We start from the raw sequence: 115,343 nt of genomic DNA, 5'->3' as shown, positions 1-115,343 counted from the left end.
GTTGAATATTGGGCTGCCGTTGTTAAACCCGGAAGAATTATGTTTGAAGTTGGAGGAGTTCCTTTATCAGTTGCAAAAGAGGCGTTACGTCTTGCAGCTCAAAAGCTTCCAGTAAAAACTAAATTCGTCGTTGCTAGAGATTTCGAAGCATAATTAAATTTATATTATGAAACAATCAGAAATAAAAGATCTTTCTGCAGCGGAGTTGCAAGAAAAACTTAGTCAAACTAAGAAAATATATGCTGACCTAAAAATGGCTCACGCTATTTCTCCAATTGAGAACCCACTTCAAATTAGAAGTGTAAGAAGAACAGTTGCAAGATTGGCTACAGAGTTAACTAAAAGAGAGTTACAATAATTGTATTCTGCTGAAAGATGGAAGAAAAAAGAAATTTAAGAAAAGAAAGAATAGGTGTTGTTACTTCAAATAAAATGGATAAGTCTATTGTTATTGCTGAAGTAAGAAAAGTAAAACACCCATTATACGGTAAGTTCGTGTTGAAAACAAAGAAATACGTTGCACACGACGAAACAAACGACTGTAACATTGGAGATACTGTAAGAATTAGCGAAACGCGTCCTTTAAGTAAAACAAAATGTTGGAGATTAGTTGAAATCTTAGAAAGAGCTAAATAATTATGGTACAACAGGAATCAAGACTAAAAGTAGCAGATAACACGGGAGCAAAAGAAGTTTTAACTATCCGTGTTTTAGGAGGTACCAAAAGAAGGTATGCCTCTGTTGGTGACAAGATTGTAGTATCTATTAAAGATGCAACTCCTAACGGTAACGTTAAAAAAGGAGCTGTTTCAACTGCAGTTGTTGTACGTACCAAAAAAGAAGTGAGAAGAGCTGATGGTTCTTATATCCGTTTCGATGATAATGCATGTGTTCTTTTGAACGCTGCAGGGGAAATGAGAGGAACACGTGTTTTTGGTCCGGTAGCAAGAGAACTTCGTGAAAAACAATTCATGAAAATTGTATCATTAGCACCAGAAGTGCTTTAATTCGTTTTAAGATGATAAAGCTAAAAATAAAATCAGGAGATATCGTAAGAGTTATTGCTGGAGACCATAAAGGTGCTGAAGGTAAAGTTTTACGTGTTTACCGTGAGAAAAATAAAGCGATAGTTGAAGGTGTAAACATGGTTTCGAAACATACAAAACCAAGTGCTAAAAACCCTCAAGGTGGTATCGTTAAGAAAGAAGCTTCTATACAAATATCTAACATTTCACTAATTGATCCTAAAACTAAGGAAACAACTAGAGTTGGTATTAGAGTAGAAGGAGATAAGAAAGTAAGATTTTCAAAAAAATCTAATCAAGTACTATAGTAATGGCATATACACCTAGACTAAAAGAAGAATATAAGAGTAGAGTAATCTCTGCTCTTAAAGAAGAATTCGGATATACAAACGTAATGCAAGTTCCTAAACTTGAAAAAATCGTTTTGAGCCGTGGAGTTGGTGCAGCTGTATCTGATAAAAAACTTATTGACTATGCAGTTGATGAGTTAACAAAGATCACTGGACAAAAAGCAGTATCTACAATTTCAAAGAAAGACGTTGCGTCTTTCAAATTGAGAAAAGGGATGCCTATTGGAGCAAAAGTTACTTTACGTGGAGAGAGAATGTATGAGTTTTTAGACAGACTTATTACTTCTGCTTTGCCACGCGTTAGAGATTTTAGTGGTATCAAAGCTACTGGTTTCGACGGAAGAGGTAATTACAATCTTGGAGTTTTAGAGCAAATCATTTTCCCAGAAATTGATATTGACAAAGTAAACAAAATTTCAGGAATGGATATTACTTTTGTTACTACTGCAAAAACAGACAAAGAAGCAAAGTCGTTATTGGCTGAATTAGGTTTACCTTTTAAAAAGAATTAAGACATGGCTAAAGAATCAATGAAAGCCCGTGAGGTGAAAAGAGAGAAAACGGTAGCTAAGTACGCTGAAAAAAGAAAAGCTTTATTAGAAGCTGGAGATTATGAAGGCTTACAAAGATTACCTAAAAATGCTTCACCAGTTCGTTTACACAACCGTTGTAAATTAACAGGTAGACCAAGAGGTTATATTCGTCAATTTGGTATTTCACGTGTAACTTTCCGTGAGATGGCAAATAATGGATTAATCCCTGGAGTAAAAAAGGCTTCTTGGTAATCTCGCAATAAGTTATTACTTTTGCAAACCGAAAAATAATTTTAATTGATTAAAGGTTCGGGAGACGGGTGTCTCCCGAAAACCATAATCGCAATCAAATACATATGTATACAGATCCTATTGCAGATTATTTGACTAGAGTTCGTAACGCTGTGGCTGCAAACCACAAAGTTGTCGAAATTCCAGCTTCTAATCTAAAAAAAGAAATAACTAAGATCTTATTTGATCAAGGTTATATCTTAAGTTACAAATTTGAAGACAACTCTGTTCAGGGTTCAATCAAAATTGCTTTGAAGTATGATAAAGATACTAAAGAGCCTGTAATTAAAGATATCCAAAGAATTAGTAAACCTGGTTTACGTAAGTACGCAGGTGCTGCCAAATTACCAAGAATCCTTAACGGATTAGGAATTGCAATTGTTTCAACTTCAAAAGGTCTTATGACTGGAAAACAAGCGAAACAATTAAATGTAGGTGGTGAAGTAATTTGTTACGTATACTAATTTTAAACACTAGATAAGATGTCAAGAATAGGTAAAAGCCCAATTGTAATCCCTGCTGGTGTAACTGTTGAAGTTAAAGACGGTATTATTACAGTAAAAGGAAAAAAAGGTCAACTAACTCAGGAGTTTTCGGACGTAACTGTAACAGTTGAAGGCGATCAAGTACAAGTTGAAAGATCGTCTGATCATAAAGACCAAAGAGCAAAACACGGATTGTACAGATCATTAATCAACAACATGATTATTGGTGTGGCTGAAGGTTTTACAAAAGAACTTGAATTAGTTGGAGTTGGTTATAGAGCTTCAAACCAAGGTCAAAAGTTAGATTTAGCTCTTGGATATTCTCACAATATTGTTTTAGAAATTGCTCCAGAAGTAGCTCTAGAAACAATATCTGAAAAAGGAAAGAACCCTATCGTAAAATTAACATCGTTTGATAAACAACTTTTAGGTCAGGTAGCTGCGAAAATCAGAGGTTTCCGTAAGCCTGAGCCATACAAAGGAAAAGGTGTTAAATTTGTGGGTGAAGTATTAAGAAGAAAAGCAGGTAAATCAGCTTAAAAAATAAGATTATGTCATTAACAAAATCTGATAGAAGACAGAGAATTAGATTCAGAATTAGAAAATCGATTAGTGGTACTGCTACTAACCCAAGACTATCTGTATTTAGAAGCAACAAAGAAATTTACGCTCAACTTATTGATGACGTAAACGGAGTTACTTTATTAGCTGCATCTTCAAGAGAAAAAGAAATAGGAAAAGGTACTAACGTTGAAGTAGCTGCTGCTGTTGGAAAACTAGTTGCAGAGAAAGCGTTAAAAGCCGGGATTGATACCATCACTTTTGACAGAGGTGGATATTTATACCACGGTCGTATTAAATCATTAGCAGAAGGCGCAAGAGCGGCTGGACTTAAATTCTAATATATTATGTCTAAATACAAAAATGTAGAATTGGTAAAACCAAGTGGTCTTGAACTTAAAGATCGTCTGGTAAGTGTTAATCGTGTTACTAAGGTTACAAAAGGTGGTAGAGCTTTCGGTTTTTCTGCTATTGTAGTTGTAGGTGATGAAAACGGAGTAGTTGGTCATGGATTAGGAAAATCTAAAGACGTTTCTGAAGCAATTGCGAAAGCAGTAGAAGATGCTAAGAAAAATTTAGTAAAAATTCCTTTGAACGGACAATCTGTTCCTCACGAACAAAAAGGTAAATTTGGTGGTGCACGTGTATTCTTAATTCCTGCTTCTCATGGTACAGGAGTTATTGCTGGTGGAGCTGTTCGTTCAGTTCTTGAATCAGTAGGTATTCACGATGTATTATCTAAATCTCAAGGATCATCAAATCCTCATAACGTGGTAAAAGCAACTTTTGATGCTTTATTACAAATGAGAAGCGCTCATACTGTTGCAAAACAAAGAGGTGTTTCTTTAGAAAAAGTTTTTAAAGGTTAATTCAAGGAAATTATGGCTAAATTATTAGTAAAACAAGTAAGAAGCAAAATCAACTGCCCTCTTTCTCAAAAAAGAGGTTTGGAAGCTTTAGGTCTACGTAAAATGGGACAAGTTGTAGAGCATGATTCAAATCCTGCAATCCTTGGGATGATAAACAAAGTTAAACACTTAGTTTCTGTCGAAGAAGCTAAATAACAAATACTGTTATGAATTTAAGTAACTTACAACCAGCTGAAGGGTCAACACACAATCAAAATAAAAGATTAGGTAGAGGAGAAGGTTCTGGAAAAGGTGGTACTTCTGCAAGAGGTCACAAAGGAGCAAAATCTCGTTCTGGATATTCTAAAAAGATTGGTTTTGAAGGAGGGCAAATGCCACTTCAAAGACGTGTGCCTAAGTTTGGTTTCACAAACATCAATCGTAAAGAATACGAAGGTGTTAATTTAGATACGCTTCAATTATTAGTAGACAATGGTGTGATTACTGATTCTGTTTCTATGACAGATTTCGTAGCAAATCGTCTGGCTACCAAAAATGAAATCGTTAAGATTTTAGGTAGAGGAGAATTGAAAGCAAAATTAAAAGTAACTGCCCACAAATTTACCGCTACTGCAAAAGCTGCTATCGAAGCTGCTGGTGGAGAAGCTGTAACTATATAACTTATCTATTAAGATGAAGAAATTTATTGAATCAATAAGTAATGTTTGGAAAATCGAAGAACTGAAAAATAGAATCTTAATTACTTTAGGATTGCTTTTAGTATATCGTTTTGGTGCACATGTTACGCTTCCTGGAATTGACGCAACTCAGTTAACAGGTTTAGCGGGACAAACTAAAAATGGTCTGGGATCTATCCTGGACATGTTTACAGGAGGTGCTTTCTCTAAAGCTTCAGTTTTTGCTTTAGGTATTATGCCTTATATTTCTGCATCTATTGTTGTTCAGTTGATGGGAATTGCGATTCCTTATTTACAAAAACTTCAGAACGATGGAGAGAGTGGTAGAAAAAAGATTAATCAAATCACTCGTTGGTTGACTATAGCTATTACACTGGTTCAAGGTCCAACTTATATCTATAATTTGTATAGAACATTGCCTGGTAGTGCATTCTTACTGGGCTTTAATTCACCTGAATTTTTGTTCTCATCAGTTATTATCTTAGTTACAGGTACAATTTTTGCTATGTGGCTTGGAGAAAAAATTACAGATAAAGGTATTGGAAATGGAATTTCATTATTGATTATGGTTGGTATCTTAGCGCGCTTACCGCAAGCTTTTATACAAGAATTTACAACCAGAGTTACCAATAACAATGGAGGTCCAATGTTGTTAGTTATTGAGATTATTGTGTGGTTATTAGTAATCATTTCTTGTGTATTGCTTACAATGGCAGTACGCAGAATCCCGGTTCAGTACGCTCGTCGTACAACAACTGGAGATTACGAGCAGGATTTAGCTGGTGGTAATAGACAATGGATTCCTCTTAAGCTTAATGCTTCTGGGGTTATGCCAATCATCTTTGCTCAGGCAATTATGTTTATTCCTGCAGCTGTAGCTGGATTGTCTAAATCAGACACATCACAATCTATTGTTGGTGCGTTTAGTAATATGTTCGGATTTTGGTACAACTTTGTATTTGCAACTTTAATTATTGTATTTACATTCTTTTATACTGCAATCACTGTTCCTACTAACAAAATGGCCGATGATTTAAAAAGAAGTGGTGGTTTTATTCCTGGAGTTCGTCCGGGAGCTGAAACTTCAGACTTCCTTGACAAAGTGATGTCTTTAATAACTTTCCCAGGATCTTTATTCCTTGCTTTGATTGCTGTGTTCCCAGCTATTGTTGTAAGTATTATGGATGTACAACAATCTTGGGCAATGTTTTTTGGAGGTACCTCATTAATAATTATGGTTGGAGTTGCAATAGATACTATTCAACAAATCAATTCATACTTGTTAAACAAGCATTATGATGGTTTAATGAAGACTGGTAAAAATAGAAAAGCGGTAGCTTAATATATTTATGGCAAAACAATCAGCAATAGAACAAGACGGATCAATCATCGAAGCATTATCAAATGCGATGTTCCGTGTAGAGTTAGAAAATGGACATATCGTAATTGCTCATATTTCTGGTAAAATGCGTATGCATTACATCAAGTTATTACCTGGTGATAAAGTGAAACTGGAAATGAGTCCTTATGATTTGTCAAAAGCAAGAATTACTTATCGATATTAAAGGATATTCACTATGAAAGTTAGAGCATCAGTAAAAAAGAGAAGTGCCGAGTGCATTATCGTGCGTAGAAAAGGGAGATTGTACGTAATAAACAAAAAGAATCCTAGATTTAAACAAAGACAAGGATAATTATGGCAAGAATAGCAGGGGTAGATATCCCAAAAAATAAAAGAGGTGTTATAGCACTAACCTACATCTTCGGATTAGGGAGAAGTAGAGCTATTGAGATTTTAGAAAAAGCTCAAGTTAGCCAAGACAAAAAAGTTCAAGATTGGAATGACGACGAGATCGGAGCAATTCGTGAGGCTGTTGGAGCATTCAAAATTGAAGGAGAATTACGTTCTGAAGTTTCTTTGAACATCAAACGTTTAATGGATATTGGTTGTTATAGAGGTATCCGTCATAGATCTGGTCTTCCGTTAAGAGGACAAAGAACTAAAAACAACTCTAGAACAAGAAAAGGTAAAAGAAAAACTGTTGCTAACAAGAAAAAAGCAACTAAATAATAAGTAATATGGCTAAAGCAACTGCAAAAAAACGTAAAGTTATCGTTGAATCAACGGGTGAAGCTCATATTTCTGCCACTTTCAACAACATTATCATTTCTTTGACTAACAAGAAAGGTGAAGTTATTTCTTGGTCTTCAGCTGGTAAAATGGGTTTCAGAGGTTCTAAAAAGAACACTCCGTATGCAGCTCAAATGGCAGCAGAAGATTGTAGTAAAGTAGCTCTTGAGGCAGGACTTAAAAAAGTAAAAGTTTATGTAAAAGGACCAGGAAACGGACGTGAGTCTGCTATCCGTTCTATTCATAACGGTGGAATTGAAGTTACAGAGATTATCGATGTTACTCCAATGCCTCACAACGGATGTCGTCCTCCAAAAAGACGTAGAGTTTAATTTTATTTATTCAATAGTATAAACAAGGTAGAGCATAGATTATCGAAGGATTTGACCTGAATTCATAATCTCTACCTTAAATTAATTTTTTAGAAATGGCAAGATATACTGGTCCAAAAACTAGAATTGCTCGTAAATTTGGCGAGGCAATCTTCGGAGATGATAAATCTTTCGAAAAAAGAAATTACCCACCTGGACAACACGGGATGGCTAAAAAAAGAGGTAAAAAATCTGAGTACGCTGTTCAGTTAATGGAAAAGCAAAAAGCTAAATATTCTTACGGAATTTTAGAAAAACAATTCAGAAATTTATTCAAAAAAGCATCAGCTACTAAAGGTGTTACTGGTGAAGTTCTTTTACAATTATGCGAAGCAAGATTAGATAACGTTGTTTTTAGAATGGGTATTGCTCCTTCTAGAAGAGGTGCTAGACAATTAGTTTCTCACAGACACGTTACTGTAAATGGTGAAGTTGTAAATATCGCTTCTTACCACCTTAAACCTGGTGATAAAGTTGCAGTTCGTGAAAAATCTAAATCTTTAGAAGCTATCGAACGTTCTTTATCAAATTCAAGTCATGTTTATGAATGGATTACTTGGAACAATGATCTTAAAGAAGGAACTTTCGTTTCTGTACCTGCGAGACTTCAAATTCCAGAAAACATTAAAGAACAATTAATCGTAGAGTTGTACAACAAATAATAATTGACTTAGTCGAAATTTATGGCAATATTTAATTTTCAAAAGCCCGATAAAGTTATCATGATCGATTCAACCGATTTTGAAGGTAAATTCGAATTTAGACCTTTAGAACCTGGTTATGGATTGACAGTTGGTAATGCACTTAGAAGAGTTTTGCTTTCAGCATTAGAAGGTTATGCAATTACATCTGTTCGTATCGAAGGTGTAGATCATGAGTTTTCTACTATTTCAGGTGTTGTTGAAGATGTTACCGAAATTATCCTTAATCTAAAACAAGTACGTTTCAAACGTCAAATCGAAGATATCGATAATGAAGCAGTTACAATTTCTGTTTCTGGTAAAGATCAATTAACAGCAGGTGATTTTCAAAAATTTATTTCAGGTTTTCAAGTTTTGAATCCAGACCTTGTTATCTGTAACTTAGATTCTAAAATCAAATTGAACTTCGATTTAACAATCGAAAAAGGTAGAGGATATGTTCCTGCTGAGGAGAACAAAAAACAGAACGCTGCAATTGGTACTATTTTTACAGACTCTATTTTTACCCCGGTAAAAAATGTAAAATATGCGATTGAAAACTTCCGTGTAGAGCAAAAAACAGATTACGAAAAATTAGTTTTTGAAATTAAAACTGATGGATCTATTAATCCAAAAGATGCCCTTACTGAAGCTGCTAAAGTTTTAATTCACCACTTCATGTTATTTTCTGACGAAAGAATTACACTCGAGGCTGACGAAATTGCACAAACAGAATCGTATGATGAAGAGTCATTGCATATGAGACAATTGCTTAAAACTAAGCTTGTTGATATGGATTTATCTGTGAGAGCATTAAATTGCTTGAAAGCGGCTGAAGTTGATACACTTGGTGATTTAGTATCGTTCAATAAAAATGATCTAATGAAATTCCGTAATTTTGGTAAAAAATCTTTAACTGAACTTGACGAACTTGTTGCAGTGAAGAATTTAACTTTCGGAATGGATTTAGCTAAATACAAATTAGATAAAGAATAATTCAATCCCGCTTGCGGGATTAAATTTAAAATAGCAATGAGACACGGAAAAAAATTCAATCACTTAAGCAGACAGACTGGACATAGAAAAGCTATGTTGGCTAATATGGCTTGTTCTCTTATCGAGCACAAACGTATTAACACTACTGTTGCTAAAGCTAAAGCGCTTAAACAATTCGTTGAGCCTTTAATCACAAAATCAAAAGAAGATACGACTCACAACCGTCGTATTGTTTTTGCTTACTTACGTAGTAAATATGCGGTAACTGACTTGTTCAGAGACGTAGCTGCTAAAGTTGGAGACCGTCCAGGTGGATACACTCGTATCATTAAAGTTGGAAATCGTTTGGGAGATAATGCTGATATGGCAATGATCGAACTTGTAGATTTCAATGAACTTTACAATGGAGGTAAAAAAGAAGTTAAAAAAGCAAAAAGCCGTCGTGGTGGTAAAGCTAAAAAAGCGGAAGGTACTCCTGAAGCTCCTGCTGCTGAATCAGAAACGACTACTGAAGCTTCTGAATAATTATGAAAGTAATGATTCTATAGAAATCAAGGATAAACTAATTTTTAGTTTATCCTTTTTTTTTGATTTTTTTTGAGTGAAATCAAAATTTAACTTATTTCAGTATCTCGGTTTTATTTTTAGAGCTGAAATTTTTAAAAAATCTTGGAAGCACTCTTTTAAAGAAGTAAATTTGCAAAATATCTAATTACACATGGAAATCCGCAAAGGAGTTTCATGAAACAGTTAAAAAAAACAATACAAATTAAAGAATGAAATACACGACACGACAAAGCGCCATTTTATTACTTACTGATGGGACTATTTTTCACGGAAAATCTATCGGAATTAGCGGTAAGACTTTTGGTGAAGTTTGTTTTAATACGGGAATGACCGGGTATCAGGAGATTTTTACAGATCCTTCTTATTTTGGCCAAATAATGGTTGCGACGAATACTCATATTGGAAATTACGGTGTTAATGATTCTGAAATTGAATCAGACAGCATCAAAATAGCCGGTTTGGTTTGTAAAAATTTTAGCTTTAATTATTCAAGAGAAGATGCTTCAGGAAGCCTGGAAGATTACTTTAAGAAGCAAAACTTAATTTGTATTTCTGATGTTGATACCAGAGCACTTGTAAGCTATATTCGTGACAATGGGGCAATGAATGCTGTTATCTGTACAGACGGGACTTCAATTGAAGACCTGAAAAAAGAATTAGCCAATGTGCCAGACATGGAAGGTTTAGAGTTGGCATCAAAAGTTTCAACTACTGAGCCTTATTTTTTTGGAGATGAAAATGCGACTTATAAAATATCTGCCTTAGATCTTGGGATCAAGAAAAACATCTTGAGAAATCTGGCAAAGAGAGATTGTTACATTAAAGTGTTTCCATACAATTCAACATATAAAGATCTATCCGAATTTAATCCGGACGGTTACTTTTTATCCAACGGTCCCGGAGACCCGGATCCGCTTTTTGGTGCAATAGAAGTAGCAAAAGAAATCCTGGCCAATGATAAACCTTTGTTCGGAATCTGTTTAGGACATCAGGTAATTGCTTTGGCAAATGGAGTTCAGACCTATAAGATGTTTAACGGTCATCGTGGAATCAATCACCCGGTGAAAAACTTAATTACGGGTAAGGGTGAAATAACTTCACAAAACCATGGTTTTGCTGTAAATAAAGAGCAGTTAGACAATCACCCGGAGTTAGAAATTACACATTTGCATTTAAACGATCAAACAGTGGCAGGTATGCGCATGAAGAATAAGAATTGTTTTTCAGTACAATACCACCCGGAAGCAAGTCCTGGACCACACGATTCGTCGTATTTGTTCGATCAGTTTGTCGAGAATATAAAAGAAGTTACTGCTAAAACGATGTAGTTAATAAATAAAGAGGTTTATTAGTTAGAATACGTTTTTACTATTAAATATTTTTATAATTTCGAAAAAAATATATAATTTATTAATAAAAAAATAAAAATAATGAGTATTATAATTAAAGTTCACGCAAGGCAAATTCTTGATTCCAGAGGTAATCCTACAATTGAAGTTGATGTAGTAACTGAAAATGGTGTTTTAGGTAGAGCTGCCGTTCCATCTGGAGCGTCAACCGGAGAGCATGAAGCTGTTGAATTACGTGACGGAGGTAAAGCTTATCTTGGAAAAGGAGTTTTGAATGCAGTGAACAATGTAAATACTGTTATTGCTGAAGAGCTAGTGGGTACTTCTGTTTTCGAACAAAATACAATCGACCAGTTAATGATTGATTTAGACGGTACTCCTAACAAATCTAAATTAGGAGCTAACGCTATTTTAGGAGTTTCTTTGGCTGCTGCTAAAGCTGCTGCTAACGAATTAGGACTGCCATTATACAGATACGTTGGTGGTGTTTCTGCCAATACGTTACCAGTACCAATGATGAATATCATCAATGGTGGTTCACACTCAGATGCGCCTATCGCATTTCAGGAATTTATGATTTTCCCTGTAAAAGCAACTTCTTTTACGCATGCTATGCAAATGGGAACTGAAATCTTCCACAGCTTGAAAAAAGTATTACACGATAGAGGTTTAAGTACAGCTGTAGGTGATGAAGGTGGTTTTGCACCAAACTTAGCAGGAGGTACTGAAGACGCTTTAGATACGATCAAATTGGCAGTTGAAAAAGCAGGATACACTTTCGGTGACGAAATTATGATTGCTCTTGACTGTGCTGCTTCTGAATTTTATGTAAACGGAAAATACGATTACACTAAATTTGAAGGTGAAACCGGAAAAATCAGAACTTCTGAAGAGCAGGCTGATTATTTAGCGGAATTGGCTGCTAAATATCCAATTATCTCTATTGAAGATGGTATGTATGAAGATGACTGGGATGGATGGAAATATTTGACTGAAAAAATTGGAAATAAAGTTCAGTTAGTAGGTGATGATTTATTTGTAACGAATGTAGCTCGTTTGTCTACTGGAATTGAAAAAGGTATTGCTAATTCAATTTTAGTAAAAGTAAATCAAATTGGTACATTGACTGAAACAATTGCAGCTGTAAATATGGCTAAAAATGCAGGGTACACTTCAGTAATGTCACACCGTTCAGGAGAAACAGAAGATAATACGATTGCTGACTTAGCCGTTGCTTTAAACTGTGGACAAATTAAAACAGGTTCTGCTTCCCGTTCTGACCGTATGGCAAAATACAATCAATTGCTAAGAATCGAAGAAGAGTTAGGAAGTACAGCTTATTTTCCTGGTCTAAATGCTTTTAAGATTAAGTAATTGTAAGAGTTATATATGAAATTTAAACCATCCGCCTCGACGGATGGTTTTTTTTTGGAGTTTTAACAAATTCATAGCAGGATTCTTTTTTTAATTAGTCTTAAATTCCTTAGATTTGATAAATTATTATTTTAAAGATTTATTTCCGATATATTATGTCAAAAATAGCTACATTAGAAGTAGATGGTCAAAAAATTGAACTTCCGGTAATCACGGGGAGTGAAAATGAATCAGCTATCGATATTAACAAATTACGTGATTTAACTGGTATTATTACTTTAGACCCTGGATATAAAAACTCAGGTTCTTGTAAGAGTGAAATCACATTCTTAGACGGAGAATTAGGTATTTTACGTTACAGAGGATATTCAATTGAAGATGTTGCTGAAAAAGCAAGCTTCTTAGAAGTATCTTATCTGTTAATTTTTGGAGAATTACCAACAGCTCAGGAATTGGAGCAATTTGAAAATGGTATTAAAAAACATACTTTGGTAAACGAAGAAATGAAAAATATCATTGATGGTTTCCCAAAAACAGCTCATCCAATGGGTGTTTTATCTGCTTTGACTAGTGCTTTAACAGCATTTAATCCAAAGGCAGTAAATGTTGAAAATGAAAAAGAAATGTACGAAGCCATTTGTAAAACAATGGGTAAATTTCTTGTAATTGCAACATGGACTTACAGAAAATCTATGGGGTATCCGTTGAATTATTATGATAATACAACCGGTTACGTTGAAAACTTCATGCAATTAATGTTTAAATTGCCTACAGGACCTTACTCAGCAAATCCAATTGTAATTGATGCATTAGATAAATTATTTATTCTTCATGCAGATCACGAACAAAATTGTTCTACTTCAACAGTAAGAATGGTAGGTTCATCTCATGCTGGTTTATTTGCTTCTATTTCTGCAGGAGTTTCTGCGCTTTGGGGACCTCTACACGGAGGTGCTAACCAGGCAGTACTTGAAATGTTGGAAGAAATCAACAAAGATGGTGGAGATACTGAAAAATTCTTAGCAAAAGCAAAAGATAAAAACGATCCTTTCCGTTTAATGGGATTTGGTCATAGAGTTTACAAAAGCTTCGATCCAAGAGCAAAAATCATCAAAAAAGCAGCTAAAGAAGTAATGGATACTTTAGGTGTTGAAGATCCGATTTTGGAAATTGCTAAAAAATTAGAGGCAGCAGCTCTTGAAGATGAGTACTTCAAATCAAGAAATTTATATCCAAATGTTGACTTCTACTCTGGAATTATTTACAGAGCATTAGGAATCCCAACAGATATGTTTACTGTAATGTTTGCTATCGGAAGATTACCAGGCTGGATCGCGCAATGGAAAGAAATGCGTGAGAACAAGGAGCCAATCGGCCGACCAAGACAAATTTACACTGGACACCCGTTGAGAGAGTTTAAGTCAAACAAATAAAAAAAATTAAAGCTTCACTTAACTGTGAAGCTTTTTTTATCTTTGCTCAAAATACAATATAGTTATGTTGCAATTAAATATAAAGAACGAAACGTCAAGGCTGCGGGCAGTAGTTTTGGGTTCTGCAGTTCATAATGGGCCAACTCCAACTTTAGAGGAAGCTTATGATCCTAAATCGTTGGAACATATTAAAGCAGGTACTTATCCTATCGAAAAAGATATGGTTGCCGAAATGGATGCTTTTAATGCTGTTTTTCAAAAATATGATGTAAAAGTGTATCGTCCTGAAATGATTGAAAATTACAATCAGATTTTTGCGAGAGATATAGGTTTTGTGATAGATGATACTTTTGTGAAATCAAATATTCTGCCGGACAGAGAACGTGAGTTGGATGCCATTCAATATGTAATCGATCAGATGGACCCTTTAAAAGTAGTTCGTCCGCCAGAGGAAGTTCATATTGAAGGAGGAGATGTTATGTTGTGGAACGATCATGTTTTTATTGGAACTTATAAGGGAAGTGATTATAAAGATTATATTACAGCAAGAACAAATATGCAGGGTGTAGATTTTATAAAAAGAACGTTTCCGAATAAAATTGTCAAAGAATTCGATTTGGTGAAATCGAAATTGGAAGCTCGTGACAATGCTTTACACCTCGACTGTTGTTTTCAGCCTGTTGGAAAAGATAAAGGGATTATTTATAAGAGAGGTTTCCGTGAAGAAGCCGATTATTTGTATTTGGTAAATCTTTTTGGAATAGAAAATTTATTTCATATCGAAAGAAATGAGATGTATAACATGTTCTCAAATGTATTTTCGATTGACGAAAATGTAGTGGTTTCTGAGAAAAACTTCACCCGTTTGAACAATTGGCTTCGCGCTAATGGTTTTATTGTTGAAGAAATTCCATATGCAGAAATTGCAAAGCAGGAGGGATTGTTGAGATGTTCCACTTTACCATTAATAAGAGACTAAAAAAGTTTCAGGTTTCAGGTTTCACGTTCCATTAACATGAAACCTGAAACCTGAAACCAAAAAAACATATAAAATGAAACAAACCACAAATGCAATTGTAATGATTCGGCCAGTTGCTTTCAGAATGAATGAGCAAACGGCAGTGAATAATTATTACCAAAAGGTATTGGACGGACTTTTACCAAGTACGGTAAATGCAAAAGCACAACAGGAATTTGATGTCTTTGTTGAGAAGCTTAGAGCAGTTGGAGTAGATGTTACTGTTGTTGAGGATACGCTGGAAACAGATACGCCGGACAGTATTTTTCCAAATAACTGGATTTCATTTCATGAAAATGGAGATGTAGCTTTGTATCCAATGTTTGCAGAAAACCGTCGTCAGGAACGTCGTGAAGATATTCTGGATACACTTGAAGATAAAGGTTTCGAAATTGCTAACATAGTCGATTATACGTCGGCAGAAGAAGATGGTTTTTTCTTAGAGGGAACCGGAAGTTTACTGTTAGATCGCGCAAATGGAAAAGCGTATTGTGCTTTGTCTCCTCGCGCTGACGAAGAGCTATTTATTGAATTCTGTGAAGATTTTGATTATGCTCCTGTTATTTTTGAAGCTTTTCAAACTGTTGACGGAGAACGTAAACTGATTTATCATACGAATGTAATGATGTGTTTGGGTGAAACTTTTGCCGTTATTTGTGCCGATTGTATCGATGATAAAAAAGAGCGTAAAATGGTTCTGGAAAATCTTAAAGCGGATAAAAAAGAAGTTATTTTGATTACAGAAGCGCAGGTTAATAATTTTGCCGGTAACATGCTTGAAGTTCGTGGGACAAATGATAAGAGGTATATCGTAATGAGTGCATCTGCCCATCAGAGTCTGACGCCAAAACAAATTGCACAATTAGAAAGTCACGCTGAAATCTTAAGTTCGAGTTTAGATACTATTGAGGCCTGCGGAGGTGGAAGTGCCAGATGTATGATGGCTGAAGTGTTTTTGCCAAGAAGTTAAATAACATTCTTAAGTATAGAAAAAGGGGATAAAACGTATGTTTTATCCCCTTTTTGTTTGTTGCTATTAAAGAGATCTTACATCAGGTTTCCTTTAACGATATTGATGATAGAGCTAACGATGTATTGAATTCCAATTGAAATTACGATAAAACCAACGATTCGGGATATGGCTACAATTCCTGAAGCACCGAGTATTCGGGCCAAATAATGTGCACTTTTTAAAATGGCAAAAATAGTAAATGCAATTGCCAGGATAGCTGAGCATGAAATTATAATTTCGTTTATTCCGTGATGTTCCTGGTAAAAAGCAATTAACAAAGACATCGATCCCGGGCCGGCAAGCATTGGTATTGCCAAAGGTGTTAAAGCGATGTCGTTTCTTTGTTGTGCATCAGTTTCAATTTTTTTATTGATTCCTCGTTTTTTATTGAATTTTCCTGAAAGTAAAGAAAAACCAGAATTTACAATTACAATTCCGCCGGCAATTCTTAAAGCATCAATGCTAATTCCGAAAAAAGTCAAAACATACTGACCGATAAAATAAGAAACCAATAAAATGATTCCAACATTTATCGCGGTCCAAAGAGAAATACGGGAACGTTCTTTTTGAGAATCATGTTGTGTTAAGCCCACAAAAATGGGGACTGTTCCGATCGGGTTCAAAACGGAAAAGAGAGCGGCAAATAAATAAATGAATAAATCCATAGTGTCTAGGTTAGTGCCGTAAAAATAGACATTTTTTGAAACTTCAGGATAAAATCGTACACGGATATTGTTTTTTATTGCAGTTAATTCTAAATCGATAAGCTAGAAATAAGCTCATTCTTTTTGATTACTTTTGCAGTATATTTAAAAATGATGAAAAATAAGAAAACCCTTGTTCTTGGTGCTACTACAAAACCGGAACGTTACGCTTTTAGAGCTATAAATATGTTAGTTGAAAAAGGACATACTGTTTTGGCAATTGGTCAAAATACTGGTGAAGTTGCCGGTGTGAAGATACATACGAAAACAATCCCTGTGAAAAATATCGATACTGTAACTTTGTATTTGAATCCTGCCCGTCAGCGTGATTATTACAATTACATTATAGAAGCACAGCCTAAAAGGGTTGTTTTTAATCCAGGTTCAGAAAATCCTGAATTTTACCAATTGTTAGAATTGAATAATATTAAGGCAGAAGTAGCTTGTACTTTGGTTTTATTGGCTACAAATCAGTACTAATTCGTTTGTTTTTGAGCTCGAAAAAATAGGGAAACTCAATTTCAATCGGATCTGAAAAGAAATATTAATGTATTACTTTTGTCGTCATGGAATTTTCATCAAAATTAATAGAAAAAGCAGTTAGCGAAATGTCTCAGTTGCCTGGAATTGGCAAACGTACGGCATTGCGATTAGTGCTGCATTTGTTAAAACAGCCCAAAGAACAAACCGGTTTTTTATCTCAGGCGCTATTGAATATGCGTGAGAATATTAAATTTTGCGAAAATTGTCATAATATTTCAGATACAAAAGTCTGCGAAATTTGTGCCAATTTATCACGCAATCACCAAACGATCTGTGTGGTCGAGGATATTCGTGACGTTATGGCGATTGAAAATACAGGTCAGTACAAAGGAATTTATCATGTGCTGGGAGGTAAAATTTCTCCAATTGAAGGAGTTGGTCCAAGTCAGTTGAACATTTCAAGTCTGGTTGAAAAAGTCAAAGCCGGAAAAGTTGTAGAGATCATCTTTGCGCTGAGCTCAACAATGGAAGGTGATACCACTAATTTCTATATTTATAAACAAATTGCGGAATCAGAAATCATAATTTCTACAATTGCAAGAGGGATTTCGGTGGGAGATGAATTGGAATATGCTGATGAAATTACCCTTGGCCGAAGTATTTTACATCGGGTTCCATTCGAAAAAACTTTCAAAAACAATTAAATAAACCCAAATAACGCTTAGATTTTCTGAAGATTAAAGGAAAAGCTATATTTGCGATAAAATTTCACTAATGACAAAAAACGGCTTTTATATCCTGCTATTGATTAGCATACTATTTACATCTTGTATTCCGGTTAAAGACATGGTTTATTTACAGGATAAAAATAACTCCGGAGAGCAGAATAATATTGCTGCTGTCGAGTCTAAGCCTTACAGGTTACAGGTAAACGATGTTTTGAGTATTGATATAAAAGCAATAGATCCTAAGTTAGTTTCGATTTTTAATACTACGGATAGTGCTACTTCGGGAGCAGGGAAATCGGAATCAGGGTTGTATTTTAATGGATTTACGGTTGACGATCATGGTAATATCAGAATGCCGGTTTTAGGAGAAATTAATGTTATTGGGTATACTCTTGAAGAGATTCGTGTTCGAATTGAAAAAAAACTACTGGAAGAATATTTTAAAAGTGAAGCCAATATTTTTGTTACGGTAAAATTGGCCGGTTTTAGATATACCATAAATGGAGAAGTAGGTAGTACCGGGACTAAAACGCTGTTTCAGGAACATGTAAATATTATGGAAGCTATTGCAAATGCTGGAGATATCTCCATTACAGGTAATAGAAAAGCAGTAACTGTAATTCGTCAAACGCCAACAGGTGTTCAGATGCAGGATATAGATCTGACGGATATAAATGTAATGAAATCACCTTATTTTTATTTACAGCCTAACGATTATATTTATGTGAAACCGGTTAAGCAAAAATCTTGGGGAACAGGAAAAACAGGGATAGAATCGATTACTACAATTATTACGGTTTTGTCTTTGGCGACAACGGTATATTTGTTGCTTAAAAACTAAAATTAAATTCAAAAGATGTTAGATATAAAAGATTTTTCCATTTTTGAAAATCATTCAAATTTTGATTTTAAGGGATTCTTGCTTAAAATAGCCAGTTACTGGAAATTATTTTTAGTCAGTCTGATAATAGCTTTTGCTATCGCTTATCAGGTAAACATTCGTAAAGAAAAAATTTACGGAATGCAGACTATGGTTTCGATTAAGGAAGAACGAAATCCTTTTTTTACCTCCAATACAAGTTTAGTATTTAATTGGGGAGGTGTTTCAGATCAGGTAAACGGAATCACAACTGTGATACAATCAAGATCGCACAACGAGCTGGTTGTCGATAAATTACAGTTTTATATTGATTATCTTGTTCAGGGAAAATACAATTTAGTTGATGCTTACGGTGCGGTTCCTTTTTATATAAAAATTGACAAAACAAAAGCACAGCTCGCGAATACATTAATTGGAATTAAGTTTTTAAGCCCAAATGTGTATGAGATCCGAATTCCGTTTGAAACTAACTCGGCATCCTTAATTAATTACTCCACTAAAACGTATAGCAATACTGCGATTCAGCCCAAAGAATATGTAAGAAGATGTAAAACGGGGGAACCGGTTGTGCTTCCTTTTTTAAATTGGAATTTACAGATAAATGACAACCCGGGTTTATATACCGGAAACGAGTATTTTGTCCGATTTAATGATTTTGACGGAACAGTATCGCGCTATAGAGGAGTAAGTGTTGACTCTGACGAGAAAGGAGGTTCGATCCTGACCCTTGGAATGCAGGGGACGAACAAAGCCAGAATGGTTGAGTATTTGAATTCGACAGTAAAGATGTTAATCAAAATTCAGCTTGATGGGAAAAATCAGTTTGCGACAAATACCATTCGATTTATCGATAGTACTCTTATTGCTATGGAAACGCAATTGAAGCAAACAGGTAATGAGCTGAAATCGTTCAGAAAAGATAAAAACATTTACGAAATTGAAGGTGGAGGTGCTAAGGTTTCGGATAAAATAATGGATTTTGATGTTGAAAAAGATCAGGTCACAAGAAAAATTGCGTATTATAATTCTTTAAAATCATATTTAAATAATAGCAACGATTATTCAAGATTGCCGGCTCCTACAGTAGCAGGGATTGAAGATCCAAATGTTGTTGTGAATGTGTCGAAACTTATTGCGCTTTCTACACAAAGATCAGAAATGGCTTATGCAGTAAAAAGCGATAAGATTTTCAAGGATTTTGACAGTCAAATGCAGGCTATAAAAAGTGTTTTATTAGAAAATATAGCTTCTGCAAAAGGATCATTACTGACCGATTTAGCTATGGTAAATGCGAAAATAGGTCAGGCAGAAAGTACTGTAAAAAAACTTCCGGAAGAACAGCAGGAGTTGTTAAAGATTCAAAGAAAATATGACTTAAGTGACAATATTTACACAGAATTTCTGAAAAAAAGAAATGAAGCTGAGATCGTAAAAGCGTCCAATTTGTCAGACATTCATTTTATTGATCCTGCGAAAGATATTGGAGGCGGATTAATCGGTCCTAAAACTTCTGTGAATTATGTATTGGCCTTGTTTCTGGGTACACTACTTCCGTTGTTATTCGTTTTTGGAATTTTCTTTGTGAATAATTCGATTCAGAATACCGAAGATGTTAGTAAATTGACTCAGATACCGTTAATTGGAATCATTGGTGTAAACAAAGACTCTTTGAATCTGGCCGTATTTGACAAGCCAAAATCGGCATTATCTGAAGCATTTAGAGCTATTCGTTCTTCGTTGCAGTTTTTGTATAAAAAACAACAGGTAAGTGGTTCAAAAACGTTAATGATTACCTCGTCTATAAGTGGTGAAGGGAAGACTTTTTGTTCGATCAATATTGCGACAGTATTTGCTTTGAGTGAAAAGAAAACCGTAATTCTTGGTTTGGATTTGAGAAAACCCAGATTGGCAGATGAGTTTAATTTAAAAAATCAAATAGGTGTTGTGAATTACCTCATTAAACAAAATAGTTTAAGTGAAATTACAAACCAGACGCAGATTCCCAATCTTGACGTTATACTTTCAGGGCCAATTCCACCAAATCCTTCAGAACTTATTCTGAGTGATGCGATGGGGGAATTAATCCTGGAACTGAAACAAAAGTATGATTATATTATTTTGGATACGCCTCCGGTTGGATTAGTTTCGGATGCATTAGAATTGGCACAATTTGCAGACGTGACACTATATATAGTAAGACAGAATTATACCAAAAAGGATATGATTACCTTGCTGAATACCAGAGTTAAAAGAGGCGAGTTGAATAACGCGAGCATCGTTTTAAATGGTTATGAGAATAAGGCAAAATACGGTGCCGCTTATGGGTATGGTTATGGTGCTTATGCAAATGGTTACCATGATGAGGAAGTGAAAGTAAGTTTATGGAGTAGAATTTTGAAGAAGTTTAATAAAAAATAATTCGAAATAAATGGATACATCAAAACAATATACAATTTTGATTACTGGCGGTGCAGGATTTATTGGATCGAATTTGTCTGAGTATTTTTTAGGACTTGGTCATAAAGTAATTTGTCTGGATAATTTTTCAACGGGGCATCACCATAATTTAAAGGATTTTATTTCGAACTCTAATTTTAAATTAATTGAAGGAGATATTCGAAATAGTGCTGATTGTGTTTTGGCAGTTGAAGGAGTCGATTATGTTTTGCATCAGGCTGCTTTAGGTTCTGTTCCGAGATCAATCAATGATCCTATTACAACAAATGATGTAAATGTCTCCGGCTTTTTAAATATGTTGGTAGCTGCTCGTGATGCAAAAGTTAAAAGGTTTATATATGCGGCAAGTTCATCAACTTATGGAGATTCTCAAGGATTACCAAAGGTAGAAGAAGTTATAGGGAAACCCCTGTCTCCGTATGCCATCACAAAGTATGTAAATGAATTATATGCTGAGATTTTTAGTAGAACCTATGGATTAGAAACTATCGGATTGCGGTATTTTAATGTTTTTGGAAGAAAACAAGATCCTAATGGGGCCTATGCAGCAGTAATTCCGAAGTTTGTGATGCAACTCATGAAATATGAAAGTCCGGTGATTAACGGCGATGGGAATTATTCTCGTGATTTTACTTATATCGATAATGTAATTCAGATGAACGAATTGGCAATGACAAGCCAGAATCCTGCTGCAATTAATACGGTTTACAATACAGCCTTTGGTGATCGAAATTCTTTAAATGATTTGATTGGATATTTAAAAGAATATTTGAGTGAGTTCGATTCAAAAATTGGAGAGGTAGAAATTGTATATGGACCCAATAGAGCAGGAGATATTCCGCATTCATTAGCAAGTATCGATAAAGCGAGGACTGTATTGGGGTATGATCCAAAATACTCCTTACAAGATGGTTTAAAAGAGGCTGTAAGCTGGTACTGGAATAATTTAAAATAAAAACAAGGATCAAGATAATAGTAAAGTAAATGAAAATTACAAAAATTTGTTGCATTGGTGCAGGTTATGTTGGAGGTCCAACAATGGCAGTAATTGCTCAAAAATGTCCACATATTCAAGTGACTGTTGTCGATTTGAACGAGCAAAGAATTAAAGACTGGAACGATCCTGATACGAATAATATTCCGATTTACGAACCGGGACTTTCGGAAATAGTAGCAGAGGCCAGAGGGAGGAATCTTTTCTTTTCAACAGAAGTAGAAAAGGCGATTGATGAGGCTCAGGTAATCTTTATTTCTGTAAATACCCCAACTAAAACCTACGGAAAAGGGAAAGGTATGGCCGCCGATTTAAAATATATTGAATTGTGTGCCAGACAAATCGCAAAAGTAGCGAAACAGAATAAAATTGTTGTTGAGAAATCGACTTTGCCAGTGCGCACGGCCGAAGCAATAAAAAGTATTTTGGATAATACCGGAAATGGAGTACAGTTTCAGATTTTATCGAATCCGGAATTTCTAGCCGAAGGAACTGCTGTTACTGATTTATTAAATCCTGATAGAATCCTGATCGGAGGCGATACAACACCAGAAGGCGAAGTGGCGATAAATGCTTTAGTTGATGTTTATGCAAACTGGGTAAGCAAAGATAAAATCTTAACCACCAATGTCTGGTCGTCAGAATTGTCTAAATTAACAGCAAATGCTTTTTTAGCACAACGTATTTCGTCTATAAATGCAATGTCTGAATTGTGTGAAAAAACAGGTGCCGATGTTAACGAGGTCGCTCGTGCTATTGGAATGGATAGTAGAATAGGACCTAAATTCTTGAAAGCATCAGTTGGTTTTGGAGGCTCTTGTTTTCAAAAAGATATTCTCAATTTGGTATATATAGCAAAATCGTATGGTTTGAACGAGGTTGCCGATTATTGGGAACAGGTGATTATAATGAATGATCATCAAAAGAAAAGATTTTCTAATAAAATTGTTCAGACGCTATACAATACGGTTGCGGATAAGAAGATTACCTTTTTAGGCTGGGCATTCAAAAAAGATACAAATGATACCAGAGAATCTGCGGCAATTTATGTGGCGGATGATTTGATTAATGAACAGGCAAGTATAGCGGTTTATGATCCTAAAGTTTCTGGCAATAAAATACAGAGTGATTTAAATTATTTGGAGACGAGGTCAGTTGAAGAGAATAAAGCCAGAGTTGTAACGTTTGATAACGCTTATGAGGCTTGTAAAGATGCTCACGCTATAGCTGTTTTAACAGAATGGGATGAGTTTACCACTTACGACTGGCAAAGAATATATGATTCAATGCATAAGCCGGCTTTCCTTTTTGATGGAAGAAATATCTTAAATGCGAAAGAACTGGAGTCAATTGGTTTTATTTATAATGGGATAGGTTCCTAATTGAGATTGGTATTGAAGTAAAATTTGATATAAAAGAAGAAAGACGGTGTTGGAAATTTTATTCATTGTAAAAGGAAATTATGAATTGGTATGTTGTTTATACAAAGCCTAAATGGGAGAAGAAAGTTGCGGATAGACTGAGTCAAATAGGTATTGAATGTTATTGTCCACTAATCACTCAGGTGAAAGAATGGTCAGACAGAAAGAAGAAAATTGAAGTTCCTCTTTTCAATTCATACGTATTTGTTCAATTGAAAGATATTGATCGTAATTCTGTTTTTCAGATAGCAGGAGTAGTGCGCTATTTGTTTTGGCTGGGTAAACCTGCAATTGTTCGTGATGAAGAAATTAATAGCATAAAAGCAAGTCTTAAGGCTCCAAATATAAGTGATATATCAGTAACTTCAATTCAGGCCGGAGATCGGATAAAAATAGAAGCAGGAGTTTTTAGTAATCAGGAAGCGATTGTTCAGGAGGTTTCAAATACACATTATATATTGGTTTTAGAATCTTTGGGCTGTGTTCTTAAAATAAAATACAAATAATTTAGTTATAGTTTAGCGATTTCAGTTAAAACAGAGGGTGAAATTCTTTAGTTTAAGATTTTATTTCTCTGTTTTTTTTATAATGTGATTTTTTGCATACTGATTGAGAGTGGGTTATTGAGCTGTTTTTTTTTAATAGTCTATATTTTTAAGTATTACGGGAAGCCGTATTGATTAAATTGAGTTAATATACTATATTTGCCGAAAATGATTTTAGGGTATCTGTGTCAAAAATTTTGTGACTCAGAAGGGCGAAGCCGTGAATTGAAATGACTGAAGTGGATAAAAAAGAATACATGTTGGATGGAAACATAAAAATAGCTGTTATCGGCCTAGGTTATGTTGGTTTACCTTTAGCCAGATTATTTGCTACTAAATATGCAGTTGTTGGTTTTGATATAAATGAAGAGCGAGTTTCTTCTCTAAAATCGGGTACAGATACTACACTAGAAGTAGATGACGAGACTTTACAGAAAGTTTTGGTGGATAATTCTAATTCTCAGATAGGCTTATATTGCACTACTTCACTTAATGATATAGCAGATTGCAACTACTTTGTGATAACTGTTCCAACTCCGGTCGATAAAAATAATCGCCCAGATTTAACTCCTTTATACAAATCGAGTGAGTCAGTTGGTAAGATATTAAAAAAGGGAGATGTTGTAATTTATGAATCTACAGTATATCCAGGGGTTACTGAAGAGCAGTGTGTACCAGTTCTAGAAAAATTTTCAGGATTGACATTCAATAAGGACTTTTTTGCAGGATATTCTCCTGAAAGAATAAATCCGGGAGATAAAGAGCATACTGTTGAGAAGATCTTAAAAGTAACTTCAGGATCAACCCCAGAGATTGGAATAAAAGTGGATACACTTTATAAATCTGTAATTACTGCCGGAACACATTTGGCACCTTCAATAAAAGTAGCTGAAGCTGCAAAAGTTATAGAAAATTCTCAACGGGATATTAATATAGCTTTTGTAAATGAACTAGCTAAGATATTCAATTTAATGAATATCGATACACAGGAAGTATTAGATGCTGCTGCTACAAAATGGAACTTTTTACCTTTCAAACCAGGATTGGTTGGAGGTCACTGCATTGGTGTAGATCCTTATTATTTAGCACAGAGAGCCCAGGAATTTGGGTATCATCCTGAAATAATTTTGGCAGGACGACGTTTGAATGACAGCATGGGGGAGTATGTCGCTTCTCAGGTAGTAAAATTGATGATTAAAAAAGGAATTTCAGTTAATGGAGCAAATCTTCTGATGCTTGGAATTACATTTAAAGAAAACTGCCCGGACGTTAGAAATACAAAAATTGTTGATGTAATCAAAGCGTTAAAAGAATACGGAATCGCTGTTACATTATACGATCCGTTAGCTAATATAGAAGAAGTTAGAAAAGAATATAAATTAGAAACTATTAATTCTGTTCCAAAAGAAAAATTTGATGCTATTGTACTTGGAGTAGCGCATAAAGAATTTTTAAAATTGGAATTTTCAGAATTGCAAAAAGAAAATAGTTTATTATACGATGTAAAAGGAGTCTTAGGTACTTTAGCCGATAACAGGTTATAGTACTGGCTCTTTTTTATTTAAAGAAAAATGAAAACAAGTAATTCAATCATACATGTGATCTTGACCGGAGGAGTTGGTAGCAGATTGTGGCCCCTTTCAAGGAAAAGTCAGCCAAAGCAATATTTGGAAATGTTTGAAGGGAAGTCCTTATTTGAAATGACTGTAGATCGCAATAGTCATTTAGCAGATAAAGTTATGGTGGTTGGCAATGTTGATAACCATGTCCTTAGTGCGAAAGTGATGGGTAAGTCTAAAAAGGCTTATGTTAATATTGTTGAATCGACTCCTCGTAATACTGCTGCTGCAATTGCTTTTGCTGCATTTGCTTCTGATCCGGATGATATTTTAATTGTAACACCTTCTGATCATATTATTGAAAAGATGGAAGATTACAATAAAGCTATAAATGAAGCTGTCGTGAAGGCAAAAGAAGGTTTCATAGTAACTTTTGGGATTATTCCAACTAAGCCAGAAACCGGATATGGCTATATTGAATCAAGAGGTGATGAAGTGATTTCATTTCGTGAAAAGCCAAACGAGACAACAGCTAAAAATTTTATAGCAAGAGGAAATTTTTTATGGAATAGTGGTATGTTTTGTTTTAAAGCGGGAGTTTTATTAGAAGAGCTAAAGCAATATCAACCCGATGTTTTTGAAAAGTCAAAAGCAGTTTGGGAAGTAAACAAAGAAGGGTTTTTAGATTTAAATTTATCATTAGAAATCCCGTCAATAAGTATCGATTATGCTGTGATGGAACGCAGTAAGAAAATAAAAGTAGTTCCTGCGGCATTCTCATGGTCTGATTTAGGTTCTTTTGAATCGGTTTACGATTATTTAGTTTCTAGAGGTCATTCTATAGATGATAACGGAAACATGGTTATTGGTACCGAAAAATATACTGCATTTTTAGGATTGAGAAATACAATTTTTGTCTATACTAGTACTGCAAACTTGATCCTTCAAAAGGAAAGCTCGCAAGATGTAAAAGATTTATATTGTGAATTAGAAAGGCAAAATTCAGAATTGTTAAATTAATTTGAAATTAATATGAAGAAAATTCTTGTAACTGGAGGCGCTGGTTTTATTGGTTCACATGTGGTAAGACGTTTTGTAAATAAATACCCGGAGTATCAAATTTTTAATTTAGATGCTTTGACTTATGCCGGAAATCTTGAGAATATTAAAGATATTGAGGATAAACCTAATTATACATTTATAAAAGGAGATATCGTAGATGAAACTTTTATAAATGAACTTTTTTCCCTTCATAATTTCGATGGCGTTTTGCATTTAGCAGCAGAGTCACATGTTGATCGCTCTATTGAAGATCCATTAGCCTTTGTGAAAACGAATGTGATCGGAACAATGAATTTATTAAACGCTGCAAAAAATCAATGGAAAGATAATTTTGAAGGTAAACGATTTTATCATATCAGTACGGATGAAGTTTATGGCTCGCTTGGAACTGAAGGACTTTTTACAGAAACAACATCATACGATCCTAATTCCCCATACTCCGCTTCTAAAGCAAGTTCTGATCATTTTGTGAGAGCCTATGGAGAAACTTATGGTTTGCCTTATGTTTTGACGAATTGCTCTAATAATTACGGGTCGTACCATTTTCCTGAAAAATTAATTCCGCTTTTCATAAATAATATCATAAATAATAAGCCATTACCCGTTTACGGAGATGGTAATTATACACGCGATTGGCTTTTTGTCGAAGATCATGCGATTGCAATAGATTTAGTTTTTCATGAGGGTAAAAATCATGAAACCTACAACATTGGAGGATTTAATGAATGGAAGAACATAGATTTGGTAAAGCTACTATGCCAAATTATGGATCAGAAATTAGGTAGAAATGAAGGAGCTTCACAGGAATTGATTACTTATGTGAAGGATCGACCGGGACATGATTTACGTTATGCCATTGATGCCTCAAAAATTAATAAAGAATTGGGATGGAAACCATCTGTTACCTTTGAAGAAGGTTTAGAAAAAACAATAAATTGGTATTTGAATAACGAAGAATGGTTACAAAATGTAACTTCTGGTTCTTATAAGGATTACTATCAAAAACAATACTCTTAAACAATAAATAATTTCTTTTAAACGAAACGGTTAAATTATAATTTAAATATGAAAAAGATAATATACGTTCTTACTCTGTTTTTTACTTTACTTGTGTCTTTTAATGCAAGTGCTCAGGACATTCTTAAATCAAAAGATTTGAGTACTGTAAAAGTGGATTATTTGTCAGACGACGATTTGGCTAAAATTAGTGCTCAGTTAAAGAGCAATAATGCAACAATTGATCAGGTTGAATCAATGGCTTTGTCCAAAGGGATGAATCAGACTGAATTTAACAAGTTGAAGGTGAAACTTGCCGAATTCGAGAAGAAAAATTCAAAAGACGCTTCGAAAGATAAGAATAAAGACAATAAAACAAAAACAAAAGCAGAAGATAAGGATTCTGAGTTTGGAAGGAAACAAGAAAAAATTAAAAATGAAAAAATAAAAGATTCATTAAATGCTTTGATTTTCGGATCCGAATTATTTGATAATCCCACTTTAAATTTCGAACCGGATTTGAAAATGGCAACCCCAGTAAATTATATTTTGGGGCCAGGGGATAAATTAGAAGTTAGCGTATATGGTGTTCAGCAATTTGACGATACCGTTCCGGTAAACTTTGAAGGTAAGATTACTATTCAGAATGTTGGGCAGATAGCAGTAGCCGGAATGTCTATAGAGGCCGCTTCACAAAAAATTAAAGCTGCAATTGCAAGAGTTTATAGTACAGTTAGATCCGGACAATCTCAGGTTAGTGTTAGCTTAAGTGATATTAGAACAATTAAAGTAACCATTGTAGGAGGAAAACAGCCAGGGAATTATTCAATTTCATCTTTGGCTTCTGTTTACAATGCCTTGCACTTAGCAGGTGGCCCTGGTAAAAATGGCAGTTATAGAAATATAGAACTAATTCGTAATAACAGAGTTTATAGAAATGTAGATATTTATAAGTTTTTAGTAAAAGGGGACCAGTCTGATAATGTTAGTTTGAAGGATAATGATGTCATCAGAATTCCAGCTTATACGCAAAGAGTGGTAGTTGAAGGAGAAGTGAAAAGACCTGGGATTTTTGAAATGAAAAAGGGTGAGAAATTCGCTGATCTTTTAAATTTTGCGTCTGGTTTTAATGAGTTCGCTTATACTGCGTCGGTAAATGTATTACAGAAAACTGGAAAAGAATTTAAAGTTCATGATATCAACGAAAGTGAATATGGATCCTATGTTCCACAGTCCGGAGACGTTTTTAAAGTTACAAAGATTTTAAACCGATTTGAAAATCGTATTAAAATCGAAGGAGCAGTCTTTAGACCAGATTACTATTCGTATAATGAAGGAATGCGAATTTCAGACCTTATCACTAGAGCTGAAGGGCTAAAAGAAGATGCCTATACAAAAAGAGCGAGAATTCTTCGCTTAAAGACAGATCTAACAACCGAGATTGTAAATGTGGATTTAAGTGCTGCTTTGTCAGGTGATTTGAATGCTGATATTGAACTTAAAAGGGAAGATATTGTTACAGTATATTCTATTCTGGAATTTAAAGAAGAATACAAGGTAACGATCGATGGAGAAGTTAAGAATCCAGGTGAATATGAGTATTTTGAAAATTTAACGTTGAATGACCTGGTAGTTCAGGTTGGTGGTTTGACAGGCTCAGCATCAAAAAGAGTTGAAATTGCCAGAATGGTAAAGTCCGATGTAATTGATGATGCCGACCCAAAGAGAATTGAATTGGTTGAGCTTGAAATTACAGCAAATAATAACGAGCAGATTAAGAATTTTGTATTAAAACCTTTTGATGTTATTAATATAAGAAAAATGGCAGTTTACGAAAAACCGGAAATGGTTAAGGTTAGTGGAGCTGTTACTTATCCAGGCAAATATGTTTTGGCTAATAAAAAAGAGACCGTTTACAACGTTGTAATGAGGGCAGGTGGATTGACTTCAATTGCTAACTTGGATGGTATGAAAATTAAAAGACCAATCAAAGAGAAGCAGATTGAACAATTAGAGAGTATAAATCTTAATCTTGAGAAAAAACAAGTTGGTGAAGACGGGAAAGAATTAGATGTAAAACAAAAAGATACACTTACTTCTAAATTATCAAAAAAACTTAGAGATGAATTAAAATTTGCAACAATTCCTGTAAACTGGGAAAAAATTGTAAAAGATAAAAATCATTATTCGAATGTTACTTTGTTTCCTGGTGATGAAATAGAGGTGGCAGTTTATAATGAAGGAGTGAAAGTAACAGGTAATGTGTTGTTGACTTCTGAAATTCCATATAGAAAAGGAAAAGGATTTAAGTACTATCTAAACTCGGTTGGAGGTGTTGACAATAAAGGATGGAAGAAAAAGGCATATATAATTTACCCTAATGGTAAAGCAGCTGTCACTACTTCATTTTTGTTTTTTAGATCATATCCTACTGTTGAACCAGATTCTCAAATCGTTGTTCCTGAAAAGCCACAATCTAAGAAGATGTCAGCTGGAGAGTGGGTTGGAATTGGCAGCGTCATATCTAGTTTAGCTTTATTAATTGTAACCGCATTTAAATAATATTAATGGATAATAAATCGATTATAGAAAGCGAGGAAATTTCGCTTAAAGAGTTGTTAGGAAAAGGAAAAGAATGGTATTTTTATATACGTTCACAATGGAAAGTAGTACTATTGGTAGGAATTTTAGGTTCTTGTATTGGGTTAGTTTATTCATTTGTTAAAAAGCCGATTTATACAGCCAATTTATCTTTTGCCTTAGAAGATGATAAAGCAGGAGGAGGAATTGGAGGAGCATTAGGTTTAGCAAGTTCATTCGGATTAGATTTAGGAGGAAGTGGAGGTGGAGGAGTTTTTTCAGGATCAAATTTAACAGAGTTGTTTAAATCTAGATCTATGGTTGAGAAAACATTACTTTCCAATGTAAATGTAAACGGTAAGGAAATTTCTTTAGCTGAGATGTACATTCAGACCAATGGATGGAGAGAAAATTGGAAAAAGGATCAAAGATTGTCTAATGTTCAATTTTTACCAAATTCTAATCGTAAAAAATTTACACGTGTGCAAGATAGCCTTTTAGGAGTAATGTACAATGCTCTGTCAAAAGAAGGATTTTCAGTTGGACAGAGGGATAAAAAAGTAGCGATTATTAATATTAATGTTTCTTCTAAAAATGAATTATTTTCAAAATTTTTTTGCGAAACTTTAGTAAACGAAGTAGGTAAATTTTATATAGAGACTAAAAGTAAAAAAGCTAGAATTAATATGGCTGTTTTAGAGAGACAAGTTGATTCTATTCGAAATGAACTTAATGGTGCAATTACTGGAGTAGCAATTGCTAATGATAATACATTTAATCTTAATCCTGCATTAAATGTACGAAGGACTCCATCTGCTAGACGGCAAGTAGATGTTCAAGCAAATACAGCGATACTTACTGAACTAGTGAAACAAAGCGAGCTTGCGAAAGTAACTTTAAGAAAAGATACGCCTTTAATTCAAGTTATTGACAGGCCTGTTTTACCATTACCAAAAGAAAAATTTGAGAAAGCAAGAGGCTTGCTAATGGGAGGTTTTTTAGGATGTCTTATTGCTATTTTGTTTTTTGTTTTTAGGAGAGTGCTAATCGATTTTACGAAATAAGTTATTAAAGAATTTTTATATAAAAGATAGATGAATATTTTGAAACTAATTGGTAGGGAAGAAGAAATATTTGAAAAGGATATTTTCAATTACGAAACTAAATTGAAAGAAATAGTTAATGAATCTTCGTTTTTGGTTATAGGAGGAGCTGGTTCAATAGGTCAAGCGGTAACTAAAGAAATATTCAAAAGAAATCCGGCTAAATTGCATGTTGTTGATATTAGTGAGAACAATATGGTAGAGCTTGTGAGGGATATAAGAAGTTCTCTTGGATATATTGATGGTGATTTTCAAACATTTGCACTAGATATAGGATCGGTAGAATATGATGCATTTATTAAATCTGATGGTAAGTACGATTATGTTTTAAATCTATCAGCATTGAAACATGTTCGAAGTGAAAAGGATTCTTTTACTTTGATGCGAATGATTGATGTCAATGTTTTTAATACAGAAAAAACATTACAGCAGTCGATACAAAATGGCGTAAAAAAATATTTTTGTGTTTCTACAGATAAGGCTGCTAATCCAGTTAACATGATGGGGGCTTCAAAAAGAATCATGGAAATGTACTTAATGCGTAAGAGCGAGCAAATTAAAATTTCTACAGCTCGTTTTGCAAATGTTGCTTTTTCGGATGGATCGTTGTTACATGGATTTAATCAGCGAATTATAAAAAAACAACCTATTGTCGCACCAAATGATATTAAAAGATACTTTGTTACACCAAAAGAATCTGGAGAGCTCTGCTTGATGTCCTGTATTTTTGGTGAAAATAGAGATGTTTTTTTTCCTAAATTAAGTGAAAATTTACATTTAATTACATTCGCTGATATTGCAATTAAATATTTGGCAGAATTAGGTTATGAAGCTTATTCTTGTCGTTCTGAAGAAGAAGCTAGAGATAAGTCTGAAGAACTAATTAAAGAGAAAAAGTGGCCATGCCTATTTACAGCCAGTGACACTACTGGTGAAAAAGATTTTGAAGAATTTTTTACAGAAAACGAAATACTTGATATGCAACGTTTTGAGAACTTAGGCGTTATAAAGAATGATGCTATTTTTAAACAGGATAAGTTGGAAAATTTTTCTAAAAAAATAGCAGAGATGAAAGTAAATAAAGAATGGAAAAAGGAAGAAATTGTTGATTTATTCCACACAATGATTCCGAATTTTGGACATAAAGAAACGGGTAAGTATTTAGATTCGAAAATGTAATTATGAATAATGCTATTAATTCTACTATTTCTTTTATAAAAGAACAGTACAAAACGGAAAATTTTATACCTCTTCATGTTCCTCATTTTGGAGGTAATGAAAAAAAATATTTAATTGACACAATAGATTCTACTTTTGTTTCTTCTGTGGGAGCCTATGTGGACCAGTTTGAAGGAATGATGCAAAGCATTACTAATACCCAAAAAGCAGTTGCTGTTGTAAACGGTACAGCTGCTATACAAGTAGCTTTGCGTTTAATTGGAGTAAAAAGTGGAGATGAAGTTTTAACACAAGCTTTAACTTTTGTTGCAACAGCCAATTCTATAAGTTATTTAAATGCTACACCGGTTTTTTTAGATGTTGATTTAGATACAATGGGATTGTCACCCAATTCTGTTGCTTTTTTTTTAGAGGAGTTTGGAGATTTACGCGAAGATGGTTGTTATAATAAAAAAACAGGAAACAGGATAAGTGCTTGTTTACCAATGCATACTTTTGGTTTTCCTGTTCGCCTTGATGAATTAATAGAAGTTTGCGATAAGTGGAAAATTCCTGTTGTTGAGGATGCTGCAGAATCATTAGGTTCTGAATATAAAGGAAAACCAACAGGTAGTTTTGGAAAACTTGGTGCATTTTCATTCAATGGAAATAAAATAGTAACATGTGGTGGTGGTGGTGCAATTGTTACAAATGATTTTAAATTAGGAGAGAAAGGTAAATATTTAACTACTACAGCAAAAATTCCACATCCATACGAATATGTTCACGATGAGATGGGATATAATTTTAGAATGCCAAATTTAAATGCTGCTCTTGCATGTGCTCAATTAGAGCAATTAAATAATTTTCTCGAAAACAAAAGAAAATTGGCAAGGGAATATGAAACGTTTTTTTTATCTAATGGTGTGAAATTTAGAACCGAAACTCCAGATACAAAAGCTAATTATTGGTTGATGTGTGTAGAATTAGAAAATAAGAACGATCGTGATTTGTTTCTAAAAGCAACAAATGAGAATAAAGTGATGACTAGGCCTATTTGGCAGTTAATGTATCGTTTGCCCATGTATAGTAATTGCCAAAGAGATGAGCAAATTAACTCCGAGTTTTTAGAAGAAAGAATAGTTAATATTCCAAGTAGTGTTAAGATATAAATTAAGTTAATCTCACAAAAAAAACATGATTAATTCAAAAATTAAATTTATTGAATCTTTTTTTCCAGAAAAAGTATTAACTAATGATATGATTTCTATGGAGTTTCCTACTTGGGATTCATCTAAAATTGAAGAAAAGGTAGGTGTAAAGAACAGATATGTTGTTCAAGAGAATGAAACAGCATTAGATCTTGCATATAGTGCAGCTTCTAAGATCCTTGAAAGGTATGATAAAAACAAAATTGATTTTGTAATATTATGCACTCAAAGTCCAGAGTACATTCTTCCGACTACAGCATGTATTCTACAAGCTAAACTTGGTTTAAATAAAAATGTAGGTGCTTTCGATTTTAATCTTGGGTGCTCAGGTTATATCTATGGTTTAGGAATCGCTAAAAGTTTAATCAATACAAATATGGCAAAATCTGTTTTATTAGTAACGAGCGAAACTTACACGAAACATATTAATAAATTAGATTTTGCAAATCGAAGCATTTTTGGTGATGCTGCTACTGCTACAATTATTGAGGTTGATGAAAATGAATGCTTACATGAGTTTGTTTATGGAACAGATGGTAATGGAGCGTGTAACTTGATTATTCCAAATGGTGGTGCAAGAAATATTCGAGAAGATGATCCAGTACTGTTAGATGCGCAAAATGGCAACAAAAGAACAGAGAATGATCTATTTATGAATGGTCCTGAAATTTTTAATTTTACCATTACAACGATTCCAAAATTAATTAATGATGTTTTACAAAAGAACAATTTAGAAATATCAGATATTGATTACTTCATATTTCATCAAGCTAATAAATTTATGTTAGATTACTTAAGGAAAAAAATGAAGGTAGATTCAGAAAAATTTTATAATAATATTTTAGAGATTGGAAACACAGTCTCTTCAACTATACCAATTGCCTTAAAAGAATGTCTTGAAGATAATAAAGTCAAAACGGGAGATAAAGTTCTGTTGTGTGGTTTTGGAGTAGGTTATTCTTGGGGTGCAACAGTAATAACAATTTAATTTGGTTAATTATGAAGAAAAATGATTTTTATAGCAGATTTGTTGAGTTTTTAGAGATTGAGTCTATAAGTAGTGTTGATGAAACTACAAAATTAAAAGATTTAGATGAATATGATTCTTTTTTTGTATTGACTATTGTCGCTTTCGTAGATGAAAATTTTTCAACAAACTTAACATCTAAACAGTTAAATGAAATAGAAAGTTTAGGTGAACTAATGGCATTGATTGGTAATGAGAAATTTGTTGATTAATGATTTCTCTGCAAGATAAAAACATATTAATTACTGGGGCTTCTTCTGGTCTTGGTAGGGAGTGTGCCGTGATATTATCTAAGATCGGTGCAAAAGTTATTCTAGTAGGTAGAAATGAAACTAGACTAAATCAAACCATGACTCTTTTAGAGGGTTATGGTCACTTGTCGTATCAAATGGATGTTACAGATTTCGATAATATCGAGAATTTAGTTTCGGATTGCGTTAATAAAATCGGCAAGTTAGATGGATTTGTGCATTGCGCAGGTGTTGAATTAACGATGCCTTTGCAAATTATGAACTATTCAAAATATAATGAATTATTCTCTACAAATGCTATCGCTGCTTTTGAGTTTTCGAAAATTTTATCAAAGAAAAAGTATTATAATAGTCTAGGAGCAAGTTTTGTTTTTATTAGTTCTGTTACGGGTTTACTAGGGGTAAGTGGTAAAATAGGTTATTGTAGTAGTAAAGCCGCATTAGTAACTGGGGCTAAGGCTATGGCCTTGGAATTAGCAAATAAAAAAATCCGAGTAAATTCGATTTTGCCGGGAATGGTAGATACAGAAATGTTTCAAAAGATAAAAACAGAACTCTCAGAAGAATCTTTGTTAGATATTGATAGAAGACATCCATTAGGAATTGGAAAACCAGAAGATGTTGCTAATTTGTGTGCATTCTTATTGTCGGACTTATCTAAGTGGATAACTGGATCGGACTATATTATTGATGGGGGCTATAGCTGTCAATAATTTTAATTTTAAAAAGTAATGTATCAAATAAAAGTTTTAGAAAAAAATCAAATTGATTCTCTTCAAGTATTCATAAAAAATAATTGGAATGCAAATCACATTTTTGTCACATCAAAAAAATTATTATTGTGGCAACATGGTTTGGATTTAAATTTAAATTATTTAGTTGCTTATGCTGAAAATAATAATGAGATAATTGCTGTATTAGGATATATACCAACAAATCATTTTGATGTTAGATTGAAATCTGATGGATTGGATTTATGGCTAGCATTATGGAAAGGAGATGATAATTACCCTGGTGTAGGGATGGATCTTTTATATCATTTACAAAAATTTCGTAATCCTTCATCTATTGGTTCAATAGGTATAAATAAAAATGTAGAGAAAATTTATAAGATTTTGAAATATAAAATAGGGGAATTAAATCACTATTATTATACAAACCCCAAAATTGATAATTTTAAAATTATTTCAATACAAGATAAAAAGTCGAAGTTTTTTAATAATTCGGAATTGGATCAGGAAATAGAAGTTGTTAATACTCTATTTGAAGTGCAGAAATTACCTGAGCCATATTATAAACCTCTTAAAAGTGCAGACTATTTTATTAACAGATATGAAAGGCATCCATTTTATAAATATAAGTTTTGGTTGATAAAAAAATCATCTGAAATTATTTCTGTACTGGTTGTTAGAAAAATAGAGGTTGAAGAAACTTCTTGTATTCGAGTGGTTGATGTATTAGGGGATTTGTCAAGAGTCAAAAACATTACGGCTGAATTGAATAGAATTCTTGATGATGAAAATTCAGAGTATGTGGATTTTTTAAATTTTGGAATTGATGAAATAACATTTTATCAAATGGGTTTTTTGAAGAAAAGCAATTCCGAGATTATTCCTAATTATTTCGAACCTTTTATTAAATCTAATAATGAGATTCACTTTGCATATAAGAGCCTCTATGAGCCGTATGTAATTTTTAAAGGAGATTCAGATCAGGATCGACCAAATATTATACAAAATGAGTCATAAAGTTACAATCGTAATGTATCACTATGTAAGAGACTTAATACATAGTAAGTATCCAAATATTAAAGGCCTTGATAAAAACGATTTTAAAGGTCAAATAGAATTTTTAGCAAAAAATTATAATTTCATTACGATGGAAGAAATGATTGACAGCTATTACAATAAAACGTTATTGCCCAAAAATGCAGTTTTATTAACATTTGATGATGCATACATAGATCATTTTAATGTAGTTTATCCTGTGTTGAACAATATGGGTATTCAAGGTAGTTTTTTTGCTCCTGTTAGAGCAGTAATGGAAAATTCGATGTTAGATGTCAATAAAATACATTTTATTTTAGCTGCGCAGGAAAACATAAATGAAATAATCAAGAAAATTTATATATTATTAGATAAATATAGAGTAGAATATAAATTAGAGAGTAATTTATATTATTACACAAAATTAGCCAAAGAGAATAGATATGATATAGCAGAAGTAATTTTTATCAAAAGATTATTGCAAGTCGAACTGGAAGAGAATTTAAGAAAAATAATTACTGATGAGCTGTTCAAAGAAATAATAGGAGTAGATGAAAGCATCTTTAGTCGTGAGCTTTATATGAGTTTAGATCAGATAAAATGTATGTGTAAAAATGGCATGCATATTGGTTCACATGGCTATGACCATTATTGGCTTGGAAGTTTATCACGTGAAAATCAAAAGATTGAAATTGAAAAATCGTTAGAGTTTATAAAAGCTGTAGGAGGTGATTTGAATTATGCATCGATTTGTTACCCATACGGGAATTATAATGCAGATACATTAAGCTTGCTTCAAAATTATAATTTCAAAGTTGGAATGACTACACGGGTTGAAGTTTCAGATTTGTCTTTAGATAATCCTTTAGAATTACCTAGATTAGATACTAATGATTTGCCAAAAGCAGCAAACATTGAAGTGAATAAGTGGTATACCTAAATATAGACAATACTTTATATATATATTTTGTCAAATAAAGAAATTATTTTAATAGGCTACTCAGGACATGGTTATGTTGTGATAGAAACTATTTTGGAAAGCGATTTTGAAATTATTGGTTATTCAGATAAAGAAGAAACTTCATTAAACCCTTATAATCTTAAATATTTGGGTTTTGAAAACAATGATGACTTTATCGGTTGGAAAAATAATTTCTTATTTTTTATTGGTATTGGTGATAATCGGATAAGACAAAAAATTGCCAATTTAATAGAAAGTAAAGGAAAAAATGTTGAAATAATTATTGATAAAAGCGCACATATCTCTAAAACCGCAATCATAGGGAGTGGAACTTTTATTAACAAGAATGCTGTAGTTAATTCTCTAGCAGAAATTGGGAAAAATGTAATTTTAAATACGGGCTGTATAATTGAGCATGAATGCATTTTACATGATGCAGTTCATATTGCTCCAGGAGCAGTTTTAGCTGGAAATGTCACAATTGGAGAAAGAAGTTTTGTAGGGGCAAATTCAGTTATTAAGCAAGGTATTAATATTGGAAAAGACGTAGTAATAGGGGCGGGATCTGTGATTATCAATGATATTGCAGACGGAAAAAAAGTTGTAGGAAATCCTGGAAGAATAATTTAAAAATGAATAAAGTAATTATTATAGCCGAAGCTGGAGTAAATCATAATGGTGATATTCAAATAGCAAAAAAATTAATTGATGCTGCTGTAGATGCTGGAGTTGATTATGTTAAATTTCAAACTTTTAAAGCAGATAGTTTGGTAAGTAAATCTGCAAAAAAAGCGAGCTATCAAACTGTAAATATAAATGATGGTGACGATTCTCAATACACAATGTTGAAAAATCTAGAGTTGAGTCACGAGAATCATTTAGAACTTATGTCTTATTGCTCTGAACGAAATATTAATTTTTTCTCGACAGCATTTGATGTTGAGGGAGTTAAGTATTTAAATGATTTAGGTCTTTCATTTTTTAAAATTCCAAGTGGAGAAATAACGAATTACCCTTACCTAAAAGCCGTGTCTTTATGTAAAAAACCTGTTATAATGTCTACGGGAATGTGTTCTGAAAAAGATATTGAAAATGCTTTGGAGGTATTAGTTAAATTTGGATTGTCAAAAGAAATGATTTCTATTTTACACTGCAATACAGAATATCCAACTCCGATGAAAGATGTTAATCTAAAAGCAATGCTCTCTATTAAAGAAAAATTTCAGACCAAAATAGGATATTCAGATCATACGCTTGGTATTGAAGTTCCTGTTGCTGCTGTAGCTTTAGGAGCACAAATTATAGAAAAACATTTTACTTTAGATAAAACGTTACCTGGACCCGACCATGTTGCTTCTTTGGAACCTGATGAATTAAAAGAAATGGTGAAGGCAATTCGCAACATTGAACTGGCTACAAGTGGAGATGGAGAGAAAGTTCCGAGTGAGAGTGAAACAAAAAACATTGCTATTGCAAGAAAAAGTATTCATTTAAATAAGAATTTGCGAAAAGGGCATGTTATAACTGATGATGATCTTATTCCATTGAGACCTGGAGATGGAATCTCTCCAATGGAATGGGAAAATGTTATTGGAAAAAAATTAATGGAAGATAAGAAGGAATTGGATAAACTTTTATTTTCTGATATTCAATGAAAATAGGGGTATTAACTAGTTCGCGCGCTGATTATGGAATATATCTTCCTTTACTTCAGAAAATTAAAAAAGATGCATTTTTTGAGTTAGAAATTATTGCTTTTGGAACCCATTTGTCAAGAGGTCATGGCTATACGCTAAGAGACATTGAGAGAGATACATATAATTGCATTCGTACAATATCATCTTTGATTTCAAATGATAGTGAAGAATCTATTGCTTCATCTTATGGTTTAACTGTTCTAAAATTTGCAGATTTTTGGGAGACTCATAAATATGATTTAGTTTTTTGCTTAGGAGACCGTTTTGAAATGAGTGCTGCTATTCAGGCAGGAATTCCTTTTGGAGTTAAATTTGCTCACCTGCATGGAGGTGAGACAACATTAGGAGCGATAGATAATATATATCGTCATCAAATAACGTTAGCTTCAACTCTTCATTTTACAGCTACTAATATATTTACCGAGAAAGTTTGTAAACTTATAGATTCTTCAGAAAATGTTTTCATGACAGGATCCTTGAGCTTAAATGATGTTAAAGTTTTTAATCCAATAAAAAAACAAACTTTTTTCGAGAAATTTGGAATCCCAGAAGAAGAATTCATTCTAGTTACTTTTCATCCCGAAACGATGTCTTCACAAGATAATTTTAAGTATGCTGATGAGATGGAAAAATCTTTGAAGAAGATTTCAAAAGATAGGTTTATTGTAATCACCATGCCAAATGCGGACACACAAGGATCAATTTATCGTGATGCTATTGAGAGGTTAAAGTTGGAAGTTCCTGATAGAGTTTTGCTAATTGAAAATTTTGGAAAAACAAATTACTTTTCAGCAATGTATTACGCTTCAATTTTGTTAGGAAATACTTCTAGCGGAATTTTGGAAGCTGCTTCATTTGGAAAATATGTTGTGAATGTTGGAGATAGACAAAAAGGAAGAGCACAGAGTAAAAATATTATAAATTGCGAATTTGAAGAAAAAGCGATCGTTTCTTCTGTTAGCAAAGCCATTGAATCTAAAGTTTACACTGGCGAAAATATTTATTTTAAATTAGATGCGGCAGATAATATAATTAAAATAATTAAACAATTCGCATGAGAATTTATAAAGACCACTTAATTCTAGCAGGAAGTAAAATAAAACAAGCTTTACTTAAATTCAATGAACTATCACAAGATGCAATCCTTTTTGTTGTTGATAATGAAGATAAATTAATTGGAGCATTAACAGATGGAGATGTAAGAAGAGGTTTGCTTAAAGGATTTACAATAGAATGTAATGTTGATGAGATTATTCAAGACAACCCACGATATATTGTTAAAGGAGAAAATAATCTTAAAAAAATTATAGAATATCGCGAAGGTGATTTTAGAATTGTACCGGTTGTTGATGAAAATCACAAAGTTGTAAATGTTATTAATTTTAGAAAAATTAGATCCTATTTACCTATTGATGCCGTTATTATGGCTGGGGGACGAGGACAAAGACTGCAACCGTTAACAGATACGGTTCCAAAGCCGCTTTTAAAAATTGGCGATAAGCCAATAATGGAGCATAATCTGGATCGATTAGCTTTGTTCGGAATTGATGATTTTTGGGTTTCTGTAAAATATTTAGGGGAACAGATAGAACAACATTTTGGAAAAGGTGAAAACAAAAACGTAAAAATTGAATATGTTTGGGAAAAGGAACCTTTAGGAACTATTGGAGCAGTATCACAAATTGCAAATTTTGAGCATGACTATATTCTCGTTACAAATTCGGATTTGCTAACCAATATCGATTATGAACAGTTTTTTCTTGAATTTATAAAGCAAGATGCTGATTTGGCTGTTTTAACTATTCCATATCAAGTTAATATTCCATATGCGGTTTTAGAAACAAATAAAGGTGAGGTGAAAAGCTTTAAAGAAAAACCAACTTATACCTACTATTCAAATGGTGGAATATATTTGATTAAAAAGAAAATGTTAGACTTCATTCCAAAGGAAACATTTTTTAATGCGACAGATTTGATGGAAGAGTTAATTAGTAAAAATCTAAAAGTTATTTCATTTCCATTTTCAGGTTATTGGTTAGATGTTGGAAAACATGAGGATTTTGAAAAAGCTCATATAGACATTCATAATATAAAATTTTAAAATGAAAATATTAATAACTATTTGTGCTAGAGGAGGATCGAAAGGGATACCTGGTAAAAATATAAAAGATATTAATGGTAAGTCATTAATAGGATATTCAATTGACTTAACAAATAAATTAAAAGAAAAATTTGACGTGAAAGTAGCTTTATCAACTGATGATGAAGCAATAAAAGAAAAATCGAGGTCTTTCGGCTTAAATACTGATTATTCAAGACCAGATTATCTGGCAACAGATGCTGCGGGGAAAATAGATACAATAAGAGATTTATTACTTTACGAAGAATCTATTGCAAATAATAAGTATGATTTTATTTTAGATCTTGACGTGACTTCACCTCTGCGAACTTTAGAGGATATTGAAAAAGCATTAAATATTATTCTTGAAAATCCTGAAGCATTAAACGTGTTTTCTGTTAACCCAGCGGCAAGAAGTCCCTATTTTAATATGGTTGAAAAAAATGCTCAGGGGTTCTATTCATTAGTTAAAACTAATCCTGACGGAAGTGTAATGACTCGTCAATCTGCTCCAAAAGTATACGAGTTAAACGCATCATTTTATTGGTATAGAAGGTCTTTTTTTGATGCAGAAATAAAAAGTGCAATTACAGAAAAATCCCTAATTTATGAAATGGATCATGTATGTTTTGATTTAGATCATCCAGTAGATTTTTTGTTTATGGAATATCTACTTCAAAATAACAAACTCGATTTCGAATTATGAAAATACTGATTATAGGTTTAGGATCAATAGCCAGAAAACATATTGCAGCTTTGGAGAGTCTAAATGTAAATATGAATATTTATGCATTAAGATCAGATCCTAATTCTGAAACAGAACAAGGGATTGAAAATATTTATGATCTTGAAAGTTTGGACATTTTATTTGATTTTGCAATTATTTCAAATCCAACTCATTTGCATTTTGAATTTATTGAAAAATTAGCAAAATTAAATATTCCTTTATTTGTTGAAAAGCCGGCTGTACATACATTGCAGAATGTATCATCATTAATTAGCCTAATTGAAAATAGAAATATCATTAATTATGTTGCTTGTAATTTAAGATTTCATCCATGTATTGAATTTTTAAAGAACAAATTGGATCATGAAGATCTCAAAATCAATGAGGTAAATGTTTATTGTGGATCGTATTTACCTGATTGGCGACCTAATATAGATTTTAGAAAAATATATAGTGCTAATGCATCAATGGGCGGAGGCGTTCATTTAGATTTATTTCACGAACTCGATTATGTTAGTTGGTTATTTGGGCTTCCTAATAAAAGCAGCTCAACTTTAAGAAATGTTTCAAGTTTAAATATTGATGCAATTGATTACGCTAATTATGTATTAGAGTATGATACATTTACAACAAATATTACATTAAATTATTATAGAAAAAAACCTAAAAGAACTATTGAAATCGTTTTTGATAATGACATTTTAGAAGTAGATCTAATAAATAATAAAATTATAAATATCAATAATGAAACAGTTTTTGAAGTTACAGATTTTGAAATTAAAAAAACATATAGTTTTCAATTAGATTATTTTATGCATTGTTTAAAAGATAAAATAGAACCGATGAACTGTATTAAGGAATCAGTTGAAATATTAAAAATAGTCTTGAAAGATGAATAATAGATTAAAAAATAAAATAATTATTATTACGGGAGGAAACGGTCTCTTAGGAAAAGCAATTGTAGATCGATTACTTTCTGAAGGAGCATTTTGCATTAACTTTGAGATCAATCATGAAACAAATGAAGATTTGTCTAATGTGTTTTGTGATATAACAGATTCTTCTTCAGTTGATCGTGCATTAGAAATAGTTTTTAAAAAATATAAGAAAATTGATGGACTCATAAATAACGCTTATCCAAGAACAAAGGATTGGGGAAACAAATTTGAAGATATTTCCCTTGAATCTTGGAAGAAGAATGTTGATTGGCAGTTAAATAGTTATTTCTATTTAACACAAAAAGTTGCTTTAGAAATGGCAAGTCAAAAAAACGGAAGCATAATAAATATGGCTTCAATTTATGGTGTTGTGGGAGCAGATTTTAATGTTTATGAAGGAACAACAATGACGATGCCGGCAGCATATTCAGCTATAAAGGGAGCATTAGTAAATTTTACACGATATTTAGCATCATATTTTGGACCACAGCAAGTTCGCGTAAATACAGTTTCTCCTGGTGGTATATTTGATAATCAGAATGAAGTTTTTGTAAATAATTATTGTAAAAAAGTTCCAATGCGAAGATTGGGCACTCCGGAAGATATAGCGCCTACAGTAGCCTTTTTGCTTTCTGATGATGCACAATATATTACAGGTCAAAATTTAATCGTAGACGGAGGATGGACAGCAATATGAAAAAGTGTTTAATAATCGGAGCAGGTCAATTAGGAAGCAGACATTTGCAGGGAATAGTTAAATATTCTCAACAATTAGAAATTTATGTATTAGACACATCAACAGATTCACTTAAAGTAGCTGAAGAACGAGAAAAAGAAATTATTCATAATCATAATGTGAATTACACACAATCTTGGGCAAATTTACCAGATTATTTTGATCTTGTTATTATAGCAACTAGTGCTAATGTAAGGGAGATGATTATTGATGAATTATTAAAAAGACATAAAGTAAATTTTTTAATACTCGAGAAAGTTCTTTTTCAGGATCTGGATGCCTATGATAGAGTCAGTAAATTATTAAATAAAAATGCTGTGACTACATTTGTGAATCATCCACGCAGAATGTTTAAATCTTATGCGAAATTAAAGGAAAGTATTCAGCTTGATAGTAAGAACACTTATAGTGTTCATGGAGGGAATTGGGGTTTAGGCTGTAACGGTTTACATTTTCTAGATTTATTTGTTTATCTCTCAGGCAAAAGACTTAAAGATGTAAATGTTGAATCAATTGATGATGATGTGTCAGAAAGTTCAAGAAAAGGCTTTGTGGAATTTACAGGGACTTTAACCGGACGCTTAGAAAATGGATCTTTTTTCAGCATAACTTCTTCAAAAGGTGAGCCAAGTTCTATAACTGCAACAATCTTTAACAATGAGCAACGCTTTATTATTCAGGAAGGTGGGGTTTCACAAGTTTATGAATTAGCAAAAAAGAACTTGTTCAAACTTGAAAGTGGAGAATTTAATGTTTTATTTATAAGTGAAGCAACAACAAATATATTAGAAGATTTATTTGCTAATAATTCTTGTTTACTGCCTTCATTTGAAGAAGCCAGACATACCCATGAGTTATTTATTAAAGCAATGTTAGAAAAGTACAATAAAATTACAGGATTGCAGACTAAAGTTTTACCAATTACATAATGAAAAAGAATATTTTACTAGTAGGAACTGGCCCAATGGCATTAGATTATGCAAAAGTATTAATAGCTCAAAACATTTCTTTTCAGGTAGTTGGCAGAGGATTGGAATCAGCCGTAAAATTTGAATCTTCAACAGGAATAAAGCCATTTGTTGGAGGACTTGATAAATATTTAGAAAGTACAACTTTACCTAGTAACACATATGTTATAGTAGCGACAGGAACTGAGGCTTTAATGCCTTCACTTCTTTTAGTTTTGAAAGCTGGTGCATACAAAGTACTAATAGAAAAGCCAGCAGCAATTAGTATCGAGGAATTGATTGAAAACGAGAATAAGCTAAAAGCATTTTCTGAAAATATTTATGTTGCTTATAACCGACGATTTTATGCTTCGGTTATAGAAGCTAAGAAGATGATAGAAGAAGATGGAGGACTGCAGACAATGCATTTTGAATTTACGGAATGGGCACATAAAATCGAGCCATTAACTAAAGCTCCCGGTGTTAAAGAAAATTGGTTTTTTGCAAACTCGACGCATGTTGTAGATCTTGCATTTTTTTTAGCTGGTAAACCAACGCAATGGAATGCTTATTCTAAAGCTGGAACTTTAAAGTGGCATTCAAAAACTAATTTTACTGGAGCAGGAATCACAGAAAAAGGTGTTTTGTTTAGTTATTTATCCAATTGGGAAAGTGCAGGAAGGTGGGCAGTAGAATTGCTTACAGAAAAGCGAAGAATTTATTTGAAACCTATGGAGAGTTTAAGTGTTCAAGAGAAGGGAGTAATTTCAATTATAGATCACAAAATTGATGATTCTTTAGAATTGCAATTTAAACCTGGATTATATCGCCAAGTCACTACTTATGTTAATGATGAAACGAGTGATCTTATAACTTTAAGTGAGCATATTGAAAATTCACGATCTATTTATAAGGAAATGTTGTATGGCAAAGAAGATTAAAGTTTTAATTATTACAGATTCTTTAGGATTTCCGAGAAGTACGCCCGAATTGCTTTTATATGAAGAAACGTATATTGCTTTATTAAGAAATAAATTTGCGGACTATGATATAATTCACCAAGGTAGAGGAGGAGCAACAATAAGAGAGTTATATAATCATTCAACTTATTATCACGAAACATTAAATCCAGATATTGTTATTATACAATCTGGAATTGTTGATTGTGCTCCACGTGCACTGACTTTGACCGAACAACATATTATTTCTCGTTTGCCATTCGTAAGTAAGATTTTAATAAGTTTAGTCAAGAAAAATAGTAATTTTCTAAGGAGATATAGAAAGATTAAATATACTCCTGTTGAAATTTATCAAGAATATATTAGAAAATTTAATGCGTTGTTTCAAAATACTTATTGGATTGGGATATTACCAGCTTCAGATGATTATGAAAAACAACTGCATAATATTAAGAAAAGTATATTTACGTATAATGATATTCTGAAAAAGGAAAACACTAATGATAAGTATGTAAGTTTAGTTAATTATACAGATTTTGATATTATGTCAGATTTCCATCATTTGAACAAGTCTGGGCACGCTAAATTATTTAAAGATATAAGTGTTTTTTTAAGCAATGGGGCAAAAGATATTTCATAAGTAGAATATACCCCATTAATTTAATAATAGTAATATCATCAGATAACAAATCTTTTAAAAATCATTTAGGAGTAGTATTGTAAGTAAACAAACTTCTTTGTTCGCTATTTTTCTTTATACAAGGTTCATGTCTCCCGAAGAATATGTGTTTAGAATATCATTATGACGGGCATTATTATCTGTTATATCTGAAGTTGTCTAAAAGCATATATAAAAATCCTAAAAAAAATGTGGACTGTTTTTTCTAAGTATTATCAAATTCTCTGGTCATTATATGATAAAGAAGTAGTTTCAAATGCATTCAAATTATAAATGGTGCTAAATTTTATAAAGGTAAATTATATTGAAATGATTGCAGGATCGTGTGCCTGTTATAGTTTAAGTATAAAATCTTTATAAATGAATTTTCTAAATTTTGAATTTCTAAAATTATTCCAAAAAACTCAAAAAATATTTTGAAATCTTTTTTTATAAATAGTAAAGATTGTCCGTTGGATTTAAATCAATCTCAGATTAATAATTTAAATGCAATAACTGAAATTTTAATTAACAGTAATTTAAATAATGTCAAATAATTTTATAGGATTTTTAAAGCATGGTGGGAATTATCTAATTTCTAGTTTAGCTACAGGTGCTTTAGCTTTTATTTCAATCCCTATTTACACCAGATTGCTTAGTACTGAAGATTATGGTGTTGTTAGTATTTTTTTAGGCTTAGTTAGTATTATGGCAAGTCTAATGGCTTTTAGTGCGGATCGATCGGTTAGTAGATATTATTTTGATCAAAAAGACGAACTTGATTTTAAAAGATTCGTTGGTACTTCGTCAACCTTATCGTTAGTTTTTTTTTCTATAAATGCTTTTGTATTATTTTTATTTGCTGATGAATTCGGAAAGTTGGTAGGGCTTAATAAAGAAGTGGTTTATTTAATTATACCAATTTCAGGCATAAACATAATTGGATTAACTTTTGAACAGATTTATGGTCCTTTAAGAAGAAGTAAGGAAGTTGCGACTTCTTCTATTTTGAAAGTGTGTTTAGGATTTGCATTTTCAGTCGCACTAATTTGTTTATTTAAAAAAGATAAATTTTATGGTCAAATTTTTGGTCAAATTCTTGCAGGACTGTGCATTGTAATTTTTTGGATCCGTCTTATAAAACCTTTTTTTAAATGGTCTTTTGATGTTTCTTATATAAAATATATTTTTACCTACTCTGTCCCTTTAATTCCTTATGCAATTAGTGGTGTAATAATTGAACAGTTTGGGAAAATTGCAATTGGCAGTTCCCAAAATATAAGTCACGCAGGTTTTTATAGTTTAGCATTAACTATTGGTAGTATCGTGAATATAGTCATTGGTGTAACTCATCAAGCTTGGAATCCATATTATTTTGAGTATATGAATTCTAAAAACTACAATCAGCTAGATAAGGATTTTATAAAAATTTTTAAATTGACAATATTAGTTGCTTTTGGTGTTGCTTCTTTTGGTAAAGAAATCGGATTATTATTGGCGAAAAAAGAATTTTCAGAGTCATTATACTTAGTTCCAATATTTACAATTGGGTATATTTTTTCACAATTGTCATTTGCTTACATAAGAAATTTTGGATATACTAAAAAAACTCAATATATGAGTATAACAATTCTTATGAGCGGTATCTCTAATGTATTGTTAAATATATTATTGATAAAGTCATTCGGAGAATTAGGGGCTGCAATTTCTTTTGTATTGTCATATGTTATTATGACTGTTCTGGCGTGGTTAATTAATACCTATTTTGTGAAACTTCATTCAACATCTTGGAAATCATTATTGATGCCCTTATTTTTAGTTATTCCTTTTTATGTGTTCTTGTATTTTGTATTTCGTCTTGAATCTTTTTTATTAGGGATAATTATTAAAGGACTATTAGTTGTTCTTCTTTCGATTTTTATTTTTTGGGCTGAAAGAAAATCGATACTATTACTTGTACTAAAAATTAAAGCCAATATAAACCAAAAAAAATGAGTCGATATCAAAAAAATCATTTTGGATTATATAAATTAATTTATGATTCGTTCAAAAATGAGATTGCATTAGAGAATCATATAGCTGATAAACTTTCAAAACCCAATGGATTTGTTCCTTTTAAAGTTCTTCAATTTTCTTCAATTTTTTTAAAGCCAGGTTTTTTTTATTTTGCATTGATATATACTCTTTGTTTTTTTGCGGTTTTATTGCAATTTGTAATAGGTATTTTATTTTTTGGTTTTTATTTAACCCGGTTAATTACTTTACCTAAAGGTCAAAAAGACTTAATTATAACATCTAAATCTCACATGGATATAGTAAGAGATGCGATTAGTCAACTTGATCTATCTCAAAATCATTTTATTAATGCGAGTAATATTAATTTAATTTTTTTAGTAAAAAAAAATCGATTAATTAAATATTTTTTTTTCATAATAGGATTCACTAAACACATCATATTAAATTCAGATAGTGTTTTTGTTTTTTTATTAAATTATAAGGATCTATTAAAATTATATCTACTTTCTGTCTATATAATAGATAATTCTGAAGTTGCTGTTGTAACGGAAGATCATTATCAACGATTTGCTTTTATTATTTCTAATTTGGAATGTTCCAATTTTGTGATTGTCCAACATGGCTATATAGATAATTCAATTAAATTTCCATCAGAATTTGGTGAAATTAATAATTTACTGTTAAGAGATCTACAGTTTTTGAAATCTTTTGAAGTTTATTATAAAGTGAATAGTTATAGTATACTTGCGAGAAATACGACTTCTATATTTTCTTCTGAAAATTTAAGAGCTTCTTGTTTTTTAGCTTCTTCTTCACCATTTATTGATTCTGAAATTAAATTTGCTCAATTTTTTAAAAATAAATTTAATATAAAATTAATAGTAAAAAAACATCCTAGGCATGTTTATAATCGTGAAAAACTTAAAATTTTGCTTAGTTTTGCTGATGAAGAATGGGTTGATGACGTTCGTTTTCCTAATTCACGTTTATTTATTAGTCATGGTTCTTTTCTAGAGTTTGAATATAAATCAGCTGCATCATTTACTTTTAAATTATCGGATTATTTTTGTATCGAGGAACTTTTTGAGGATCCATCGTTTAACGAAGCCATGATTTTAGTAAAAAATGAACAGAATCGTAATATCTAGAAAATTTTAATTTTATATGGTTGTTTTTTTTATTCTTCTTTTTTTATTTTTAATGCTTTTTGTAAGAAAAGATAATACAACGTATACAATATTAATTTTGCTTACTTTTGTTACTTTTTTTACCCAATTTTTAGTAGGTAGGGATTTTGAGTACAAATCTTATAAAACAATTTTTAATGTATGTTTTATTTGTATTAATATTTTTCTAATAATTAAGCCTTGGAGTTATGCAAATATTTTAAGAGTTGAAAATCTAAATATTGGTTTTTTTGTTTATTTCAAAAAAATTCTTTATAAAGTTTTATTTCTTAATTTATTTCTTAATTTGTTAATTTTGATTTTGGTTTTGATTTATTTACCTGATATCGCTGCGTTCAAAGCGGAGTCAGCTTATCTAAATTTGTACGATCAAATACCTTATTTTGCAAATATTTTTAGATATGCATTTACAACACAGAATGCCGGTTATCTAGCTATTCCAATATTTTATTATCACCTCGGAAATTTAGAAAAAAAAGAAGCTTTTTATGCATTTTTATTTTCAAGTTCATCACTTTTATCGGGTTTTGCATTTTATTCAAGAGCACAAATATTTACTTATACGCTTATATTCATAATTTATTTCTTTTTAATTAAAAAAACGCTTCCAAATTTCATTCAGGTTAAAGTCTCAAAACTTATAAAATATTCATCCGTTTGTATAGTTGTTTTATTTTTATTCATAACATATATTAGATTTTCAGCTATGGATTATTATGGGGATCGTATTCCTCAAAATTCTATTATTAAAGATCCTATTATTTATAGTTTGTTTGATTATGCCTCTCAAAGTTATTCAAATGGGCTATATCAACTGGAAAGATTTACAGCAGATAAAAGTTTAGGTGGGGAACAATTTTTTCGTGATATTTATCAAATTTTAAATTTTTTCGGGATTGTTAATTGGGATGTTAAAGAATCTCAAGAACTAATAGATAAAGCCTATGATTACGATGGAGGTGCCTTTAATGGATATACAACTCCACTAGTTTTTAATTTTGGATATATTTTAACGTTTTTCATAAGTTTTTTTTATTTTTTTACTACAAAAATAAAACTAAAGAATAAAGCAGTAATATCTTTAAAATCAATGTTGTTTTTAATTCTATTGTTGTTTATTCCAACTGTATCAATTTTTTATACAGGTTACGCACTTCTATTTTTTCCACTATTATTATTAGGATTGTGTAGATTTGCGTACTTAATTAAAAGTTTATTTAGATAAGAGACAGTAATTCTTTATTTTATCAACAAAGAAATAACAACCATAAATTATAATCAGTTTTAAATAAAATAAGTATATGAATTATAAAATTTGTTCTCAAACAATAATGGATACCACCGATCCTAATATTGTTTTTAACGAAAAAGGAGAGAGTGACTATTATATAAATTATATAGAAACTATTTTGCCTAATTGGCACACTGGCGATAAGGGGTTTGCCGAATTGATGCAAGTTGCAGGAAAAATTAAAAAAGAAGGAAAAGGAAAAGATTTTGATTGCATTATTGGTTTGAGTGGCGGACTTGATAGTTCTTACGTTGCATATGTAGCAAAAGAAATTATGGGCTTGAGACCTTTGTTGTTTCATGTAGATGCTGGTTGGAATACAGATAAAGCAGTAGGTAATATTGAAAAACTATGTAATGGTCTTGGACTAGATTTATATACCGATGTTATTAATTGGGAAGAAATGAAAGATTTGCAAGTAGCATTTCTTAAATCTCAGATCGCTGATCAGGACTTACCTCAGGATTATGCGTTTTTTTCTGGATTGTATAAGTTCGCAAAAAAAAATAAAATAAAATATGTTTTGACTGGTGGAAACTTTTCTACAGAATGTTGTAGAGAACCTGAGGAATGGGGTGGATTTCCAGGTATCGATACTATGCTTGTAAAAGATATACATTCTAAGTTTGGCAAACGTCCACTTAAAACCTTTCCTCTAGTGGATATCTTAAGCTATAAACTTTATTATAGATATGTATTGGGAATGAAAGTTTTTAAACCATTAAATTTAGTTCCTTATATTAAGGCCGATGCCGAAAAATTACTGATGGAGAAATTTGGCTGGGAACCTTTTCAACATAAGCATCACGAATCCAGATTTACTCGTTTTTATGAAGATTATTGGTTGCCACGTAAATTTGGGTTTCAAAAGAGAAGAGCTCATTTTTCTAGCTTGATTCTTACAGGTCAAATGACAAGAGAAGAAGCGTTAGATAGAATTTCAAGACCTGAATTGAGTGAGGAGTTTTTGCAAAAGGAGTTTGAGTACGTTGCTGATAAATTAGATTTAACAACAAAGGAGCTTCAACAAATTTTCGAGGGAGAAAATAAAACTTTTCATGATTATAAAAACAAGATAAAAATAATAGGTTTTGGTGCAAAGATGATGCAAAAACTAGGACTTGAAAAGCGATTATTTAGATGATAACAATTGTTGATTACGGTGTGGGTAATATCAATGCTTTTGTAAATGTTTACAAAAGGGTAAATGTGCCAACTAAAATAGCTAAAACAGCAAATGATTTAGAAGGTGCTCAAAAAATTATTCTTCCTGGAGTTGGACATTTTGATCATGCTATGTCTGAACTTATAAAATCGGGTATGCGTGAAAAATTAGATGAATTAGTTAAGGAGAAAAAAATACCCGTTATTGGTATCTGTGTAGGAATGCAGATGATGGGTAATTCGAGTGATGAAGGTAAATTGGAAGGACTAGGATGGATTGATGCCTCGATTAGAAAATTTGATGAGACAAAAATTAAGCAAGTTACGAGATTACCACATATGGGATGGAATGATGTGAGTCCAGTAATTTCTAATCCATTATTTGATGGATTAGAAAAAGATGCTTTGTTTTATTTTTTACATTCTTATTATTTTGAGTGTAATAATAAGAATGATGTTTTGGCAACTTCAGATTATGGTGGAGAATTTGCTTGTGCAGCGCATCATGAAAATGTCTATGGAATTCAATTTCACCCAGAAAAAAGCCATCATTATGGTGAAACCTTACTACATAATTTTGCAAAACTCTAAACATGCTTAGACCTAGAATAATTCCAAGCCTTTTGGTTCATGAGAACGGATTAGTGAAAACTGTAAATTTTAAGAATCCTAAATATGTTGGCGATCCTATTAATGCAGTTAAAATTTTTAATGAAAAAGCTGTCGATGAGCTAGCTGTGTTCGATATTGATGCAACAGTATTAGGTAAAGAACCTAATTATAGTCTTATTGAAAGATTAGCAAGTCAATCTATGATGCCTTTGTGTTATGGAGGAGGCGTAAAAACAGTAGAGCAGGCTCAACGTATATTTAGTCTTGGTATTGAAAAAATAGCACTAAGTTCGGCTGTATTGCAAAATCCAAATTTAATTACTGAGATTTCAGATCGAGTAGGAGCACAGAGTGTTATTGTAGTATTAGATGTTAAAAAGAAATTGTTAGGAGGTTATGAAGTTTATACTCATAATGGGAAAAAAAGTACTGGAATCAATCCTTTTAAATTTGTAGAAGAAGCGCAGAAATTGGGAGCAGGTGAGATTGTAATCAATTCTATCGATAAAGATGGACAAATGAAGGGATATGATTTAGATTTAATAGATAAAGTAAGGGAAAAAATAACACTTCCTATGACCGTTTTAGGTGGAGCAGGCTCTTTAAGTGATATCGAAAAAATTATTGATAGACACGGAGTAATTGGTGTAGCTGCGGGGAGTTTATTTGTTTTTAAAGGACCTTACAAAGCCGTTTTAATTAATTATCCATCTCAATTAGAAAAAGATAAGATTTTCAAAATAAATCAATAATGAAAATACAAGATAAAATTCTTCTTATAACAGGAGGAACAGGCTCTTTTGGCCATGCGGTCTTAAACCGTTTTTTACATACTGATCATTTTAAAGAAATCAGAATTTTTTCTCGTGATGAGAAAAAACAGGATGATATGCGTAATCAATTAAAAAACGATAAACTTAAGTTTTATATTGGTGATGTAAGAGATTATAATAGCGTCGAAAGAGCAATGCGTGGTGTGGATTATGTATTTCATGCAGCAGCACTAAAGCAAGTTCCTTCATGTGAGTTTTTTCCATTAGAGGCAACAAAGACAAATGTTTTTGGAACACAAAATGTTATTGATGCGGCTGGAATTAATAAAGTAAAAAAAGTAATTTGTCTAAGTACGGATAAAGCAGCTTATCCTATTAATGCAATGGGAATCTCAAAGGCATTAATGGAAAAAGTTGCAGTCGCTGCTTCTAGAAATTTGACCGATACTACAGTGTGCTTGACCAGATATGGAAACGTAATGGCCTCAAGAGGGTCAGTAATTCCTTTGTTTTTAAAACAAATTAAAGAAAATAATCCGATTACTATTACAGATCCTAATATGACACGTTTTTTGATGTCATTAGATGAAGCTGTAGAATTAGTTTTGTTTGCTTTCGAAAACGGTAATCCGGGTGATTTATTTGTAAATAAAGCTCCAGCGGGAACAATTGGTGACTTAGCGCAGGCCTTAAAAGAACTTTGTAAAGCAGATACTGAAGTTAAGATTATTGGGACACGCCATGGCGAAAAATTGTACGAAACTTTATGTACTCGTGAAGAGATGGTAAAGGCAGAGGATATGGGAGATTTTTATCGTATCCCTGCGGATAATCGCGATCTGAATTATGCGCAGTATTTTTCTGAAGGAGAAGAGGATGTCTCTTTAATTGAAGATTATCATTCGCATAACACAGAACAGCAAGGGGTGGAAGGTATGAAAAAGCTTTTGTCAACACTACCTCTTATTCGTAAGGAAGTTTTTGGTGAAGATGTTACTCAAATGCCTGGCTAGATAGAAATGGAACCAAAATTAATTGAAGGAAATAGTCATTCTGATCAAAGAGGAACTTTATTATATAACAATGATTTTGATTCTTCGTTAATCAAAAGAATATATATTATAGAAAACGAAAGTCCTAAATTTGTTAGAGGCTGGCAAGGACATCAGATAGAACAAAGATGGTTTTCGGTAGTTAACGGGAAATTTAAAATCCAGCTAATTAAAATTGATAATTGGGATAAGCCATCTATAAATTTAGAAGTATTTACCTATTTTATTGATTCTGAAAAATTAAATGTACTTCATGTCCCACAAGGTTACATTAGCAGTATTCAATCTTTAGAATTAAATTCTAAATTACTTGTAATGGCTGATTATCTATTAGGAGAAATTAAAGATGAATATCGATACGATATTGATTATTTTAAAACTTAAAACAAAAAAATGTTAAAAGTAGGTATTACAGGACAAGCAGGCTTTGTTGGAACACATTTATATAATACAATTGGGCTTTTCCCTGAAGAGTTTACACGAGTTGACTTTCAAAAAGAATATTTTGAAGATCAGAATAAATTAAATTCCTTCGTTGCAGAATGTGATGTTATTGTGCATTTGGCAGCTATGAATCGCCATAATGATCCTCAAGTGATTTATGATACGAATCTAGGATTGGTTCAGAAATTAGTTCAATCGCTTCAAACAACAAATAGTAGATCCCACGTACTTTTTTCTTCATCTACACAAGAGGAAAGAGACAATCTTTATGGGAAATCTAAAAAAGAAGGCAGAGAATTAATGGTCAATTGGTCAAATAATTCGGAGGGACAATTTACAGGAATGATAATTCCAAATGTTTTTGGCCCTTTTGGACAGCCAAATTATAACTCCGTTGTTGCCACTTTTTGTCATAAACTTTCACATAACGAAAAACCGGTTATTGAGGTAGATGGTGATTTAAAATTGATTTATGTTGGAGAATTAGTGGATGCAATTATTGCTGAGATTAGAAGTAAAGAAGGGAAACCTGAAATTTTAATGCAACATACATCAGAATCTAAGGTTTCAGAAATTTTAACTTTGTTAGAAAAATATAAGTCAGAATATCAGGACAACGGTAGTGTTCCAAGTATTAATAACAAATTTGAATTGAATCTATTCAACACATTTCGTTGTTATATGGATATCAAGAATTATTTTCCAGTAAAATTTGTTGAGCATACGGATCCGCGAGGCTCATTTGTTGAAATAATACGTTTGGGAGTTGGTGGACAAGTTTCATTTTCAACAACAGTTCCAGGAATAACCCGTGGGAATCATTATCACACTAGAAAAATTGAACGATTTGCTGTAATTAAAGGAAAAGCCTTGATTCAATTACGTAGAATTGGAACAGACGAAGTTTTAGATTTTTATCTTGATGGTAATGAACCGGCTTATGTTGATATGCCAATTTGGTATACTCATAATATTAAGAATATAGGAGAAGAGATATTGTATACCAATTTTTGGATTAATGAGTTTTATGATCCAAATGATTCTGATACCTATTTCGAAAATGTATAATAAAAATAAAACAACAAAGATATAATGAGATCAAGATTAAAAGTAATGACTGTGGTTGGTACTAGGCCGGAGATTATTCGTCTTTCCAGAGTGATGGCAGCTCTGGATAATTCAGAAGCTATTGAGCATATAATTGTACACACAGGTCAGAATTACGATTACGAACTTAATCAAATATTTTTTGATGATTTAGGAATACGTAAACCAGATTTTTTCCTAAACGCTGCGGGAGCAACAGCTACTGAGACAGTGGGACAAATACTTATAAAAATTGATCCTTTATTAGAAACAGAAACCCCAGATGCTTTTTTAGTTTTGGGAGATACAAATAGTTGTCTTTGTGCGATTCCAGCAAAAAAAAGACATATTCCGATTTTTCATATGGAGGCCGGAAATCGTTGTTTTGATCAGCGTGTTCCGGAAGAAACGAATAGAAAAATTGTTGATCATACTTCAGATGTTAACTTGACTTATAGTGATATTGCAAGAGAATATTTATTGAGAGAAGGTTTGCCTGCAGATCGAATTATCAAAACCGGTTCACCGATGTTTGAAGTTTTAAATCATTATTTACCATCTATTCAATCTTCAGATGTTTTGCAGAGATTAGGACTAGAAGAAGGCAAGTTCTTTGTAGTTTCTTCTCACAGAGAAGAAAATATAAATAGTGAGAAAAATTTTCAGGGGTTAATGGACAGCTTGAATCTTATTGCTGAGAAGTATAACTACCCAATCATTGTTAGTACACATCCAAGGACTAGGAATATGATTGAGAAAAAAAATATTCAAATGCATAAAAATGTTCAGTTTTTAAAGCCGTTAGGATTTAATGACTACAACGCTTTGCAAATGAAATCTTTTGCAGTTCTTTCAGATTCAGGAACAATTTCAGAAGAGTCATCAGTATTAAATTTTAGAGCTCTTAACATTAGAGATGCTCATGAGAGGCCTGAAGCGATGGAAGAGACTTCCGTAATGATGGTAGGTTTGAGCCCAGAAAGAATTATGCAGGGATTAGTACAATTACAATATCAGAAGATTGGAACAGAAAGAAATTTTAGGCCAGTTGCTGATTATTCAATGCCAAATGTTTCCGAAAAAATGGTTCGTATTATTTTGAGTTATACGGATTATGTAAAACGTGTAGTTTGGAGAGAGCTATAGAATGAAAGTACTATTAGTTACTCAATATTTTTTTCCTGAAAATTTTAAAAGCAATGATATTGCTTTTGAATTAGTTAAAAGAGGACACGAGGTTACTGTTTTAACAGGACTGCCAAATTATCCTGAAGGAAAATTTTATAACAGTTATGGTTTTTTTAAGAGGCGACGTGAGACCATTAATGGTGTAAAAGTTATTAGGGCCTTGTTAATTCCGAGAGGAAAGGGTGGGGGAATTAGACTTTTTTTAAATTATTTTAGTTGGGCATTCTTTGCTTCAATAAGAGCTTTGTTTTTAGCTTTTCAAGATAAATTTGATGTAGTTCTGGTGCACGAACCATCTCCTATAACTCAAGGTTTTCCTGCTATTGTTATAAAGAAAATTCAGAAAATTCCATTGCATTTCTGGGTATTGGATTTGTGGCCCGAAAGCCTTACGTCGGCGGGAGGAATCAAAAACAAAACGGTACTATCATTTTTTACAGGAATGGTAAAGTATATATATAATAATTCAGATAAAATTTTAATTAGCTCCAGGGGATTTAGAGAATCAATTTTAACGAAAGGGAATTATGAAGATAAACTAGTTTATTTTCCCAATTGGGCTGAAGATTCTATTTTAAAAGGAGATACTAACTATCCGATTCCGGAGCTGCCTCAGGGCTTTAAAATTCTTTTTGCCGGAAATATTGGAGTAGCGCAAGATGTTAATTCTATTATAAAAGCGGCCTTAATCCTTAAAGAGAAATTAGATATTCACTTTGTTTTTGTTGGTGATGGAAGAAGCAAACAGGAACTTGAAGAATTTGTAGCAGTAAATAAATTAAGCCAGACAGTACATTTTGTGGGAAGATTTCCGATAGATGCAATGAAAACTTTTTTCACTAGTTCTGATGTATTATTAGTTTCGCTCAAAGATGAATTGATATTTAATTTAACAGTGCCTGCAAAACTCCAGGCTTATTTATGTACCCAGAAACCAATTTTAGGGATGCTAAATGGCGAAGGAGCTGAATTAATAAATGATGCTAAATGTGGATTTTCTACAAACGCTGGAAATTTTGAAGGATTGGCAAAAGAAATTGTCAAATTGTATGAGTTAAGCGAAGAACAACGAAATATTCTTGGGCAAAATGGATTTAGATATTTTGAGGAGAATTTTACAATGACAAAATGTATAGATAATTTAGAATTCATATTAAAGAGCTAATGTCAAAAATTGCAATAACGGGATTAACAGGATTTGTGGGAACGAATCTAAAAAAATACTTAAGTTCATATGAAATTGAACCATTAAGTGTTCGTTATGTACCGAATCAAAAAATTGAAATCAATGCAGATACTATTATTCATCTTGCGGGGAAAGCCCATGATTTGAAAAAAGTTTCAAAGCCAAATGATTATTATGAGGCAAATTGTGAATTAACAAAACAATTGTTTGATGCTTTTTTGCGGTCGGATGCAACCGTATTTATTTTTATGAGTACAGTAAAAGCTGTTGCAGATAAAGTTGATGGAATTTTAACAGAAGAAGCTGTTTCAAATCCTAAGACACATTATGGCATAGCTAAGCAGCAAGCGGAAGAATATATATTAGGGAAAAAATTACCCGAAGAGAAACGAGTTTATATACTAAGGCCTTGTATGATTCATGGCCCGGAAAATAAAGGAAATTTAAACTTGTTATACCAATTAGTTTCAAAAGGGTTACCTTGGCCGTTGGCGGCCTTCCAAAATCAACGTTCATTTTTAAGTATAGAAAACCTTTGTTTTTTAATTAAGAATCTGATTGAAAATAAAACGATTTCTACGGGAATATATAATTGTGCCGATGATGAAGTTCTGTCTACAAACGAAGTAGTGCAAATTATTTCAATGGTTTTAAATAGAAAAAATCGTTCAATTGCAGTTCCTAAGTCAATTATTAGAGGTGTTGCTAAAATTGGAGATATTGTTAGATTTCCCTTGAATTCCGAAACAGTCCAAAAACTGACTGAAAATTACGAAGTTTCAAATAAAAAAATAAAAACAGCTTTGAAAATTGAAAGACTCCCACATACTGCACAATATGGATTGGAGCGAACAATAAAAAGTTTTATAGATAAATAATGGAATACACAATTTTAGGAATTGTTTTAATGATTATAATGTTACTTTATTTTAAAGTAGCCGATCGTTTTAATATCATAGATAAGCCTAATCATCGAAGTGCGCATACAGAGATAACATTAAGAGGTGGAGGGGTTATTTTTTGGTTTTCTGCCTTGCTTTATTTTGCCCAACATTTAGAAAATAACTATTTTTTCTTTACAGGTATCACTTTGGTAAGCTTAGTAAGTTTTTGGGATGATATTCAGAGTTTACCAAATAAAGTTCGAATTACAGTTCATTTTATTGCTATTTCATTGGCTTTCTATGATTTGGGTGTATTCGATTCGCTTTCCGTTTTTTGGATTAGTATAGCATATGTTCTCGCTATCGGCTTAATAAATGCATATAATTTCATGGATGGAATTAATGGAATTACAGGTTTGTATACTTTGGTAGTAATGGGATCATTATTATATGTAAATACAAATATTCAGCTATTTACAGATGGAGCCTTTATAAAATATGGAATGATAGCTAGCATAGTTTTTCTTTTTTTTAATTATAGAAAAAAAGCAAAATGTTTTGCTGGTGATGTTGGGAGTATTGCAATAGCTTTTTGGGTGATTTATCTGGTTTTGAAACTTGTTTTGGTAACAAATTCCTTGGTTTGGCTATTGTTTTTGGCCGTTTATGGAGTTGATACTATTTGTACAATTATACATCGTTTGTGTTTAAAACAGAATATCTTTGAAGCTCACCGACTACATTTATATCAAATTTTAAGTAACGAGTGTAAAATACAACACAGAATAGTTTCGATGATTTATGCTTTAGTTCAGTTAATTGTATCTATGCTTGTTGTTGTTGGTTATCAGAATGTTAATGATTTGTTTTTGTTTTTATGTGCTATTGCACCTTTACTTTTAGTATATTTATTAAAGTTTTATTTGTTAAAAGAAAACAATTGTAAGATAAATATTTGATTACATCAATTGAAGATAAAAATAGAATAATAGTAGTTATTATGGATTTATTGAGAAAATAAACTAAAGAATTATACTCGAAGTATGAAAATTGAAAAAACATTTATAAAAGATTTATTAATTATTAATCCGATAGTTTTTGGAGATGAAAGAGGTTTTTTTTTCGAGTCTTACAGTAAAGTTAAATTTGAAAATTTAGGAATTAATATTGATTTTGTTCAAGATAATCAATCGTTCTCTAAAAAAGGAACATTAAGAGGTTTGCATTATCAAAATCCTCCTTTCGCACAAACCAAATTAGTTCGCGTTCTGGAAGGAGAAATCATAGATGTTGCGGTAGATTTAAGAAAAGATTCTCTTACTTATGGAAAATCATTTAGTGTTTTATTATCAGCAGAGAATAAAAAACAATTATTAGTTCCTCAGGGTTTTGCTCATGGTTTTTCAGTGATAAGCGAAACGGCTTCAGTAATGTATAAATGTGATCAGTTTTATGATAAAGCTTCTGAAGGAGGAATTAAATTTGATGATCCATCTTTAAATATTGATTGGGGAATAGATGTAAAAGAAGCTATTGTTTCTGAGAAAGATCAGATTCTTCCTTTTGTAGAGAATTGTAATAGCTTATTTTAATGAGAAAAATACTTGTTACAGGAGCAAATGGACAACTAGGATCTGAACTTTCAGTTCTATCAGTATTTTATCCAGAATTTGAATGGATTTTTGCAGATCGAACAAAAATTGCATTAGATGATTTGGAGTTGCTTAAAGATCAGCTAAATGAAATTAAGCCTGATATTATTTTTAATTGCGGCGCTTATACAGCAGTAGATAAAGCTGAAACTGAAAGAGAGTTGGCATTTACAATAAATCATTTGGCTGTAGAATTAATTGCGAAATATACATTCAAGAATAGTGTAAAACTAATCCATATTTCAACAGATTATGTATTTGACGGATCTTCTTCTTCCGCTTTAAATGAAGAAGCAGAAACAAATCCTATAAATGTTTATGGAGAGAGCAAATTGGCCGGAGAAATTGCGTGCTTAAGAGAGAATCCAGATTCAATTATTATACGAACCTCTTGGGTGTATAGTAAGTTTGGGAATAATTTTGTCAAAACGATGCAAAGATTGATGCAAGAAAGGGATACAATAAATGTTGTAAATGATCAAATTGGTTCACCAACATATGCTGCTGATTTAGCTCAGGCAATGGTTGATATAGTAAGATCTTCGAATTGGATTCCTGGTATATATAATTATTCAAATGAAGGAGAAATTAGCTGGTACGAATTTGCACTCTCTATAAAAGAATTAAGAGGTTATAATTGTAATGTTAGCGGGATTTCGTCATCTTCTTATCCAACTCCTGCAAAACGCCCGGAATTTTCATTGTTAGATAAAAAGAAGATCAAGGAAATCTATAATGTAAGTGTTCCTGATTATAAAGAAAGTTTAGAAAAAATGTTTGTTTAATAATATATGCCTTGAATTTAGGATGAAATTTCCAGTAAGAAATCTAAAATTATAAATAATGAAAGGAATTATTTTAGCTGGAGGTTCTGGCACACGTTTACATCCATTGACTCTTGCAATGAGCAAGCAAATGATGCCTGTTTATGACAAACCGATGATTTATTATCCGTTATCTACTTTGATGATGTCAGGGATAAACGAAATATTAATAATCTCCACCCCTCATGATTTACCAAACTTTAAAAAATTATTAGGAGATGGTTCTAGTTTGGGATGTAAATTTAGTTATGCAGAACAAGCAGTTCCTAATGGTTTGGCTCAGGCATTCGTTATTGGTGAAGAGTTTATAGGCAAAGATGATGTTGCTTTAATTCTTGGGGATAATATTTTCTTTGGATCTAATATGCAAAAACTCTTAAAATCAAATACAAAACCACAAGGAGGGGTTGTTTTTGCTTATCACGTTTCAGATCCTGAACGATATGGAGTTGTTGAATTTGATGAAAATTTTAAGGCGATTTCAATTGAAGAAAAGCCAGAAGAACCAAAATCAAGTTATGCAGTTCCTGGTTTGTATTTTTATGATAACTCGGTTGTTGAAATAGCTAAAAATATTAAACCTAGTGCTCGCGGAGAATACGAAATTACCGACGTGAATAAAGTATACTTAGAAAGAGAATCGCTGAAAGTTGGTATTCTAAGCAGAGGAACAGCATGGTTAGACACAGGAACTTTCAATAGTTTAATGCAGGCAGGACAATTTGTTCAGGTTTTGGAAGATAGACAAGGACTTAAAGTAGGCTGTATTGAAGAGGTTGCTTGGAGGCAAGGATTCATAAATGATACTGAATTGGAAAGACTTGCTTTACCTCTTGTTAAATCTGGATATGGATCGTATTTGATAGAATTTTTAAAACAAAAGAAAAAAGGTGTTAAAGTCTAATTTACTAGTGAAAATAATTTTTTAAAACCTTTAATTTGTATTTTTGTAAGCTATATAAAGTTTACAAAATTAAACGAAACCAAATTGGATACAGATAAACAAACCAAAATAGCTTCTTTATTGCTTAATTTATTCTCACCTAGGAATTTACGAGCGAGTATTAATAACCTTAGTTACTTGCCTAGATGGATTATTGTTGCCATAGATATAATGGTGCTGATTTTCTCGTTTACTTTTACCTATATGTTGTTTGAAGGTACAGCATTGGGTTATATCATTACCTCTCATCAGTTTTTCTTTGTCTCGAGTTTAATTGCCACCAATATATTTTTCTTTTGGTTGTTTAGAACTTATTCGGGTATTATTAGACACTCCTCTTATATTGATGCTATAAAGTTGTTGTTTTCTCAAATGTCAGTTTTAGTGTTTTTTTTATTTTTCAATTTAGTTTTTGAATTATATATAGGACATAAAGCATTTTTGAATACAGCGCTTTTTATCAATTTAGTACTGTCTTTTTGTGGGTTGTTTTTATATCGCGTGATCGTAAAGCAGACATTTGAATTATATTTCTCTGAAAAAACAACCACAAAGTTAATTCGTACAGTAATTTATGGAACAGATGCCAATGCAATTTCGGTTGCTAATGCTCTGAAGTTTGAAACTCCTTCGCGATTTAAAATTGTAGGGTTTGTAGACAAAAACAATCAGAATGCATCTAAACGAATGCTTGATTTACCCATTCTGATTTTAAGAAAAAAATTACCGGCTCTGATGCGTTCTGTAGCTGCAGAAGGTGTTATTATTGCTGATAAGAGCTTGTCTAAAGATGAACAATTAATCATTGTAGATCAATGTTTGGAGTTCAATTATAGAGTATATACAGTTCCATTGATTTCGGATTGGGAAAATCAAAAAGAAATTTCTCAAAAAGTAAAGAATATTCAGATTGAAGATTTACTAGAAAGAAAACCTATTGTTTTAGATAGTAAATCAATTTCTAAACAATTAAAAGACAAAACCGTTTTAATTACCGGGGCAGCGGGATCTATAGGTAGTGAAATAGTAAGACAGGTTCTTGGTTTTAACCCTAAGATGGTAGTCATTTTAGATCATGCCGAAACCCCGCTTCATAATTTGTGTTTGGAAACATTGACTTTAGGTTCTGAATCAAAAATAGTGGCAGTAATTGCAGATGTAAGAAGCAAAAAAGCACTGGAAAAAGTTTTCAAAAACTATAGCCCTCATGTTGTTTTTCATGCAGCCGCATACAAACATGTTCCATTAATGGAAGAGAATCCGGCACAGGCGATTCACACGAATATTAAAGGAACTAAGAACTTAGCAGATTTATCCTGTAAATATCACGTCAAAAAATTTGTCATGGTTTCAACAGATAAAGCGGTAAATCCTAGTAATGTTATGGGAGCGAGTAAAAGAATTGCTGAAAAGTATGTTCAATCCTTGTTCTTGAAAAATCAGAGAGAAAATGGTGGAGAAAGCGTTACTAAATTTATCACGACGCGTTTCGGAAATGTTTTGGGTTCAAACGGGTCAGTAGTTCCGTTATTTACGAAACAAATTGCCGAGGGTGGACCGGTTACTATAACGCATCAGGATATTATTCGTTATTTTATGACTATTCCCGAAGCTTGCCAATTAGTTTTAGAAGCTGGTGCAATGGGTAACGGAGGTGAGATTTATATTTTTGATATGGGTAAGCCTGTAAAGATTATAGATTTGGCTAAAAAGATGATTAAACTGGCAGGTTTTATTCCGGATAAGGAAATAAAGATAAAAATTGTTGGTTTGCGACCTGGAGAGAAACTCTATGAAGAGTTATTAAATGATACTTCTAAAACATTACCAACTTACCATAATAAGATTATGATAGCTCAGGAAATTCAAGATGAGTACGAAAACCTGCATATTGAGATCGATGAGCTTATCGGAATAGCCGATTTTTATGATAATGAGGATATAGTAGCAAAAATGAAAAAAATTGTTCCTGAATTCAAAAGTATGAATTCTACTTTTGAGGTTCTGGATAAGTAATTTCGCAATATTTGAATTAAGGTTTAATTCTATACTATAAAAGGGTGTTTTTTTAGAAAACACCTTTTTTGCTTTTAAAATGTTTTTTGAAGCATAAAAATCTTGTTAATTAAACAAGTGTAGTTATTCGCGGTTAAAAAAATAATGAAACTTGAGGAATAGTCATATCAATGATATAGTTGTAGATTGTTTCTAACAATAATAAAATGAACAACAATAATAGCCCCAATGATTGGTTGTTTGAAATAACACCTAAGAATAAGTTCTTTTCGCTAAATTTAAAAGAAGTTTGGCAGTATCGCGACTTATTATTTCTTTTCGTAAAACGTGATGTCATCACGGTATATAAACAAACTGTTTTAGGCCCGCTTTGGTATCTGATACAGCCATTGTTTACTTCTGTAACCTTTACAATAATATTCAATAATGTTGCCGGTATCGATACAGGAAAGGTTCCGCCATTTTTATTTAATCTGGCAGGGATAACGGTTTGGAATTATTTTACAACTTGCCTGACCGGGACATCGGATACTTTTAAGGCGAATGCTGCTATTTTTGGGAAAGTATATTTTCCGAGAATAATTACCCCTCTATCGGTTGTAATTTCAAATCTAGTAAAATTCGGGATTCAATTTCTGATTTTTGTTGGATTTTATATTTTCTATTATTTCCAGGGAGCTGATTTAAGTTTAAATGGCCTAGTTTTATTTTTCCCTATTTTAATAATCATAATGGGAATTTTAGGATTGGGCTTAGGAATGCTTATCTCTGCAATGGTGACAAAATATCGAGATTTTAGTCATTTAATTGGCTTTGGGATACAATTATTGATGTACTTGTCGGCAGTCATGTATCCTATGGAGCTTATTAAAGATAAATTACCTAGTTATGGTTGGCTAGTCGAATATAATCCATTAGCTTATATTATTGAGACCACCCGTTTTATGTTATTGAACGTTGGAGGGATTTCGGTTTTAGGATTAGTCTATACTTTAGTTGTCACTATAACAGTATTTTTTATTGGACTTTTGGTTTTTAATAAAACGGAGAAAAGTTTTATAGATACTGTTTAATTCATGATTCACGATTCACAATTGGAAAAAGATATAATATTAAAAGCTGAAAACGTTTCTAAACAATATCGTTTAGGACAAGTAGGTACAGGAACCTTGAGTCATGACATCAATAGATGGTGGCACAAAATAAGAGGCAAAGAGAATCCTTATTTAAAAATTGGAGACACTAATGACCGCTCAACTAAAGGTAATTCAGATTATGTTTGGGCTTTGCAAGACATTAATTTTGAAGTGGAACGAGGAGAAGTTCTCGGAATTATTGGTAAAAACGGAGCAGGAAAATCAACACTTTTAAAGATACTGTCAAAAGTAACAGCTCCAACTACCGGTAGTATAAAATCTCGTGGCCGTATTGCTTCACTTCTTGAAGTAGGAACGGGGTTCAATGGAGAAATGACGGGAAGAGAGAATATTTTTCTAAATGGTGCTATTCTTGGAATGACTAAAAAAGAAATTTCTTCTAAACTTGATGAAATCATTGAATTCTCAGGTTGCGAACGTTATATAGATACGCCAGTAAAAAGATATAGCTCTGGAATGACAGTTCGTTTAGCCTTTGCTGTAGCCGCTTTTTTGGAACCGGAAATTTTAGTTATAGATGAGGTTTTAGCCGTTGGTGATGCCGAGTTTCAGAAAAAGGCTATTGGAAAGATGCAGGATATATCTAAAGGAGAAGGACGTACCGTTTTGTTTGTAAGCCATAATATGGCTGCAGTGAAACAATTGTGTACCAGAGGAATTGTTTTAGAACAAGGGATGATTAAATTTCAGGGAAATATTAATGAAGCTTTAGATGTTTACAATTCAGATTCATATGAATGTGTTACTAATGTAGGTTGGAAAATTGAAGATGCACCTGGAAACTTAAATGCCAGAATAACTTCTGTCAAACTTAAATCGGATAATCCATTTTTTCTTATTGAAGACCAAATAAGCCTGGAAATAGAGTATGTCAATTTTATAGATAACCATTCAATTAATTGCTCAATTTCAATTTTTGATGATAAAGAATCTTATGTCTTAGCCTCACCTAATTTACAACGAGTTCCTTTAGGAAAAGGAACTTATAGAAGTGTCTGTGTAATTCCTGAGAACCTTTTAAATAAAGGGAAATATTACTTTACTATAATCTTAGTTGGTAATAATTTTGAGATAATCGCACAACTTGACAAAATAATTTCAGTTGATCTGGAAGAGGAAGGAACTCATAGGAAAGATTATTTTGGTTATTGGGGAGGGGTTGTAAGGCCTTATTTAAATTGGGAAAATATTCAAATTAATAGATGGTAGTGAATATTATTCAAGTTATTAAAAATAAAGTGCAGAATGTTTTTTCGATTGCAAGAAGTTTTTGTAGTGATGATTATATGTTTTACAAGGGGCTAAAAAAAACCGATCTATTAATTTTTGATGATATATTTCCGCATCCAATATCTGGTTTTAGGTATGAAGAATTTACGGTACTATTAAAACATTTTAAAAAATCTAAAATTATAGTTGAACCAACGTCATATGCGATTGTAAATACTCCAATTGAAAACCATCAAAAACACATTTCGGAATTTATATTGCAAAACGTATCATTAAAAAAGAAAATAGTACGTAAAAAGAAATTGGTCAATATAAATACAAACTTGTTTTATTGTGTTTTCCTAAATAACATTTATAAAAATTTATGGTGGTTAGAGAAATACAAAATTCCGTTTGCTTTTACTTTGTATCCTGGAGGAGGATTTCAATTAGATAACACGATAAGTGATGAAAAATTAAAAAAAGTTCTTGAATCGCCGTCATTTCGTAAAGTTATCACAACTCAAAAAATAACCCAGAATTATTTAATTGAGAAAAACTTTTGTAGTTCACAGAAAATAGAATTTATTTTTGGAGGGGTTGTCCCGCAAATATCCTTAAATAAAGATTTAACAAATAAAAAGACTTATTTAGTGAATAAGTTGACATTCGATATTTGTTTTTGCGCGGCTAAATACAGCCCAAAAGGAGAAGATAAAGGTTACGATGTATTTATAGAGTTTGCTAAAACCATAGTTGATAAATATGATTTTATAAATTTTCACATCATTGGAGGTTTTGATGAAAATGATATTGACGTTTCAAAACTTAAAGGAAAAATAAAGTTTTATGGATATCAAAATTTTGAAACTTTAGGTGTCATTTATCAAAATATGGATGTGTTGATTTCTCCAAATAAAGCATTTGTATTAAGTAAAGGCGCGTTCGATGGATTTCCGTTAGGTACGGTTGTCGAAGCGGCTTTAAATGGTGTTACGGTTTTAATTACTGATGAACTTAAACAGAATAGTACTTTTATTCCAAATGTAGATTTAATTTTGATAGATAGTAATTCTGATTCTATTAGGAATAATATTATCGATTTAATTGAAAACCCTGAAAAATTATATTCAATTTCTCAAAATGGTCAGCAAAAATTTCTTAAAGTTTATTCTAATGAAATCCAGATGAAACCAAGGATTTCTTTGTTACAGAATGAAATAGCCCAAAAATAATATGATAAACGTAACCAAAGCTTTTCTACCCCCCTTACCCGAATATACAAAACAAATTCAGCGCGCCTGGGATAATGAATGGTTAACCAATAGAGGTGAACTCGTGTTGGAACTTGAAGAAAAATTGAAAGAGTATCTGGATATTTCAAATATTATAATTACTAACAATGGAACAGTACCCCTGCAAATTGCTTTGAAGTTGTTAGGAAATAAAGGTGAAATTATAACCACACCATTTAGTTATGTAGCAACAACGGCATCAATAGTTTGGGAAAATTGTACACCAGTTTTTGTAGATATTCATCCAGAATATTTAACCATAGATGAAACGAAGATAGAGGAGGCTATTACGTCAAAAACGACGGCAATATTAGCGACTCATGTTTTTGGTAATCCATGCAATGTTATCGCTATTGAAGCTATTGCAAAAAAGTATAATTTGAAGGTTATTTATGACGCGGCACATTGTTTTGGTATGCAGTTTAATAACAAGTCTATTTTTAATTATGGAGATATTAGTACTTGTAGCTTTCATGCTACCAAGTTATTTCATACGGGAGAAGGTGGAGCTATGTTTGCTAATGATTTAGATTTAAGGCATAAATTATTTTATTCTCATAATTTTGGACATAGTGGACCATTAGCGTTTCATGGTTTAGGAATCAATGGTAAAATATCGGAACTGCAAGCTGCTATGGGATTGGCCGTTTTTCCTTATATGGATCAAATAATTAGAGAGAGAAAAAATCTAGTCCATTTTTATAACGATAATCTGGATTTTAGTAAAGTATATTCTATTAAGATTAGAGAGAATACAGATTGGAATTATAGTTATTATCCCTTAATTTTTGAGGATGAAGAACAATTACTTAAGATTCAAAAAGTCTTAAATGAAAATGAAATTTTTCCAAGACGATATTTTTACCCATCTTTAAATACTATTGAGTATATTAATAGTGCTAAGATGCCTGTTTCTGAAAGTGTAGCGTCTCGTATAATGTGTTTACCATTGTATGTAGGTCTACAATTAACGGAGTTAGAAAAAATTATTTCAATTATTAATACCAGTTTATGTTAATTATAGGAGCTAAAGGTTTTGCAAAAGAAGTTCTGGAGGTAGTGCATCAATTAAATCAAACGGATAACTTGGCGTTTTATGATGATGTGAATGATGATATAAATGGATTTTTATTTAATAAATTTTCTGTTTTAAAAACTCTTCACGACGCAACGACATATTTTACCACCGTAGATAACAGGTTTACGATAGGAATTGGTAATCCAGTATTAAGAAAACAGCTTCATGATAAATTTACTGCGTTAGGTGGTATTTTTACTTCTACAATCAGCCCACTTGCTATTATTGGTAATTTTGGTAATGAAATTGGAGTAGGGTCCAATATCATGACCGGAACGGTAATCACAGCTGATGTTATTGTTAAAAAAGGTTCTTTAATAAATTTAAATTGTACAATCGGCCATGATTGTATTATAGGTGAATTTGTAGAATTATCCCCAGGAGTGAATATATCCGGAAATTGTGTCCTTGGTGACTATACTGTTTTGGGAACTAATGCAACTGTTTTACCTAAAGTCAGAATAGGTAAAAATGTCGTTGTTGGCGCAGGTGCTGTTGTTACTAAAGATGTTCCTGACAATTGTCTAATTGTTGGAATACCAGGTAAAATTATTAAAGAACTAGAGGAATTACGATTTTAATAATGAATCGAAATCTAAAAGTTAGTGTTTGTATGATTACTTATGGTCATGAGAAGTTTATTCTTCAGGCTATAGAGGGAGTTTTAATGCAGGAATGTGATTTTGAAGTTGAGTTGATTATCGCTAATGACTGTTCCCCTGATAAAACAGATTTAGTCGTACAGAACGTCTTAAAAAACCATCCCAGAAGATCATGGGTTAAGTACTTTAATTATGCCCAGAATAAAGGGATAATGTCAAATTTATTTTTTGCTTTGGAACAATGCTCAGGAACTTATGTTGCAATGTGCGAAGGAGACGATTACTGGATCACTAAAGACAAGCTTCAAAAACAGGTTGATATTTTAGAAAAGAATAAAGAAGTGGGTTTAGTATATTCTAATACAAAGCAATTTATTGAGAAAACGGGACAATTTATAGAATCACCAGCAAGATTTGTGCAAAATGAGGAAGAGGTGATTCCTGAAATGCTAAAAAGTAAATTTGTTGAATTTGCTTCCACCGTTTTTAGAAAAACAATTTTAGACAAGGTTATAAAAATACTCCATAAAGAGCTTGAAGGTAAAGTAATAGGCGACACCAGAATAATCCTTGAAACGGTATATAGATCAAGATTGTATCATTTAAACGAGACAACAGCAGTATACAGAATTCTTGAAGGTAGTGCAAGTCATCCTAAAGAAATTGAGAAATACATCTTTGCATTAAAAGACACCTATTTTTGCAGGAAGAGTTTTGTTGAACGAAATAATTTAAACAGAATTTGGCTGTCAGATTCTATTTGTAATACAAATAGAGGATTAATAAATACAGCTTTTGTATCTAAGAAATATTCAGATACTTTAAAATTGTTGAAAAATCTATTAATTTTAGAAGCCTTTAAATTTTGTAGTTGGAGTGTTTTTAAGAGAAAAATGAAAGCTGATATTTGGTTAAAACTTCTTTTATCATTTGTTGGACTGGGTGTTTTAAGACAGAAATTGAGATGAAAAAAAAACCTACTGTTAGTGTTTGCATGATTACCTATGGTCATCAAAATTACATTCGGGAAGCTATTGAAGGAATTTTGATGCAAGAATGTAATTTTGAAGTAGAGCTAATTATTGCGAATGACTGTTCTCCGGATCAAACAGATACAGTTATTCAGGAAATTTTAGAAAGTCATCCTAAGAAATCATGGATTAAATACTTCAGACATGAAAGTAATTTAAGAATGATGCCTAATTTTATTTTTGCCTTAAATCAATGCTCCGGAACTTATATTGCAATATGCGAAGGTGATGATTATTGGATTGATCCTTTAAAACTTCAGAAGCAAGTTGATTTTTTAGAGGCAAATCCAGATTTTGTCATTCATAGTGCTAATGCCTTAGAACTAAAAAGAAATTTAAAAAGCGAAGAGCAACCAATTATAAAAGATAAGAACGACAGTGTGTTTGTATTAGACGATTTCTTATTTCATAATAATATTATAACCTGTACGGTATTGTTTAGGAATGTTAAAGTTCAATTTCCCGACAGTTTTAAAAAAGTAACTTTTGGAGATTGGTTTTTGTATCTTATTTTGATGAACACCACCAAATCGAAAACTTACAGATCGACAGAACTGTTTTCAGTTTATAGAATTCATGAAGGAGGAGTAATGTCAGGTTTGACGAAATTAGATCATTATAACACTCATATTTTTCAAATTATCTCGATTTATAATTATTTAGGAGATAAAAAAAGGTATCCCAAAAACTACCATCTTTTAAATGATTTTTTTATTAAAAAATTCAGACTGATGTTAGAGGAGAATATGTATTTGGAATCATTAAAAACCGTAATAAGTAATTTTAGAAACTGCGGCTTTAGAATGCCTTTTAAAAAATATCTTACTGCTATAAAATATAACTATTTACAGAAATAATGAGCGAGTCTTTAGTTTCCATTATAGTTCCTTGTTACAACCAGGCCCATTATCTGGATGAAACTTTACAGTCTGTTTTAAATCAATCATACAGGAACTGGGAATGTATTATAGTTAACGACGGGAGTCCTGATAATACCCATGAAATAGCTAAAAAGTGGTGTGACATTGATAGTCGATTTAAATATTATCATAAAGAGAATGGCGGATTAAGTAGTGCCAGAAATTTTGGATTAGATTTTGTAAAAGGCGATTACATACAGTTCTTAGATTCTGATGATTGCTTAGATAAATTAAAATTAGAAAATTCTCTTCAATCCTTTAATTCATTAAAAAATAAAGATTTAAAAATTGTTATATCTAATTTTAAAATGTTCGACGAAGATATCAACACTCTGTCAAGTCCTTATTGTGATTTAAAAGCAGAACTTTTTAATTTAGAATCGATTTTGTACCAATGGGAAGATTCTTTTACTATTCCGATTCATTGTGGTATTTTTGAATCTTCGCTCTTTCAGAACTTTCGATTTCCTGAAAATTTAAGAGCGAAAGAAGATTGGGTGATGTGGGTAAGTTTGTTTCAGAAGACAAATAAGATTTTTTTTAAGGATGAACCTTTGGCTTATTATAGAAGAAATCCAAAGAGTATGACTAAAAATGAAAACTTATTTCCGGAGTTTATAAAAGCGATCGAGTATTTAGAGACTATACTTACTCCGAAAGAATATAACAGATTGTCAGTTGTTCTGATTTCAAGGTTTTATAAATCTAGTTTAGATTATAGATACAAATTAGCATTGTGTAAAGATTCAAACACCTACAAATTAGGTCTTTTTTTAAAAAAAATGGCACTAAAAATAGGTGTTTTGCCATTTTTTAAAAAGATATTTCAGAGGCTGATTAGCTTTAAATTTATTTCAAATAGGTTATAATTTTACATTGGGTGAGATTTTATCAAAAAAAAGTATATAAGCACGTAGAGCATATTAAATTTAATGAAGGAGGAGAAAAAGATGGTTGGTGAGAAACAAATTATGGTTAGTGTTTTTATACTTACCTATAATCAGGAAAAGTTTGTCGCGCAGACTATTGAAAGTATTTTGAGTCAAAAACTAAATTTTCCTTTTCAATTGGTGATAGGAGAAGATTGCAGTTCTGACAACACCAGAGCCGTTTGCGAAGAATATGTTCGTTGTTATGGAGATCAGATAAAATTGCTCCCAAGTCCTGAAAAAAATATAGGGCTTATTGCTAATTATATACGAACTATAAAAGAATGTGATGGAAAATACATTGCAATATGTGATGGCGATGACTACTGGACTGATCCTTTTAAGCTTCAAAAACAAGTTGATTTCTTAGAAAATAACTTAGAATACTCGATTGTCCATACCGGTTTGGAATTCTTATCTCCTAATGGTGAATTTAATGTTTTTTCAGATTCTAATCAATCAGATTGCAAAGATTTTAATGATTTGATTTATGCTAATTTTATTTTCTCCGTTACAGCTCTTTTCAGAAATATACAATTTAAGGAGCCGCTTCCTCAATGGATTGATCAATATCCCTATGGAGATTGGCCAACATATTTATGGACTCTGAAAGAAGGAGGCAAAATACATTATATACAAGATGTTACGGCTGTTTACAGAAAAAATATAGGGATATCGTATAAGCTGAAAGACTGGTATACGAAAGATTTAAAAATCAGAAGAAATATCCTGAACGATACTCATTTTAAAAAGTATAGGGAAACGGTCTTAAAATGTATTTTTGAAAAAGAATGTGGATTGGTTCTGGCCTACAATCGAGAGCGAAAATTTATAAAAGCATTTAAATTGTTCAGTCAGTTATTCAGAAAAGAAAAAGGGAAATTATCTTTGGCGAAATTGTACTTGTATTCCTTAAAGAAAGCTCTTTTGAGGAATAAAAAGGAGTAAAGATCTCTTATTATTAAGTACATTAAGAAAACAAACGTGAAAAAAGTATTGAAAAAAAAGGCAAGGAAAACATTAAATTTTTTTAGTGCATTATACTATTTGCTTTTATTCTGCCTTTTTGAAAATAGAAAAATAAGGAAATCAGATATCGTTTTCTTTTTTCCGGTTTATCATACGGGTGGTGCCGAAAGAGTACATCTTAATATTGTTAAATCAGTTCAAGGGAAGAAAAGCTGTGTACTTTTTACACAAAATTCAAATACGGTTAATTTTTTAGCAAGCTTTCAGAAGCTTTCAGAAGTTATCTTAATCAATAAAATTGTCACTAAAAAAAACAAGCTTCTTATTAAGGTTTTAAAAAAGATAATAATTAAATCACTCAATAAAAATCATAATCTTGAAACTGTCTTTAGCTCAAATGCTACTTTTTTTTATGAATTGTTACCTTTTCTGGATCAAAGAATCAATAAAATAGATTTAATTCATGCTTTTTCATATCCCGATTTGGGTATTGAGGACGATAGTATTTCTGCTGTAGAATATTTAGATTATCGAGTAGTTATAAATGAAAAAACAAAACTCGATTTAATTAGTCAATACAAGACTAACAATATTGATTCTGCATATAATGAAAGAATTATAAAAATTGAAAATGGTATTGAGATAGATGACAATAGTTTTTATCAGAAGGATGCGGGTAAGATTAAAATTGGCTTTGTAGGTCGATGGGCGCATGAAAAAAGACCTGAGTTGTTTCTTCAGATAGCAAAAAATGTTATTCCGAACTTTCCAAATGCTCAGTTTGAAATGCTGGGAACCGGAATGAAAAGTAATAAAAAAAGCATTGACTCCGCAGGCGTTTTATTTTTAGGAGAGGTGACCAATAAAGACTCTTTGAGAGAAATCTATAAGAATATGACTTTTCTTCTTATTACTTCCAGTAGAGAAGGGTTTCCAATGGTAATTATGGAAGCAATGGCGCATGGTGTTGTACCCATTACAACTAATGTAGGCGGTATTACGGAGCATATCGTAAATGATGAGAACGGAATTGTAATTGATGATACCGATGAGCAAATCATTGTAGAAAAATTTACGGCCTCTATCGCAGAGTTGATAATGAATATCAATTACAGGGAGAAAATAGCGCAAAATGCATATTTATATGCCCATAACAATTTTCAAATCCAAAAGTTTAATGATAGTTATAAAAAGTTACTATTCAGACAAACTGATTTAAAGAACGAACATATCTTTCAGAAATGATAACAATAGTATTGACCTATAGAAATCGGGATTTAAAGATAGTTCAGAATTGTTTGGACTCTTTGAAGGATCAATCTAATCTATCTTTTAAAGTTATTTTAATCGATTATGGAAGTGAAGATTCTAATGCACTTGCTTTAAGTAAATTTGTAGGGGATTATTCTTTTGTACAGCTTATTTCATGCCCCGTGAAAAAACAACTCTGGAATAAGGCAAGAGCGATAAACATTGCTTTATTGCAATGCACCACTACTTGCTTTTTTGTTGGAGATATTGATATGATTTTTCGAGAGGACTTTATTGAAAAATTAAACGAGCTTAAGAGTGAAGATGAAATTACTTATTTTCAAGTTGGTTTTTTAGATCAGGAAGAATCAAAAAAAAGCAAATCTTTTAAGACGTATAAAGTAAATCACTTATCCGGTAAAGAAGCGACAGGAATGACATTGTATTCGACTGCGATGTTAAAAAGTATAAACGGCTATGATGAGTTTTATCATGGTTGGGGAGCAGAAGATACGGATGTTCATATTCGGCTGCAAAACAAAAAAGTTAAAGTCAACTTTTACAATGACGATCTCTATATCCTGCATCAATGGCATCCTAAAACTTATAGAAATAAAAGTAGTCTCGAACCCTTTCATAGTAGGCTTGAAAAAATAAATCATCAGTACATTCAGCAGATACAAAAAATGAAGGTTATTCAAGCAAATCGTAATTCTAGTTGGGGTATTTTGCCTGTAAATCAGGATTATCTTAGTTTGAATCAACCGGATTACAGCTTGAAAATAACCAACGAAAAAAATGATATTGAAGCATTTTTATCAGGAACACTGGTAAACTTAAAAGATGTTGTGATAAATGTTGATATTGAAAAACATGCACTTTGCAATAGTTTCAAAAATGAATGTAAAAGAATAATAGGAAAAAAACATTTTCAGTTTCTTTCCTTTGATACAATTAATGATGCCATTTTGCTAACTATCGTTTCTTCTTTAAGAAACCAGCCTTATCAATATGAGTATTCAAAATTGGAACAAACTATTAATTTAAAAATTAAATTATAGTTATGAAGATTCTAATGGTTGCAATGGCTTCACAGCATTTTTTCAGGTGGGTTGAACAGCTTGAAAATGCAGGGCATGAAGTCTATTGGTTTGATGTTTTGGACAGTAAAAAAAAGGTAGAAAGAATTAGTTGGGTAAATCAAATTGTGGAATGGAAACTGCGATGGAATTACCCGGGACGTGAATTTTTAAAAAGTAAATTTCGTAGTTTCTATAACTTTATACAACAATTTAATGAGTATAACACAGCGACCATTTTTGAGGAAAAGTTGCTGGAAATAAAGCCAGATTTAGTCCATAGCTTCGAAATGCAGCTTTCTTGTTTACCAATTTTGGAAGTAATGGAGAAATATTCTGCTATCCAATGGGTCTATTCCTCCTGGGGCAGTGATATGTTTTTTTCAGAACAGATTGGAATTTCAGACGTACTGATGTCCAAAACGTTAAAAAGAACCAATTACTTAATAACAGATTGTTTTAGAGATTTTAAAATTGCCACAGAAAAAGGCTTCGGAAACAAATTTCTGGGAGTTTTTCCAGGTAATGGAGGATTTGAATTTAAAGAGGAACGGGTTATTCCTCCGGCATCCCGAAAAACAATTTTGATAAAAGGGTATAACAATGAAATTGGTAAAGGAATTACTGTAGTTAAAGCCTTAAACAGTGAGATTTTGTTATTACTCAACGAGTACCGTATTGTTGTATTTGGAGCAGATTTGGAAATTAAAGATTACATTCAAAATAATAGCCGATTTGCCAATAGTAAAATCACAGTTTATTTAAGATCGGAATTTATCGAAAATAACGAACTAATGAGAATAATGGGAGAGAGTTATATTTACATTGGTAATAGTTTGTCAGATGGATTGCCCAATTCTTTAATCGAAGCAATGGGTATGGGGGCTTTTCCAATTCAGTCTAATCCGGGCGATGCAACAGCTGAACTTATAAACGATGGACAGAACGGATTACTTATTCAAGATGCATTAAATGCTAAGCATATTGAAGAGTTACTAAAAAAGGCAATTTTAAACCCTGCAATGATAGAAAATGCTTTTTCGTATAATATCAATGTCATAAAAGAAAGATACGATAGAGAAAGTAACAGATTAAAGATAATAGAATTATACAGTTCTGTTGAAAAAGTAAAAAATTAGATTTTAAACATCACACATAAAATAGTTTAAGAATACTAGAAATAATGGATTCTTTATAAATTGATTAATATAATCTGCTATGAAAAAAATAGGAATTATTCCACTTCGAAAAGGTTCTAAAGGAATTGTTGGAAAAAATAAAAAGAAAATGGTAGGGCGTCCTCTTTTTTCATGGGTTCTTACGGAAGCTATTTTTTCTGATTTAGATCAGATATATGTATTTACCGATGATGTAGAGATCATTGCCTTTATAGAAAAAGAATATACCTGGACCAATAAGGTAATTCCATTATTGCGCAACGAAGAAAATGCAAGTGATACTTCCTCAACAGAGAGTGCAATGTTAGAGTTTTCAGAGAGAATTAATCATGACTACAACATAATATGCCTGCTTCAGGCGACTTCCCCGCTAACTTTAACTGTTGATATTAATACCGCACTTTCGCGAATAACAAATGAATCTTTTGACTCCGCAATTAGTGTTGTAAAAACACATCGGTTTATTTGGAATAAACAAGGTGAACCAATGAACTATGATATTTTTAATAGACCAAGAAGGCAGGATTTCGAAGGTTTGTTAATAGAAAATGGTGCCGTTTATTGCAGTACTAAAGAAGCTTTTTTGGATAAGAAAAACAGAATAAGCGGTAAGATAGGATTGGTCGAGATGTCTGAGGATACTTTGATTGAAATAGATAGTCTTTCCGATTGGAATAGTATAGAGACGCTTTTAATAGGACGTCAGAAGACACTGAAGCAAAATCAAAAAATAGAATATTTAGTTCTGGATGTAGATGGTGTTTTTACAGATGGTTCGGTTTATTATGACAAAGAGGGCGAAATGGCCAAAAAGTTTGATATGCGTGACGGAATGGGACTCGAAATTTTAAGACAAAATGGGGTTGAGGTTGTAGTATTAACCTCAGAGAATTCAAAGTTGGTAGAACAGAGAATGAAAAAACTTCAAATTAAAAATACTTTTTTAGGTGTTAAGGATAAATACTCCTTTTTAAAGCATTTTATTAAGGACAGAAATAGTAGTTTTGCGGCCGTTGCCTATGTAGGAGATGACGTAAATGATTTGACAAACATTTGTAGTTGCGGGTGGTCTTTTGCACCAGCAAATGCAGTAGATATTGTAAAAATGAATGCAGATATTGTATTGTCTCATCATTCTGGGAACGGCGCCATTCGTGAAGTATGCGATATTATTAAAAAGTACAATAATAGATATGAATAAATTTGAAAAGCCTTTTGTAATTGCCGAAATAGGCTGTAACCATAAAGGAGATATGGAAATTGCAAAAGAGTTGATAAAAATAGCAGCCATTTTTTGTAATGTTGACGCAGTTAAGTTTCAAAAACGTAATAACAAAGAATTATTGACGGAGGAGCAATACAACGCACCGCATCCAAATGCATCTAATTCTTATGGTGATACATATGGAGAACACCGTGAGTATTTAGAATTTGACGTTGATCAGCATGCCGAATTAAAGCGATATTGTGAAGAGATCGGGATACTGTATTCTACTTCTGTTTGGGATACCACTTCTGCTAAAGAGATTACGTCTCTAAATCCCGCTTTCATCAAAATTCCTTCAGCTTGCAATAATAATTTTGAGATGTTGGAGTGGTTGTGTGACAATTATTCGGGAGAAATTCATATATCAACCGGAATGACTACAAAAGAGGAGATAGATACTTTAGTAAATTATTTCGTCGAAAAAAATAGAAATAAAGACCTGGTCTTATACAATTGCACATCAGGATATCCTGTTCCTTTTGAAGATGTATGTTTGCTGGATATCAGTTTTCTAAGTCAGAAGTATGGAGATATAGTTAAACATATTGGTTTTTCGGGACATCATTTAGGAATTGCGGTAGATATTGCAGCATATACATTAGGTGCACCAGTTATTGAACGCCATTATACAATTGACAGAACCTGGAAAGGAACTGACCATGCAGCATCTTTAGAGCCAATGGGACTTCGAAAATTGGCACGAGATTTAAAAGCAGTGCATAGTGCTATGACTTTTAAAAACACTGATATTTTACCTATTGAACAGGTGCAGCGTGAAAAACTTAAAAATAAAAAGATCAATTAATAAAAGACATTTTTGTAAAAAGATAAATCTTTTATAGATTTTAATGGTTTGATTTATTACAATGAAAAAAAAAATATTTATTTTTCTTCCGGATGGTGTAGGACTGCGAAATTTTGCGTTTACGCCTTTTAAAGAAATTGGAGAAAAAAAAGATTATCAAATCGTTTATTGGAATAACACGGTTTTTTCTTTGAAAGAAGAGTTGGGGTATGAGGAAGTTAAAATTGAAAATCATAAGACTCATCCTTTAACGCCCGTTCTTTCAAGAGTCCGAAAGCATATAGAGCTTAATGTCTCACAAAAAAAGTTCAACGATAAAGTATATGAGACCTACAAATTTCCTTTTAGTTATGACGGTTTAAAGAATACTTTAAAAACAGCTTATATTAAATTACTAATTGGCTGTAATTCATCTGAAAAAGGAATTTTAAGAATAAGAAAGCGTATCAATGCTCTCGAACGTTCGACTTCGAAATATCAATATTGTAAAGCACAACTAGAAGAGAACAAACCGGATTTAATTTTCTGTACGACTCAGCGAGCGACTCAATCGATTAGTGCATTATTGGCAGCTAAAGATCTAAAGATTCCTGTAGTTGCTTTTGTGTATTCATGGGATAATGTTCCTAAAGCAATGCAAGTAGTCGAAGCCGACTATTATTTTGTCTGGAGTGATTTAATGAAAGAAGAGATCCTGAAATATTATCCTTTTGTAACGTCATCTCAGGTCTTTGTAACGGGAACACCACAATTTGAGCCTCATTATGATAAAAACTTGTTTAAAAGCAGAGAAGTTTTTTTAAATGAAAACAACTTAGATAGCTCCAAAAGATACATTTGTTTTTCGGGAGATGATGAAACAACATCGCCTTTAGATCAATATTATCTGGAAGATCTTGCAAATGCTGTGCGAAGTTTAAATGCTAAAGGAGAAAATGTGGGTATTATTTACCGTAAATGCCCTGTAGACACCACAAATCGATACGACAGTATACTTGATTCTTATAGAGATGTTATATCCGTTTCGGATCCGTTATGGAAACCGATAGGTGAAAATTGGAATGAGATTTTTCCAACTAAAGAAGATCTGGCATCGTTGCACAACGTTTGTGCTCACTCAGAATTCGTAGCTAATGTATGTTCATCTACTGTATTTGATTTTGTAGCACATGACAAACCTTGTATCTATTTTAATTATGAGCAACCGCAGTTAAAAAAGGGGATAAGAGATATAGGTCAAAATTACAAATATGTCCATTTCAGAAGTATGCCTAGTCAGGAAGCAGTAATATTCTGTACAAATAAAACAGATTTAGAAAACCAGGTAAAACAGATTCTGGATCGAAAATTATCGAATGTTCCGGATGGTAAAAGATGGTATGAAATTGTAGCAGGGACGAATCCAACTATGTCATCACAAACAATCTGGGACAATATTGATTCTATATTAAAACAATAAAATTTTATGTTTTTTAATTCAATAGCTTTTGCTATTTTTTTACCAATCGTTTTTTTCTTGTATTGGTTTGTTTTTAATAAAAACAAAAGCACTCAAAATGCTTTATTAATTGTTGCCAGTTACTATTTCTATTCCTGTTGGGACTGGAGATTTCTGTTTTTATTAGTTTTTTCAACTTTTCTGGATTACTACACTGGAATTCAGATTGAAAAAGGGAAATCTGAAAAAAGCCGTAAATTCTGGTTTTGGCTTAGTATTTTAGTCAATTTAGGATTTTTAGGAGTCTTTAAATACTACAACTTCTTTGCCTCTTCATTTGCAGAATTGTTAAATTCGGCAGGACTAAAGGCAAGTCCAATTTTATTGAACGTAATTCTTCCGGTTGGAATTTCATTTTATACCTTCCACGGATTATCATATGTTATCGATATTTATTATAAACGCATTAAAGCAGAATATAATTTTGTTGATTATTCTTTATTTGTGAGCTATTTTCCACTTTTGGTTGCGGGCCCCATAGAAAGAGCTACCCATTTATTGCCCCAGGTAAAAGTAAAACGAGAGTTTGATTTTGAAAAAGCGAAGGAAGGGGTTTATCAAATTATTTGGGGACTGGTTAAAAAAGTAGTCATTGCAGATACTTGTGCTACTTATGCTAATGCTATTTTTGATCATTATCCTATAATGAATTCTTTCTCTTTAATAATGGGAGCCATTTATTTTGCTTTTCAAATATATGGAGATTTCTCAGGGTACTCAGATATTGCACTGGGTGTTTCAAAATTGTTTGGATTAGATTTATTGCGAAATTTCAATTATCCTTATTTTTCAAGAGATATTGCAGAGTTTTGGCGTCGATGGCATATTTCGCTTTCATCGTGGTTTCGGGATTACCTGTATATTCCATTAGGAGGAAGTAAGGGCGGACTTTGGATGAAAGTTAGAAATACTTTTATCATTTTTGTTGTAAGCGGGTTTTGGCATGGTGCCAATTGGACTTATATCGCTTGGGGATTCATTAATGCCGTTTATTTTCTACCTCTATTATTGTCGGATAAGAACAGAAATAATATGGATTCAATTGTGTTAAAATGGAATTTTGATTCTGCAAAAGTCATTTTAAGCATTTTGTATACATTTCTACTGACTTGTGTAGCCTGGGTATTCTTTAGATCTAAAACGATAACAGATGCAGTTCAGTATTTGAAAAGAATTTTTACAAACAGAGATTTTGGTTTTCAATACCTGGAAAATGACCGTTATAATTACGAGTTGTTGATATTTATACTTCTATTTGCTTTAGTTGAATGGAATAATCGTAATAGAGTTGAACCGTTGTCTGGTAAAAGAAGTCTGCTTAGAGTAAGTTTCGCTATTTTCGCGATTCTGGCTTTTGGAGTTTTTTCAGACTATAAAGAATTTATATACTTTCAATTTTAATGAAGCAATTTTTAATTTTTATATCCAAAATTGTTCTGATAACAATTTTATTGGCAATTGTGTTAGATGGATTATATTCTGCAATGTTCATAGAATGTAAAAACAGAAATAAAATAGATCAGGTTTATAATTCGGAAGGAAGAAAATACGATGTTGTAATTTTAGGTTCATCAAGAGCAAACAATCATTTTGTCACTTCGATGTTTGAAGATAAAGGCTTAAAAACCTTTAATTACGGAATGAGTGGTTCGCATTTATTTGAAGCTGCATTGATGCTAAAACTGATGGTAGAAAGGAAGTATGAAATCAAGAACATTATACTTGAAGCAGATTTAAGTCTTGCCAGTATTGATCAGTCCGAAGGAATTTCTGCTGCATTTTTGCCCTATATTCATAATTCCAAAGTAGTAAAAGAGCATTTTCAAACACAAAAAAACTTTAACGAACTATATTATATTCCATTTTATAGATACATAAAATTTGAAACTAAAATAGGATTTAGAGAAATGTTCTTTAATATTATTCATAAAAGGACCAGTAGTTTAGATAATGGAGGGTATTATGAGTTAGTCGGTGTTGAAAACGGGAATATGAAAAATAATATTGTTAATCTGAACCCTTTGCCGCACAATAAATACTATGAAGAAATTAAAAGGATATGCAAAAAAAATAATATCAATCTAATAACTGTGATGACTCCTATGTGTGAAAATGTTGTTGGAATGAATTATTTCGAGAAGGTAAAAAAGGCATATCCTGAAATTTATAACTATGAAAACATAGTTAAAGAGAATAAATATTTTTCTTCTTGTGGACACATGAATGGTACTGGATCTAAAATGTTTACCGCTACAATACTAAAAGATTTTTTTAATAGATAAATGTAAGGAATCTAGCAGTACATATTTTTACAAAATGATTACATACAGCAAACTGGGTAAGAAAGGAAATTTAGGGAATCAGCTTTTTCAAATTGCATCTACTATAGGATTGGCGGTTGAAAACAGACAAGATTTTCTTTTTCCAGACTGGAAATATCAGTCCTATTTTAAGAACAAATTACCATTGCTGGAAACAGATCTGCTCAGTTTTATCGAGGTTGAAGAAAAAGAATACAATTATTATAAAAGAGAATTAGGGAGAGAGAACTATGATATTTTAGGTTGGCTTCAGACAGAAAAGTACTTTGACAAAGAATTAGCGAAGCATTATTTTGAGTTTTCAGAAGTTTTAACAGACCGGCTAAAGAAAAAATATCAGGAGGCTTTTGCCAAACCTACAATCCTAATTTCAATCCGAAGAGGGGACTTTGTAGATCATCCGGATTACCTTCAATTACCCATACATTATTATCTAAATAGTTTAGCCCGTTTTTTTCCTGATTGGCAAGCCCGCAATTTGATTGTTTTAAGTGATGATATCAACTACTGCAAATTCCATTTTTCATTTCTAGAAAATGCTTTTTTTGGAGATCAGCTAAATGAAGCCGAACAATTATGTTTAGGATCATTATGCAACGATTTCATAATTAGTAACTCTACCTTTTCATGGTGGTCAGCATGGTTAGGACAAAAGAAAAATTCAAAAATAGTAAGGCCCCATAAAAATTTTGATGGATTAAAAAGTTTAGAACTAGATGATAAAGATTATTATCCGGAGAACTGGATAAATTACAATTATATTGGTGATAAACCTAAACTGGAAAATTTAGCTTTTTACATCGAAACAAAAAAGAATAGAGAAACGATTAAAAACTACATTAGTGATTATTTTGATGTGAATATTGTTTTTGAAAAAAAGGAAATAGATACACAGGAGGATACCTACTTTTTGAAGAAAGATTATTTATTACCACCTTTTTTATTGTATGCAAGCTGGCTAGAGCTTAAAAAATCAGGAAGTAAAAACGTTATTAATAGCGTTGTTAAAACGTTCAAAGTTTCAAATGCATTTAATCACAATGAGTTTTTAGTTCAAAAAGATTTTGGCCTGTTTTCGAAAATCTTCTCATTTCCAAAAACAGTAACAACAAGCAAACATAATTATGATAGCTATTTGCAGCGAAACAAATATAAACTGCAAGAATCAGATGATGTTTTTTCAGCTGACATTGTATTGTGTTTTTTTGCTGGGAAATTCTTAGACATAGGCGGATACAGCTATAGTCTTAAAAAATATGTAAGACAAAAAAAAATACAACTAAAAAAGAGAATCAAAAAAATGCTTTCGATAAAATAAATTATGGCAGATAAATTACATATAGCATACATAGTGTCGCATTATCCGCATAAGGCATTTGGTCATGATGGAGGTTTAGGTACAAGTGTTTATAATCTAGTGGAGAAACTTAATGTTTTGGGAATTAAAGTTTCGGTTTTTATATACGGTCAAAAAGAAGAATTTATTCTTGAAGAAGAAAATGTAACGATTTATAGTTTAACTGATAGTAGAATACGTTTTTTGAAATTTTATTTTAACAGAAAAAAAATCGAAAAAGTCATAAACGAAACCATTGCTAAAAAAGAGATTGATATTATTGAAGCGCCGGATTGGACCGGAATAACAGCGCTTATGAATTTTAAAATTCCATTAATAATTAGATTTCACGGTAGTGATGCCTATTTCTGCCATTTAGAAGAAAGAAAGCAGAAACTAAAAAATTACTGGTCAGAAAAATTAGCACTCAAAAGAGCAAAAGGATTTATAGCACCAACAACTTTTGCCGGAGCGCTTTCGAAGAAAATATTTAACTTAAAGAATACAGAAATAAAAACAATTCATTACGGATTAAAACTGCAAAACTTTACAAACGATTCCCCAGCGATTTACGAAAAAGGGCTGATTTTGTATGTTGGAACCTTAATTCGTAAAAAGGGAGTTTTAGAACTGCCTGCTATTTTTAACAAAGTACGAAAAGATTTCCCCGACGCAAAACTAGTTTTAATTGGTAGTGACTCCGGAGATATCAAAACAAACTCAATCTCTACCTGGCAATTGATGCAAAATCAGTTTAAAAAGGAGGATTTGAATAATGTAGAATATCTGGGTAAAATTCCATATAATGAAGTGCAGAACTACATAAAGAAAGCGAATGTTTGTGTATTTCCAACCTTTGCCGAAACATTAGGAATGGTTACGATAGAATCTATGGCAATGAAAAAAGGTGTAGTTAATAGTAATATTGGCTGGGCGCAAGAACTTATAGTCGACGGAGAAAGCGGTTATCTGGTACATCCTGCAGATCATGATTTATTTGCCAATAGAATAACAGCATTGCTTAAAGAAGAATCGCTTTGCTTAAAGATAGGAGAACAAGCCAGAGAAAGAGTAGAAGCTAAATTTGATATTAATAAAATAGTACTAGAGAATATTGAATTTTATAAAAAAATAATAAACCAAAATTTAAAGCCGCAATGATAATTATTTATCATAAAAAAAATAAGGTAGTTGAGGTAGAGTTCGAAAAGAAAATAGTGCATTTTTCGCAAGTCAATATTGCAAAAACACTATTTGAAATGGCTGCCCTGTATCCCAAAAGTTTAATAGTTTGGTGTCATATTGATTTTAAATCAAATTTAAATATTTCAAAATTTCAGGATGTTTTTCATCATTCTAAAATAATGGCGTCTTACAATCCATTTTCAAAATCGTTCTTGTCAGATTCTATAGGTTATGTCGAGGAGTCGCCATTTGTAAAAATTAATAAAAAAGTTAATTATCCGACCTGGCAGACAAGCAGCATTGTTGGCGGTCTTAATGCCTCCGTTTTATCAGCACTGAATGGGAAAATTAAAATCACGTATAATTTTGATTATTTTTTGCATTCTTTGGCAAAACTGACCATGGAAAAAGGTCTTTTTTGCTATTCAGAGCCAGCATTATTGATTGATACCACTGTAGAATTAAAAGAGCAGGAAACGCAGCTTTACACATTATTTCGATTTGTAAAACAACATTATAGAACCCGTTGGGTATTTCTGCTGTTTTTGAATATGTTGCTGTTTAAAAGAAAACTAAGCATTCTTCCATTGCTGTATTGTCTTATTTATCGAAGACGAAAATTGGAAGATGATTTATTAGAGCATATTGAGGTTTATTCATCAAAGCATATATCCAGTACAGAAACTATTGATGTAATAATTCCAACTATTGGACGAAAACAATATTTATACGATGTTTTAAAAGATTTATCAGTACAGACTCATTTGCCTAAAAACGTTATAATTGTAGAACAGAATACAAATGTAGAAAGTGTCTCAGAACTTGATTATCTTCAAACTGAAAGTTGGCCATTTGAAATTAAACATACATTTACACACCAGGCAGGAGCTTGTAATGCAAGAAATCTGGCATTAGCACAAGTCAAGAGTGAATGGGTTTTTTTGAATGATGATGATAACAGGTTTGCTCCTGATTTGATAGAAAAAACTTTAAAGAAATGTAAAAAATTTGGCGTAACAGTTGTAAATAACAGTTACTTAAAGAAAAACGAAACAAAAGAACTTGATGTCGTAAATCAGTCCTCAATATTTGGGTCAGGGAATAGTTTTATGACTAGTGTATTGCTTAAAAAAGTTTCTTTTAGAATGGGGTTTGAATTTGGTTATGGAGAGGATACTGATTTTGGAATGCAATTGCGCAATATAGGAGCAGACGTTGTATATTTTCCTAGTCCTGAAATTTTACATTTAAGTGCCCCGATGGGAGGATTTAGAACAAAACCTGTTTTAGCCTGGAAAGATGATCTAGTTCAGCCTAAACCTTCGCCTACAATCATGTTGTATAAGCAATTACACTTAACAGAAGAGCAAATAAGCGGATATAAAGTAATCTTGTTTTTTAAATTTTATAAGGCTCAGGCAATTAAGAATCCATTACATTATTATAGAAACTTCCAAAAGCAGTGGAAGCAAAGCTTGTATTGGGCAAAAGAATTAATTAGTAAATAAAAAGACTTGATAGAATCTATAACTATTATAAAACCTTTGCAAAGTCAGACACTTGTGTTTGATAATCAATCACGCAAAGTGAGTATTGATCTCGCTCAGGTTAATCTTTCAGACTGTAATTCGTTCGATATAAAAATTGTTTTTTCAAAACCGGTAACACAGTTTCGTAGCCACGATTATACATGGCAAAAATTAAAAACTAATTTTATCGCAAATGAGTTTAGTCCCAAAATTGTAAAACTTCAGAATGATAAAGTTGTTCAGGCAAACATAACAGGTGGAATTTGGGAAATTGATCATCATAATCCAACTGTTTTACTATGGAGATTCAATCCCGAATCAGCATCGCCTATTACAAATTATTCAGGGAGTCAAAATAGAAAGACTATAATAGCGGCCAAACAAAAGTTTAATTTTGTTGAAATCCCTGCTTTATTATTTCCTCAAAACGAAGCTATTGAATTAAGCCGATCCAGAGAACCCTTTATTGCGATTGCTTGTTTTACAGATCACTGTGATTTTGACACTGCTGAAAATTTAGTCCTTCAAAGGCATTTTTTCAAAGAACACAATATAAAAGTAACAAAAGGTTTTTTTTTAAATCATTTCTCAAAGCGGGAAGAAAATGCATCTTTTCAAAATCAGAAAGAGGAACTTTTAAAATGGCATGAGGAAGGGCACGAGTTGTGTTACCATTCACTTTCACAATCTATCAAACCAAACGTCGAAAGTTTTGAGGATTTTGAACAATTTGTTCCACCATTAGAGGATTTGAAAGTCTGGATTGATCACGGGTTTCAGCCCTACAATTTTTCGCTTTTTGAAAACAATAATATTCCTGAAGAAAACTTTAGTAGTCTTTTAAAAGGTAAAAAGATTAATGTTCTTTGGAATTATATTGACACGGGTACTACTACAAATGGTGTAATAAATCAGTTAAATACAAAGCATTTTACGCTGTCAATTTTTTTAAAAGGCAATAAAGACAGCCGCTTAATTAAGAAAACACAGTTGATGATTAAAAACATTTTTTTCCATTATTATAATGATGAAAAGATGATTTTAAGATACAAAGATGCGGCAACAAACTTCAAAAAAGTATTTTTTCAAAAACGATTAAAGTCATTTTTTCCGCTGGTTAAAGACTTTTTTAAGTTAAGTGTTTCTATTTTGAAGGTTTTTGTATCATGGAAAACAAATAAAGGGAAAGCATATAAATTAGCACAATATTCTCCAATCTTATTCAAACATAACATTGCGGAGGAAGAGTTTTATATTTTCCAGACATTAGAAATGTTGGATTTTAGAAAATCATTATCAGAAGAAAATATACAGTTATTAATAAGTGAAAAAGGTGTTTTTATAGCACATACCTATTTTTCGGTTCCTATGGAATACCATGCAGGGAAATTATTTTCGTCTCCAGTACAAATAGACAAGAAAGTGGATGAAAGATTTAAAAGTCTTTCCGATAAAATTAAAAATAATAAAATCTGGAATCCAACACTTACACAGTTAATTGAGTATTGGCAGGGTTTTGAAAAAGTTGTTTTAGATGTTGATGCTGAAGGTGTTATTTTTATGAAGAGTAAATCTGATTTAACCTTTAGAAAATTTACCTAATGAAGATCCTTTTTACTAAAGAAAAATATTGGCTTGACAAATGGGATGAATTTGTTATCGCAAATAGTAACGGAAGTCATTTAGTGCTTTCAGATTGGCTTAAGTCTTATCAATCATATGGTTTTGATTTTGAGGTAGGATTATATATTGAAAATGAAGAAATAATTGGAGGCTACGGTGCAGTAATTCCGAAATTATCGTTCTTTAAATTTTATATTATTCCTTATGTACCATTACTTCTAAATGAGAATAACTTAGTTTTGCCCCAAATCATAGAAGCAGCAATTAATAGGTCTAATTTTCTTAAAACAAGTTGTTTGCAAATAGCGTCTCCTTCTCTTTTAAAATTTGAGAAAGATATTTATTATAGTAAATATTTAAAAAAACACAGCTTTAAAAAAGGGAATCGTTTTAAATATGTATTTTCTTTTACAGGATTAAATTGGTTAGATTTAAATAAATACAATACAATAGATGATCTGCTATTAGATTTTAAGTCATCAGTGCGACGAGATATCAGAAGTGCAGAAAGAAAAGGAGTCACAATTAGTTATGCTGTAACTTATAATGAAATAGAACGAGCATATGAAATATGTTTAGAGAATGCACAAAAGGCAAATTACGGACTTAGAGATTGGAATGATATTAAAGAAACAATAGTAGATTTAATTGAAAAAGGGATTGCTAAATTTATTGTAGGAACTAAAGACAATGAAGTAAAGGGCGCAATTTTTATAATAAAAGCAGGAGGTTATTATACCTATATTTTGGGAGGTACTAAAAAAGAGAAACCAGATCTGCTTGTTGGACATTTATTACAATGGGAAGCAATAAAGTTATCTTTTTCGGAAAAGAATAAAGGATATAATCTGTCATTAGGGGGTTCTAAGGGGGTACAAGATTTTAAAAATGGTTTTAATACAAAACAGATTTTAGCTGAGGATTCAGCTTATTATTTAATTAATAATAGTTTGTTATTTTCGATCTATGTTTTTTTTGAAAAATATATGAAACCACATAAAAGAGCAATGGCAAAAATTTTAGCATCAATTAAAAGGTTAAAAAATGAAAGTAGAAAATAAATCTTTTTGGGAAAGAGAAGATATTATCGCTACACAAGAGGTAATGACATCAATTTCAGATTTTGAGCATTTTATGTTCGAAAGTAGTTTAAAGCGTTATGATAAGATAGGGAAAATAGATCGTATAAAAGTTTTTGGCTGCGGAACCGGAAGAGAACTTACTGGCATTGCAAAGTTTTATAAACCAAATCAAATTGTTGCCTCTGATATTTCGGATAATATGATTGAGAAATGCAACCAGAATTTAAAAGTTTGGGGTATTGATATAATTACCAGTACTATTGTTGGTGACGCAAAGGATTTTAATAAAGTTGCGAATGAGTTTGAACTGGTAACCATATTAAATAGTATGTTAACCTATGTGCCTGTTCGTAAAGATCGTTTGACAATTTTTAAAAATGCCCGTCAAATTTTGGCTGAGGACGGTGTTCTATTAGGAACGGTTCATAACCAAATTGGAGCTTTGAGGAAAACGATGTATTTTAAATTACGAGGACTTTTTTCTCTTTTTTTAGGAGAAAAAGTAGGAAACAGAAACACCGGTTTTAAAGGTTTTAAAGTTTCAGGATATTATTATACGAAGAAAGGATTGATTACAGATCTAAAAGAATCAGGATTTAGGGATATAGAAGTTTATTCAATCGAGGAATTTCATGCTATGAAAGGACAGTTGTACAATAGAAAAAAAGGATACAACAATTTAATATTTATAGCTTCTAAATAGAATTTAATGAATTTTTCGCTAATTATTTGTACTTATATGCGCCCTGAATCATTGCAAGCTTTATTGCAGTCGATTCAAAAACAATTATTGTATCCAAATCAAATCCTTATTATCGATGGTTCCATTAATAATGAGACCAAAACTGTTGTAGAAGAAAACAAGTTTCAGAATTTAGAATATTTCCTGGTTTCTAAAGATAATAGGGGCCTTACAAGACAACGAAACTACGGTGTTTCTAAGGTAAATACAGACTGTGAAATTGTTTGCTTTCTGGATGACGATACCGTTTTAGAACCGGATTACTTTAAGCAGATTATCGAAACATTCAATGTAAATTCAGCTATAGCTGGCGTAGGAGGGATTGCAATTAATGAGTACGGTTGGAAAAAACAGGATCCTGACGTTTTGTATGATCAGAAAAAATACTATTTGTTTGAGGGGTTTTATTACAAAGAAGGTTTGCGGAACGTTGTTAGGAATTACTTAAAGCTAAACTCTACTTTAGGATCCGGTAAAATGCCAAATTATTCGCATGGCGGAACCTCAGGATTTCCGCTGACAGGAAAGACTTATGAAGTAGATTTACTAATAGGAATGTCCATGTCATTCAAAAAACAAGTTTTAGATCAAATTAAGTTTTCTGGATATTTTGAAGGATATGGTTTGTATGAAGATGCTGATTTTAGTTTAAGAGCTTTGCAGTTTGGTCAAAATGTAATCAATACAAACGCGCGTTTATCTCATTTTCATGCCGAGTCGGGTCGCCCAAATAAATACAAATACGGAAAAATGGTAGTTAGAAACGGATGGTATGTTTGGAGAGTTAAAAACCCAGCTCCAGTTTTTAAAGACCGATTAAAATGGAATTTAATAACAGTACTTTTAATCTTAATTCGCTTTACAAATGTTCTTACAGAACAAAAGAAAGAAGAAGCCTTTACCGAAGCTTTGGGAAGAAGTATTGGTTTTTTGAGTTTATTCGTTAATAAGCCAAAAGTAAACTCATGAAGTTTTTAATTGTAACCCATGTTGTCCATATTCAGCATGAGAATGAATTTTTAGCCTATGCTCCTTATGTTCGGGAAATGAACATTTGGTTTAAATTTGTAGATGAAGTACTTATTGTTGCCCCACTGCAAAAAGGGGAGCGAACCGCAATTGATATCCCATACAAGCACAATAAAATTGATTTTAGACAAGTTCCAAATTTTAATTTTATTGATATTAGGAATAGCTTGATTTCAATTATTAAATTGCCAATTGTTTTGTGGAATCTACTTCTGGCAATGAAAAATGCCGACCATATTCATTTGAGGTGTCCCGGGAATATGGGGCTATTGGGCTGTTTTGTTCAGATATTATTTCCCGGAAAAAGTAAAACAGCTAAATATGCGGGCAATTGGGATCCTAAAAGTAAACAGCCATTCTCCTATAAAATGCAAAAATGGATTTTAAATAATACTTTTTTGACTCGGAACATGACCGTATTAGTTTATGGGAAATGGGAAAACCAATCCAAAAATATAAAGTCTTTTTTTACTGCAACTTACTCCGAATCTGAAAAAACAACCATTAAGGAAAAAGATTTCAATAGTACATTAAATTTTGTTTTTGTCGGTAGTTTAGTCTCGGGTAAAAATTCTGTTTATGCGCTAAAAATAATTCATCATTTAATAAATAAAGGAAATAAAATAATTCTGAGTTTGTACGGAGAAGGCCCGGACCGAGTTTATTTGGAAGGTTATATTACTGAAAATGATTTAGGAAGATTTGTCATCTTGAATGGAAATCAAAATCAGGACACAATAAAAAAAGCATATCAAAACAGCCATTTTGTTATTTTACCGTCTAAAAGTGAAGGCTGGCCTAAAGCTATTGCTGAAGGAATGTTCTGGGGTAGTATTCCAATTGCTAGTAAAGTTTCCTGTGTACCTTTTATGTTAGATTATGGGCAGAGAGGTGTTTTGCTGGAAATGGATTTAGTGAAAGATGTAAATCAGATAAATGAAATGTTAAAAGAGGAGCAAAATTTACATAAAAAAAGAGAATTAGCTATTGAGTGGTCGCAAAATTATACTACAGATCTTTTTGAATCAGAACTTAAAAAGCTATTATTAAAATGAGAATTGTACAAATAATTGACTCTTTAGAGCCTGGAGGAGCAGAACGCATGGCAGTCAACTATGCTAATGCTTTGGCTGGTGAAGCCGAGTTTTCTGGCTTAATTGTATCACGGAGAGAAGGATTGTTATTCAATCAGATTGACGAGAATGTTAGTTATTTATTTTTAAAGAAGAGGAAAATAATTGATTTTAATGCAGTTTCCAAATTGCGTAAATATTTAAAGAAGAATCAGATTGATGTAATTCATGCACACAGTTCTTCTTTTTTTATTGCGGTTTTAGTTAAATTAACTTTACCAGGAATTAAAATTATCTGGCACGATCATTATGGAATTTCGCAAGATTTGACCTCCAGAAAAGATTTAGTTTTAAAAGTAAGTTCACTTTTTTTTACGGGAATCATCTCTGTAAGTGAAGTTTTAAAAGATTGGGCAAAGAGTTATTTATGGTGCCCAGACATTATTTATTTGTCTAATTTTATCTCTGAATCTCCTATTTCAAAAGAGCAAGTAGTATTAAATGGATCAGAAGGGAAAAGAATTATTTGTGTTGCTAATTTGCGGCCGCAAAAGAATCACGAACTGCTAATAAATGCAGCCAATAGGATTAGAAATAAATTTCCGGATTGGAGCTTTCATTTATTTGGAAAAGACTTTCAGGATTCCTATTCTGAAGAATTGAAAAAGAAGGTTGTAGATTTAGAATTACAGGAAGTAGTTTTTTTTTATGGTTCAACTAATAATGTCGGTTCAGCATTAATGCAAAGTCAGATTGGTATTTTGACGTCATTTTCAGAAGGACTTCCATTGGCTATCTTAGAATACGGGCTCTCAAAATTACCTGTAGTAGCAACAAATGTGGGTGATGTATCAAAAGTAATTGATTCAGAGATCGAAGGTTTAATTGTAGAATCCAATGATCTAAATGGCTTTGCGGAAGCACTTGAAAGAATTATTATTGATGAAAAATTACGGGATAAACTTGCTTTAAAACTATATGAAAAGGTTCAGTTGAATTTTAGTAAAAAAAGTATTATTGCAGAGTATCGTTTATGGCTGGAATCTTTGATTACTTTTGCGATTTAAAAATATTAAATAGGGATGAAAAACATAAAACTGTCTTATAGCAATCTGCTTTTAATTCATGCTGCTATTGCCTTGGCTGTCTTTGCTGTACCCTTTTTGTCAAAAATATACGCATTATTAATTCCAATTGTCGGTTTTTTTATTGTTTATCGAAGTAAGAATAGGAATAACGAAGTTCTTCTTGTAGCAGCTTACCTAGTTGGAGTGGAGGTGTTTTTAAGAATGACCGGAGGAAATTTTAATAATGAGTTTGTAAAGATTAATGTGATTTTTTTCATGTTAGTGGGAATGGTGTACAGTAATTTTTCTTCCAATGCATTTGTGTATTTTTTCTTTCTTATTTTATTAATTCCGGGTATTTTAATTACTTCTACCGTTTTCAGTGTTTCTGTCGATATTAAGAAATCATTAGTTTTCAACTTATCGGGACCGGTCTGTCTGGCAATATCTTCTATCTATATGTATAAAAGAAAGATCTTATTTGCCGATCTGCAAACTGTTTTAATCGCAATGGGGTTGCCAATCGTTAGTACAACTGTTTATTTATTTTTATACAATCCAAGTGTTAGAGATGTGGTAACGGGGACCCAATCTAATTTTGAGACCTCCGGAGGGTTTGGACCAAATCAGGTTTCAACGATACTCGGATTAGGGATCTTTATTTTTTTTACGCAACTGATACTATTCTCTAAATCGAAAAAAATGATGATTTTAAATGGTGCATTGTTAGTTTTTTTGACTTACCGAGGGATCGTGACCTTTTCAAGGGGAGGAATTATAACGGCGATAGCCATGATTATTTGTTTATTATTTTTTCTATACCGTTTTTCTAATAACAGGGGAAGAAGAAAGTTTGTATCGGTTTTTATTCTGACTGGACTACTAGGTATGGGAGTGTGGGGGTATTCTTCTTTTCAGACGAAAGGACTTATTGAAAAACGTTATGCGAATCAGGATGCCAGAGGCAGGCAAAAGAAAGATCGTTTGGGAGGCAGAGAACAGATTATGAATGAAGAGTTAAAGCTTTTCATCGAAAATCCAGTTTTGGGTGTTGGAGTTGGAATGGGTAAACAAATCAGAAAAGAAGCCTCTGGAGAAGCTGCAGCTTCACACAACGAAAGTACCCGTATGATAAGTGAGCATGGTTTATTTGGTGTTTTGGGACTCGTATTACTTTTAACTGTACCTATAATGTTGTATGTTAACAATCGACAGCATTTATACTTTTTTTCATTTTTCGTTTTTTGGTTATTAACCATAAATCACGCTGCCATGCGAACAGCCGCGCCTGCTTTTGTGTACGGATTATCGCTTCTTTTTGTTCAGATTAAAATTCCTGAAAAAGAAGAAATTTCCGTCAGCTAAATTCTGTTTTTTATAATACATTTGCCTCACGTTTAAGCCCCTAAACAATAGAATAAATGTTTTTAAAATCTAAAATGCATTTCGAAATTTCGGAAAGGAAAGTTTTGCTTCTTCTTTTTGATATTATTTTTATTTTGTCTGCATTATATCTCCTAAGTTTACTATTTCATTATAATTACTTTGTTTTTGATAAAAGCAATTTTCTAAGTATAATATTGCTCCTCAGTTATGTATATGCTTTTGGGGTAATATTCGAAATGTACAATTTGCAGGTCGCCAGCAGTCAGCTACAGATTCTTCAAAGTGTAATTTTTACGGCTACAGCTTCAAGTCTGGCTTATTTGTTTACGCCGGTTTTATCTCCGGAATTGCCTAAACATCGATTGGTTATAGTAATATTCTATTTTACAATACTGGGCACTTTATTATTGTGGCGTTTGTTTTATGTCTTCTTCCTAGCATCACACCGTTTTTCTCAAAATGTAGTTTTAATATGTGATCAAAACCAAGTAGAAGAATTGGTTTTGGGACTTGAAAATGTTGATCCGCACTATAGAATTATTGGCTTTGTAAATTCAGATGCAATCTCAGAAGAAGATTTAAACTTCCACTACGTTAAAGAAATTAAAAAGAAAGATTTAGAAGAGTTTGTAATTAGGAATCAGGTTTCAGAGATTGTTATTGCTTCCCAAAAAACAGATGGAATTACAGCCGATCTCTACCAGCAATTACTTCATTTATTAGAATCAGGAAATATTATTCGGGAATATACGCAGGTTTACGAAAGTAAAACACAACGGATTCCGGTTCATTATATAGCCCGCGATTTTTATAGATTTTTCCCCTTTAGCCGAAATAATAACAATAAGCTGTACTTGTTTTTTGTTCGCCTATTAGAATTTTTGTTTTCAATTACGGGATTGCTTATTTGCTTCCTTTTTATTCCTTTTATTTTTATCACGAATCTGGTAGCGAATAAAGGAACTTTGTTTTACACACAGGAGCGTGTAGGTAAAAACGGTGTAGTTTTTAAAATCTATAAGTTCAGAACCATGGTAGAAAACTCAGAGTCTAATGGGATTGTTTTCGCTAGTTCGAATGATAAACGGATTACTCCATTTGGTAAAATGATGCGTAAATCAAGAATCGACGAATTACCGCAGTTTTTTAATGTTTTAAAAGGCGATATGGCTGTTATTGGCCCTAGACCTGAACGACCATTTTTTGTGGATGAAATAGCTCGAATCATGCCTTTTTATGAGACACGACACGTTGTGAAACCGGGACTGACCGGTTGGGCACAAGTAAACTATTCTTACGGAGAATCTATCGATGAGAGTTTGATAAAGCTGCAATACGACTTATACTACATCAAACACCGCAGCATATTTCTGGATTTAAGTATTACTTTTAAAACGATTACGACTGTTTTGTTTTATCGCGGACAGTAATTTAAATAATAATCGGAATACGTTTTTTATTTCGAATAGCGACTCTCACTAAAACAAATCCGCTTGTAATAATCATTGGTAAAACAATGAAGAAATGTGCTTTGTTGATCATGAAAATGGTGTAAACTACCAAAAACAGTAAGTGTATAACAGCAAAGCGGTACGTCCATCTTTTGTTTTTTAAGATTGAAAAAAGGATTAATACCAACAAAAGCGGACTAAGCAAAAGTACATTGTAGTTCATTGCCAGTTCCTGATGAAGCGAATAGAATCCGATAGTAACAAAAAAGATTCCTATAAGAGATAAGATCAAAAGATAGATTTTATCGACTACTTTGTTGTGCGCCAAAACAACAAAAGCCAGTATAAGGAGATAGGTGTAAATATTATTCCACCATGAACTTGGTTTCTCTTTTTCAAAATTAAGCACAGTTTTGCTTTGGCTTACTAAGGGATGATTTTGAAAAGTAGTTTTCTCTAAGTTGCTTTTTAGTTCGAAAGGTAAAAAGATCTTGGTTCCCGCTTGGTCTACTTTGGTTCCGAAAATAATACTGGTTCCTAGCTGATCGTAAAAATGCTCATCGAAATAAGGAAATAGAATGGATCGATACGTTTCAGTTGTGTCTCCTTTTTTAGTTACAACCTCCCCATTGAGCGATTTATTGATGACATCAACCACCATCGAAGTACAGTTTTTGTCAATAAACTTATAAGTGTAATAACGATCTTCAGAGAGTGCCGTTGCATTTAAGTTATCAAAAAGTGTTTGCTTTAGGTTTTGAGGTATCAAAAGCTCCTGTTCAAAAACACTTCTCTTCTCAGTCGTATAATCGCTTACAAATTCAGGATAGGATCGAACGCTTACAAAATATTGCAGATCGCCTTTTGCAAACTTGGCAACAAAATTGGGTGTTCTAAAGTCAAAATTACCATAATTGTAAACAACATCAATGTTGTTAGCCGGGTCAGCGACACGAATTGCAGTATGACCAAAATAAGTATAACTTTCATTACCCAGTCCGCAGGTAATAACACTTATTTTAGCCTCTTTTGTTAAAGGTATATTCTGGCCAAACCCCAGGAAACTTAGTAATAATAGTAAACTAAAAAGTGTTTTTTTGAAAAGGACATTTTTCATAATTTAAAATGTTAAGAAGTTTGAGGATTAACAAATATTATCTAAAGATACCTAAATCTACTTTTAAAGAAAAAATATTAGAATACAAAGCTGTACTTTGGTTTCCTAAATCTGTCAAAGCATAGTCGACCTGAATACCTTTGTACTTAAAACCAAGCCCTATATTAGGCTGAAAGTTTAGTTTTTCGGTGTTGTCTAGTTGCGTTACATTTTGAAAATTTCCTGCTCCTGCTCTTAAAAAAACAAGATCGGTATAACCAAACTCAAAACCCAGAGCAGGATCGATACTGACTGCTTTTGTAGAAATAATATCATTGGTTTGCTCAAAACGCATATTTAAATTGGTTGCAACCAAAAGACTGTAATCGTTGTGAAATTCAATTTTTTTAGAAATTCCCAGTTGCGCTTTTGGTAAAGTAATTTCAGTGCTCTCAGGCAATTCGTTGTTTTCTCCCGGAATAGCATTGGCAATTTTCTTGTATTCCTCTTCATTAATATTCCATACATTGTAAGTAGTGGTAATATCGCGAAGCATCAAACCAAAATTCCAGCCATTTCTTTCAAATTGAAGTCCAAAGTCAAAACCAAAACCCCAGGAATTGGCAAACTTTCCAATCACTCGTCGGATTACTTTTGCATTCACTCCATATTGAAAACCGTCTACGGGTAATTTTCTTGCGTACGAAAAAGTAAAACCATAATCAGCAGTAGAGAACAGCCTGATTCGATTGTAATCTATATTCCCTTGATTGTCGATCAACTGAGTAGTGTCCATAATGTCATCCACTCCAAAACGAATCATCGAGATTCCCCAGGCACTTCTGTCGTCAATCGGACTTGCATATCCAATGTAGTCGTATTGTGCAATATTGGCAAAATAATTGGCGTGCATCAACGAAATTTGATGATCTTCAAGATGCGTCAGACCGGCTGGGTTCCAATAAACGGAATTAACATCATTTGTAGAAGAAACTACAGCACCCGACATTCCTAAAGCAGCTGCGTCAACACCAATATTCATAAACTCATTCGAATACTTTCGAACGGTTTGTGCATACTGAATCGTGCAACTACAAAATAATAATAACACAAAGATTTTCTTCAACGGATATTTTTTAGCAGACCGAAGTCTGTTTTAATTTTTATCAAAAATATAATATTTTAGTCATCTAATTCAAATTATTGTAAAACTTAAATTTTTCATATAAAAATGTTTACAATGCTTTTGAGGGAATAGCATTTTAATAGAAAAAATTTCTGTTAATGTCGCTTATTTATACGAAATTTGCCGTTCAACATTTGTCAAAATTATAAATCATGAATATTAAAAAACACATTCCTAATTTAATCACATTAATCAATTTATTCTGCGGTTGTATCGCGGTTGTTTTTGTTTCGGAAGCCAATTACGAAATGGCTTTTTACATGGTTTGTTTGGGAATCTTCTTTGATTTTTTTGATGGTTTTTTTGCCAGATTGTTCAACGTTTCCAGTCCGCTTGGATTACAGTTAGACTCGTTGGCCGATATGGTTACCAGCGGAGTGGTACCGGGTTATGTAATGTATACCATGTTTCTGAAAAGCGCCAATCCTCATGAAGTAATTGGTTCTGTTTTTATTCCTTTTTTAGGATTTATAGTAACCTTAGGTTCTTGTTACCGATTGGCAAATTTTAATATTGATACCCGTCAGACCGATTCTTTTATTGGTTTGCCAACACCTGCAAATGCTCTTTTTATTCTGAGCTTGCCTATGGTTTTGAAGTTTTCAGACTCTCTATTGGTGTTTGAAATACTAACCAACCATTGGGTTTTATTAGGAATTACTTTGTGCAGTGCTTATATTTTGAATGCCGAAATTCCGTTGTTTGCATTAAAAGTTAAAAAGTTTACTTTAAAAGATAACGGGCTGCAAATCGTGTTTTTGCTAATTGCTGTAGTTTTGCTTTTGTTGCTTCATTATATCGCGATTCCGTTGATTATTATTATTTATGTACTGCTTTCAGTGGTAAATAATGTGTTTTTGAAAAAGTAGTTTTATTGGAATGGCAAGAAAAACGACTACCCGAAGAACTTCTTATTCCCGCAAATCGAAACCTCAGAGGTCGATTCTGGCAAGTGGACTTCGCTTTATCATTTATTCTTTTTTAGTATTGCTTTTTTTTGCAACAGTTTATCATTATCGTGATGGACTGGCTTATTATCTTGGCTTTAAATCAAATAAAGTTTTAGAGGAGGATGCTGTGGAAAAACGTCTTTCAGATGTTAGAAATGTTCAGGTTCTGGAAAATCATAAAGGGAAAGTAATCGGTATTGATGTTTCTGAATTTCAGGGAACCGTACATTGGGGTGAAGTTGAGGTTTTGGAAGAAAAATACCCGGTTCAGTTTGTTTTTATTCGTGCTACGGCAGGGAATAATAAAGTAGACAGGCAGTTTATGCACAACTGGTTAGGGGCAAAAAAGCACAAGATTATACGCGGAGCCTATCATTACTATCGTCCTAACGAAAATTCGATAGAACAGGCCGATCTTTTTATAAAAACCGTAAAACTGCAAAAAGGGGATTTACCGCCCGTTTTAGATATTGAACGATTGCCTAAAAATCAGTCGCTGGACAGTTTGAAAAAAGGCCTGAAACGTTGGCTGAATAAGGTCGAAGCACATTATCAGGTGCGTCCGATTATTTATACCGGAGAACGTTATTATGGCGATTTCCTGAAAGAAGAATTTGGAGAATATTTATTCTGGATTGCCAACTATAACTTCTACAGAGAGAAGATTGAAGAAGACTGGCTATTTTGGCAGTTTACAGAAAAAGCTTCTTTGCCGGGAATTAAACACAGTGTGGATGTGAATATCTACAATGGAGATTTAGAGCAGTTGCAGTTTATTACTGTAGAATAATAAGTTTTCAGTCGCAGTTTTCAGTCACAGTAAAACTGAAAACTGCGACTGAAAACTTCCTTAAAATTCAAGTTTCTTTTTACGTAGCTCAAAGTTTTGTCCCAGATAAACACGACGAACCATTTCGTCTTCAACCAATTCTTCCGGAATTCCGGCTTTCAAAATTCCTCCTTCAAACATTAGGTAAGTCTTGTCGGTAATGGCCAAAGTTTCCTGAACGTTGTGATCGGTAATTAAAATTCCAATATTTTTGTTTTTTAGCTGCGCTACAATTCTCTGAATGTCTTCCACTGCAACCGGGTCAACTCCTGCAAAAGGCTCATCCAATAAAATAAATTTTGGATCGGTTGCCAAAGCACGGGCAATTTCCGTACGACGACGTTCCCCCCCTGAAAGTAAATCTCCTCTGTTGGTACGAATGTGTTCTAAGCTGAATTCTTCAATTAAGCTCTCCATTTTTGCAATCTGTTCTTCTTTCGATAGTTTCGTCAATTGCAAAACACTCAGGATGTTGTCTTCAATGCTTAATTTTCTAAAAACAGAAGCTTCCTGCGCCAAATAACCAATTCCTTGTTGGGCACGTTTGTACATAGGATAATCGGTAATGTTCAGATCGTCCAGATAAATATTACCTGAGTTTGGTTTTACCAATCCCACAATCATATAAAATGAAGTCGTTTTTCCTGCACCATTAGGTCCTAAAAGACCTACGATTTCCCCTTGATTAACTTCAACAGAAATCCCTTTTACAACACTACGTCCTTTATAGGTTTTGATTAAATTATCGGCTCTTAGCTTCATTTTTTTTAATTAGATAATTTGGAAATTAGATAATGAGATAATTAAAACTAGCTCAATTCAATTTATAAATTTGATGGGACAAATTAAAAGTAAAATAATCAATCAGATAAATGAATTAACAAATTATTGCATTTTCAAAATCATCTGATTGAATAGGTGCAAAATAAATAATTAGAGCATTTGAGAAAATTATCTCATTATCTAATTATCAAATTGGCACATTTTCTAATTCCCTTGCTCTTCTAAAGCTTCCCAAAATTCGTAAGCTCTTCTCAAATGCGGAATTACGATGGTTCCGCCAACCAAAGTTGCGATTCCCATAGCTTCCATCATTTCTTCTTTGGTAACTCCTTCTTTATGGCTGGTTTCGAGGTGGTATTTTACACAGTCGTCACAACGCAAAACCGCCGAAGCTACTAATCCTAAAAGCTCTTTTGTTTTTACATCAAGAGCTCCCGGAGCGTAAGCATTCGTATCAAGGTTAAAAATTCTTTTTACAATTTTATTGTTGTCGGCCAATAATTTTTCGTTCATTTTAGAACGATAATCATTAAATTCTTGTATGATATCAGACATTTTCTTTCATTTTATTTCGATAAACAATCTTAGAAATCAGAATACTTACTTCGTAAATAAGCAACATTGGTATGGCCACGATAGTCTGGCTTACTACATCTGGAGGGGTTACGATTGCGGCAATAATCAAAATAATTATTACGGCATATTTCCAGTATTTTCTCAGGAATTCAGGAGTTACTAATCCCAATTTGGTTAAGAAGTAAATAGCGATTGGCAATTCAAAAAAGATCGCACTACCCAATATACTTGTTTTTACCATACCCATATAGGAGTCCAGTGTGAATTGATTTTTTACAACATCACTCACGGAGAAAGTAGCCACAAAATTTACAGACATTGGAATAACTACAAAATATCCGAACAATACTCCTAAGAAGAAAAGTAAAGAGGAGGTGAAGATGAATACTTTTGCGTTTTTTTTCTCTTTCTCGTACAAAGCAGGGCTGATAAATTTCCAGATTTCCCATAAAATATAAGGAAAACTCAAAATAAAACCGGCCAAAATACACATCCAGACAAAAATATTTACCTGGCCTTCCATTTCCGTATTTTGGATAATAAAATTCAGCTGCGTAATGCAAATACTATCAGCGAAACCAAGCTGGTGCGACAGATCGCAAAACCAGATATAGGTAAAAAAAGTAGGTCTGGTTGGCCCCAGGATAATTTCATCAAACAAATAGTCACTTACAAAATACGTTACAAATGCCATTATCATAATTGCAATTGTACTTCTAACCAGTAACCATCTTAATTCTTCAAGATGGTCCAGAAACGACATCTCGCCAAGGTTTTTTTTTGCCATTATACGATTCCTTCTTTTAAAATGTCATGTAAATGTAATACGCCTTTGTACTCTCCATTATCAGCAACAATAAGTTGTGTTATCGAAAAATCTTCTAAAATATTCAAAGCGTCAACCGCCATTGTTTCTGAAGATACGAATTTAGGATTTTTAGACATAATATCTTTTGCCGTTAAATCAGCAATAGAATCTCTGTCGTTTAACATTCTTCTGATGTCTCCATCGGTAATGATACCTACAATTTTATCGTTTTCGATTACTGCGGTTACCCCCAGTCTTTTTTCAGAGATCTCAAAAATAGCTTTTTTGATTGAGGTGTCCGGAGTTACCATTGGTTTTAACGAATGTTCAATCATGTCTTTAACGCGAAGGAGTAATTTTTTTCCTAAAGCGCCACCAGGATGATAAACAGCGAAATCTTCAGGTTTAAAATCACGCATTTCCATCAAACAAATGGCTAAAGCATCACCCATAACAAGTTGAGCAGTGGTGCTGTTTGTTGGAGCCAGATTTATCGGGCAGGCCTCCATTTCAACAGTGGTATTCAGAACATAATCAGAACCTTTAGCTAAAAATGAAGTTACATTTCCGGTTATTCCGATCAAAATGTTTCCAAAACGTTTCAATAGGGGAACCAGTACTTTTATTTCGGGACTGTTTCCGCTTTTTGAAATGCAGATTACAATGTCGTCGTTTTGTATCATTCCCAGGTCGCCATGGATGGCTTCTGAGGCGTGAAGGAACATAGATGGCGTGCCGGTTGAGTTAAAAGTAGCGACCATTTTTTGAGCAATAATGGCACTTTTTCCGATGCCTGTAACCACTAATCGGCCCTTAGTTTCGTAAATGCGTTGGACAGCTTCGTAGAAATTTTCGTCCAGAAAATCAATTAGCTTTGTAATTGCTTCACTTTCAGATAGTATGGTTTTTTTGGCGATCGCCAATATATTTTCTTTTGTGATCAAAACAGAATATTTAAAATTTGTATGTATAAAAGAAAGTTGTATCTTTATGTGTTGCAAATTTATACAAAATATCCATTAATATAAAGAATGAATTCAAACGAAATTGAAATACACAAGGAATTAAAGAAGTATTTCGGCTTTAGCCAATTTAAGGGCTTGCAGGAGCAAGTCATTACGAGTATTTTAGATAAGAAGAATACTTTTGTAATTATGCCAACTGGCGGTGGAAAGTCTCTTTGTTATCAATTACCCGCTTTAATTCAGGATGGAACAGCCATTGTTGTTTCTCCTCTGATCGCTTTGATGAAAAATCAGGTTGATGCTATTCGAAGCCTTTCTTCAGAAAACGGAATCGCCCACGTGCTAAATTCCTCTCTTACCAAAACAGAAATTGCCCAAGTAAAAAAAGACATCACTTCAGGTCTGACCAAACTTTTATATGTAGCGCCTGAATCGTTGACGAAAGAAGAATATGTGGCCTTTTTACAGAGCGTGCCCATTTCATTTGTAGCTATTGACGAAGCCCACTGTATTTCCGAATGGGGACACGACTTTAGACCGGAATACCGCAATCTGAAAAATATAATCAAACAATTAGGGAAAGTGCCTATTATTGGACTTACCGCAACTGCAACTCCAAAAGTTCAGGAAGATATACTGAAAAACCTTGAGATGGCCGACGCTAATACTTTCAAAGCGTCATTCAACAGAGCGAATTTGTACTACGAAGTTCGCACAAAAACAAAAAATATAGAGTCGGATATCATTCGATTTATCAAACAACATAAAGGCAAATCGGGAATTATTTACTGCCTTAGCCGTAAAAAAGTAGAGTCGATTGCCGAAGTTTTACAAGTTAATGGTATCAGCGCTGTGCCGTATCATGCCGGTTTAGATGCTAAAACACGTGCGAAACATCAGGATATGTTCCTGATGGAAGACGTAGATGTGGTAGTAGCAACCATTGCCTTTGGAATGGGAATTGATAAACCGGACGTTCGTTTTGTAATTCACCACGATATTCCAAAGTCACTTGAAAGTTACTATCAGGAAACGGGTCGTGCCGGACGTGATGGTGGAGAAGGACATTGCCTGGCCTATTACTCCTATAAAGATGTAGAGAAACTGGAGAAATTCATGTCCGGAAAACCAGTAGCAGAACAGGAAATTGGATTTGCTCTTTTGCAGGAAGTGGTAGCCTATGCCGAAACTTCGATGTCACGCCGAAAATTCCTGCTGCATTACTTTGGTGAAGAATTTGACAGTGAAACGGGTGAAGGTGCGGATATGGATGACAACGTTCGCAATCCTAAAACAAGAATTGAAGCCAAAGATCAGGTCGTTAAATTGTTGGAAATTGTTCGGGATACCAAACACATTTACAAATCAAAAGAAATTGTGTTTACTTTAATTGGTCGCGTAAATGCGGTCATTAAAGCGCACAAAACAGATACACAATCGTTTTTTGGATCAGGCTCAGATCACGATGAAAAATACTGGATGGCTCTGCTTCGACAAGTTTTGGTGGCAGGATATCTGTCAAAAGATATTGAAACTTATGGTGTAGTGAAAATCACTAAAGAAGGATTGAACTTCATTAAAAAACCGGTTTCATTTCTTATGTCTGAAGATCATGAATACAATGAATCTGAAGATGAAGCTATTGTAACTGCAGCAAAATCATCAGGTACGGCCGATGAAGTTTTAATGGGTATGTTGCGTGAATTGCGTAAAAAAGTAGCCAAGAAACTAGGAGTACCTCCGTTTGTTGTTTTTCAGGATCCTTCTCTTGAGGATATGGCTTTGAAATATCCAATTAGTTTAACCGAATTGTTCAATATTCATGGTGTAGGTGAAGGAAAGGCTAAAAAATATGGAGGTGAGTTTGTGTCTTTAATCAGTAGATATGTTGAAGACAATGACATTATTCGTCCGGATGATTTGGTTGTAAAATCTACCGGAGTCAATTCGGCCAATAAACTATACATCATTCAGAATATCGACAGGAAATTACCGTTAAGTGATATTGCTTCTGCAAAAGGACTTTCCATGGATGCTTTGATTAAAGAAATGGAACAAATCGTTTACTCGGGAACAAAACTGAATATCAAGTACTGGCTGGACGACATGCTTGATGACGATCAGCAGGAAGAAATTCATGATTATTTCATGGAATCGGAATCCGATAAAATCGAAGATGCACTTAAAGAGTTTGATGGCGATTATGATATTGACGAACTGCGCCTGATGAGGATTAAGTTTATCAGCGAGGTCGCGAACTAAAGTTAAAATTCAAAATATAAATTCCAAATTCCAATTGCTTAACCAGTTTGGAATTTGGAATTTTTTTATTGGAGTTTGGAATTTGAAACTAAAGTTAAATTCCAAGACTAAAAAAACTCAAGATATAAATTCCAAATCCCAATTGTTTAACTCAGTTTGGAATTTGGAATTTTTTTATTGGAGTTTAGAATTTTTATTGGAATTTGGAATTTTTATTGGAATTTGGAATTTGAAATTTGGGATTTAAAAAAATCTAGTTTATCCTTCAAATACCTCCCCACGATGTGGTTTCAACGCATCACGCACGGTAATCATATTTTCGTCGGTAACCACCATAAAAGCGATCGCATGCATATCGTTTATGATTTTAAATCCTGTAATATTTAAAGGAAGCTTTTCGATGACGATATATTCTTTCAAATGGATTTCATGATGCTCGGCTGTTTTAGCAGAAGCGGGTCCACGGAAATCCCAAATTAGTTTTATTTTTCTGGACATTATTTATAGGTACAAAGTTTCAAAGGGGCAAAGGTACAAAGTCTCAGATCAAAATGTTATTTTTGCATGTTCTTTTCATAAATAGAAAAGCTAATTTGAATAAATAAAATACAATGCCAAGAGAACTTTTACTTCAGGTAACGCCGGAAATAGCAGCAAACGAATTGTTGCTGAAAGACCATTTGTCTAAACAAATAAAAGTTTCTCCCAAAGAAATTCAACATGTTTCGATTCTGAAACGATCGATTGACGCACGTCAAAAAGCGATTAAAATCAATTTAAAAGTCCTAATTTATTTGCAGAGTGAGCCTTTTCAGGAAACTAAAATTGAGTTGCCTGTGTATAAAGATGTTTCATCTGCACAAGAAGTAATTGTTGTGGGGGCGGGTCCGGCCGGACTTTTTGCAGCACTGCAACTAATAGAATTAGGTTTAAAGCCAATTGTACTTGAACGTGGAAAAGATGTTAGAGGACGTCGTCGGGACTTGAAGGCGATAAATGTTGATCATTTGGTAAACGAAGATTCTAATTATTGTTTTGGAGAAGGCGGAGCAGGAACCTATTCGGATGGGAAATTGTATACGCGCTCTAAAAAACGTGGAGATGTGACCCGAATTTTAGAACTTCTTGTTGCTTTCGGAGCTTCAGAGGATATTCTGGTAGAAGCACATCCACATATTGGAACCAATAAGCTTCCAAAAATTATTGAAGATATTCGAAATAAAATCATAGAGTTTGGCGGTCAGGTTTTATTTGACACGCGCGTTACTGATATTCTGGTAAAAAATAATGAAGTTGAAGGAATTGTAACTCAAAACGGAGACAAGATTCTGGCCAATAAATTAATTCTTGCCACAGGGCATTCGGCGCGTGATATTTTTGAATTACTGGACAAAAAGAAAATTTTTATAGAAGCAAAACCTTTTGCTTTAGGAGTTCGTGCAGAGCATTCACAGCAATTAATTGACAGTATTCAGTACAGCTGCGATTATCGTGGTGAGCATTTGCCTCCTGCGCCCTATTCGATTGTAAAACAAGTGAACGGCCGTGGGATGTATTCGTTTTGTATGTGTCCGGGTGGTGTAATTGCGCCTTGTGCAACGAGTCCGGGTGAAGTAGTCACTAACGGTTGGTCTCCATCAAAACGCGATCAGGTTACTGCAAATTCAGGGATTGTAATCGAATTAAAATTGGAAGATTTTAAACCCTTTGCAAAATTTGGAGCTTTGGCTGGGGTAGAATTTCAAAAAAGTATTGAACAAAAAGCCTGGCATTTGGCTGGAGAAACTCAGAAGGTTCCTGCGCAACGAATGGTAGACTTTACACAGAATAAAGTTTCGACTGATATTCCAAAAACGTCTTATGTTCCCGGAACGACTTCGGTTGAAATGGGGCAGGTTTTTCCGGGATTTTTGTCGCAGATTCTGCGTGAAGGTTTTAAAGAATTTGGAAAATCAATGCGTGGTTATTTGACCAATGAAGCTATTTTGCATGCTCCCGAAAGCCGAACGTCATCTCCTGTTCGAATCCCAAGAGATCCTCTAACGTATGAGCACTTACAAATTAAAGGACTGTATCCGTGTGGAGAAGGTGCCGGATATGCGGGTGGTATTATCTCTGCAGCCATTGATGGGGAAAAATGCGCTTTAATGATTGCTGAGGCTTTAAAATAGAATGCTTTTTATAGTAAAAGTAGTATGTTTGTAAGGCGTATTTTTAACTTTATATTCTAGTGTCTTTTATGAAAAACTTCTTTTCTAACTTCTTTGGAAGAAATAACAATCCGGAATCAATTGTTTCTTTTGATGTTCTGGATGCTATCTATGCTTATTTGCAAAATGAGTCAAGTCGTGTGGATTTTAAAATGAAAGGAATTCATGATACCGTTTCTGCTACGATGTACTCTTTTCCGGGTTCATTTGATCATGAAGATGGGAGAAGTGAAATAGAGAAAAGCGGATTCAAAAACGCATATGAAGTTTTAAACGAATTGTATAAAAAAGTAAATATAGCCCCGCTTTCTGATGAAGAAATGCAGGAGGAGCCAACATACAATTATCTTCATATTGAATTTTATTCAGAGCCTTCGTCAGAGATGAAAAAGCATCTCAAGCATGTTTTGCAAAATTTCATTATCGTCTTTTGTTGTACCAATAGTTTAGAGTCAAATGATTTTAAAATACTATACTCTAACAGCTATTTCTTTGATTATACAAAAGGGCTTCTGGAAGCTGAACCAATAGCTATTGAAGCGCCTAAAAACCAAATTGAAGAAATAGGTTTTAAAGATTTTAAAACAGTATTGCAGGGAATTTGTGAGTATATGGAAATTGAATTACCCTCGACAATTGTTAGGCCTTCTGCGGAAAGTTTAATGGCAGATGAAGTTTCAATAAATCATTTTAGAGAGTTTTTGGAATTAATTTCGAGAGGGGAAATAGAAGAAGAATTGCTGAAGGATCAGTCTCAGGTGCTTTTTGATAATTTTGGAATAGAGGAAGGGGACGAAGATTATGATTATGAATTTGACTTTTTTGAGGGAATAAACTCCTGGCACAGTGACTGGAAATTTGATCCCGAAGATGTTGAATATTTTGTATCCGAAATGATTGGAGAGGATTTTAGTTTTGAATACCCTGAAGATACGTACAGTCATGATTTGTTTCCGTACATTCAAAAAGAGCTGGCAAAGCAGGATCTGGAATTAATGAGTTATGATACCAAAGGAGATAGTTATTTGTTCTTTGTAGCAAATAAAAATGATGTAAGCCGAATATTAGAATTGGCTGAAATAACCGAAATGGGAATTGACAAGTTGATTTAAGCGGGATCGCTTGGGTTTTGTATAAAAAAATCGCCATGAATTCCCGAATTTATTTTAAATGATTTGGGAATTCGCGGCAAAAAAATTAAGGAATCAGAATGATCTTTCCGGTGCTTTTTCGACTTTCAAGATAATCGTGTGCTAGTTTTCCTTCTGATAATTTGAAAGAGGTTGGTTCTGAAAGTTTAATTTTTCCATCAGAAATCCAGTTGAATAATTGAGTTGCTCTTTTGATTCTTTCTTCTTTAGAATTTAAGTAACTCCATAAATCTCCTCCGGTTAGCGTTTTAGAACCGTCCATTAACATTCTCGGATTTACGGGTTCCGGATCACCTCCGGCCATTCCAAAGAAGACCACTTGTCCGCATTCTTTCGTAACTTCAAAGCTATCGTTTAAAGTGCTACCGATACTGTCGTAAACAACGTCTACACCATTTGCAATTGTTTTGAAAATTTGGGATTTCCAGTCTTCGTTATAGAGGAAAACATGATCTGCACCCTGATCATATGCTACTTTTGCTTTTTCTGAAGAGGAGGTTAAGCCAATTACTTTCGCTCCTAAAAGTTTGCTGATTTGTGTGAGGATTTGTCCAACTCCGCCGGCTACAGCGTGAATCAATACAGTCTCGCCTTTTACGGTTTTGTGGCTGTCGGTCGCTAAATAATGTGCAGTTAAACCTTGTAGTAAAACGGCTGCTGCAGTTTCAAACGAAATTGTATCGGGTAAAGGTAAAACGTGGTTGGTATTTACCGCGACTAATTCTGCATTTGCAAAAGGAACATCGGCGAAAGCCACGCGATCGCCTACTTTATATTCGGGATGATTGTTAGTGTTTACTATAATTCCGGCACCTTCATAACCTGCAATAAAAGGAGGGTTTCCTTTTAAATGATAATTTCCTTTTCGTCTGTAAACATCTGCAAAGTTTAATCCGATGGCTTTCATTTCGACTAAAATCTCATCGTTTTTTAATTGTGGATTCGGAATTTCAATATAGTCCAAAACATCCGAATTTCCGAAAGAAGAAAAGGTAAGTGCTTTCATTTTTACATTATTTTGAGAATACAAATTACGGTAAAATTAGTTCTCAGTTTTCAAAAGACTTCTAAAAGGGTATAAAAAATTAAAGTGTTTGGTATCAGGCAGGTTTGTGAAAATTAAAACTGGTATTTTATAGCAGAAAGTTGTGTAAAAGAGATGTGTTTTGTAATAGAAAAAAATAAAAAAACCGCCCACGGATGTGGACGGCACTTGTGTTAACCTTTTATAAACAAGTATTATTTCTTTTTTAGTTTGTCTTTAAAGACTTTTTCAAATTTTTCAATCTTGGGCTGAATTACCATTTTGCAATACGGTTGGTTTTTGTTGTTGGCATAGTAATTCTGGTGGTAATCTTCAGCTTTGTAAAAAACGCTAAAAGGTTCTATTTTTGTTACAATCGGACTGTTGTAGACTTTTGCTTTGTTCAGTTCGGCAATAATGCTTTCTGCGGCCTTTTTTTGCTCTTCATTTTTATAAAAAATAACAGATCGATACTGTGTCCCAACATCAGCACCTTGTCGGTTTAAGGTAGTCGGGTCGTGAACGGTAAAGAAAACCTTGAAAATTTCATTAAGGTCTGTTATGTTTTTATTATAAGTAATCTGAACTACTTCGGCATGTCCGGTTGTTCCTGTGCATACCTGTTCGTATGTAGGGTTGGCAACTTTTCCTCCGGAAAAACCGGAGACCACAGATTTCACACCGTCTAAATTTTCGTAAACCGCCTCTACACACCAGTAGCAGCCTCCGCCAAGTGTAATTGTTTCAAAATTTGAGCTGCCTTTTGTTTTGCTATTTTGTGCAAATCCGTTTAGGGATAAAGCAAAAATGCCAATCAGAAATATGTTTTTCATGTTCAATTTTATTTAGTGTCAGGAATAAAGTCTAGGGCAATCGAATTCATGCAGTAACGTTTTCCGGTTGGTGGAGGTCCATCATCAAATAAGTGGCCTAAATGCCCGCCACAACGTCCGCATAAGGCTTCGATTCTTTCCATTCCCAAAGAATTATCATTTTTGTAAACCACGCTTTTTTTGTTGTCTTGTTCGAAGAAACTTGGCCATCCGCAGCTGCTGGCAAATTTAGCGCCGGAGCGGAAAAGTTTATTGCCGCAAGAAGCACAATAATAGGTTCCTTTTTCATCCGTTTTCCAGTATTTTCCGGTAAAGGGTCTTTCGGTATCGGCTTCGCGCATGACAGCATATACATCTTCAGGGAGCACCTTTTTCCATTCGGCATTGCTAACGTTGAGTTTAGTAGTGTCTGTGTTGGAGTAATAGGGATTTCCGGGCTTGCTGATTTTGTTTTCCATAAGTGCCGTTTTTGTATTTTGCTTTTTTGCGTTTTGTCCGCACGCCTGTAAAATAAAGAGCGGAATTAAAAAGCAAAGGCTGAGAAATTGAGTTTTTGTTTTCATTGTTTTTGAGTGCTTTAATTCTGTATTTCAAAGATACGGTTAGATTTCACCCGGAAATGTCGCTTACTTTACAATTCAGATTTTTTTAAGTATGTTTTAACTTTTATTATGTACGTAAAACAAAGGGATTCAGTTTTTAAGGCTTATTTTTAAAGAGGTTTGAAGAATAATGAGGTTGTATTTTATTGACAGTCAGTTTTTTGTAAAGTTCAGGGCTCGTTAAACTTTTCACAATCTCTTCTGAGATTTTCAAGCCATTTCTTTTTTCGTATTTTTGTTTGATCAATTAGCCCTATGATAGAAGAAAACGTAATACTCGTAAACCAACAAGATGAGCAAATTGGCCTAATGCCAAAATTAGAAGCGCATGAAAAGGCTGTTTTGCATCGTGCTTTTTCCGTTTTTGTCTTAAATGATAAAAATGAGATAATGTTACAGCAACGTGCTCATCAAAAATATCACTCACCTTTGCTTTGGACCAATACATGTTGTAGTCATCAACGTGAAGGAGAGACAAATGTCGAAGCCGGAAGCAGGAGACTGTTTGAAGAAATGGGGTTTAAAACAGATTTGAAAGAGCTCTTTCATTTTATTTATAAAGCTCCTTTTGATAATGGATTGACAGAACATGAGCTCGATCATGTTATGATTGGCTATTTCAACGAGGATCCAGCTATCAATCGCGAAGAAGTGGAAGACTGGAAATGGATGAAAATAGAAGATGTAAAAGAAGATATTCAGAGACAACCCCAAATTTATACCGTATGGTTCAAAATAATTTTTGATGAATTTTATCATTATTTAGAAGACCATAAACTTTAAACCAAACTAACCACCAACCCAAATGAAAGTAACCATATCAAGAAAAGCACATTTTAATGCTGCACATCGATTGCACAGGAAAGATTGGACATTTGAAAAAAACGATGCCGTTTTTGGCAAATGTAATAATCCCAATTTTCATGGTCATAATTATGGTTTAACAGTAAGTGTTACAGGAAAAATTGACCCGGAAACCGGTTTTGTTTTAGATGTGAAAGTATTAGCGGATATCATACGAGAAGAAGTAGAGGTTCCGTTTGATCACAAAAACCTGAATCTGGATGTTCCGGAATTTCAGGATTTGAATCCAACAGCTGAAAATATTGCTGTTGTGATATGGAATAAAATTAAAAAAAGAATTCAACCTGATTTTGATTTAGAAATTGTTTTGAATGAAACGGACCGCAATTTTGTAACTTATAAAGGAGAAGAATAAATGTCATTAAAAATAGGAGATATAGTTCCGAATTTTACTGCAAAAGATAGTCATGGAGAAGTTTTTGAAAGCCAAAGTGTTTTGGGTCGAAAGCCGCTTGTGATTTATTTTTACCCAAAAGATAATACGCCTGGATGTACCACTGAAGCCTGTAGTTTTAGAGATCAATACGAAGATTTCAAAGATTTGGGTGCCGAAGTTATTGGTATAAGTAGCGATAGTGTAAAATCGCATCATAAATTTGCCCACAAGCATCAATTGCCTTTTATACTATTGTCGGATCAGGATAAAAAGCTGCGCAATCTTTTTGGAGTGCGCAATAACTTGTTTGGTCTTTTGCCGGGAAGGGTTACTTACATTATTGATAAGAATGGAGTAGTCATTTTGATTTTTGATAGCATGAATGCTGCAAAGCATATCGAGAAAGCAATGGAGACAATCAAAGAGCTTGTATTGTAGAAATAGAAAATAATATCAGGTTGCTGATAGAATAATTAAGGTTTTAGGCCTGAAGAATACATGAGTATAAAATTATATCCTTTACAGTTTGTACCTATTTTAAAAGATAGAATTTGGGGAGGAGAAAAACTAAAAACAGTTCTTAATAAAGTAATCACCTCAAAAAATACGGGTGAGAGTTGGGAGTTATCCGCTGTTGAAGGGGATGTAAGTATGGTTTCGAACGGGGTTTTGAAAGGAAAGTCTCTAATGGAGCTTATTGCCGAAATGCCAAACGAAATTTTAGGAACAAAAGTCTACAGTCAGTTTGGAAAGCAATTTCCGTTACTTTTTAAATATTTGGATGCTCGTGAAGATCTTTCGATTCAGGTACATCCAAATGATGAATTAGCCAAAGAACGACACAATTCTTTTGGTAAAACAGAAATGTGGTATGTCATGCAGGCCGATGCTGATGCCAGAATTATTGTGGGATTTAAAGAAGATTCTAATAAAGAAGAATATCTGAAGCATTTAAACGATAAAACTTTGGTTTCAATTTTAGATGAAGTGAAAGTAAAGGCGGGTGATGTTTTCTTTTTAGAAACAGGAACTGTTCACGCTATTGGTGCGGGTTTAGTTGTTGCTGAAATTCAACAGACCTCTGATGTAACGTATCGTTTGTACGATTTTGACCGTACGGATGCACAGGGAAATAAGAGAGAACTTCATGTAGATTTGGCGCTGGATGCTATAAATTACAATAAAGTAGAAACGCAAAAGAAATATGAGGCAAAAGTAAACACATCTAATGTTGTGGTAGATTGTCCTTATTTTACCACTAATTTTATTCCGTTAGAAAGTAAAACTGAAATCGTTAAATCAGGTGAAACTTTCACGGTGTATATGTGTATCGATGGAGATTTTAAAATCGAATATGAAGGTTTTGAAGGATTCTATAGAAAAGGAGATACCGTTTTGGTTCCTGCTGAGGTAAATACATTTATTTTAGATGGAAATGCTTCAATTTTAGAAATTTACATTTCATAGCGCGTAATAAAAAGATAATGTGTACTTTTGCAGTCGCAAATTAAAATAAAAATAAAAATGGCAAACGTTAAAAACTTAAAGAAAGACATCAATTTTGTATTAGGAGATATTATTGAGGCAATTTACTTGTTTGAAATGTCAACAACAGGAAATCCTACTCCGGAAACGAATGCTTTGATCGATCAGGCTATTGCTGCATTTGATACTTTGATCACAAAAGTAAATGCTAAGAACGTTGAAAACAAAAAAGCACACTTCAAACAAATCAACGTTGAATTGGAAGAAACTGCTAATCAATTGATTGCTAAAATCAACGAATTGTAAGCAAAAAAAAGTATAAAAAAGTGCAAATTTATTTTGGTAAAACGAAAAACCGCTTTATATTTGCACCCGTAATGAGTCGCCAGCGTAGCTCAGTTGGCTAGAGCAGCTGATTTGTAATCAGCAGGTCGTGGGTTCGAGTCCCTCCGCCGGCTCAACAAAACCATCACTTTTAGTGGTGGTTTTTTAATAAAATAAGCAGTAAATTAATTTTGGAAAATTAAAAAATCCATTTTATATT

The 115,343-nt window shown here is 32.7% G+C and carries 121 protein-coding genes and 1 tRNA gene (1 of these 122 only partly in view); 111 read left to right on the top strand and 11 right to left on the bottom strand.

Going from position 1 to position 115,343, the window contains the following annotated elements; translation table 11 throughout:
• The 26 genes from rplP to ctlX all read left to right on the top strand — a co-directional run.
• Positions 1–153, top strand: partial view of a 50S ribosomal protein L16 gene (gene rplP, locus ACN1CN_RS08800; RefSeq protein WP_007803637.1) — the final stretch only. It extends 273 nt beyond the left edge of the window; the window shows 153 of its 426 coding nt (coding positions 274–426); its start codon lies off the left edge, out of view; it ends in the stop codon at positions 151–153.
• Positions 154–166: 13 nt separating this feature from the next.
• Positions 167–358, top strand: a complete 192-nt coding sequence (gene rpmC, locus ACN1CN_RS08795) for a 50S ribosomal protein L29 (RefSeq protein WP_007803639.1) — start codon at positions 167–169, stop codon at positions 356–358.
• Between the two features lie 17 nt (positions 359–375).
• A complete protein-coding gene (rpsQ, locus tag ACN1CN_RS08790) occupies positions 376–636 on the top strand; it encodes a 30S ribosomal protein S17 (protein WP_007803646.1) in 261 nt (86 codons plus the stop codon).
• A gap of 2 nt (positions 637–638) precedes the next feature.
• A complete protein-coding gene (gene rplN, locus ACN1CN_RS08785) occupies positions 639–1,007 on the top strand; it encodes a 50S ribosomal protein L14 (protein WP_007803649.1) in 369 nt (122 codons plus the stop codon).
• 11 nt (positions 1,008–1,018) lie between these two features.
• Positions 1,019–1,333 carry a 50S ribosomal protein L24 gene (gene rplX, locus ACN1CN_RS08780; RefSeq protein ID WP_007803650.1) on the top strand — a complete coding sequence of 105 codons (315 nt, stop codon included), beginning with the start codon at positions 1,019–1,021 and terminating at the stop codon, positions 1,331–1,333.
• Between the two features lie 2 nt (positions 1,334–1,335).
• Complete coding sequence (rplE, locus tag ACN1CN_RS08775) at positions 1,336–1,887, top strand: 50S ribosomal protein L5 (RefSeq protein ID WP_017495015.1); 552 nt, start codon at positions 1,336–1,338, stop codon at positions 1,885–1,887.
• 3 nt (positions 1,888–1,890) lie between these two features.
• The gene (rpsN, locus tag ACN1CN_RS08770) at positions 1,891–2,160 is read left to right on the top strand and encodes a 30S ribosomal protein S14 (RefSeq protein WP_008464305.1); all 270 of its coding nucleotides are present in this window, start codon (positions 1,891–1,893) and stop codon (positions 2,158–2,160) included.
• Positions 2,161–2,264: 104 nt separating this feature from the next.
• Positions 2,265–2,663 (top strand): 30S ribosomal protein S8, encoded by a 399-nt coding sequence (gene rpsH / locus ACN1CN_RS08765; RefSeq protein WP_017495014.1) that lies wholly within the window; start codon positions 2,265–2,267, stop codon positions 2,661–2,663.
• Positions 2,664–2,681: 18 nt separating this feature from the next.
• Positions 2,682–3,224 (top strand): 50S ribosomal protein L6, encoded by a 543-nt coding sequence (gene rplF, locus ACN1CN_RS08760; RefSeq protein ID WP_264525345.1) that lies wholly within the window; start codon positions 2,682–2,684, stop codon positions 3,222–3,224.
• 11 nt (positions 3,225–3,235) lie between these two features.
• Positions 3,236–3,586 (top strand): 50S ribosomal protein L18, encoded by a 351-nt coding sequence (rplR, locus tag ACN1CN_RS08755; protein ID WP_072960630.1) that lies wholly within the window; start codon positions 3,236–3,238, stop codon positions 3,584–3,586.
• Positions 3,587–3,589: 3 nt separating this feature from the next.
• A complete protein-coding gene (gene rpsE / locus ACN1CN_RS08750) occupies positions 3,590–4,114 on the top strand; it encodes a 30S ribosomal protein S5 (RefSeq protein WP_085950926.1) in 525 nt (174 codons plus the stop codon).
• A gap of 12 nt (positions 4,115–4,126) precedes the next feature.
• The gene (rpmD, locus tag ACN1CN_RS08745; RefSeq protein ID WP_017495010.1) at positions 4,127–4,309 is read left to right on the top strand and encodes a 50S ribosomal protein L30; all 183 of its coding nucleotides are present in this window, start codon (positions 4,127–4,129) and stop codon (positions 4,307–4,309) included.
• An 11-nt stretch (positions 4,310–4,320) separates the two neighbouring features.
• Positions 4,321–4,773 carry a 50S ribosomal protein L15 gene (gene rplO / locus ACN1CN_RS08740; protein ID WP_017495009.1) on the top strand — a complete coding sequence of 151 codons (453 nt, stop codon included), beginning with the start codon at positions 4,321–4,323 and terminating at the stop codon, positions 4,771–4,773.
• A gap of 13 nt (positions 4,774–4,786) precedes the next feature.
• Positions 4,787–6,133: a preprotein translocase subunit SecY gene (gene secY / locus ACN1CN_RS08735; protein ID WP_017495008.1), complete on the top strand. Its 1,347-nt coding sequence runs from the start codon at positions 4,787–4,789 to the stop codon at positions 6,131–6,133.
• Positions 6,134–6,140: 7 nt separating this feature from the next.
• Positions 6,141–6,356, top strand: a complete 216-nt coding sequence (gene infA / locus ACN1CN_RS08730; protein ID WP_007136545.1) for a translation initiation factor IF-1 — start codon at positions 6,141–6,143, stop codon at positions 6,354–6,356.
• A gap of 12 nt (positions 6,357–6,368) precedes the next feature.
• Complete coding sequence (gene ykgO / locus ACN1CN_RS08725) at positions 6,369–6,485, top strand: type B 50S ribosomal protein L36 (protein ID WP_002987490.1); 117 nt, start codon at positions 6,369–6,371, stop codon at positions 6,483–6,485.
• A 2-nt stretch (positions 6,486–6,487) separates the two neighbouring features.
• Entirely contained in the window at positions 6,488–6,862 is a 375-nt protein-coding gene (rpsM, locus tag ACN1CN_RS08720) for a 30S ribosomal protein S13 (RefSeq protein WP_056245953.1), read from the top strand.
• A gap of 8 nt (positions 6,863–6,870) precedes the next feature.
• Complete coding sequence (gene rpsK, locus ACN1CN_RS08715; protein ID WP_007803677.1) at positions 6,871–7,254, top strand: 30S ribosomal protein S11; 384 nt, start codon at positions 6,871–6,873, stop codon at positions 7,252–7,254.
• A 95-nt stretch (positions 7,255–7,349) separates the two neighbouring features.
• Positions 7,350–7,955 (top strand): 30S ribosomal protein S4, encoded by a 606-nt coding sequence (gene rpsD / locus ACN1CN_RS08710; protein WP_026982953.1) that lies wholly within the window; start codon positions 7,350–7,352, stop codon positions 7,953–7,955.
• A 21-nt stretch (positions 7,956–7,976) separates the two neighbouring features.
• Positions 7,977–8,969 carry a DNA-directed RNA polymerase subunit alpha gene (locus tag ACN1CN_RS08705; protein WP_026109818.1) on the top strand — a complete coding sequence of 331 codons (993 nt, stop codon included), beginning with the start codon at positions 7,977–7,979 and terminating at the stop codon, positions 8,967–8,969.
• 36 nt (positions 8,970–9,005) lie between these two features.
• The gene (gene rplQ, locus ACN1CN_RS08700) at positions 9,006–9,494 is read left to right on the top strand and encodes a 50S ribosomal protein L17 (protein WP_017495007.1); all 489 of its coding nucleotides are present in this window, start codon (positions 9,006–9,008) and stop codon (positions 9,492–9,494) included.
• Positions 9,495–9,745: 251 nt separating this feature from the next.
• Positions 9,746–10,864 carry a glutamine-hydrolyzing carbamoyl-phosphate synthase small subunit gene (gene carA / locus ACN1CN_RS08695; protein WP_419135378.1) on the top strand — a complete coding sequence of 373 codons (1,119 nt, stop codon included), beginning with the start codon at positions 9,746–9,748 and terminating at the stop codon, positions 10,862–10,864.
• A 102-nt stretch (positions 10,865–10,966) separates the two neighbouring features.
• On the top strand, positions 10,967–12,259 hold the full coding sequence (gene eno, locus ACN1CN_RS08690; RefSeq protein WP_053470835.1) for a phosphopyruvate hydratase: 1,293 nt from the start codon (positions 10,967–10,969) through the stop codon (positions 12,257–12,259).
• 155 nt (positions 12,260–12,414) lie between these two features.
• The gene (locus tag ACN1CN_RS08685; RefSeq protein WP_264525344.1) at positions 12,415–13,692 is read left to right on the top strand and encodes a citrate synthase; all 1,278 of its coding nucleotides are present in this window, start codon (positions 12,415–12,417) and stop codon (positions 13,690–13,692) included.
• Between the two features lie 64 nt (positions 13,693–13,756).
• On the top strand, positions 13,757–14,671 hold the full coding sequence (locus ACN1CN_RS08680; protein WP_419135377.1) for a dimethylarginine dimethylaminohydrolase family protein: 915 nt from the start codon (positions 13,757–13,759) through the stop codon (positions 14,669–14,671).
• Between the two features lie 73 nt (positions 14,672–14,744).
• Positions 14,745–15,680, top strand: coding sequence for a citrulline utilization hydrolase CtlX (ctlX, locus tag ACN1CN_RS08675; protein ID WP_419135376.1), 936 nt, complete (start codon positions 14,745–14,747; stop codon positions 15,678–15,680).
• A gap of 77 nt (positions 15,681–15,757) precedes the next feature.
• Here ctlX and ACN1CN_RS08670 read toward each other — a convergent pair whose 3' ends face one another.
• Positions 15,758–16,387 carry a MarC family protein gene (locus ACN1CN_RS08670; protein ID WP_173967247.1) on the bottom strand — a complete coding sequence of 210 codons (630 nt, stop codon included), beginning with the start codon at positions 16,385–16,387 and terminating at the stop codon, positions 15,758–15,760.
• A gap of 153 nt (positions 16,388–16,540) precedes the next feature.
• Between ACN1CN_RS08670 and ACN1CN_RS08665 the strand changes: the two genes are divergently transcribed.
• The 74 genes from ACN1CN_RS08665 (at position 16,541) to ACN1CN_RS08300 (ending at position 96,778) form a co-directional block, all read left to right on the top strand.
• Entirely contained in the window at positions 16,541–16,906 is a 366-nt protein-coding gene (locus tag ACN1CN_RS08665; RefSeq protein WP_173967248.1) for a CoA-binding protein, read from the top strand.
• Positions 16,907–16,992: 86 nt separating this feature from the next.
• A complete protein-coding gene (gene recR / locus ACN1CN_RS08660) occupies positions 16,993–17,613 on the top strand; it encodes a recombination mediator RecR (protein WP_264525341.1) in 621 nt (206 codons plus the stop codon).
• Between the two features lie 70 nt (positions 17,614–17,683).
• On the top strand, positions 17,684–18,478 hold the full coding sequence (locus ACN1CN_RS08655) for a polysaccharide biosynthesis/export family protein (RefSeq protein ID WP_264525340.1): 795 nt from the start codon (positions 17,684–17,686) through the stop codon (positions 18,476–18,478).
• A 15-nt stretch (positions 18,479–18,493) separates the two neighbouring features.
• The gene (locus ACN1CN_RS08650; protein ID WP_419135375.1) at positions 18,494–20,935 is read left to right on the top strand and encodes a polysaccharide biosynthesis tyrosine autokinase; all 2,442 of its coding nucleotides are present in this window, start codon (positions 18,494–18,496) and stop codon (positions 20,933–20,935) included.
• A 10-nt stretch (positions 20,936–20,945) separates the two neighbouring features.
• Positions 20,946–21,929 (top strand): SDR family oxidoreductase, encoded by a 984-nt coding sequence (locus tag ACN1CN_RS08645; protein WP_419135374.1) that lies wholly within the window; start codon positions 20,946–20,948, stop codon positions 21,927–21,929.
• A 29-nt stretch (positions 21,930–21,958) separates the two neighbouring features.
• Positions 21,959–23,350, top strand: coding sequence for a UDP-glucose 6-dehydrogenase (locus ACN1CN_RS08640; RefSeq protein ID WP_419135373.1), 1,392 nt, complete (start codon positions 21,959–21,961; stop codon positions 23,348–23,350).
• 80 nt (positions 23,351–23,430) lie between these two features.
• On the top strand, positions 23,431–23,895 hold the full coding sequence (locus tag ACN1CN_RS08635; RefSeq protein ID WP_264525336.1) for a UpxY family transcription antiterminator: 465 nt from the start codon (positions 23,431–23,433) through the stop codon (positions 23,893–23,895).
• 269 nt (positions 23,896–24,164) lie between these two features.
• Positions 24,165–25,478: a nucleotide sugar dehydrogenase gene (locus ACN1CN_RS08630; protein WP_264525335.1), complete on the top strand. Its 1,314-nt coding sequence runs from the start codon at positions 24,165–24,167 to the stop codon at positions 25,476–25,478.
• Between the two features lie 27 nt (positions 25,479–25,505).
• Positions 25,506–26,513 (top strand): mannose-1-phosphate guanylyltransferase, encoded by a 1,008-nt coding sequence (locus tag ACN1CN_RS08625; protein ID WP_419135372.1) that lies wholly within the window; start codon positions 25,506–25,508, stop codon positions 26,511–26,513.
• Between the two features lie 12 nt (positions 26,514–26,525).
• A complete protein-coding gene (gene rfbB, locus ACN1CN_RS08620) occupies positions 26,526–27,572 on the top strand; it encodes a dTDP-glucose 4,6-dehydratase (protein ID WP_419135371.1) in 1,047 nt (348 codons plus the stop codon).
• Positions 27,573–27,620: 48 nt separating this feature from the next.
• Complete coding sequence (locus ACN1CN_RS08615) at positions 27,621–30,113, top strand: SLBB domain-containing protein (RefSeq protein ID WP_419135370.1); 2,493 nt, start codon at positions 27,621–27,623, stop codon at positions 30,111–30,113.
• Positions 30,114–30,118: 5 nt separating this feature from the next.
• Positions 30,119–31,195, top strand: coding sequence for a Wzz/FepE/Etk N-terminal domain-containing protein (locus tag ACN1CN_RS08610; protein WP_419135369.1), 1,077 nt, complete (start codon positions 30,119–30,121; stop codon positions 31,193–31,195).
• Positions 31,196–31,225: 30 nt separating this feature from the next.
• Positions 31,226–32,413 carry a UDP-N-acetylglucosamine 4,6-dehydratase gene (locus ACN1CN_RS08605; protein WP_419135368.1) on the top strand — a complete coding sequence of 396 codons (1,188 nt, stop codon included), beginning with the start codon at positions 31,226–31,228 and terminating at the stop codon, positions 32,411–32,413.
• 2 nt (positions 32,414–32,415) lie between these two features.
• Positions 32,416–33,564: a LegC family aminotransferase gene (locus tag ACN1CN_RS08600; protein ID WP_419135367.1), complete on the top strand. Its 1,149-nt coding sequence runs from the start codon at positions 32,416–32,418 to the stop codon at positions 33,562–33,564.
• Positions 33,565–33,589: 25 nt separating this feature from the next.
• On the top strand, positions 33,590–34,591 hold the full coding sequence (locus ACN1CN_RS08595) for a 3-oxoacyl-ACP synthase III family protein (RefSeq protein WP_419135366.1): 1,002 nt from the start codon (positions 33,590–33,592) through the stop codon (positions 34,589–34,591).
• Between the two features lie 11 nt (positions 34,592–34,602).
• Positions 34,603–34,842, top strand: coding sequence for a hypothetical protein (locus tag ACN1CN_RS08590; protein WP_419135365.1), 240 nt, complete (start codon positions 34,603–34,605; stop codon positions 34,840–34,842).
• Positions 34,842–35,594, top strand: coding sequence for an SDR family NAD(P)-dependent oxidoreductase (locus tag ACN1CN_RS08585; protein ID WP_419135364.1), 753 nt, complete (start codon positions 34,842–34,844; stop codon positions 35,592–35,594). The genes ACN1CN_RS08590 and ACN1CN_RS08585 overlap by 1 nt, the downstream gene beginning before the upstream one ends.
• Before the next feature lie 18 nt (positions 35,595–35,612).
• The gene (locus tag ACN1CN_RS08580; protein WP_419135363.1) at positions 35,613–36,629 is read left to right on the top strand and encodes a hypothetical protein; all 1,017 of its coding nucleotides are present in this window, start codon (positions 35,613–35,615) and stop codon (positions 36,627–36,629) included.
• Complete coding sequence (locus tag ACN1CN_RS08575) at positions 36,619–37,587, top strand: polysaccharide deacetylase family protein (protein WP_419135362.1); 969 nt, start codon at positions 36,619–36,621, stop codon at positions 37,585–37,587. The genes ACN1CN_RS08580 and ACN1CN_RS08575 overlap by 11 nt, the downstream gene beginning before the upstream one ends.
• 27 nt (positions 37,588–37,614) lie before the next feature.
• Positions 37,615–38,238 carry an acetyltransferase gene (locus ACN1CN_RS08570; RefSeq protein ID WP_419135361.1) on the top strand — a complete coding sequence of 208 codons (624 nt, stop codon included), beginning with the start codon at positions 37,615–37,617 and terminating at the stop codon, positions 38,236–38,238.
• A 2-nt stretch (positions 38,239–38,240) separates the two neighbouring features.
• Complete coding sequence (neuB, locus tag ACN1CN_RS08565; protein ID WP_419135360.1) at positions 38,241–39,263, top strand: N-acetylneuraminate synthase; 1,023 nt, start codon at positions 38,241–38,243, stop codon at positions 39,261–39,263.
• Positions 39,260–40,363: a UDP-N-acetylglucosamine 2-epimerase gene (neuC, locus tag ACN1CN_RS08560; protein WP_419135359.1), complete on the top strand. Its 1,104-nt coding sequence runs from the start codon at positions 39,260–39,262 to the stop codon at positions 40,361–40,363. Before neuB ends, neuC begins: the two co-directional genes overlap by 4 nt.
• Positions 40,360–41,406, top strand: coding sequence for a nucleotidyltransferase family protein (locus ACN1CN_RS08555; RefSeq protein ID WP_419135358.1), 1,047 nt, complete (start codon positions 40,360–40,362; stop codon positions 41,404–41,406). Before neuC ends, ACN1CN_RS08555 begins: the two co-directional genes overlap by 4 nt.
• Before the next feature lies 1 nt (position 41,407).
• Positions 41,408–42,130, top strand: a complete 723-nt coding sequence (locus ACN1CN_RS08550) for a cytidylyltransferase domain-containing protein (protein ID WP_419135357.1) — start codon at positions 41,408–41,410, stop codon at positions 42,128–42,130.
• Positions 42,127–43,050 carry a Gfo/Idh/MocA family protein gene (locus ACN1CN_RS08545; RefSeq protein WP_419135356.1) on the top strand — a complete coding sequence of 308 codons (924 nt, stop codon included), beginning with the start codon at positions 42,127–42,129 and terminating at the stop codon, positions 43,048–43,050. Before ACN1CN_RS08550 ends, ACN1CN_RS08545 begins: the two co-directional genes overlap by 4 nt.
• Complete coding sequence (locus ACN1CN_RS08540; protein WP_419135355.1) at positions 43,043–43,786, top strand: oxidoreductase; 744 nt, start codon at positions 43,043–43,045, stop codon at positions 43,784–43,786. The genes ACN1CN_RS08545 and ACN1CN_RS08540 overlap by 8 nt, the downstream gene beginning before the upstream one ends.
• Positions 43,771–44,754, top strand: coding sequence for a Gfo/Idh/MocA family oxidoreductase (locus ACN1CN_RS08535; RefSeq protein WP_419135354.1), 984 nt, complete (start codon positions 43,771–43,773; stop codon positions 44,752–44,754). The genes ACN1CN_RS08540 and ACN1CN_RS08535 overlap by 16 nt, the downstream gene beginning before the upstream one ends.
• Positions 44,754–45,713: a Gfo/Idh/MocA family oxidoreductase gene (locus ACN1CN_RS08530; RefSeq protein ID WP_419135353.1), complete on the top strand. Its 960-nt coding sequence runs from the start codon at positions 44,754–44,756 to the stop codon at positions 45,711–45,713. The genes ACN1CN_RS08535 and ACN1CN_RS08530 overlap by 1 nt, the downstream gene beginning before the upstream one ends.
• Positions 45,697–46,371, top strand: a complete 675-nt coding sequence (locus ACN1CN_RS08525; RefSeq protein WP_419135352.1) for a hypothetical protein — start codon at positions 45,697–45,699, stop codon at positions 46,369–46,371. Before ACN1CN_RS08530 ends, ACN1CN_RS08525 begins: the two co-directional genes overlap by 17 nt.
• A gap of 564 nt (positions 46,372–46,935) precedes the next feature.
• Positions 46,936–48,384, top strand: a complete 1,449-nt coding sequence (locus tag ACN1CN_RS08520) for a lipopolysaccharide biosynthesis protein (RefSeq protein WP_419135351.1) — start codon at positions 46,936–46,938, stop codon at positions 48,382–48,384.
• Positions 48,381–49,553, top strand: coding sequence for a hypothetical protein (locus tag ACN1CN_RS08515; RefSeq protein WP_419135350.1), 1,173 nt, complete (start codon positions 48,381–48,383; stop codon positions 49,551–49,553). Before ACN1CN_RS08520 ends, ACN1CN_RS08515 begins: the two co-directional genes overlap by 4 nt.
• A 16-nt stretch (positions 49,554–49,569) precedes the next feature.
• Positions 49,570–50,817: an O-antigen polymerase gene (locus ACN1CN_RS08510; RefSeq protein ID WP_419135349.1), complete on the top strand. Its 1,248-nt coding sequence runs from the start codon at positions 49,570–49,572 to the stop codon at positions 50,815–50,817.
• A 76-nt stretch (positions 50,818–50,893) separates the two neighbouring features.
• Entirely contained in the window at positions 50,894–52,027 is a 1,134-nt protein-coding gene (locus ACN1CN_RS08505; protein WP_419135348.1) for an N-acetyl sugar amidotransferase, read from the top strand.
• Positions 52,024–52,638 (top strand): imidazole glycerol phosphate synthase subunit HisH, encoded by a 615-nt coding sequence (gene hisH, locus ACN1CN_RS08500; protein ID WP_419135347.1) that lies wholly within the window; start codon positions 52,024–52,026, stop codon positions 52,636–52,638. The genes ACN1CN_RS08505 and hisH overlap by 4 nt, the downstream gene beginning before the upstream one ends.
• A 2-nt stretch (positions 52,639–52,640) precedes the next feature.
• Entirely contained in the window at positions 52,641–53,411 is a 771-nt protein-coding gene (locus tag ACN1CN_RS08495; RefSeq protein WP_419135346.1) for an AglZ/HisF2 family acetamidino modification protein, read from the top strand.
• On the top strand, positions 53,411–54,445 hold the full coding sequence (locus ACN1CN_RS08490; RefSeq protein WP_419135345.1) for a polysaccharide biosynthesis protein: 1,035 nt from the start codon (positions 53,411–53,413) through the stop codon (positions 54,443–54,445). Before ACN1CN_RS08495 ends, ACN1CN_RS08490 begins: the two co-directional genes overlap by 1 nt.
• A gap of 6 nt (positions 54,446–54,451) precedes the next feature.
• Positions 54,452–54,868: a WxcM-like domain-containing protein gene (locus tag ACN1CN_RS08485; protein WP_419135344.1), complete on the top strand. Its 417-nt coding sequence runs from the start codon at positions 54,452–54,454 to the stop codon at positions 54,866–54,868.
• A 9-nt stretch (positions 54,869–54,877) separates the two neighbouring features.
• Entirely contained in the window at positions 54,878–55,996 is a 1,119-nt protein-coding gene (locus ACN1CN_RS08480) for an NAD-dependent epimerase/dehydratase family protein (RefSeq protein ID WP_419135343.1), read from the top strand.
• Between the two features lie 24 nt (positions 55,997–56,020).
• Positions 56,021–57,160, top strand: coding sequence for a non-hydrolyzing UDP-N-acetylglucosamine 2-epimerase (gene wecB, locus ACN1CN_RS08475; RefSeq protein ID WP_419135342.1), 1,140 nt, complete (start codon positions 56,021–56,023; stop codon positions 57,158–57,160).
• 1 nt (position 57,161) lies between these two features.
• The gene (locus ACN1CN_RS08470; protein WP_419135341.1) at positions 57,162–58,367 is read left to right on the top strand and encodes a glycosyltransferase family 4 protein; all 1,206 of its coding nucleotides are present in this window, start codon (positions 57,162–57,164) and stop codon (positions 58,365–58,367) included.
• Complete coding sequence (locus ACN1CN_RS08465; protein ID WP_419135340.1) at positions 58,367–59,266, top strand: NAD-dependent epimerase/dehydratase family protein; 900 nt, start codon at positions 58,367–58,369, stop codon at positions 59,264–59,266. Before ACN1CN_RS08470 ends, ACN1CN_RS08465 begins: the two co-directional genes overlap by 1 nt.
• Positions 59,266–60,231, top strand: coding sequence for an MraY family glycosyltransferase (locus ACN1CN_RS08460; protein WP_419135339.1), 966 nt, complete (start codon positions 59,266–59,268; stop codon positions 60,229–60,231). Before ACN1CN_RS08465 ends, ACN1CN_RS08460 begins: the two co-directional genes overlap by 1 nt.
• Positions 60,232–60,315: 84 nt before the next feature.
• Positions 60,316–60,864 carry a dTDP-4-dehydrorhamnose 3,5-epimerase gene (rfbC, locus tag ACN1CN_RS08455; protein ID WP_419135338.1) on the top strand — a complete coding sequence of 183 codons (549 nt, stop codon included), beginning with the start codon at positions 60,316–60,318 and terminating at the stop codon, positions 60,862–60,864.
• Positions 60,864–61,709, top strand: coding sequence for a dTDP-4-dehydrorhamnose reductase (gene rfbD / locus ACN1CN_RS08450; RefSeq protein WP_419135337.1), 846 nt, complete (start codon positions 60,864–60,866; stop codon positions 61,707–61,709). Before rfbC ends, rfbD begins: the two co-directional genes overlap by 1 nt.
• Positions 61,710–61,767: 58 nt before the next feature.
• Entirely contained in the window at positions 61,768–62,652 is an 885-nt protein-coding gene (rfbA, locus tag ACN1CN_RS08445; protein WP_419135336.1) for a glucose-1-phosphate thymidylyltransferase RfbA, read from the top strand.
• Positions 62,653–62,736: 84 nt separating this feature from the next.
• Complete coding sequence (locus ACN1CN_RS08440; protein WP_419135335.1) at positions 62,737–64,707, top strand: polysaccharide biosynthesis protein; 1,971 nt, start codon at positions 62,737–62,739, stop codon at positions 64,705–64,707.
• 206 nt (positions 64,708–64,913) lie between these two features.
• The gene (locus ACN1CN_RS08435) at positions 64,914–65,780 is read left to right on the top strand and encodes an ABC transporter permease (protein WP_419135334.1); all 867 of its coding nucleotides are present in this window, start codon (positions 64,914–64,916) and stop codon (positions 65,778–65,780) included.
• A gap of 3 nt (positions 65,781–65,783) precedes the next feature.
• Positions 65,784–67,073 carry an ABC transporter ATP-binding protein gene (locus ACN1CN_RS08430; RefSeq protein ID WP_419135333.1) on the top strand — a complete coding sequence of 430 codons (1,290 nt, stop codon included), beginning with the start codon at positions 65,784–65,786 and terminating at the stop codon, positions 67,071–67,073.
• The gene (locus ACN1CN_RS08425; RefSeq protein WP_419135332.1) at positions 67,073–68,308 is read left to right on the top strand and encodes a glycosyltransferase family 4 protein; all 1,236 of its coding nucleotides are present in this window, start codon (positions 67,073–67,075) and stop codon (positions 68,306–68,308) included. The genes ACN1CN_RS08430 and ACN1CN_RS08425 overlap by 1 nt, the downstream gene beginning before the upstream one ends.
• 1 nt (position 68,309) lies before the next feature.
• Positions 68,310–69,386 (top strand): DegT/DnrJ/EryC1/StrS family aminotransferase, encoded by a 1,077-nt coding sequence (locus ACN1CN_RS08420; protein WP_419135331.1) that lies wholly within the window; start codon positions 68,310–68,312, stop codon positions 69,384–69,386.
• Entirely contained in the window at positions 69,380–70,027 is a 648-nt protein-coding gene (locus tag ACN1CN_RS08415) for a NeuD/PglB/VioB family sugar acetyltransferase (protein ID WP_419135330.1), read from the top strand. The genes ACN1CN_RS08420 and ACN1CN_RS08415 overlap by 7 nt, the downstream gene beginning before the upstream one ends.
• Positions 70,028–70,059: 32 nt before the next feature.
• A complete protein-coding gene (locus ACN1CN_RS08410) occupies positions 70,060–71,016 on the top strand; it encodes a glycosyltransferase (RefSeq protein WP_419135329.1) in 957 nt (318 codons plus the stop codon).
• Positions 71,013–71,936, top strand: coding sequence for a glycosyltransferase family 2 protein (locus ACN1CN_RS08405; protein WP_419135328.1), 924 nt, complete (start codon positions 71,013–71,015; stop codon positions 71,934–71,936). Before ACN1CN_RS08410 ends, ACN1CN_RS08405 begins: the two co-directional genes overlap by 4 nt.
• On the top strand, positions 71,936–72,868 hold the full coding sequence (locus ACN1CN_RS08400) for a glycosyltransferase family 2 protein (protein ID WP_419135327.1): 933 nt from the start codon (positions 71,936–71,938) through the stop codon (positions 72,866–72,868). The genes ACN1CN_RS08405 and ACN1CN_RS08400 overlap by 1 nt, the downstream gene beginning before the upstream one ends.
• A gap of 63 nt (positions 72,869–72,931) precedes the next feature.
• Positions 72,932–73,876: a glycosyltransferase gene (locus ACN1CN_RS08395; protein WP_419135326.1), complete on the top strand. Its 945-nt coding sequence runs from the start codon at positions 72,932–72,934 to the stop codon at positions 73,874–73,876.
• A 36-nt stretch (positions 73,877–73,912) separates the two neighbouring features.
• Positions 73,913–75,142, top strand: coding sequence for a glycosyltransferase family 4 protein (locus ACN1CN_RS08390; protein ID WP_419135325.1), 1,230 nt, complete (start codon positions 73,913–73,915; stop codon positions 75,140–75,142).
• Complete coding sequence (locus ACN1CN_RS08385; RefSeq protein WP_419135324.1) at positions 75,139–76,209, top strand: glycosyltransferase family 2 protein; 1,071 nt, start codon at positions 75,139–75,141, stop codon at positions 76,207–76,209. Before ACN1CN_RS08390 ends, ACN1CN_RS08385 begins: the two co-directional genes overlap by 4 nt.
• Before the next feature lie 2 nt (positions 76,210–76,211).
• The gene (locus tag ACN1CN_RS08380) at positions 76,212–77,366 is read left to right on the top strand and encodes a glycosyltransferase (protein ID WP_419135323.1); all 1,155 of its coding nucleotides are present in this window, start codon (positions 76,212–76,214) and stop codon (positions 77,364–77,366) included.
• A 79-nt stretch (positions 77,367–77,445) separates the two neighbouring features.
• The gene (locus tag ACN1CN_RS08375; protein ID WP_419135322.1) at positions 77,446–78,606 is read left to right on the top strand and encodes a cytidylyltransferase domain-containing protein; all 1,161 of its coding nucleotides are present in this window, start codon (positions 77,446–77,448) and stop codon (positions 78,604–78,606) included.
• On the top strand, positions 78,599–79,477 hold the full coding sequence (locus ACN1CN_RS08370; protein WP_419135321.1) for an N-acetylneuraminate synthase family protein: 879 nt from the start codon (positions 78,599–78,601) through the stop codon (positions 79,475–79,477). The genes ACN1CN_RS08375 and ACN1CN_RS08370 overlap by 8 nt, the downstream gene beginning before the upstream one ends.
• 61 nt (positions 79,478–79,538) lie before the next feature.
• Positions 79,539–80,936, top strand: coding sequence for a UDP-glycosyltransferase (locus ACN1CN_RS08365; RefSeq protein WP_419135320.1), 1,398 nt, complete (start codon positions 79,539–79,541; stop codon positions 80,934–80,936).
• A gap of 6 nt (positions 80,937–80,942) precedes the next feature.
• Positions 80,943–82,376: an MBOAT family O-acyltransferase gene (locus ACN1CN_RS08360; protein ID WP_419135319.1), complete on the top strand. Its 1,434-nt coding sequence runs from the start codon at positions 80,943–80,945 to the stop codon at positions 82,374–82,376.
• On the top strand, positions 82,376–83,257 hold the full coding sequence (locus tag ACN1CN_RS08355) for a hypothetical protein (protein ID WP_419135318.1): 882 nt from the start codon (positions 82,376–82,378) through the stop codon (positions 83,255–83,257). Before ACN1CN_RS08360 ends, ACN1CN_RS08355 begins: the two co-directional genes overlap by 1 nt.
• Positions 83,258–83,291: 34 nt before the next feature.
• Positions 83,292–84,614: an alpha-1,2-fucosyltransferase gene (locus ACN1CN_RS08350; RefSeq protein ID WP_419135317.1), complete on the top strand. Its 1,323-nt coding sequence runs from the start codon at positions 83,292–83,294 to the stop codon at positions 84,612–84,614.
• A 3-nt stretch (positions 84,615–84,617) separates the two neighbouring features.
• Positions 84,618–85,793, top strand: coding sequence for a glycosyltransferase family 4 protein (locus ACN1CN_RS08345; RefSeq protein WP_419135316.1), 1,176 nt, complete (start codon positions 84,618–84,620; stop codon positions 85,791–85,793).
• Positions 85,790–87,325, top strand: a complete 1,536-nt coding sequence (locus tag ACN1CN_RS08340) for a glycosyltransferase family 2 protein (protein WP_419135315.1) — start codon at positions 85,790–85,792, stop codon at positions 87,323–87,325. Before ACN1CN_RS08345 ends, ACN1CN_RS08340 begins: the two co-directional genes overlap by 4 nt.
• A 6-nt stretch (positions 87,326–87,331) precedes the next feature.
• Positions 87,332–88,948: a hypothetical protein gene (locus ACN1CN_RS08335; RefSeq protein ID WP_419135314.1), complete on the top strand. Its 1,617-nt coding sequence runs from the start codon at positions 87,332–87,334 to the stop codon at positions 88,946–88,948.
• Positions 88,948–90,030 carry a GNAT family N-acetyltransferase gene (locus tag ACN1CN_RS08330; protein WP_419135313.1) on the top strand — a complete coding sequence of 361 codons (1,083 nt, stop codon included), beginning with the start codon at positions 88,948–88,950 and terminating at the stop codon, positions 90,028–90,030. Before ACN1CN_RS08335 ends, ACN1CN_RS08330 begins: the two co-directional genes overlap by 1 nt.
• On the top strand, positions 90,014–90,754 hold the full coding sequence (locus tag ACN1CN_RS08325; protein ID WP_419135312.1) for a class I SAM-dependent methyltransferase: 741 nt from the start codon (positions 90,014–90,016) through the stop codon (positions 90,752–90,754). The genes ACN1CN_RS08330 and ACN1CN_RS08325 overlap by 17 nt, the downstream gene beginning before the upstream one ends.
• Positions 90,755–90,760: 6 nt before the next feature.
• Positions 90,761–91,762, top strand: a complete 1,002-nt coding sequence (locus ACN1CN_RS08320) for a glycosyltransferase family 2 protein (RefSeq protein ID WP_419135311.1) — start codon at positions 90,761–90,763, stop codon at positions 91,760–91,762.
• Positions 91,759–92,877: a glycosyltransferase gene (locus tag ACN1CN_RS08315; RefSeq protein ID WP_419135310.1), complete on the top strand. Its 1,119-nt coding sequence runs from the start codon at positions 91,759–91,761 to the stop codon at positions 92,875–92,877. Before ACN1CN_RS08320 ends, ACN1CN_RS08315 begins: the two co-directional genes overlap by 4 nt.
• A complete protein-coding gene (locus ACN1CN_RS08310) occupies positions 92,874–93,962 on the top strand; it encodes a glycosyltransferase (RefSeq protein ID WP_419135309.1) in 1,089 nt (362 codons plus the stop codon). Before ACN1CN_RS08315 ends, ACN1CN_RS08310 begins: the two co-directional genes overlap by 4 nt.
• Positions 93,963–93,977: 15 nt before the next feature.
• Complete coding sequence (locus ACN1CN_RS08305; RefSeq protein ID WP_419135308.1) at positions 93,978–95,327, top strand: O-antigen ligase family protein; 1,350 nt, start codon at positions 93,978–93,980, stop codon at positions 95,325–95,327.
• A 56-nt stretch (positions 95,328–95,383) separates the two neighbouring features.
• Positions 95,384–96,778: a sugar transferase gene (locus ACN1CN_RS08300; protein WP_419135307.1), complete on the top strand. Its 1,395-nt coding sequence runs from the start codon at positions 95,384–95,386 to the stop codon at positions 96,776–96,778.
• 1 nt (position 96,779) lies between these two features.
• Here ACN1CN_RS08300 and ACN1CN_RS08295 read toward each other — a convergent pair whose 3' ends face one another.
• Both ACN1CN_RS08295 and ACN1CN_RS08290 read right to left on the bottom strand, forming a co-directional pair.
• Positions 96,780–97,916: a DUF4105 domain-containing protein gene (locus tag ACN1CN_RS08295; RefSeq protein ID WP_419135306.1), complete on the bottom strand. Its 1,137-nt coding sequence runs from the start codon at positions 97,914–97,916 to the stop codon at positions 96,780–96,782.
• A gap of 37 nt (positions 97,917–97,953) precedes the next feature.
• Entirely contained in the window at positions 97,954–98,937 is a 984-nt protein-coding gene (locus tag ACN1CN_RS08290) for a PorV/PorQ family protein (protein ID WP_419135433.1), read from the bottom strand.
• 296 nt (positions 98,938–99,233) lie between these two features.
• On the opposite strand from ACN1CN_RS08290, the gene ACN1CN_RS08285 reads away from it, so the two are divergent.
• Positions 99,234–99,950 carry a CDP-alcohol phosphatidyltransferase family protein gene (locus ACN1CN_RS08285; RefSeq protein WP_264525279.1) on the top strand — a complete coding sequence of 239 codons (717 nt, stop codon included), beginning with the start codon at positions 99,234–99,236 and terminating at the stop codon, positions 99,948–99,950.
• A gap of 10 nt (positions 99,951–99,960) precedes the next feature.
• Positions 99,961–100,821 carry a glycoside hydrolase family 25 protein gene (locus ACN1CN_RS08280; protein WP_291285010.1) on the top strand — a complete coding sequence of 287 codons (861 nt, stop codon included), beginning with the start codon at positions 99,961–99,963 and terminating at the stop codon, positions 100,819–100,821.
• 60 nt (positions 100,822–100,881) lie between these two features.
• Here ACN1CN_RS08280 and lptB read toward each other — a convergent pair whose 3' ends face one another.
• The 4 genes from lptB to ACN1CN_RS08260 all read right to left on the bottom strand — a co-directional run bounded on the left by lptB (position 100,882) and on the right by ACN1CN_RS08260 (position 103,971).
• Complete coding sequence (gene lptB / locus ACN1CN_RS08275) at positions 100,882–101,622, bottom strand: LPS export ABC transporter ATP-binding protein (protein WP_007803831.1); 741 nt, start codon at positions 101,620–101,622, stop codon at positions 100,882–100,884.
• Between the two features lie 225 nt (positions 101,623–101,847).
• A complete protein-coding gene (locus tag ACN1CN_RS08270; RefSeq protein ID WP_257682795.1) occupies positions 101,848–102,198 on the bottom strand; it encodes a carboxymuconolactone decarboxylase family protein in 351 nt (116 codons plus the stop codon).
• Positions 102,191–103,006, bottom strand: a complete 816-nt coding sequence (gene tatC, locus ACN1CN_RS08265) for a twin-arginine translocase subunit TatC (RefSeq protein WP_291285008.1) — start codon at positions 103,004–103,006, stop codon at positions 102,191–102,193. Before tatC ends, ACN1CN_RS08270 begins: the two co-directional genes overlap by 8 nt.
• Positions 103,006–103,971, bottom strand: coding sequence for a KpsF/GutQ family sugar-phosphate isomerase (locus ACN1CN_RS08260; RefSeq protein ID WP_419135305.1), 966 nt, complete (start codon positions 103,969–103,971; stop codon positions 103,006–103,008). The genes tatC and ACN1CN_RS08260 overlap by 1 nt, the downstream gene beginning before the upstream one ends.
• Before the next feature lie 87 nt (positions 103,972–104,058).
• On the opposite strand from ACN1CN_RS08260, the gene recQ reads away from it, so the two are divergent.
• Positions 104,059–106,254, top strand: a complete 2,196-nt coding sequence (gene recQ / locus ACN1CN_RS08255; RefSeq protein WP_291285006.1) for a DNA helicase RecQ — start codon at positions 104,059–104,061, stop codon at positions 106,252–106,254.
• Between the two features lie 258 nt (positions 106,255–106,512).
• On the opposite strand, the gene ACN1CN_RS08250 is transcribed toward recQ, so the two are convergent.
• Positions 106,513–106,752 (bottom strand): hypothetical protein, encoded by a 240-nt coding sequence (locus tag ACN1CN_RS08250; protein ID WP_419135304.1) that lies wholly within the window; start codon positions 106,750–106,752, stop codon positions 106,513–106,515.
• A gap of 113 nt (positions 106,753–106,865) precedes the next feature.
• Between ACN1CN_RS08250 and ACN1CN_RS08245 the strand changes: the two genes are divergently transcribed.
• Positions 106,866–108,425, top strand: a complete 1,560-nt coding sequence (locus ACN1CN_RS08245; RefSeq protein WP_419135303.1) for an NAD(P)/FAD-dependent oxidoreductase — start codon at positions 106,866–106,868, stop codon at positions 108,423–108,425.
• A gap of 68 nt (positions 108,426–108,493) precedes the next feature.
• Positions 108,494–109,576 carry a DUF6630 family protein gene (locus ACN1CN_RS08240; protein WP_419135302.1) on the top strand — a complete coding sequence of 361 codons (1,083 nt, stop codon included), beginning with the start codon at positions 108,494–108,496 and terminating at the stop codon, positions 109,574–109,576.
• 85 nt (positions 109,577–109,661) lie between these two features.
• Here ACN1CN_RS08240 and ACN1CN_RS08235 read toward each other — a convergent pair whose 3' ends face one another.
• From ACN1CN_RS08235 to msrB, 3 genes are all read right to left on the bottom strand, one after another.
• Positions 109,662–110,621 carry a quinone oxidoreductase family protein gene (locus tag ACN1CN_RS08235; RefSeq protein ID WP_419135301.1) on the bottom strand — a complete coding sequence of 320 codons (960 nt, stop codon included), beginning with the start codon at positions 110,619–110,621 and terminating at the stop codon, positions 109,662–109,664.
• A gap of 233 nt (positions 110,622–110,854) precedes the next feature.
• Positions 110,855–111,472: a peptide-methionine (S)-S-oxide reductase MsrA gene (gene msrA, locus ACN1CN_RS08230; RefSeq protein WP_419135300.1), complete on the bottom strand. Its 618-nt coding sequence runs from the start codon at positions 111,470–111,472 to the stop codon at positions 110,855–110,857.
• A gap of 8 nt (positions 111,473–111,480) precedes the next feature.
• Positions 111,481–112,035 carry a peptide-methionine (R)-S-oxide reductase MsrB gene (msrB, locus tag ACN1CN_RS08225; RefSeq protein WP_419135299.1) on the bottom strand — a complete coding sequence of 185 codons (555 nt, stop codon included), beginning with the start codon at positions 112,033–112,035 and terminating at the stop codon, positions 111,481–111,483.
• 294 nt (positions 112,036–112,329) lie between these two features.
• On the opposite strand from msrB, the gene idi reads away from it, so the two are divergent.
• From idi to ACN1CN_RS08195, 6 genes are all read left to right on the top strand, one after another.
• Positions 112,330–112,857, top strand: coding sequence for an isopentenyl-diphosphate Delta-isomerase (gene idi, locus ACN1CN_RS08220; RefSeq protein ID WP_291285000.1), 528 nt, complete (start codon positions 112,330–112,332; stop codon positions 112,855–112,857).
• A 22-nt stretch (positions 112,858–112,879) separates the two neighbouring features.
• Complete coding sequence (locus tag ACN1CN_RS08215; protein WP_264525267.1) at positions 112,880–113,293, top strand: 6-pyruvoyl trahydropterin synthase family protein; 414 nt, start codon at positions 112,880–112,882, stop codon at positions 113,291–113,293.
• On the top strand, positions 113,294–113,752 hold the full coding sequence (locus ACN1CN_RS08210) for a peroxiredoxin (RefSeq protein ID WP_264525266.1): 459 nt from the start codon (positions 113,294–113,296) through the stop codon (positions 113,750–113,752).
• A gap of 60 nt (positions 113,753–113,812) precedes the next feature.
• Positions 113,813–114,781 carry a type I phosphomannose isomerase catalytic subunit gene (locus ACN1CN_RS08205; protein ID WP_419135298.1) on the top strand — a complete coding sequence of 323 codons (969 nt, stop codon included), beginning with the start codon at positions 113,813–113,815 and terminating at the stop codon, positions 114,779–114,781.
• Between the two features lie 57 nt (positions 114,782–114,838).
• Positions 114,839–115,105 (top strand): hypothetical protein, encoded by a 267-nt coding sequence (locus ACN1CN_RS08200; protein ID WP_026982865.1) that lies wholly within the window; start codon positions 114,839–114,841, stop codon positions 115,103–115,105.
• Positions 115,106–115,183: 78 nt separating this feature from the next.
• Positions 115,184–115,257 (top strand) — tRNA-Thr (locus ACN1CN_RS08195).
• Positions 115,258–115,343: the final 86 nt, after the last annotated feature.

This window comes from Flavobacterium sp. T12S277, from assembly GCF_048514875.1.
Classification (GTDB): Bacteria; Bacteroidota; Bacteroidia; order Flavobacteriales; family Flavobacteriaceae; genus Flavobacterium.
The sequence above is the reverse complement of the archived record's forward strand: the minus strand, read 5'-3'. Positions and strand labels throughout refer to the sequence as shown.

Excerpts from the sequence above, each read along its gene's own strand:
- ACN1CN_RS08495 (WP_419135346.1), top strand. The coding sequence starts at position 52,641 with ATGCTTAGACCTAGAATAATTCCAAGCCTTTTGGTTCATGAGAACGGA.
- ACN1CN_RS08485 (WP_419135344.1), top strand. The coding sequence starts at position 54,452 with ATGGAACCAAAATTAATTGAAGGAAATAGTCATTCTGATCAAAGAGGA.
- neuC (WP_419135359.1), top strand. The coding sequence starts at position 39,260 with ATGAAAATAGGGGTATTAACTAGTTCGCGCGCTGATTATGGAATATAT.
- ACN1CN_RS08605 (WP_419135368.1), top strand. The coding sequence starts at position 31,226 with ATGAATATTTTGAAACTAATTGGTAGGGAAGAAGAAATATTTGAAAAG.
- ACN1CN_RS08215 (WP_264525267.1), top strand. The coding sequence starts at position 112,880 with ATGAAAGTAACCATATCAAGAAAAGCACATTTTAATGCTGCACATCGA.
- ACN1CN_RS08305 (WP_419135308.1), top strand. The coding sequence starts at position 93,978 with ATGAAAAACATAAAACTGTCTTATAGCAATCTGCTTTTAATTCATGCT.
- rpsD (WP_026982953.1), top strand. The coding sequence starts at position 7,350 with ATGGCAAGATATACTGGTCCAAAAACTAGAATTGCTCGTAAATTTGGC.
- ACN1CN_RS08210 (WP_264525266.1), top strand. The coding sequence starts at position 113,294 with ATGTCATTAAAAATAGGAGATATAGTTCCGAATTTTACTGCAAAAGAT.
- ACN1CN_RS08380 (WP_419135323.1), top strand. The coding sequence starts at position 76,212 with ATGAAGATTCTAATGGTTGCAATGGCTTCACAGCATTTTTTCAGGTGG.
- ACN1CN_RS08395 (WP_419135326.1), top strand. The coding sequence starts at position 72,932 with ATGAAGGAGGAGAAAAAGATGGTTGGTGAGAAACAAATTATGGTTAGT.
- rfbB (WP_419135371.1), top strand. The coding sequence starts at position 26,526 with ATGAAGAAAATTCTTGTAACTGGAGGCGCTGGTTTTATTGGTTCACAT.
- ACN1CN_RS08330 (WP_419135313.1), top strand. The coding sequence starts at position 88,948 with ATGAAGATCCTTTTTACTAAAGAAAAATATTGGCTTGACAAATGGGAT.
- ACN1CN_RS08580 (WP_419135363.1), top strand. The coding sequence starts at position 35,613 with ATGTATCAAATAAAAGTTTTAGAAAAAAATCAAATTGATTCTCTTCAA.
- ctlX (WP_419135376.1), top strand. The coding sequence starts at position 14,745 with ATGAAACAAACCACAAATGCAATTGTAATGATTCGGCCAGTTGCTTTC.
- ACN1CN_RS08685 (WP_264525344.1), top strand. The coding sequence starts at position 12,415 with ATGTCAAAAATAGCTACATTAGAAGTAGATGGTCAAAAAATTGAACTT.
- rplR (WP_072960630.1), top strand. The coding sequence starts at position 3,236 with ATGTCATTAACAAAATCTGATAGAAGACAGAGAATTAGATTCAGAATT.
- ACN1CN_RS08465 (WP_419135340.1), top strand. The coding sequence starts at position 58,367 with ATGTCAAAAATTGCAATAACGGGATTAACAGGATTTGTGGGAACGAAT.
- ACN1CN_RS08590 (WP_419135365.1), top strand. The coding sequence starts at position 34,603 with ATGAAGAAAAATGATTTTTATAGCAGATTTGTTGAGTTTTTAGAGATT.
- ACN1CN_RS08325 (WP_419135312.1), top strand. The coding sequence starts at position 90,014 with ATGAAAGTAGAAAATAAATCTTTTTGGGAAAGAGAAGATATTATCGCT.
- ACN1CN_RS08665 (WP_173967248.1), top strand. The coding sequence starts at position 16,541 with ATGAAAAATAAGAAAACCCTTGTTCTTGGTGCTACTACAAAACCGGAA.
- hisH (WP_419135347.1), top strand. The coding sequence starts at position 52,024 with ATGATAACAATTGTTGATTACGGTGTGGGTAATATCAATGCTTTTGTA.
- ACN1CN_RS08290 (WP_419135433.1), bottom strand. The coding sequence starts at position 98,937 with ATGAATATTGGTGTTGACGCAGCTGCTTTAGGAATGTCGGGTGCTGTA.
- ACN1CN_RS08515 (WP_419135350.1), top strand. The coding sequence starts at position 48,381 with ATGAGTCGATATCAAAAAAATCATTTTGGATTATATAAATTAATTTAT.
- rpsQ (WP_007803646.1), top strand. The coding sequence starts at position 376 with ATGGAAGAAAAAAGAAATTTAAGAAAAGAAAGAATAGGTGTTGTTACT.
- ACN1CN_RS08650 (WP_419135375.1), top strand. The coding sequence starts at position 18,494 with ATGTTAGATATAAAAGATTTTTCCATTTTTGAAAATCATTCAAATTTT.
- rpsN (WP_008464305.1), top strand. The coding sequence starts at position 1,891 with ATGGCTAAAGAATCAATGAAAGCCCGTGAGGTGAAAAGAGAGAAAACG.
- ACN1CN_RS08420 (WP_419135331.1), top strand. The coding sequence starts at position 68,310 with ATGATAAACGTAACCAAAGCTTTTCTACCCCCCTTACCCGAATATACA.
- msrA (WP_419135300.1), bottom strand. The coding sequence starts at position 111,472 with ATGAAAAACATATTTCTGATTGGCATTTTTGCTTTATCCCTAAACGGA.
- ACN1CN_RS08575 (WP_419135362.1), top strand. The coding sequence starts at position 36,619 with ATGAGTCATAAAGTTACAATCGTAATGTATCACTATGTAAGAGACTTA.
- ACN1CN_RS08610 (WP_419135369.1), top strand. The coding sequence starts at position 30,119 with ATGGATAATAAATCGATTATAGAAAGCGAGGAAATTTCGCTTAAAGAG.
- neuB (WP_419135360.1), top strand. The coding sequence starts at position 38,241 with ATGAATAAAGTAATTATTATAGCCGAAGCTGGAGTAAATCATAATGGT.
- ACN1CN_RS08525 (WP_419135352.1), top strand. The coding sequence starts at position 45,697 with ATGGCAAAGAAGATTAAAGTTTTAATTATTACAGATTCTTTAGGATTT.
- ACN1CN_RS08240 (WP_419135302.1), top strand. The coding sequence starts at position 108,494 with ATGAAAAACTTCTTTTCTAACTTCTTTGGAAGAAATAACAATCCGGAA.
- ACN1CN_RS08655 (WP_264525340.1), top strand. The coding sequence starts at position 17,684 with ATGACAAAAAACGGCTTTTATATCCTGCTATTGATTAGCATACTATTT.
- ACN1CN_RS08530 (WP_419135353.1), top strand. The coding sequence starts at position 44,754 with ATGAAAAAGAATATTTTACTAGTAGGAACTGGCCCAATGGCATTAGAT.
- ACN1CN_RS08670 (WP_173967247.1), bottom strand. The coding sequence starts at position 16,387 with ATGGATTTATTCATTTATTTATTTGCCGCTCTCTTTTCCGTTTTGAAC.
- ACN1CN_RS08300 (WP_419135307.1), top strand. The coding sequence starts at position 95,384 with ATGTTTTTAAAATCTAAAATGCATTTCGAAATTTCGGAAAGGAAAGTT.
- ACN1CN_RS08595 (WP_419135366.1), top strand. The coding sequence starts at position 33,590 with ATGATTAATTCAAAAATTAAATTTATTGAATCTTTTTTTCCAGAAAAA.
- ACN1CN_RS08480 (WP_419135343.1), top strand. The coding sequence starts at position 54,878 with ATGTTAAAAGTAGGTATTACAGGACAAGCAGGCTTTGTTGGAACACAT.
- rplF (WP_264525345.1), top strand. The coding sequence starts at position 2,682 with ATGTCAAGAATAGGTAAAAGCCCAATTGTAATCCCTGCTGGTGTAACT.
- wecB (WP_419135342.1), top strand. The coding sequence starts at position 56,021 with ATGAGATCAAGATTAAAAGTAATGACTGTGGTTGGTACTAGGCCGGAG.
- ACN1CN_RS08355 (WP_419135318.1), top strand. The coding sequence starts at position 82,376 with ATGAAGCAATTTTTAATTTTTATATCCAAAATTGTTCTGATAACAATT.
- ACN1CN_RS08510 (WP_419135349.1), top strand. The coding sequence starts at position 49,570 with ATGGTTGTTTTTTTTATTCTTCTTTTTTTATTTTTAATGCTTTTTGTA.
- secY (WP_017495008.1), top strand. The coding sequence starts at position 4,787 with ATGAAGAAATTTATTGAATCAATAAGTAATGTTTGGAAAATCGAAGAA.
- ACN1CN_RS08625 (WP_419135372.1), top strand. The coding sequence starts at position 25,506 with ATGAAAACAAGTAATTCAATCATACATGTGATCTTGACCGGAGGAGTT.
- ACN1CN_RS08200 (WP_026982865.1), top strand. The coding sequence starts at position 114,839 with ATGGCAAACGTTAAAAACTTAAAGAAAGACATCAATTTTGTATTAGGA.
- ACN1CN_RS08205 (WP_419135298.1), top strand. The coding sequence starts at position 113,813 with ATGAGTATAAAATTATATCCTTTACAGTTTGTACCTATTTTAAAAGAT.
- rpsM (WP_056245953.1), top strand. The coding sequence starts at position 6,488 with ATGGCAAGAATAGCAGGGGTAGATATCCCAAAAAATAAAAGAGGTGTT.
- ACN1CN_RS08640 (WP_419135373.1), top strand. The coding sequence starts at position 21,959 with ATGAAAATTACAAAAATTTGTTGCATTGGTGCAGGTTATGTTGGAGGT.
- ACN1CN_RS08235 (WP_419135301.1), bottom strand. The coding sequence starts at position 110,621 with ATGAAAGCACTTACCTTTTCTTCTTTCGGAAATTCGGATGTTTTGGAC.
- rpsK (WP_007803677.1), top strand. The coding sequence starts at position 6,871 with ATGGCTAAAGCAACTGCAAAAAAACGTAAAGTTATCGTTGAATCAACG.
- ACN1CN_RS08460 (WP_419135339.1), top strand. The coding sequence starts at position 59,266 with ATGGAATACACAATTTTAGGAATTGTTTTAATGATTATAATGTTACTT.
- rplX (WP_007803650.1), top strand. The coding sequence starts at position 1,019 with ATGATAAAGCTAAAAATAAAATCAGGAGATATCGTAAGAGTTATTGCT.
- ACN1CN_RS08470 (WP_419135341.1), top strand. The coding sequence starts at position 57,162 with ATGAAAGTACTATTAGTTACTCAATATTTTTTTCCTGAAAATTTTAAA.
- idi (WP_291285000.1), top strand. The coding sequence starts at position 112,330 with ATGATAGAAGAAAACGTAATACTCGTAAACCAACAAGATGAGCAAATT.
- ACN1CN_RS08540 (WP_419135355.1), top strand. The coding sequence starts at position 43,043 with ATGAATAATAGATTAAAAAATAAAATAATTATTATTACGGGAGGAAAC.
- ACN1CN_RS08320 (WP_419135311.1), top strand. The coding sequence starts at position 90,761 with ATGAATTTTTCGCTAATTATTTGTACTTATATGCGCCCTGAATCATTG.
- ACN1CN_RS08415 (WP_419135330.1), top strand. The coding sequence starts at position 69,380 with ATGTTAATTATAGGAGCTAAAGGTTTTGCAAAAGAAGTTCTGGAGGTA.
- msrB (WP_419135299.1), bottom strand. The coding sequence starts at position 112,035 with ATGAAAACAAAAACTCAATTTCTCAGCCTTTGCTTTTTAATTCCGCTC.
- ACN1CN_RS08375 (WP_419135322.1), top strand. The coding sequence starts at position 77,446 with ATGAAAAAAATAGGAATTATTCCACTTCGAAAAGGTTCTAAAGGAATT.
- rplQ (WP_017495007.1), top strand. The coding sequence starts at position 9,006 with ATGAGACACGGAAAAAAATTCAATCACTTAAGCAGACAGACTGGACAT.
- ACN1CN_RS08350 (WP_419135317.1), top strand. The coding sequence starts at position 83,292 with ATGATTACATACAGCAAACTGGGTAAGAAAGGAAATTTAGGGAATCAG.
- rpmD (WP_017495010.1), top strand. The coding sequence starts at position 4,127 with ATGGCTAAATTATTAGTAAAACAAGTAAGAAGCAAAATCAACTGCCCT.
- ACN1CN_RS08365 (WP_419135320.1), top strand. The coding sequence starts at position 79,539 with ATGAAAAAAAAAATATTTATTTTTCTTCCGGATGGTGTAGGACTGCGA.
- ACN1CN_RS08630 (WP_264525335.1), top strand. The coding sequence starts at position 24,165 with ATGACTGAAGTGGATAAAAAAGAATACATGTTGGATGGAAACATAAAA.
- carA (WP_419135378.1), top strand. The coding sequence starts at position 9,746 with ATGAAATACACGACACGACAAAGCGCCATTTTATTACTTACTGATGGG.
- ACN1CN_RS08505 (WP_419135348.1), top strand. The coding sequence starts at position 50,894 with ATGAATTATAAAATTTGTTCTCAAACAATAATGGATACCACCGATCCT.
- recQ (WP_291285006.1), top strand. The coding sequence starts at position 104,059 with ATGAATTCAAACGAAATTGAAATACACAAGGAATTAAAGAAGTATTTC.
- ACN1CN_RS08370 (WP_419135321.1), top strand. The coding sequence starts at position 78,599 with ATGAATAAATTTGAAAAGCCTTTTGTAATTGCCGAAATAGGCTGTAAC.
- ACN1CN_RS08435 (WP_419135334.1), top strand. The coding sequence starts at position 64,914 with ATGAACAACAATAATAGCCCCAATGATTGGTTGTTTGAAATAACACCT.
- eno (WP_053470835.1), top strand. The coding sequence starts at position 10,967 with ATGAGTATTATAATTAAAGTTCACGCAAGGCAAATTCTTGATTCCAGA.
- ACN1CN_RS08555 (WP_419135358.1), top strand. The coding sequence starts at position 40,360 with ATGAGAATTTATAAAGACCACTTAATTCTAGCAGGAAGTAAAATAAAA.
- ACN1CN_RS08550 (WP_419135357.1), top strand. The coding sequence starts at position 41,408 with ATGAAAATATTAATAACTATTTGTGCTAGAGGAGGATCGAAAGGGATA.
- rplO (WP_017495009.1), top strand. The coding sequence starts at position 4,321 with ATGAATTTAAGTAACTTACAACCAGCTGAAGGGTCAACACACAATCAA.
- lptB (WP_007803831.1), bottom strand. The coding sequence starts at position 101,622 with ATGAAGCTAAGAGCCGATAATTTAATCAAAACCTATAAAGGACGTAGT.
- tatC (WP_291285008.1), bottom strand. The coding sequence starts at position 103,006 with ATGGCAAAAAAAAACCTTGGCGAGATGTCGTTTCTGGACCATCTTGAA.
- rfbD (WP_419135337.1), top strand. The coding sequence starts at position 60,864 with ATGAGAAAAATACTTGTTACAGGAGCAAATGGACAACTAGGATCTGAA.
- ACN1CN_RS08490 (WP_419135345.1), top strand. The coding sequence starts at position 53,411 with ATGAAAATACAAGATAAAATTCTTCTTATAACAGGAGGAACAGGCTCT.
- rfbC (WP_419135338.1), top strand. The coding sequence starts at position 60,316 with ATGAAAATTGAAAAAACATTTATAAAAGATTTATTAATTATTAATCCG.
- ACN1CN_RS08250 (WP_419135304.1), bottom strand. The coding sequence starts at position 106,752 with ATGTCCAGAAAAATAAAACTAATTTGGGATTTCCGTGGACCCGCTTCT.
- ACN1CN_RS08680 (WP_419135377.1), top strand. The coding sequence starts at position 13,757 with ATGTTGCAATTAAATATAAAGAACGAAACGTCAAGGCTGCGGGCAGTA.
- ACN1CN_RS08645 (WP_419135374.1), top strand. The coding sequence starts at position 20,946 with ATGGATACATCAAAACAATATACAATTTTGATTACTGGCGGTGCAGGA.
- ykgO (WP_002987490.1), top strand. The coding sequence starts at position 6,369 with ATGAAAGTTAGAGCATCAGTAAAAAAGAGAAGTGCCGAGTGCATTATC.
- ACN1CN_RS08315 (WP_419135310.1), top strand. The coding sequence starts at position 91,759 with ATGAAGTTTTTAATTGTAACCCATGTTGTCCATATTCAGCATGAGAAT.
- recR (WP_264525341.1), top strand. The coding sequence starts at position 16,993 with ATGGAATTTTCATCAAAATTAATAGAAAAAGCAGTTAGCGAAATGTCT.
- ACN1CN_RS08430 (WP_419135333.1), top strand. The coding sequence starts at position 65,784 with ATGATTCACGATTCACAATTGGAAAAAGATATAATATTAAAAGCTGAA.
- ACN1CN_RS08280 (WP_291285010.1), top strand. The coding sequence starts at position 99,961 with ATGGCAAGAAAAACGACTACCCGAAGAACTTCTTATTCCCGCAAATCG.
- ACN1CN_RS08585 (WP_419135364.1), top strand. The coding sequence starts at position 34,842 with ATGATTTCTCTGCAAGATAAAAACATATTAATTACTGGGGCTTCTTCT.
- rpsH (WP_017495014.1), top strand. The coding sequence starts at position 2,265 with ATGTATACAGATCCTATTGCAGATTATTTGACTAGAGTTCGTAACGCT.
- ACN1CN_RS08245 (WP_419135303.1), top strand. The coding sequence starts at position 106,866 with ATGCCAAGAGAACTTTTACTTCAGGTAACGCCGGAAATAGCAGCAAAC.
- ACN1CN_RS08535 (WP_419135354.1), top strand. The coding sequence starts at position 43,771 with ATGGACAGCAATATGAAAAAGTGTTTAATAATCGGAGCAGGTCAATTA.
- ACN1CN_RS08360 (WP_419135319.1), top strand. The coding sequence starts at position 80,943 with ATGTTTTTTAATTCAATAGCTTTTGCTATTTTTTTACCAATCGTTTTT.
- ACN1CN_RS08340 (WP_419135315.1), top strand. The coding sequence starts at position 85,790 with ATGATAATTATTTATCATAAAAAAAATAAGGTAGTTGAGGTAGAGTTC.
- ACN1CN_RS08615 (WP_419135370.1), top strand. The coding sequence starts at position 27,621 with ATGAAAAAGATAATATACGTTCTTACTCTGTTTTTTACTTTACTTGTG.
- ACN1CN_RS08545 (WP_419135356.1), top strand. The coding sequence starts at position 42,127 with ATGAAAATACTGATTATAGGTTTAGGATCAATAGCCAGAAAACATATT.
- ACN1CN_RS08310 (WP_419135309.1), top strand. The coding sequence starts at position 92,874 with ATGAGAATTGTACAAATAATTGACTCTTTAGAGCCTGGAGGAGCAGAA.
- ACN1CN_RS08705 (WP_026109818.1), top strand. The coding sequence starts at position 7,977 with ATGGCAATATTTAATTTTCAAAAGCCCGATAAAGTTATCATGATCGAT.
- rfbA (WP_419135336.1), top strand. The coding sequence starts at position 61,768 with ATGAAAGGAATTATTTTAGCTGGAGGTTCTGGCACACGTTTACATCCA.
- infA (WP_007136545.1), top strand. The coding sequence starts at position 6,141 with ATGGCAAAACAATCAGCAATAGAACAAGACGGATCAATCATCGAAGCA.
- ACN1CN_RS08600 (WP_419135367.1), top strand. The coding sequence starts at position 32,416 with ATGAATAATGCTATTAATTCTACTATTTCTTTTATAAAAGAACAGTAC.
- ACN1CN_RS08410 (WP_419135329.1), top strand. The coding sequence starts at position 70,060 with ATGATTACTTATGGTCATGAGAAGTTTATTCTTCAGGCTATAGAGGGA.
- rpmC (WP_007803639.1), top strand. The coding sequence starts at position 167 with ATGAAACAATCAGAAATAAAAGATCTTTCTGCAGCGGAGTTGCAAGAA.
- ACN1CN_RS08270 (WP_257682795.1), bottom strand. The coding sequence starts at position 102,198 with ATGTCTGATATCATACAAGAATTTAATGATTATCGTTCTAAAATGAAC.
- ACN1CN_RS08400 (WP_419135327.1), top strand. The coding sequence starts at position 71,936 with ATGAGCGAGTCTTTAGTTTCCATTATAGTTCCTTGTTACAACCAGGCC.
- rplE (WP_017495015.1), top strand. The coding sequence starts at position 1,336 with ATGGCATATACACCTAGACTAAAAGAAGAATATAAGAGTAGAGTAATC.
- rplN (WP_007803649.1), top strand. The coding sequence starts at position 639 with ATGGTACAACAGGAATCAAGACTAAAAGTAGCAGATAACACGGGAGCA.
- ACN1CN_RS08295 (WP_419135306.1), bottom strand. The coding sequence starts at position 97,916 with ATGAAAAATGTCCTTTTCAAAAAAACACTTTTTAGTTTACTATTATTA.
- ACN1CN_RS08385 (WP_419135324.1), top strand. The coding sequence starts at position 75,139 with ATGATAACAATAGTATTGACCTATAGAAATCGGGATTTAAAGATAGTT.
- ACN1CN_RS08520 (WP_419135351.1), top strand. The coding sequence starts at position 46,936 with ATGTCAAATAATTTTATAGGATTTTTAAAGCATGGTGGGAATTATCTA.
- ACN1CN_RS08345 (WP_419135316.1), top strand. The coding sequence starts at position 84,618 with ATGGCAGATAAATTACATATAGCATACATAGTGTCGCATTATCCGCAT.
- ACN1CN_RS08405 (WP_419135328.1), top strand. The coding sequence starts at position 71,013 with ATGAAAAAAAAACCTACTGTTAGTGTTTGCATGATTACCTATGGTCAT.
- ACN1CN_RS08635 (WP_264525336.1), top strand. The coding sequence starts at position 23,431 with ATGAATTGGTATGTTGTTTATACAAAGCCTAAATGGGAGAAGAAAGTT.
- ACN1CN_RS08285 (WP_264525279.1), top strand. The coding sequence starts at position 99,234 with ATGAATATTAAAAAACACATTCCTAATTTAATCACATTAATCAATTTA.